General features: G+C 61.0%; 112 protein-coding genes and 1 tRNA gene (2 of these 113 running past the window's edge). 54 read left to right on the top strand and 59 right to left on the bottom strand.

Features of this window, described 5'->3' with window-relative positions; translation table 11 throughout:
* The 6 genes from Q0936_RS03980 to Q0936_RS03955 all read left to right on the top strand — a co-directional run.
* Window positions 1-32 carry the end of a BMP family ABC transporter substrate-binding protein gene (locus Q0936_RS03980; RefSeq protein ID WP_299138032.1) on the top strand. 964 nt of this gene lie to the left of the window's left edge, so 32 of the gene's 996 nt are visible here — the last part of the coding sequence; its start codon lies beyond the left edge, outside the window; its stop codon occupies window positions 30-32.
* 88 nt (window positions 33-120) lie between these two features.
* Window positions 121-1,641: an ABC transporter ATP-binding protein gene (locus tag Q0936_RS03975; protein ID WP_299294630.1), complete on the top strand. Its 1,521-nt coding sequence runs from the start codon at window positions 121-123 to the stop codon at window positions 1,639-1,641.
* 109 nt (window positions 1,642-1,750) lie between these two features.
* The gene (locus tag Q0936_RS03970) at window positions 1,751-2,848 is read left to right on the top strand and encodes an ABC transporter permease (RefSeq protein ID WP_299294628.1); all 1,098 of its coding nucleotides are present in this window, start codon (window positions 1,751-1,753) and stop codon (window positions 2,846-2,848) included.
* On the top strand, window positions 2,845-3,819 hold the full coding sequence (locus Q0936_RS03965; RefSeq protein WP_299294626.1) for an ABC transporter permease: 975 nt from the start codon (window positions 2,845-2,847) through the stop codon (window positions 3,817-3,819). The genes Q0936_RS03970 and Q0936_RS03965 overlap by 4 nt, the downstream gene beginning before the upstream one ends.
* 112 nt (window positions 3,820-3,931) lie before the next feature.
* The gene (locus Q0936_RS03960) at window positions 3,932-4,849 is read left to right on the top strand and encodes a sulfite exporter TauE/SafE family protein (RefSeq protein ID WP_299138040.1); all 918 of its coding nucleotides are present in this window, start codon (window positions 3,932-3,934) and stop codon (window positions 4,847-4,849) included.
* Window positions 4,849-5,604, top strand: a complete 756-nt coding sequence (locus Q0936_RS03955; protein WP_299294624.1) for a TIGR02186 family protein — start codon at window positions 4,849-4,851, stop codon at window positions 5,602-5,604. Before Q0936_RS03960 ends, Q0936_RS03955 begins: the two co-directional genes overlap by 1 nt.
* Window positions 5,605-5,639: 35 nt before the next feature.
* Here Q0936_RS03955 and Q0936_RS03950 read toward each other — a convergent pair whose 3' ends face one another.
* The 6 genes from Q0936_RS03950 to Q0936_RS03925 all read right to left on the bottom strand — a co-directional run bounded on the left by Q0936_RS03950 (window position 5,640) and on the right by Q0936_RS03925 (window position 11,851).
* Entirely contained in the window at window positions 5,640-7,169 is a 1,530-nt protein-coding gene (locus tag Q0936_RS03950) for an AAA family ATPase (protein WP_299294622.1), read from the bottom strand.
* A 41-nt stretch (window positions 7,170-7,210) separates the two neighbouring features.
* A complete protein-coding gene (locus tag Q0936_RS03945; protein WP_299294620.1) occupies window positions 7,211-7,846 on the bottom strand; it encodes an acyl-homoserine-lactone synthase in 636 nt (211 codons plus the stop codon).
* A gap of 113 nt (window positions 7,847-7,959) precedes the next feature.
* On the bottom strand, window positions 7,960-8,691 hold the full coding sequence (locus Q0936_RS03940) for a LuxR family transcriptional regulator (protein WP_299138048.1): 732 nt from the start codon (window positions 8,689-8,691) through the stop codon (window positions 7,960-7,962).
* Entirely contained in the window at window positions 8,627-8,833 is a 207-nt protein-coding gene (locus Q0936_RS03935) for a hypothetical protein (RefSeq protein WP_299138050.1), read from the bottom strand. Before Q0936_RS03935 ends, Q0936_RS03940 begins: the two co-directional genes overlap by 65 nt.
* 215 nt (window positions 8,834-9,048) lie before the next feature.
* On the bottom strand, window positions 9,049-10,341 hold the full coding sequence (gene ccrA / locus Q0936_RS03930; protein WP_299294618.1) for a crotonyl-CoA carboxylase/reductase: 1,293 nt from the start codon (window positions 10,339-10,341) through the stop codon (window positions 9,049-9,051).
* Between the two features lie 121 nt (window positions 10,342-10,462).
* A complete protein-coding gene (locus tag Q0936_RS03925) occupies window positions 10,463-11,851 on the bottom strand; it encodes a 1-acyl-sn-glycerol-3-phosphate acyltransferase (RefSeq protein ID WP_299294616.1) in 1,389 nt (462 codons plus the stop codon).
* Window positions 11,852-12,041: 190 nt separating this feature from the next.
* Between Q0936_RS03925 and Q0936_RS03920 the strand changes: the two genes are divergently transcribed.
* The 4 genes from Q0936_RS03920 (at window position 12,042) to deoD (ending at window position 15,737) form a co-directional block, all read left to right on the top strand.
* A complete protein-coding gene (locus Q0936_RS03920; protein ID WP_299294614.1) occupies window positions 12,042-12,332 on the top strand; it encodes a hypothetical protein in 291 nt (96 codons plus the stop codon).
* Window positions 12,333-12,413: 81 nt separating this feature from the next.
* Complete coding sequence (locus Q0936_RS03915; protein WP_299294612.1) at window positions 12,414-14,384, top strand: protein meaA; 1,971 nt, start codon at window positions 12,414-12,416, stop codon at window positions 14,382-14,384.
* Window positions 14,385-14,569: 185 nt separating this feature from the next.
* On the top strand, window positions 14,570-14,938 hold the full coding sequence (locus Q0936_RS03910; protein ID WP_299138060.1) for an H-NS histone family protein: 369 nt from the start codon (window positions 14,570-14,572) through the stop codon (window positions 14,936-14,938).
* Window positions 14,939-15,029: 91 nt separating this feature from the next.
* A complete protein-coding gene (gene deoD, locus Q0936_RS03905) occupies window positions 15,030-15,737 on the top strand; it encodes a purine-nucleoside phosphorylase (protein WP_299294611.1) in 708 nt (235 codons plus the stop codon).
* On the opposite strand, the gene Q0936_RS03900 is transcribed toward deoD, so the two are convergent.
* The 15 genes from Q0936_RS03900 to Q0936_RS03830 form a co-directional block, all read right to left on the bottom strand.
* On the bottom strand, window positions 15,734-16,576 hold the full coding sequence (locus Q0936_RS03900; protein ID WP_299294610.1) for a DUF1989 domain-containing protein: 843 nt from the start codon (window positions 16,574-16,576) through the stop codon (window positions 15,734-15,736). The two genes, deoD and Q0936_RS03900, sit on opposite strands and share 4 nt — an antisense overlap.
* Window positions 16,577-16,604: 28 nt before the next feature.
* Window positions 16,605-17,318: a hypothetical protein gene (locus tag Q0936_RS03895; RefSeq protein WP_299377882.1), complete on the bottom strand. Its 714-nt coding sequence runs from the start codon at window positions 17,316-17,318 to the stop codon at window positions 16,605-16,607.
* A gap of 58 nt (window positions 17,319-17,376) precedes the next feature.
* The gene (locus Q0936_RS03890; protein WP_299138068.1) at window positions 17,377-18,156 is read right to left on the bottom strand and encodes a succinate dehydrogenase iron-sulfur subunit; all 780 of its coding nucleotides are present in this window, start codon (window positions 18,154-18,156) and stop codon (window positions 17,377-17,379) included.
* 13 nt (window positions 18,157-18,169) lie between these two features.
* The gene (locus Q0936_RS03885; RefSeq protein WP_299294608.1) at window positions 18,170-18,499 is read right to left on the bottom strand and encodes a hypothetical protein; all 330 of its coding nucleotides are present in this window, start codon (window positions 18,497-18,499) and stop codon (window positions 18,170-18,172) included.
* A complete protein-coding gene (locus tag Q0936_RS03880) occupies window positions 18,496-19,326 on the bottom strand; it encodes a hypothetical protein (RefSeq protein ID WP_299294606.1) in 831 nt (276 codons plus the stop codon). Before Q0936_RS03880 ends, Q0936_RS03885 begins: the two co-directional genes overlap by 4 nt.
* Before the next feature lie 6 nt (window positions 19,327-19,332).
* The gene (gene sdhA / locus Q0936_RS03875; protein WP_299294604.1) at window positions 19,333-21,138 is read right to left on the bottom strand and encodes a succinate dehydrogenase flavoprotein subunit; all 1,806 of its coding nucleotides are present in this window, start codon (window positions 21,136-21,138) and stop codon (window positions 19,333-19,335) included.
* A gap of 41 nt (window positions 21,139-21,179) precedes the next feature.
* A complete protein-coding gene (gene sdhD / locus Q0936_RS03870) occupies window positions 21,180-21,551 on the bottom strand; it encodes a succinate dehydrogenase, hydrophobic membrane anchor protein (RefSeq protein ID WP_299138075.1) in 372 nt (123 codons plus the stop codon).
* A 12-nt stretch (window positions 21,552-21,563) separates the two neighbouring features.
* On the bottom strand, window positions 21,564-21,947 hold the full coding sequence (gene sdhC / locus Q0936_RS03865; protein ID WP_299294602.1) for a succinate dehydrogenase, cytochrome b556 subunit: 384 nt from the start codon (window positions 21,945-21,947) through the stop codon (window positions 21,564-21,566).
* Window positions 21,948-22,100: 153 nt separating this feature from the next.
* Complete coding sequence (locus Q0936_RS03860; RefSeq protein WP_299294600.1) at window positions 22,101-22,760, bottom strand: DUF1194 domain-containing protein; 660 nt, start codon at window positions 22,758-22,760, stop codon at window positions 22,101-22,103.
* Between the two features lie 42 nt (window positions 22,761-22,802).
* Complete coding sequence (locus Q0936_RS03855) at window positions 22,803-23,231, bottom strand: hypothetical protein (protein ID WP_299294598.1); 429 nt, start codon at window positions 23,229-23,231, stop codon at window positions 22,803-22,805.
* A gap of 39 nt (window positions 23,232-23,270) precedes the next feature.
* A complete protein-coding gene (locus tag Q0936_RS03850) occupies window positions 23,271-23,978 on the bottom strand; it encodes a DUF4344 domain-containing metallopeptidase (protein WP_299294596.1) in 708 nt (235 codons plus the stop codon).
* A 71-nt stretch (window positions 23,979-24,049) separates the two neighbouring features.
* Complete coding sequence (locus tag Q0936_RS03845) at window positions 24,050-25,081, bottom strand: MaoC family dehydratase (protein ID WP_299294657.1); 1,032 nt, start codon at window positions 25,079-25,081, stop codon at window positions 24,050-24,052.
* Entirely contained in the window at window positions 25,081-25,284 is a 204-nt protein-coding gene (locus Q0936_RS03840; RefSeq protein ID WP_299294594.1) for a DUF1737 domain-containing protein, read from the bottom strand. Before Q0936_RS03840 ends, Q0936_RS03845 begins: the two co-directional genes overlap by 1 nt.
* A 4-nt stretch (window positions 25,285-25,288) precedes the next feature.
* The gene (locus tag Q0936_RS03835) at window positions 25,289-25,843 is read right to left on the bottom strand and encodes an NnrU family protein (protein WP_299294592.1); all 555 of its coding nucleotides are present in this window, start codon (window positions 25,841-25,843) and stop codon (window positions 25,289-25,291) included.
* A gap of 3 nt (window positions 25,844-25,846) precedes the next feature.
* Complete coding sequence (locus tag Q0936_RS03830) at window positions 25,847-26,701, bottom strand: CoA ester lyase (RefSeq protein ID WP_299294590.1); 855 nt, start codon at window positions 26,699-26,701, stop codon at window positions 25,847-25,849.
* A 351-nt stretch (window positions 26,702-27,052) separates the two neighbouring features.
* Here Q0936_RS03830 and Q0936_RS03825 point away from each other — a divergent pair, with 351 nt between their 5' ends.
* Window positions 27,053-27,376, top strand: coding sequence for a hypothetical protein (locus Q0936_RS03825; protein ID WP_299138096.1), 324 nt, complete (start codon window positions 27,053-27,055; stop codon window positions 27,374-27,376).
* 72 nt (window positions 27,377-27,448) lie between these two features.
* Here the strand turns inward: Q0936_RS03825 and Q0936_RS03820 are convergent, their stop codons facing one another.
* Window positions 27,449-28,204 carry a sulfite exporter TauE/SafE family protein gene (locus tag Q0936_RS03820; RefSeq protein ID WP_299294588.1) on the bottom strand — a complete coding sequence of 252 codons (756 nt, stop codon included), beginning with the start codon at window positions 28,202-28,204 and terminating at the stop codon, window positions 27,449-27,451.
* A gap of 166 nt (window positions 28,205-28,370) precedes the next feature.
* Here Q0936_RS03820 and mdh point away from each other — a divergent pair, with 166 nt between their 5' ends.
* Both mdh and Q0936_RS03810 read left to right on the top strand, forming a co-directional pair.
* Window positions 28,371-29,333, top strand: coding sequence for a malate dehydrogenase (mdh, locus tag Q0936_RS03815; RefSeq protein ID WP_299138101.1), 963 nt, complete (start codon window positions 28,371-28,373; stop codon window positions 29,331-29,333).
* A 71-nt stretch (window positions 29,334-29,404) separates the two neighbouring features.
* A complete protein-coding gene (locus Q0936_RS03810) occupies window positions 29,405-30,196 on the top strand; it encodes a hypothetical protein (protein ID WP_299138103.1) in 792 nt (263 codons plus the stop codon).
* On the opposite strand, the gene Q0936_RS03805 is transcribed toward Q0936_RS03810, so the two are convergent.
* The gene (locus tag Q0936_RS03805) at window positions 30,193-31,224 is read right to left on the bottom strand and encodes a glycosyltransferase family 2 protein (RefSeq protein ID WP_299294586.1); all 1,032 of its coding nucleotides are present in this window, start codon (window positions 31,222-31,224) and stop codon (window positions 30,193-30,195) included. The genes Q0936_RS03810 and Q0936_RS03805 overlap by 4 nt on opposite strands.
* A gap of 186 nt (window positions 31,225-31,410) precedes the next feature.
* Between Q0936_RS03805 and sucC the strand changes: the two genes are divergently transcribed.
* The 11 genes from sucC to lpdA all read left to right on the top strand — a co-directional run bounded on the left by sucC (window position 31,411) and on the right by lpdA (window position 43,812).
* Window positions 31,411-32,604 (top strand): ADP-forming succinate--CoA ligase subunit beta, encoded by a 1,194-nt coding sequence (sucC, locus tag Q0936_RS03800; protein WP_299138109.1) that lies wholly within the window; start codon window positions 31,411-31,413, stop codon window positions 32,602-32,604.
* Window positions 32,605-32,608: 4 nt separating this feature from the next.
* Complete coding sequence (locus Q0936_RS03795; protein ID WP_299377879.1) at window positions 32,609-33,067, top strand: hypothetical protein; 459 nt, start codon at window positions 32,609-32,611, stop codon at window positions 33,065-33,067.
* Window positions 33,068-33,070: 3 nt separating this feature from the next.
* Window positions 33,071-33,766: a hypothetical protein gene (locus tag Q0936_RS03790; RefSeq protein ID WP_299294582.1), complete on the top strand. Its 696-nt coding sequence runs from the start codon at window positions 33,071-33,073 to the stop codon at window positions 33,764-33,766.
* Window positions 33,757-34,254, top strand: a complete 498-nt coding sequence (locus Q0936_RS03785; protein ID WP_299294580.1) for a hypothetical protein — start codon at window positions 33,757-33,759, stop codon at window positions 34,252-34,254. The genes Q0936_RS03790 and Q0936_RS03785 overlap by 10 nt, the downstream gene beginning before the upstream one ends.
* Window positions 34,251-35,042 carry a class I SAM-dependent methyltransferase gene (locus Q0936_RS03780; protein ID WP_299294578.1) on the top strand — a complete coding sequence of 264 codons (792 nt, stop codon included), beginning with the start codon at window positions 34,251-34,253 and terminating at the stop codon, window positions 35,040-35,042. Before Q0936_RS03785 ends, Q0936_RS03780 begins: the two co-directional genes overlap by 4 nt.
* 39 nt (window positions 35,043-35,081) lie before the next feature.
* Window positions 35,082-35,966: a succinate--CoA ligase subunit alpha gene (sucD, locus tag Q0936_RS03775; RefSeq protein WP_299138120.1), complete on the top strand. Its 885-nt coding sequence runs from the start codon at window positions 35,082-35,084 to the stop codon at window positions 35,964-35,966.
* 715 nt (window positions 35,967-36,681) lie between these two features.
* On the top strand, window positions 36,682-39,639 hold the full coding sequence (locus tag Q0936_RS03770) for a 2-oxoglutarate dehydrogenase E1 component (protein WP_299294577.1): 2,958 nt from the start codon (window positions 36,682-36,684) through the stop codon (window positions 39,637-39,639).
* Between the two features lie 4 nt (window positions 39,640-39,643).
* Complete coding sequence (gene odhB, locus Q0936_RS03765; protein WP_299294576.1) at window positions 39,644-41,146, top strand: 2-oxoglutarate dehydrogenase complex dihydrolipoyllysine-residue succinyltransferase; 1,503 nt, start codon at window positions 39,644-39,646, stop codon at window positions 41,144-41,146.
* 38 nt (window positions 41,147-41,184) lie between these two features.
* Entirely contained in the window at window positions 41,185-41,922 is a 738-nt protein-coding gene (locus tag Q0936_RS03760; protein WP_299294574.1) for a hypothetical protein, read from the top strand.
* 3 nt (window positions 41,923-41,925) lie between these two features.
* Window positions 41,926-42,336 (top strand): MAPEG family protein, encoded by a 411-nt coding sequence (locus Q0936_RS03755; protein WP_299294572.1) that lies wholly within the window; start codon window positions 41,926-41,928, stop codon window positions 42,334-42,336.
* An 87-nt stretch (window positions 42,337-42,423) separates the two neighbouring features.
* Window positions 42,424-43,812, top strand: a complete 1,389-nt coding sequence (lpdA, locus tag Q0936_RS03750; RefSeq protein ID WP_299294568.1) for a dihydrolipoyl dehydrogenase — start codon at window positions 42,424-42,426, stop codon at window positions 43,810-43,812.
* Window positions 43,813-43,864: 52 nt separating this feature from the next.
* Here lpdA and Q0936_RS03745 read toward each other — a convergent pair whose 3' ends face one another.
* The 4 genes from Q0936_RS03745 to Q0936_RS03730 are packed head-to-tail and all read right to left on the bottom strand — an operon-like array spanning window position 43,865 to window position 46,761.
* The gene (locus Q0936_RS03745; RefSeq protein ID WP_299294566.1) at window positions 43,865-44,467 is read right to left on the bottom strand and encodes a pyridoxamine 5'-phosphate oxidase family protein; all 603 of its coding nucleotides are present in this window, start codon (window positions 44,465-44,467) and stop codon (window positions 43,865-43,867) included.
* Entirely contained in the window at window positions 44,454-45,185 is a 732-nt protein-coding gene (locus tag Q0936_RS03740; RefSeq protein WP_299294564.1) for a lysophospholipid acyltransferase family protein, read from the bottom strand. The genes Q0936_RS03745 and Q0936_RS03740 overlap by 14 nt, the downstream gene beginning before the upstream one ends.
* The gene (locus tag Q0936_RS03735; protein WP_299294561.1) at window positions 45,182-46,087 is read right to left on the bottom strand and encodes an FtsX-like permease family protein; all 906 of its coding nucleotides are present in this window, start codon (window positions 46,085-46,087) and stop codon (window positions 45,182-45,184) included. The genes Q0936_RS03740 and Q0936_RS03735 overlap by 4 nt, the downstream gene beginning before the upstream one ends.
* Window positions 46,084-46,761, bottom strand: a complete 678-nt coding sequence (locus Q0936_RS03730) for an ATP-binding cassette domain-containing protein (protein ID WP_299294559.1) — start codon at window positions 46,759-46,761, stop codon at window positions 46,084-46,086. The genes Q0936_RS03735 and Q0936_RS03730 overlap by 4 nt, the downstream gene beginning before the upstream one ends.
* A gap of 144 nt (window positions 46,762-46,905) precedes the next feature.
* Between Q0936_RS03730 and Q0936_RS03725 the strand changes: the two genes are divergently transcribed.
* Entirely contained in the window at window positions 46,906-47,718 is an 813-nt protein-coding gene (locus tag Q0936_RS03725; RefSeq protein ID WP_299294557.1) for a zinc-ribbon domain-containing protein, read from the top strand.
* Window positions 47,719-47,724: 6 nt separating this feature from the next.
* Here the strand turns inward: Q0936_RS03725 and Q0936_RS03720 are convergent, their stop codons facing one another.
* The 6 genes from Q0936_RS03720 to argH form a co-directional block, all read right to left on the bottom strand.
* Window positions 47,725-50,328 (bottom strand): TIGR02302 family protein, encoded by a 2,604-nt coding sequence (locus tag Q0936_RS03720; protein ID WP_299294555.1) that lies wholly within the window; start codon window positions 50,326-50,328, stop codon window positions 47,725-47,727.
* A gap of 66 nt (window positions 50,329-50,394) precedes the next feature.
* Window positions 50,395-51,660 carry a diaminopimelate decarboxylase gene (gene lysA, locus Q0936_RS03715; RefSeq protein WP_299138155.1) on the bottom strand — a complete coding sequence of 422 codons (1,266 nt, stop codon included), beginning with the start codon at window positions 51,658-51,660 and terminating at the stop codon, window positions 50,395-50,397.
* Window positions 51,661-51,716: 56 nt separating this feature from the next.
* The gene (locus Q0936_RS03710; protein WP_299377876.1) at window positions 51,717-52,898 is read right to left on the bottom strand and encodes a sugar-transfer associated ATP-grasp domain-containing protein; all 1,182 of its coding nucleotides are present in this window, start codon (window positions 52,896-52,898) and stop codon (window positions 51,717-51,719) included.
* Between the two features lie 101 nt (window positions 52,899-52,999).
* Window positions 53,000-53,317, bottom strand: coding sequence for a DUF2834 domain-containing protein (locus tag Q0936_RS03705; RefSeq protein ID WP_299138162.1), 318 nt, complete (start codon window positions 53,315-53,317; stop codon window positions 53,000-53,002).
* Between the two features lie 3 nt (window positions 53,318-53,320).
* Window positions 53,321-53,497 (bottom strand): hypothetical protein, encoded by a 177-nt coding sequence (locus Q0936_RS03700; RefSeq protein WP_299294551.1) that lies wholly within the window; start codon window positions 53,495-53,497, stop codon window positions 53,321-53,323.
* Window positions 53,494-54,885: an argininosuccinate lyase gene (argH, locus tag Q0936_RS03695; RefSeq protein ID WP_299294549.1), complete on the bottom strand. Its 1,392-nt coding sequence runs from the start codon at window positions 54,883-54,885 to the stop codon at window positions 53,494-53,496. The genes Q0936_RS03700 and argH overlap by 4 nt, the downstream gene beginning before the upstream one ends.
* 25 nt (window positions 54,886-54,910) lie before the next feature.
* Here argH and Q0936_RS03690 point away from each other — a divergent pair, with 25 nt between their 5' ends.
* A complete protein-coding gene (locus Q0936_RS03690) occupies window positions 54,911-55,474 on the top strand; it encodes a TlpA disulfide reductase family protein (protein WP_299138170.1) in 564 nt (187 codons plus the stop codon).
* Between the two features lie 105 nt (window positions 55,475-55,579).
* Here the strand turns inward: Q0936_RS03690 and Q0936_RS03685 are convergent, their stop codons facing one another.
* Together Q0936_RS03685 and Q0936_RS03680 are read right to left on the bottom strand one after the other, a co-directional pair.
* Window positions 55,580-56,644 carry a Hint domain-containing protein gene (locus Q0936_RS03685; RefSeq protein WP_299138173.1) on the bottom strand — a complete coding sequence of 355 codons (1,065 nt, stop codon included), beginning with the start codon at window positions 56,642-56,644 and terminating at the stop codon, window positions 55,580-55,582.
* Between the two features lie 198 nt (window positions 56,645-56,842).
* Complete coding sequence (locus Q0936_RS03680; protein ID WP_299294547.1) at window positions 56,843-57,760, bottom strand: lipid A-modifier LpxR family protein; 918 nt, start codon at window positions 57,758-57,760, stop codon at window positions 56,843-56,845.
* A 163-nt stretch (window positions 57,761-57,923) separates the two neighbouring features.
* Here Q0936_RS03680 and Q0936_RS03675 point away from each other — a divergent pair, with 163 nt between their 5' ends.
* Window positions 57,924-58,547, top strand: coding sequence for a Crp/Fnr family transcriptional regulator (locus Q0936_RS03675; protein WP_299294545.1), 624 nt, complete (start codon window positions 57,924-57,926; stop codon window positions 58,545-58,547).
* Between the two features lie 70 nt (window positions 58,548-58,617).
* The gene (locus tag Q0936_RS03670) at window positions 58,618-58,812 is read left to right on the top strand and encodes a DUF2892 domain-containing protein (protein ID WP_299138181.1); all 195 of its coding nucleotides are present in this window, start codon (window positions 58,618-58,620) and stop codon (window positions 58,810-58,812) included.
* Window positions 58,813-58,902: 90 nt separating this feature from the next.
* On the opposite strand, the gene Q0936_RS03665 is transcribed toward Q0936_RS03670, so the two are convergent.
* From Q0936_RS03665 to Q0936_RS03655, 3 genes are all read right to left on the bottom strand, one after another.
* Window positions 58,903-60,552, bottom strand: a complete 1,650-nt coding sequence (locus Q0936_RS03665) for a pyridoxamine 5'-phosphate oxidase family protein (protein WP_299294543.1) — start codon at window positions 60,550-60,552, stop codon at window positions 58,903-58,905.
* A gap of 62 nt (window positions 60,553-60,614) precedes the next feature.
* A complete protein-coding gene (locus Q0936_RS03660; protein ID WP_299294540.1) occupies window positions 60,615-61,238 on the bottom strand; it encodes a glutathione S-transferase family protein in 624 nt (207 codons plus the stop codon).
* Window positions 61,239-61,267: 29 nt separating this feature from the next.
* Window positions 61,268-61,744, bottom strand: a complete 477-nt coding sequence (locus tag Q0936_RS03655) for a nuclear transport factor 2 family protein (protein ID WP_299294538.1) — start codon at window positions 61,742-61,744, stop codon at window positions 61,268-61,270.
* Between the two features lie 135 nt (window positions 61,745-61,879).
* Here Q0936_RS03655 and Q0936_RS03650 point away from each other — a divergent pair, with 135 nt between their 5' ends.
* From Q0936_RS03650 to Q0936_RS03635, 4 genes are all read left to right on the top strand, one after another.
* Window positions 61,880-62,776: a LysR family transcriptional regulator gene (locus Q0936_RS03650; RefSeq protein WP_299138193.1), complete on the top strand. Its 897-nt coding sequence runs from the start codon at window positions 61,880-61,882 to the stop codon at window positions 62,774-62,776.
* Window positions 62,777-62,915: 139 nt separating this feature from the next.
* A complete protein-coding gene (locus Q0936_RS03645) occupies window positions 62,916-63,872 on the top strand; it encodes an AraC family transcriptional regulator (protein ID WP_299294536.1) in 957 nt (318 codons plus the stop codon).
* Window positions 63,873-63,984: 112 nt separating this feature from the next.
* Complete coding sequence (locus tag Q0936_RS03640; RefSeq protein WP_299138198.1) at window positions 63,985-64,353, top strand: hypothetical protein; 369 nt, start codon at window positions 63,985-63,987, stop codon at window positions 64,351-64,353.
* 67 nt (window positions 64,354-64,420) lie between these two features.
* Window positions 64,421-65,005: a uracil-DNA glycosylase family protein gene (locus Q0936_RS03635; RefSeq protein WP_299294534.1), complete on the top strand. Its 585-nt coding sequence runs from the start codon at window positions 64,421-64,423 to the stop codon at window positions 65,003-65,005.
* A gap of 118 nt (window positions 65,006-65,123) precedes the next feature.
* Here the strand turns inward: Q0936_RS03635 and Q0936_RS03630 are convergent, their stop codons facing one another.
* Entirely contained in the window at window positions 65,124-67,412 is a 2,289-nt protein-coding gene (locus Q0936_RS03630) for an adenosylcobalamin-dependent ribonucleoside-diphosphate reductase (RefSeq protein WP_299294532.1), read from the bottom strand.
* A gap of 188 nt (window positions 67,413-67,600) precedes the next feature.
* Here Q0936_RS03630 and Q0936_RS03625 point away from each other — a divergent pair, with 188 nt between their 5' ends.
* Window positions 67,601-68,032 carry a DUF1489 domain-containing protein gene (locus tag Q0936_RS03625; protein ID WP_299138208.1) on the top strand — a complete coding sequence of 144 codons (432 nt, stop codon included), beginning with the start codon at window positions 67,601-67,603 and terminating at the stop codon, window positions 68,030-68,032.
* Window positions 68,033-68,041: 9 nt separating this feature from the next.
* Here the strand turns inward: Q0936_RS03625 and hisG are convergent, their stop codons facing one another.
* Genes hisG through hisS form a run of 3 tightly spaced genes read right to left on the bottom strand, consistent with a single transcriptional unit; the run spans window position 68,042 to window position 71,273 of the window.
* Window positions 68,042-68,734: an ATP phosphoribosyltransferase gene (hisG, locus tag Q0936_RS03620; RefSeq protein WP_299294530.1), complete on the bottom strand. Its 693-nt coding sequence runs from the start codon at window positions 68,732-68,734 to the stop codon at window positions 68,042-68,044.
* Window positions 68,731-69,801 (bottom strand): ATP phosphoribosyltransferase regulatory subunit, encoded by a 1,071-nt coding sequence (locus tag Q0936_RS03615; RefSeq protein WP_299294528.1) that lies wholly within the window; start codon window positions 69,799-69,801, stop codon window positions 68,731-68,733. Before Q0936_RS03615 ends, hisG begins: the two co-directional genes overlap by 4 nt.
* Window positions 69,798-71,273, bottom strand: a complete 1,476-nt coding sequence (gene hisS / locus Q0936_RS03610) for a histidine--tRNA ligase (RefSeq protein ID WP_299294526.1) — start codon at window positions 71,271-71,273, stop codon at window positions 69,798-69,800. The genes Q0936_RS03615 and hisS overlap by 4 nt, the downstream gene beginning before the upstream one ends.
* A 118-nt stretch (window positions 71,274-71,391) precedes the next feature.
* On the opposite strand from hisS, the gene Q0936_RS03605 reads away from it, so the two are divergent.
* Window positions 71,392-71,586, top strand: coding sequence for a SlyX family protein (locus tag Q0936_RS03605; protein ID WP_299294570.1), 195 nt, complete (start codon window positions 71,392-71,394; stop codon window positions 71,584-71,586).
* Window positions 71,587-71,602: 16 nt separating this feature from the next.
* Here Q0936_RS03605 and Q0936_RS03600 read toward each other — a convergent pair whose 3' ends face one another.
* Both Q0936_RS03600 and dnaE read right to left on the bottom strand, forming a co-directional pair.
* Window positions 71,603-72,661 (bottom strand): hypothetical protein, encoded by a 1,059-nt coding sequence (locus Q0936_RS03600; RefSeq protein WP_299294524.1) that lies wholly within the window; start codon window positions 72,659-72,661, stop codon window positions 71,603-71,605.
* Window positions 72,662-72,733: 72 nt separating this feature from the next.
* Window positions 72,734-76,234 (bottom strand): DNA polymerase III subunit alpha, encoded by a 3,501-nt coding sequence (gene dnaE / locus Q0936_RS03595; RefSeq protein WP_299294522.1) that lies wholly within the window; start codon window positions 76,232-76,234, stop codon window positions 72,734-72,736.
* A gap of 122 nt (window positions 76,235-76,356) precedes the next feature.
* Between dnaE and Q0936_RS03590 the strand changes: the two genes are divergently transcribed.
* The 11 genes from Q0936_RS03590 (at window position 76,357) to Q0936_RS03540 (ending at window position 87,846) form a co-directional block, all read left to right on the top strand.
* A complete protein-coding gene (locus Q0936_RS03590; protein WP_299294520.1) occupies window positions 76,357-76,686 on the top strand; it encodes a metalloregulator ArsR/SmtB family transcription factor in 330 nt (109 codons plus the stop codon).
* The gene (locus Q0936_RS03585; protein ID WP_299294518.1) at window positions 76,683-77,141 is read left to right on the top strand and encodes an SRPBCC domain-containing protein; all 459 of its coding nucleotides are present in this window, start codon (window positions 76,683-76,685) and stop codon (window positions 77,139-77,141) included. The genes Q0936_RS03590 and Q0936_RS03585 overlap by 4 nt, the downstream gene beginning before the upstream one ends.
* A 132-nt stretch (window positions 77,142-77,273) precedes the next feature.
* Window positions 77,274-78,653: a xanthine dehydrogenase small subunit gene (gene xdhA, locus Q0936_RS03580; RefSeq protein ID WP_299377872.1), complete on the top strand. Its 1,380-nt coding sequence runs from the start codon at window positions 77,274-77,276 to the stop codon at window positions 78,651-78,653.
* Complete coding sequence (xdhB, locus tag Q0936_RS03575; RefSeq protein WP_299292494.1) at window positions 78,650-80,941, top strand: xanthine dehydrogenase molybdopterin binding subunit; 2,292 nt, start codon at window positions 78,650-78,652, stop codon at window positions 80,939-80,941. The genes xdhA and xdhB overlap by 4 nt, the downstream gene beginning before the upstream one ends.
* Window positions 80,934-81,857: a xanthine dehydrogenase accessory protein XdhC gene (xdhC, locus tag Q0936_RS03570; RefSeq protein ID WP_299292492.1), complete on the top strand. Its 924-nt coding sequence runs from the start codon at window positions 80,934-80,936 to the stop codon at window positions 81,855-81,857. The genes xdhB and xdhC overlap by 8 nt, the downstream gene beginning before the upstream one ends.
* Window positions 81,854-83,368, top strand: coding sequence for an ABC transporter ATP-binding protein (locus Q0936_RS03565; protein ID WP_299292490.1), 1,515 nt, complete (start codon window positions 81,854-81,856; stop codon window positions 83,366-83,368). Before xdhC ends, Q0936_RS03565 begins: the two co-directional genes overlap by 4 nt.
* A 45-nt stretch (window positions 83,369-83,413) precedes the next feature.
* Window positions 83,414-84,496, top strand: coding sequence for an ABC transporter permease (locus Q0936_RS03560; protein WP_299292488.1), 1,083 nt, complete (start codon window positions 83,414-83,416; stop codon window positions 84,494-84,496).
* The gene (locus Q0936_RS03555; RefSeq protein WP_299377869.1) at window positions 84,496-84,906 is read left to right on the top strand and encodes a hypothetical protein; all 411 of its coding nucleotides are present in this window, start codon (window positions 84,496-84,498) and stop codon (window positions 84,904-84,906) included. The genes Q0936_RS03560 and Q0936_RS03555 overlap by 1 nt, the downstream gene beginning before the upstream one ends.
* The gene (locus tag Q0936_RS03550) at window positions 84,907-85,827 is read left to right on the top strand and encodes an ABC transporter permease (protein ID WP_299292484.1); all 921 of its coding nucleotides are present in this window, start codon (window positions 84,907-84,909) and stop codon (window positions 85,825-85,827) included. It abuts the gene before it with no gap.
* A 31-nt stretch (window positions 85,828-85,858) separates the two neighbouring features.
* Window positions 85,859-86,941, top strand: a complete 1,083-nt coding sequence (locus tag Q0936_RS03545; RefSeq protein ID WP_299138254.1) for a BMP family ABC transporter substrate-binding protein — start codon at window positions 85,859-85,861, stop codon at window positions 86,939-86,941.
* Window positions 86,942-87,111: 170 nt separating this feature from the next.
* Window positions 87,112-87,846 carry a transporter substrate-binding domain-containing protein gene (locus Q0936_RS03540; RefSeq protein ID WP_299292482.1) on the top strand — a complete coding sequence of 245 codons (735 nt, stop codon included), beginning with the start codon at window positions 87,112-87,114 and terminating at the stop codon, window positions 87,844-87,846.
* Between the two features lie 43 nt (window positions 87,847-87,889).
* Here the strand turns inward: Q0936_RS03540 and Q0936_RS03535 are convergent, their stop codons facing one another.
* The 5 genes from Q0936_RS03535 to Q0936_RS03515 form a co-directional block, all read right to left on the bottom strand.
* Complete coding sequence (locus tag Q0936_RS03535) at window positions 87,890-88,360, bottom strand: hypothetical protein (protein WP_299292480.1); 471 nt, start codon at window positions 88,358-88,360, stop codon at window positions 87,890-87,892.
* 346 nt (window positions 88,361-88,706) lie between these two features.
* Complete coding sequence (locus tag Q0936_RS03530) at window positions 88,707-89,903, bottom strand: DUF6596 domain-containing protein (RefSeq protein WP_299292478.1); 1,197 nt, start codon at window positions 89,901-89,903, stop codon at window positions 88,707-88,709.
* On the bottom strand, window positions 89,900-90,253 hold the full coding sequence (locus Q0936_RS03525) for a YciI family protein (protein WP_299292476.1): 354 nt from the start codon (window positions 90,251-90,253) through the stop codon (window positions 89,900-89,902). Before Q0936_RS03525 ends, Q0936_RS03530 begins: the two co-directional genes overlap by 4 nt.
* A 12-nt stretch (window positions 90,254-90,265) precedes the next feature.
* Complete coding sequence (locus Q0936_RS03520) at window positions 90,266-90,775, bottom strand: SRPBCC family protein (RefSeq protein ID WP_299292474.1); 510 nt, start codon at window positions 90,773-90,775, stop codon at window positions 90,266-90,268.
* Between the two features lie 91 nt (window positions 90,776-90,866).
* Window positions 90,867-91,532: a TIGR02453 family protein gene (locus tag Q0936_RS03515; RefSeq protein WP_299292471.1), complete on the bottom strand. Its 666-nt coding sequence runs from the start codon at window positions 91,530-91,532 to the stop codon at window positions 90,867-90,869.
* A 130-nt stretch (window positions 91,533-91,662) separates the two neighbouring features.
* Between Q0936_RS03515 and Q0936_RS03510 the strand changes: the two genes are divergently transcribed.
* From Q0936_RS03510 to Q0936_RS03500, 3 genes are read left to right on the top strand one after another with little or no spacing between them, the layout of a single operon-like run.
* A complete protein-coding gene (locus Q0936_RS03510) occupies window positions 91,663-92,589 on the top strand; it encodes an aldo/keto reductase (RefSeq protein ID WP_299292469.1) in 927 nt (308 codons plus the stop codon).
* Window positions 92,586-93,641, top strand: a complete 1,056-nt coding sequence (locus tag Q0936_RS03505) for an FAD-dependent oxidoreductase (RefSeq protein WP_299377865.1) — start codon at window positions 92,586-92,588, stop codon at window positions 93,639-93,641. The genes Q0936_RS03510 and Q0936_RS03505 overlap by 4 nt, the downstream gene beginning before the upstream one ends.
* A gap of 17 nt (window positions 93,642-93,658) precedes the next feature.
* Window positions 93,659-94,417, top strand: coding sequence for a GH25 family lysozyme (locus tag Q0936_RS03500; RefSeq protein WP_299296125.1), 759 nt, complete (start codon window positions 93,659-93,661; stop codon window positions 94,415-94,417).
* A gap of 54 nt (window positions 94,418-94,471) precedes the next feature.
* Here the strand turns inward: Q0936_RS03500 and Q0936_RS03495 are convergent, their stop codons facing one another.
* The 5 genes from Q0936_RS03495 to Q0936_RS03475 form a co-directional block, all read right to left on the bottom strand.
* Window positions 94,472-96,973: an FAD-dependent oxidoreductase gene (locus Q0936_RS03495; protein WP_299296123.1), complete on the bottom strand. Its 2,502-nt coding sequence runs from the start codon at window positions 96,971-96,973 to the stop codon at window positions 94,472-94,474.
* A 180-nt stretch (window positions 96,974-97,153) separates the two neighbouring features.
* On the bottom strand, window positions 97,154-97,753 hold the full coding sequence (locus Q0936_RS03490) for a spondin domain-containing protein (RefSeq protein WP_299377862.1): 600 nt from the start codon (window positions 97,751-97,753) through the stop codon (window positions 97,154-97,156).
* 19 nt (window positions 97,754-97,772) lie between these two features.
* On the bottom strand, window positions 97,773-99,179 hold the full coding sequence (locus Q0936_RS03485; protein WP_299296119.1) for an FAD-linked oxidase C-terminal domain-containing protein: 1,407 nt from the start codon (window positions 99,177-99,179) through the stop codon (window positions 97,773-97,775).
* Between the two features lie 27 nt (window positions 99,180-99,206).
* On the bottom strand, window positions 99,207-100,988 hold the full coding sequence (gene ggt / locus Q0936_RS03480) for a gamma-glutamyltransferase (protein ID WP_299296116.1): 1,782 nt from the start codon (window positions 100,986-100,988) through the stop codon (window positions 99,207-99,209).
* A 45-nt stretch (window positions 100,989-101,033) separates the two neighbouring features.
* Window positions 101,034-102,020, bottom strand: a complete 987-nt coding sequence (locus Q0936_RS03475; RefSeq protein WP_299296114.1) for a D-glycerate dehydrogenase — start codon at window positions 102,018-102,020, stop codon at window positions 101,034-101,036.
* A 122-nt stretch (window positions 102,021-102,142) separates the two neighbouring features.
* Here Q0936_RS03475 and Q0936_RS03470 point away from each other — a divergent pair, with 122 nt between their 5' ends.
* Entirely contained in the window at window positions 102,143-102,637 is a 495-nt protein-coding gene (locus Q0936_RS03470) for an SH3 domain-containing protein (RefSeq protein WP_299296129.1), read from the top strand.
* On the opposite strand, the gene Q0936_RS03465 is transcribed toward Q0936_RS03470, so the two are convergent.
* The gene (locus Q0936_RS03465) at window positions 102,634-103,023 is read right to left on the bottom strand and encodes a RidA family protein (protein WP_299296111.1); all 390 of its coding nucleotides are present in this window, start codon (window positions 103,021-103,023) and stop codon (window positions 102,634-102,636) included. The genes Q0936_RS03470 and Q0936_RS03465 overlap by 4 nt on opposite strands.
* Before the next feature lie 96 nt (window positions 103,024-103,119).
* On the opposite strand from Q0936_RS03465, the gene Q0936_RS03460 reads away from it, so the two are divergent.
* The 5 genes from Q0936_RS03460 (at window position 103,120) to Q0936_RS03440 (ending at window position 111,376) form a co-directional block, all read left to right on the top strand.
* Complete coding sequence (locus tag Q0936_RS03460; protein ID WP_299296109.1) at window positions 103,120-104,112, top strand: NADPH:quinone reductase; 993 nt, start codon at window positions 103,120-103,122, stop codon at window positions 104,110-104,112.
* Window positions 104,109-105,431 carry a mechanosensitive ion channel family protein gene (locus tag Q0936_RS03455; RefSeq protein ID WP_299296107.1) on the top strand — a complete coding sequence of 441 codons (1,323 nt, stop codon included), beginning with the start codon at window positions 104,109-104,111 and terminating at the stop codon, window positions 105,429-105,431. Before Q0936_RS03460 ends, Q0936_RS03455 begins: the two co-directional genes overlap by 4 nt.
* Window positions 105,432-105,494: 63 nt before the next feature.
* Window positions 105,495-105,569, top strand: a tRNA-Gln gene (locus tag Q0936_RS03450).
* A 459-nt stretch (window positions 105,570-106,028) separates the two neighbouring features.
* Complete coding sequence (locus Q0936_RS03445) at window positions 106,029-110,939, top strand: CheR family methyltransferase (RefSeq protein ID WP_299296106.1); 4,911 nt, start codon at window positions 106,029-106,031, stop codon at window positions 110,937-110,939.
* Window positions 110,939-111,376, top strand: a complete 438-nt coding sequence (locus Q0936_RS03440) for a response regulator (RefSeq protein ID WP_299296104.1) — start codon at window positions 110,939-110,941, stop codon at window positions 111,374-111,376. Before Q0936_RS03445 ends, Q0936_RS03440 begins: the two co-directional genes overlap by 1 nt.
* Here Q0936_RS03440 and Q0936_RS03435 read toward each other — a convergent pair.
* The 4 genes from Q0936_RS03435 to Q0936_RS03420 form a co-directional block, all read right to left on the bottom strand.
* Entirely contained in the window at window positions 111,373-111,753 is a 381-nt protein-coding gene (locus Q0936_RS03435; protein ID WP_299296102.1) for a hypothetical protein, read from the bottom strand. The genes Q0936_RS03440 and Q0936_RS03435 overlap by 4 nt on opposite strands.
* A 17-nt stretch (window positions 111,754-111,770) precedes the next feature.
* On the bottom strand, window positions 111,771-112,388 hold the full coding sequence (locus Q0936_RS03430; protein WP_299296100.1) for a hypothetical protein: 618 nt from the start codon (window positions 112,386-112,388) through the stop codon (window positions 111,771-111,773).
* 3 nt (window positions 112,389-112,391) lie between these two features.
* Window positions 112,392-112,805 carry a response regulator gene (locus Q0936_RS03425; protein ID WP_299296097.1) on the bottom strand — a complete coding sequence of 138 codons (414 nt, stop codon included), beginning with the start codon at window positions 112,803-112,805 and terminating at the stop codon, window positions 112,392-112,394.
* 104 nt (window positions 112,806-112,909) lie between these two features.
* Window positions 112,910-113,704, bottom strand: partial view of an HWE histidine kinase domain-containing protein gene (locus Q0936_RS03420; protein WP_299296095.1) — the 3' end only. 1,737 nt of this gene lie beyond the right edge of the window; only the last 795 of its 2,532 coding nucleotides appear in the window; its start codon lies beyond the right edge, outside the window; the stop codon is at window positions 112,910-112,912.

Genomic DNA, 113,704 nt, shown 5'->3' with positions numbered 1-113,704 from the left:
CCGACGACAGCTGCCCGGTTCTGAACTTCTAAGACCGGCACCACAACAATCTGGGCCGCGCGGGTAACACCGTTGCGGCCCAGTTTCTGCACGACACCTCCGCGCCCAAGGATCGCCAACATGACCGCACCCGCGATTGAGCTCAAAGGCATTTCCAAGGCCTTTGGCCCTGTCCAGGCCAACAAGGACATCTCGATCCGCGTGATGCCCGGCACGATCCACGGCATCATCGGCGAAAACGGCGCAGGCAAATCGACGCTGATGTCGATCCTCTATGGTTTCTACAAGGCCGACGCGGGCGAGATCTTTATCTCCGGCACCCGCACCGACATCCCCGACAGCCAGGCCGCGATTGCCGCAGGCATCGGCATGGTGTTCCAGCACTTCAAACTGGTCGAAAATTTTACGGTGCTGGAGAACATCATCCTCGGCGCCGAAGACGGCGGGTTCCTGAAACCGTCGCTCGCCAAGGCCCGCAAGTCGCTGGTTGATCTGGCCGCCGAATACGAATTGAACGTCGACCCCGACGCGCTGATCGAAGACATCGGCGTCGGCATGCAGCAACGGGTCGAAATCCTCAAGGCGCTCTACCGCCAGGCCGATATCCTGATCCTGGACGAGCCCACCGGCGTGCTGACCCCGGCCGAGGCGGACCAGCTGTTCCGCATCCTCGGCCGCCTGCGCGAAGAGGGCAAAACCATCATCCTGATCACCCACAAGCTGCGCGAGATCATGGACACAACCGACACTGTCAGCGTGATGCGCCGCGGCGAGATGACGGCCACGGTCAAAACCGCCGACACCAGCCCCGAAGAACTGGCAGAACTCATGGTGGGCCGCAAGGTCCTGCTGCGCGTCGACAAAACACCCGCAACCCCCGGCGATGTGGTGCTGGACGTCAAAAACCTCCGCGTGGTCGACGAACAGGGTGTGGAACGGCTGCGCGGCATCGACTTGCAAGTGCGCGCAGGTGAAATCCTGGGCATCGCGGGTGTGGCGGGCAACGGCCAATCCGAACTGCTCGAAGTCCTCGGCGGCTACGGTGACGCCACGGGCACCGTGACACTGAACGGCGACCCCATCGACCTCACGGGCCGCCATTCCGACGGACGATCCCGCCGCGACAAGGGCATCGCCCACGTTCCCGAAGACCGCCAGCGCGAAGGCCTGATCATGGACTTCTCCGCCTGGGAAAACACCGCCTTCGGCTATCACCGCGACGCCAGCTACCAATCCGGGTTGCTCAGCAACAATGCCGCGATCAAGGCCGACACCCAGGCCAAGATGGACCGCTTCGACGTCCGCCCCCCGCACCCGCACCTCGCGGCCAAGAACTTCTCCGGTGGCAACCAACAGAAAATCGTCCTCGCCCGCGAGATCGAACGCAACCCAGACCTCCTGCTGATCGGCCAACCCACACGCGGCGTTGATATCGGCGCCATCGAATTCATCCACCAGCAAATCGTCGCCCTGCGGGATCAGGGCAAAGCCATCCTATTGGTCTCGGTCGAGCTCGAGGAAATCCTGTCCCTCGCCGACCGCGTCGCCGTCATGTTCGACGGACAAGTCATGGGCGAACGCCAATCCACCCAGACCGACGAAAAGGAACTGGGCCTGCTGATGGCCGGGGTGGCGTCATGATCTCTTCCTTTCGCCCAAAATACCTTGGGGGAGTCGCGCAAGCGACGGGGGTGAAACCCCCTGAAACATCGCGCGTGCGCAGCACACATTCAGAGAACGAAAGCAAACCATGGACGTGATGCCAAAATGGGCCGAGGTCATCCTCGTGCCGCTGATCTCACTGATCCTCGCCGCCATCCTGTCGGCGCTTGTCATCCTCGCCATCGGCGAAGACCCGGTGGCCGCCGTCAACCTGATGGTCACCGGCGCGTTGGGGTCGACCTATGGTTGGGGTTACACGCTCTACTACGCCACCAACTTCATGTTCACCGGCCTCGCCGTCTCCGTGGCGTTCCACGCGGGTCTTTTCAACATCGGTGGCGAGGGTCAGGCGATGCTGGGCGGGCTTGGCGTGGCGCTTGTGCTGCTCTTTATCCCATGGCCCCACTGGACGGTCGCCCTGCTGGCCGCCACCGCAGGTGCTGCGGTCTTTGGCGCGCTTTGGGCCGCCATTCCCGCCTATCTACAGGCAAAACGCGGCAGCCACATCGTGATCACCACGATCATGTTCAACTTCATCGCCGCCGCCGTCCTCAACTACATGCTGGTCAACCAGTTGCGCCCTGCGGGCAGCATGGATCCGGCAACGGCACGGTTTGCCGAAACAGTCCACCTGCCCAACCTGCATGAACTGTTGGCCCCCTTCGGCATCGCCTTTTCCAAAGCAGCACCGGCAAATGTCTCGCTGCTGATTGCGTTGATCGCCTGCGTTCTGGTCTGGCTGCTGATCTGGCGTACACCGCTTGGGCTTGAAATCCGGTCCTATGGCAAATCGCAACGCGCGGCGCGCTATGCCGGGATCGGCGCGGTGCGCATCACCATGATCGCCATGCTGATCTCCGGCGCACTGGCGGGCATGATGGCGATCAACAACGTGATGGGCGAGGCAGAGCGTCTGGTCCTGAACGCCGTTGAAGGCGCCGGTTTCATCGGCATCGCCGTGGCCCTGATGGGCCGCAGTCATCCGTTTGGCGTTTTCCTTGCCGCGATCCTCTTTGGCTTTCTCTATCAGGGGGGCGCAGAACTCGCACTCTGGACGACGATCCCACGCGAGCTGATCGTGGTCATTCAGGCGCTGGTTATCCTGTTCACCGGCGCGCTCGACAACATGGTCCGTATGCCGCTCGAACGCATCTTCCTCGCCGTACGCCGTGGAGGTGCCGCATGAACTTCCTCGCACTTTTTGACCTGTCGGTCCTCGATTCCACCGTCCGTCTAGCCACGCCGCTGCTGCTGGCTTGCCTTGCCGGGCTGTTTTCCGAAAGGGGCGGTATTTTTGACATCGGCCTTGAAGGCAAGATGCTGGCTGCGGCCTTTTTCTCAGCCGCGCTTGCGGCGATGACAGGCAATGTCTGGATCGGGCTTCTGGCCGGGATCGGGGCATCGCTGATGTTGTCGGCAGTGCACGGCCTCGCCTCTATCACCTTCCGTGGCAACCAGCTGATTTCGGGCGTAGCTATCAATTTCCTCGCTGCGGGTATGACGGTTCTGATTGCGCAGGACTGGTTCCGGCAAGGTGGACGCACCCCGTCGCTGATTGGCGGCGGGCGGTTCGAGCCGATCACCCTGCCCTTTGCCGAGACCCTCAGCACAGTTCCATTTTTCGGGCCGATCTATGCCGAGCTGATTTCAGGCCATTCGATCCTGGTCTATGTGGCACTGCTCTGCGTTCCGGGGACCTGGTATATCCTGTTCCGCACGCGCTTTGGCCTGCGGTTGCGCGCAGTGGGTGAAAACCCCGCCGCCGTCGACACGGCAGGCGTCAGCGTCATTGGCCTGCGCTTTGCCGCTGTGGGCATTTGCGGGATCCTGTGCGGGATTGCCGGGGCCTATCTGGCCACCGGCCTGCAAGCCGGGTTCGTCAAGGACATGACCGCCGGGCGCGGGTTCATCGCGCTGGCCGCACTAATCTTTGCCAAGTGGCGACCCTGGCATGCGCTGTGGGCCACGCTACTCTTTGGGTATCTCCAGGCCATCGCCTTGCGGCCGGACATCATCGAGGGCGCGCTTGGCTTCAAGGTGCAGGTGCAACTGTTGGATGCGCTGCCCTATATTCTGACGGTGGTGATTCTCGCAGGCTTTGTCGGCAAGGCCATTCCGCCCCGTGCGGGGGGCGAGCCATACGTCAAGGAACGCTGACCCGAGCAAAGGCAAACCATATCCGTCCAGATTGCCGAGAAACTTAGAGCCAGTTCGCTGCGCGGCGGCATGACACCTTGATTTCGGTTCCAACGCTGTCCTAACAGGGACCATGCAAATTTACCTGCCCATTGCCGAAGTATCGGTCAACGCGTTCCTGCTTTTGGGATTGGGCGGCATGGTGGGCGTTCTGTCGGGCATGTTTGGCGTTGGTGGCGGGTTTTTGATGACGCCGCTGCTGTTCTTTATCGGCATCCCACCCGCTGTTGCGGTGGCGACTGAGGCCAACCAGATCGTCGCCTCGTCCTTTTCCGGTGTGCTGGCGCATTTCAGGCGCAAGACGGTGGACCTCAGGATGGGGGTTGTGCTGCTGATTGGCGGCCTTGTCGGCGCGGCGTTGGGTGTCTTTGTCTTCAACTACCTCAAGTCACTGGGCCAGGTCGATCTGCTGGTCAAGCTTTGCTATGTCGTCTTTCTTGGTGTGATCGGTGGGCTAATGTTCATCGAAAGCCTGAACGCGATCCGCAAGACCGCCAAGGGCGGCGCGGTGCCCAAGCGCAAGAAACACAACTGGATCCACAAGCTGCCGTTCAAGATGCGGTTCCGGGTGTCGGGCCTCTATATCTCTGTGATTCCACCGCTTTTGGTCGGCCTCGTGGTCGGTATTCTGGCGGCGATCATGGGTGTGGGTGGCGGGTTTATCATGGTGCCCGCGATGATCTATTTGCTGGGCATGCCGACCAAAGTGGTCGTGGGCACGTCGCTGTTCCAGATCATCTTTGTCACCGCATTCACCACGATGTTGCACGCCACGACGAACTTTACCGTGGACGTGGTGCTGGCCGTGCTGCTGCTGGTCGGTGGCGTGATCGGCGCGCAGATCGGCACGCGGATCGGCGTGAAGATGAAGGCCGAACAGTTGCGCATCCTGCTGGCGATCATGGTGCTGGCGGTTTGTGGCAAGCTGGCCTTTGACCTACTGGTCATGCCGTCAGAGCTTTATTCCATCGGCGCGGCGGAGGGGCATTGATGATCCGCTGGCTCTTTGCCCTGTTGCTTGTCGCACTGCCTGCCGCAGCCGCCGAAGAGGTTGTGCTTGGCCTGAGCCAGAGCGAAGTGGCGATCACCACCAATTTCAACGGCTCCGAAATTTTTGTCTTTGGGGCGATCAAGCGCGATGCGCCGATGCCCGAGGGTGACATGGGCGTCATCGTCACAATCAGTGGCCCGCCCGTGCCTGTGTCCGTGCGCAAGAAAGAGCGCCGGTTCGGCATCTGGGTCAACACCGACGTGGTCGAGATCGAAGCCGCGCCCAGCTATTACGCCGTTGCCACCAGCGGCCCGCTGGAGGACGTGTTGAGCACGCGGGAGAACATCCTGCGCAAGGTTTCCGTGCCCAGCATGATCCAGTCCATCAGCGCGCCAACCACGGTTTTGGATGCCACAGGCTATGTCAACGCGCTGATCCGCATCCGCGAAAACGCGGAGGCGTTCCAACTGTTGGAAGGTCAGGTTGTTGTGGACGATGACACGCTGTTTCGCACCCGGATCAAGCTGCCTGCGGCGCTGACAGAGGGGGCGTATCAGACGCGTATCCTGTTGACCCGCGACGGCGCTGTTGTGGATCAATACCAGACGGCGATCGACGTACGCAAAGTTGGCCTGGAACGCTGGCTGTATAGCCTGAGCCGCAATCAGCCGTTTTTGTACGGGCTGATGTCTCTGGCGATTGCGATCTTTGCCGGATGGAGCGCGTCGGCGGCATTTTCCCTATTGCGGAACTGACATCGCCGTCATGCGGTGCGCTGTAAAGGCACACCTTACGGGTCGGTCTCAACCTCAAGCGTCAGCGTTGCGGCAGGCGTGCTGCGCAGGTCATCCACGCTGAGCGGGCCAGTGGGTTTGGACAGCCGGTTGCGCACCACCCAGATCAGCCGTTCCTGGGCGCGGGTGATGGCCACATAGGCCAGACGTTTCCACAGCGGCTGCCCCGCCTCACTGCGGCCCATGCGGGCGGCGGTGTAGAGGTCGGGGGCAAAGACCTGCACCGTGTCCCATTGGCTGCCTTGCGCCTTGTGAATGGTCACGGCAGCACCATGCAGGAACGTGGCCCCCATGCGCGCGGCAAAGGGGATGAACGGCTCTTCTTCGTCCGGCTTTTCGATTTTGACGATAGAGGCTGCGGAGACTTGCGGATCTTCGGCGCCCATCACGTGCAGGCGCGAAAAGCCCGGTTTACGGCCCTCACCCAGAAAGATCACCTGCGCGCCCTTGATCAGGCCACGGGCCTCTAGGTCGAGGCGTTTCTTGCGGTGTTTGAGCGGCAGTTCCAGCCCGTCGCAGATCAGTGGCTCGCCCTCAAGCAGGCGATCCTCTGGCGCGCCGTGGACGGCGCGGAAGGCGTTGATCAGACGGATGCGGGTGGCGTTGCGCCAGACAAGGACCGGGCTGCGGGCCATCAGATCAACCTCGACCCGTTGGCCCCAGACGACACGTTCATCGCGTTTGGCCGCCTCTTCGACCATCCGCTCGAAGGCATAGAAATCGACCTGTGGGTCGGCCAGCGCGTGCGCCAGATCAAGGATCGGGTTGTCGGCCTCTTGCCTGTGGATGCGGTTGAGGTTCAGCACCCGCCGTTCGGGCAGTTTTTCGAACACCATGGTGCCGGATTGGTTGACGGGTGCGAGCTGTGCGGGGTCACCAAACAACAGAAGCGTCGGGAAAATCTCTTTGAGGTCTTCGAACTGTTTGTCGTCCAGCATCGACGCTTCGTCGATGAACCCCACATCCAGTGGTTCCTCGCGACGTTTCCAGCCGGTGATAAAGTCACTGCCCCGCAATCCGGCAGCGGCCAGCGCGCCGGGGATGGATTTGTTGTTCTGGTAAAAGGCAAAGGCCCGGTCCAGGGCCAGATCGGTCAGCCCTTCGATCTCGGGGCGGTCGCCGTTGCCTGCCAGCCATTCAGCGATGCGTTCGTATTCGGGGTCATAGACCGGCGTGTAGAGGATGCGGTGGATGGTTGTCGCGGGCACACCGCGAAAACGCAGAACCGATGCGGCCTTGTTCGTGGGGGCCAGGATGGCGAGGGTGCGTTTGTCGCGGCGCTTGCGCGATTCGTAGTCGCCGGACACCACTTCGACGCCTGCGCCCTCGAGTGCCTTGTAGAGTTCAGACAGCAGCAGCGTTTTGCCCGATCCCGCCTTGCCCGTGATCGCCATGACCGATGCGGTTGACGATTTGGGCGGCGTCAGCAGCGCATCGTCCAGGTCGATGCCCGCCCCGCGCAGCAGGTCGGTCACCGCGTCGAACGCGTTGGCCTGATCGTCGGAGAGGGCAAGGGCTGTGGTCATGGCGCGACCCTATATGCGGGCTACGCCATGGACCAGCGGGTTTAGGCGCTGCGGGCAAAGGCGGTAGCGGTTTGTGTGCCAAAGGCGCGGTCGAACCACTGGCGCGAGCGGTCGAGCGGCACGCCTGCGCGTTCTGCCACTTTGGCGGCGGCGCTGTCATCGAAGTGCCACAAGCCGACACTGATCTGGTCACGGCCGGTGCCGGCGCTGCCCAGAACCTCGGGCGAAGATCCGATCAGGCGATAGATCCGGACCATGCGGGCATCAAACACGCCGACGAAATGCTCAACGCCGAAATTCTGCATAATCTCGCCACCGCCAAGCATCAGCGCCGCAGCGACGTGGCTGCCTGCGCCGCGGGTCAGGCAGAACCGGGTGCATTCCCAAATGACGGGGCTGGTGATGGGGCCGGAAATCAGGTCGCCAAAGTGTTCGTTCACCATCGTGCGACCCGTGGTGGGCAAAAAGCGCATGGAGCCACCATGGCTGCCATCGGGTTCTTCCCAGATTACATAGAGCGGGTTCAGGTCGTCATATTCGTCGCGTTCGTACCCATCGGCGTCGATCGCAACATCCCAACCCAGGCGGGTTTTGAATTGATCGGCGCGGTCACGGAACATCGTGCGGGCAAGTTTCGGGTAGTCGGCCAGATCAGAGGCATAGACGTAACGCAGCATGGGGAACTCCTTGGGCAAACCGGGGCAGGTATGACCAAAATACTACCGATACGTGCGTTAACGTCTACTCATACACCCGTGCGGTGCAACGAGCACCAGGGCAACGGCGGTTTTTACACCACAATCAGGCCGCGACTCATCGCGCGTGCAACCGCGTGGGTCGTGTTCATCGCACCCAGTTTGAACCGTGCGCTTTCGATATAGACGCGCAGGGTGTGTTCCGAGATGGCAAGCGTGTCCGCCACCTGCGCCCGGCTGTATCCCATGGCCAGAAAGGTCATCGCGTCCACCTCGCGGGGGCTGAGCGATTGAGACTGTTCCGGCGTGCGGTCCGGCTCGAACTCAAGAGCCTTTTCGTTGAATGTATGGGCGATCAGAATCAGGTCACGGCGATGCGCATCTGTCCATCCCGCCCACGTGTCGTCGTCGCATGAGTGGCTGACTGTAAAGAGTGCAAACTGCCCGTTCGGGCCGCGGATCGGCACCGAGAACCCCTGGTTCCCGACCCCGTGTTCGATGGCTTCGGCCTGAAAGGCGCGGGCCGCTTTGCTGGACCAATCAAGACGTTTCCAGTCAACCGGATGAAACCGTTGAAAACATCCCAATATGACTGGATCCACGCGCAGATAATTCTGTTCGAGATACCGATCCCGCCATGTATCCGAATAGGTGCCGCAACCGTATTGATCCCCGGCGGAATCGACCCAGTGATAAACAACGTGGTCGACCCTGTAATGGTCACGTATCTGTTCGGAGGCCGCCTGAAGAGCAGCCAGCCCTTCAGCTTTTTCCAAGTCCTCCAAAATGGGTTCCAACGGCTGCCTCGCCGTGGTGACGCTGAGCATCGTGCTTGTCCTTCATCGCGGCGATCTCGGCCATCGCGACAATTGCAGTGTCGTCCAATTGCTCGGCAAGCGAGGGCATGCCGTTGGCGCGTGCAAAAGTCTTGAGGTCCGTGAGAACGTCCAGTATCCAGTCACTTCGCATGATAAGACTCGCTTCCAAGTGGTTAATGAAAAGTTAACACAACTATAGCATGCGTTAACTCAGCCTGAAAATTCACGCTTTTCTACTCCCCAGAAATGGTGAGGGTACGATTTTTAACCCTTTGTTCCTGTTGAAGGTGCCTCAAAACGCAAAAGCGCCCGCGACAACCAAGGGTGATTCGCGGGCGCTTGGGATACATCCAGAGCGTGTAGTTCTTAACGGCGCGCCTCCAGCGCGTCCTCAAGAGTGCGCAGCCCGGTCTTGGGCGCTTGCACCAGAACGGACATGTTGCCGGGCTTGTGCTCGTTGCGCATCATCTTCATGTGCGCCTCGCGCAGGTCGTCCCAGGCGAACACTTCGGACATGCAGGGATCGAGGCGACGCTCCACCATCAGGTGGTTGGCGGCGGAGGCCTGCTTGAGGTGGGCAAAGTGGCTGCCTTGCAGACGCTTTTGGTGCATCCACATGTAGCGCACGTCAAAGGTCAGGTTGTAGCCGGTGGTGCCCGCACAGATCACGACCATGCCGCCCTTTTTGCAAACGAAGGTCGACACCGGGAACGTGCTTTCGCCGGGGTGTTCGAACACCATGTCGACGTTGTTGCCTTTGCCGGTGATGTCCCAGATCGCCTTGCCGAACTTGCGCGCCTCTTTGAACCACTCCGCGTATTCAGGGGTGTTCACCGTGGGCAGTTGGCCCCAGCAATTGAAGTCCTTGCGGTTGATCACGCCCTTGGCGCCCAGATCCATGACGAAATCACGTTTGCTTTCGTCGCTGATCACGCCAATGGCGTTGGCACCGGCGGTGTTGATCAACTGGATCGCATAGGAGCCCAGACCGCCCGAGGCACCCCACACCAGCACGTTCTGGCCGGGTTTCAGGTCGTGGGGTTCGTGGCCGAACAGCATCCGGTAGGCCGTGGCGAGGGTCAGCGTGTAGCATGCGCTTTCTTCCCAAGTCAGGTGCTTGGGGCGCGGCATCAGCTGCTGGGCCTGCACGTTGGTGAACTGTGCGAACGACCCATCGGGTGTCTCGTAGCCCCAGATGCGCTGGCTGGACGAATACATCGGGTCGCCCCCGTTGCAGTGTTCGTCGTCACCGTCATCCTGGTTGCAGTGGATCACCACCTCGTCGCCAACTTTCCAGCGTTTGACCTTGTCACCCACGGCCCACACGATGCCGGACGCATCAGAGCCCGCGATGTGGAACGGCTTGCCATGCCCGTCAAAGGGGCTGATCGGCTGACCAAGGCTGGCCCAGACACCGTTGTAGTTCACGCCAGCGGCCATGACCAAAACCAGCACTTCGTGGCTGTCGAGGGTCGGCACATCGACCACCTCGAGCTGCATCGCCGTGTCGGGCGTGCCGTGACGCTCGCGCCGGATCGCCCACGCATACATTTGTTTCGGGACATAGCCCATGGGGGGCATTTCACCCATTTCATAGAGGTCTTTTTCAGGTGCGTCGTAGGACGCGATGCCTGTGTCTGATGCAGTGTCGAGTGCCATGTCAGCCTCCGTGCCGTGAATCGTAGTACAATTTGCGCCGCAGCGCAGAATCGCGGTGTGTCAGGGCTGAATATGGGGTGTCACGCAACATTGCAACATCTGTTGCGCTGTTTTTGTAATTTTATGACTTTGCGGTCGCAGCATTCTGAGGGGCCGTTGGACCGTCATACAGACCGTTGATGGAATTGGCATAGAACCGGAACAACGCCTTTTCCGCGTCGACCCGGCGCCAGCCTGTGTCGGACTGTGTGATCATGCCCCGGCGTTGCATATCGCCCAGTGCGCGGGTCACTCCGGCGGCAAAGCTCTCATCGACCACGGCGGGCCGTGTGCCACGCGAGGCAGGCAATGCGGACCGTGCGGCAGCTTCGACCTCGGCGGGCGTCATTGGGCCCTCTGCGTTCAGGAACACGCGCGACAGCAGTGGCACAAACAGCACCGGCATCACCTCTTGGATGCTGTCGCGCAAGGTACGGGCCAGCGCGCGCAGGTCGTGATCCTGCCCCAAGGCGGACAATGACACAGGCGGGCCAAACACCACCGACGCGATGCCGAACTTGCGATACCGGCGCGTGATCCATTGCCAGAAGAGGCGCAGGATTTCAGCCATGACAACGGTGATGCGCGCACCAAACCGTCGGTCACCGCGTTGGTCGGCGGCGATCAGCACCCGGTCTTCGAGCACGCGGTCGTAATTGATCGCGACAGGTACAAACACAACGTCGCGTTTGCCCGCGTCGAACCCGTCCACCACATAGGACAGCAACCCCATCTTGAGCGGCATCAACCGCCCGTTCACACTCAGCCCACCTTCGGGAAAGATGGCCTGGGTCACGCCCGCCTCGGTTGCCATCTGCACATAGCGCGACAGAACCTTGCGATAGAGCTGCCCCCGCGAGCGCCGCCGGATAAAGTACGCGCCCATGGATTTGATGAGGTGCGAAAGCGGCCAGACCCGTGCCCATTCGCCCACCGCATAGCTGAGCGCAGAGGACCGCGCCGCCAGGTAGGTCACAAGCACATAGTCCATGTTGCTGCGGTGGTTCATCACAAAGATGACGGTGGCGTCGGGCGTCACGCTTTGGACCTGTTGGTCGTTGTTGAGACCCGTCCGCACATCATAGAGCGCCGTGGCCAACCACCGCGACACCCGCGCGCCAAAGCTGAAATAGGCAAAAGCGGAAAAGCTGGGCACGATTTCCCGCGCGTATCGCCGGGCCTTTTCAAAGGCCACGTTTTCGGGAACGTCATTTGCCTCGGCGTGGTCGACAATCGCTTGCGTCACCTCCGGGTCATAGATCAGCCGCTGGATCATGTCGTGACGGCGGGCCAGTTTGAACGGCTCAATCGGGCGGGTCAGCCGTGTGTTTAGCCGCGCCACCGCCCGCTCCAACCGCCGCCGAAAGAACCAGCGCACAGACGGGAACAGAAAGTGTGAGGCAAAGGTGACCGCCGCAAACAGCACGATCAGCACGAACAGCCAAAGTGGAAGTTGAACGGTTGTCATCATCGCGCGAACCCTTACAGCCGGATGTGGCTGGGTAAAGGGTCAACAGGGCTGGTATCGCGCATCCCCTTCCCGCAAACTGTGTCCCATGTACGAAGCGGATTCATTTTTCACTCTTACCGTCTGGGGCCAGATTGGCCTGTTCGGGGTCTCGATACTATTTGCTGCACTGGCGCTGGGAATGACTTGGGTGATGACACGACACCGCCCCATAGTCATCCGTGTGCCGATATGGGCGGTCCTGTTCATTTGCTTTATCTGGGCGTCACCCCAAGGGTACTACACCTACTATCGCATGATTTTTGACGACCTGCCCGCCCAAAGCGTGATTGGCGACCTGCCACCGCCCGATGTCGTCCTCAGCTTTTTGACCTTTACCGGGCAGGTGTCGCTGTCGGCGCATTCCGTCGGCATTCTGGGATGGGCCATGTTTCTTGTCGCCGTTTGGCCGCAGCGCAGAAAATGCCGCGATGCGGCGAATTGACAGCGGCACATAATTACCTATACCTCAGGCAAAACGTAATTTTGTTACTCACGTGATTCACATCACTTGATGGAGGCCGCCATGTCAGACCCCGCACAAAAAGACCGCCCCTGGCTGATCCGCACCTATGCGGGCCACTCGACCGCTGCGGCGTCCAATGCGCTATACCGGTCGAACCTGGCCAAGGGGCAAACCGGGTTGTCCGTGGCTTTCGATCTGCCGACACAGACCGGATACGACAGCGACCATGTGCTGGCACGGGGCGAAGTGGGCAAGGTTGGTGTGCCTGTGTCGCATCTGGGTGATATGCGCACCCTGTTTGGCGACATTCCCCTGGAACAGATGAACACATCCATGACGATCAACGCCACGGCGCCTTGGTTGTTGTCGCTCTATATCGCTGTGGCCGAAGAACAGGGCGCGGACGTGTCCAAGCTGCAGGGCACGGTGCAGAACGACCTGATCAAGGAATACCTGAGCCGCGGCACCTATATCTGTCCGCCCGAGCCGTCGCTGCGGATGATCGCGGATGTGGCCGAGTACTGCTATACCAATGTCCCGAAATGGAACCCGATGAACGTGTGTTCCTATCACCTGCAAGAGGCCGGAGCGACGCCGGAACAGGAACTGGCCTTTGCACTGGCAACGGCAACGGCGGTGTTGGACGCGCTGAAGCCGCGCATTGATCCAGCGGATTTCCCGGCCGTGGTTGGGCGTATTTCGTTCTTTGTGAATGCGGGCATCCGTTTCGTGACCGAGATGTGCAAGATGCGCGCCTTTGTCGATCTGTGGGACGAGATTTGCGAAACGCGCTATGGCGTGACGGACCCCAAATACCGGCGTTTCCGCTATGGGGTTCAGGTCAATTCACTTGGTCTGACCGAGCAACAGCCAGAAAACAATGTCTACCGTATTCTGATTGAAATGCTGGCGGTGACCCTTTCGAAAAAGGCCCGCGCCCGTGCGGTGCAATTGCCCGCGTGGAACGAAGCATTGGGTTTGCCGCGCCCTTGGGATCAGCAATGGTCCATGCGGATGCAGCAGATCATGGCCTATGAAACCGATCTGTTGGAATTTGACGATCTGTTTGATGGCAATCCGGCGGTGGACGCCAAAGTCGATGCGCTCAAGGACGGCGCGCGCCACGAATTGGGGAATCTGGATGCCATGGGCGGCGCGATTGCTGCCATTGATTATATGAAAGCGCAATTGGTGCAATCCAATGCAGACCGGCTGGGCCGCATTGAACGCGGCGAAACAGTTGTGGTCGGCGTAAACAAATACCAGGCCGGAGAGCCGTCTCCGCTTATGACCGGGGATGGCGGGATCATGGTCGTGGACCCTGCGGTCGAACAGGAACAGATCAACCGTCTGTCCGCCTGGCGTGTCGAACGGGACGCAGAGGCCGTTGCCGCGGCCCTTGCTGATCTGCGTGCAGCGGCCAGTGCGGGGCGCAATGTCATGCCCGCCTCTATCGCCTGTGCCAAAGCGGGCGTCACCACGGGCGAGTGGGCCGCACAGATGCGTGCCGTGCATGGCGAATACCGGGGCCCGACCGGCGTTGCGGCAGGACAGTCGAACATGACCGAAGGGTTGGACACATTGCGCGACGCCGTCGATGCGGTCAGCGACCGGTTGGGGCGTCGATTGAAATTTCTGGTTGGGAAACCGGGTCTTGATGGACATTCGAACGGTGCAGAACAGATTGCCGTGCGCGCACGGGATTGCGGGATGGACATCGCCTATGAAGGCATTCGCCTGACGCCTGAGGAAATCGTGCGCGCGGCAAGCGAAGATGGCGCGCATGTTGTCGGCTTGTCGATCCTGTCCGGCAGCCACATCCCGCTGGTCGAGGACCTGATGCACCGGATGCAGTCCGCAGGCCTGGGGCATGTGCCGGTGATCGTGGGTGGTATCATACCGGATGACGATGCCGACCGTTTGCGTGCCATGGGTGTGTCGCGGGTGTACACCCCTAAGGACTTTGAATTGAACACGATCATGGCCGATATCGTGACCCTCGCCGACCCTACCCCGGTCGCTGCCGAATAAGGGTATGCGGCGATTCGGATTTCACTGATTCTCTGAATTTGCCGCTGTTTTGTCGAATTCAGCGTAGCACCGACATTTACCTTGGGTCACGTTTTCCACCGTCAGTCGAAGAAATCCCGGCACGCGGGCAAAGTGTCGCCGTTGACACAAATGAGTTCATCCGTGTGATTGATTTTTGAGACGAATTGCAAAATACCCTGCACGACAAGGACAGTATTTGGAGACCAGAAATGGCTATCAAACTCGATCAAATGACGCGGGCGGAATTGGAAGACCTGCGCATAGACATCGACAAGGCAATCGTTGAGCTGCGTAAGAAAGAAAAGAAAGACGCGCTGGAAGCGGCACAAAAAGCGGCGGCAGAGTTCGGCTTTTCTCTGGATGAATTGACGGGCAAAAAAGCACCGCGCGCGGGCGGAAAAACGGGTTCGGCAGAACCGAAATTCATGAACCCCGACAATCCCACACAAACGTGGACCGGCAAAGGGCGCCAGCCCAACTGGTTCAAGTCGGCCATCGACGCCGGCAAAAACAGCGACGATATGCTGATCTGATTTTTGGTCATACGGGGGGCGCAACGCCCCTCGTATCCCATGATACTTTTGCGTACCGTGGCCCGACTCGTATCAGATCGGAGCCTTACGCATGACCGTACATATCGGTGCCAAACCCGGACAAATTGCTGAAACCGTGCTCATGCCCGGCGACCCCTACCGCGCACGGTGGGCGGCTGAGACATTTTTGGACGACGCCGAACTGGTCAACGAAGTGCGTGGCATGCTGGGCTTTACCGGCACGTGGAAAGGTCACCGCGTCACCATCCAGGGATCAGGTATGGGCATGCCGTCACTGTCGATCTACGCCAATGAGCTGATCCGCGACTACAACGCTCAGACGCTGATCCGCATCGGATCATGTGGCGGGATGCAGGCCCATGTAGGCATCCGCGATGTCATCATTGCCATGACCGCCAGCACTATCACCTCGCCCTCCTCCGGGTTTTTCAAAGAGATCAACTTTGCCCCCTGCGCTGACTACGGTCTGTTGGCCGCTGCGGTGACGGCAGCCAATGGCAAGGGGACCAAGACCCATGTGGGCGGCATCTATTCGTCCGACGTCTTTTATGCAGAACGGCCCGATCTGGACGAGCAGATGGTGCGCCACGGCATTCTGGGTGTCGAGATGGAAGCCGCCGAACTCTACACGCTTGCCGCACGCTTTGGACGCCGGGCGCTGGCGGTTCTGACTGTCAGTGACCACCTGCAAACCGGTGAGGCGCTGCCCTCGGAAGACCGGGAACGCACCTTTGGCGACATGGTGGAAATCGCATTGGAAGCCGCGTTCGCAGCCTAACGTCCGTGGGACCGGTCGTAACCGTTGGGCGGCGGGCTTTGCCAGCCGTCCAGTGCACCATCCGCCGGGGCGAATATCTCGACCTTGAGCGGATGGCACGGTGCCACGTCTGATGTGTGTTCCGCCCCGCAATCACCGCCCGGACAGGCGCTGAGGCCGCCAATGACGTCGATCTCGGCAAAGAACTCGATGTAGTCGCCGGGACGCACGGGGCTGGCCTTCATAAAGTACTGACCGGTGTCGCGGGTGAACCCCGTACACATGAACACGTTCATCACGTCATGCACATGAGGCTCGGCCTCGTGCAGCGTCATGCCGGTATGATCCGCAAGTGCGCGGGTCAGGTTGGAATGGCAGCAATAGTGGTAGTGCCCCCCCTGAAGCAGGTTGCCCGTATAGGGGTCACAGCGGGTGCCGATCACATCGTGGACACCACCACCAAAGGCATCAAAGCCGTACCAATCCAGCGTATCGGCCACGATGGTCGCCATGGGGCGCAGGGTCGGAAACGTGCTCCACAACCGGTCGCCGGTGTTCACGTGGCTACCGTGCAAGGCGCGGGTCTTGCCCGAATAGAAACGCTCTGACAGGTCGGCCGCATTCCACAGGTTGAAGTCACCAACCTGCGGCCCCTCGACCGACGTGATGCGGAAAAAGTGCCCCGCAGGCACATCGAAACAGGCCGCGTCGCGCGGGGCTACAATCACCTCGCCGGTTTTCTTGGCCCCCTTTCGCGCGGCCGCATAGAGGTCAAGGTCAGGTTGCGGGCCGGTTTCGGGCGGGTAGCAGATGACCGGGGCAACAGCGCGGCGCGCATCGGCGTCAGGGGGCTGGGGCATGGGATTTCCTATCGCGTATGGTGCGCAGTCAGCCGCGTTCGTGCCGTCGACGCCATTCGCGGGCATAAACGGACTCTTCGGTGTGCTTGCGGTTCAGATTGGTGGCGCGGTCCTCGGCCTCTTGCGCGGTTTCCGCGCGGGCTGTTCCCGCGCGGGCCTGCGCAGCGCGTTCAAAGGGGATGACCTGAACCATGGGGCTGCCTGCGGACAAACGTATGCCGGGGGTCTGTCCGGTCCAGAAGAACGGCACATTCACCGGCACGTCCAGCGCATCGCAATCCACAGTGCCGCCAAAGGCCATGAACGGCAGTTCAAAATGGTTGACCGGGTGCAGAAAGGTGGCCGACCAGCCCGGCGGCACCTTGACCCGCCACGGGTTCATCAGCTTGAGCGGCATCGCGTTTTCAAAGGGTGGGTTGGGCGCGCCCAACTGACCCGGATGGTGCATGTCGATCGGTTGAAACGCGGCATCGCTGGCCCATTGAAACTGGATCGCACCAGTCGCAGGATCGGGTTGCGTCCAGATGTCGTAAGGCGTGGGAATGATCCAACCCTGCGCCATCACATCCGCAACGGGCAAGCAGGCCCGCACCGTCAGGCCCGGCAGACCATGGGCGTCTTTCATGCCCATTTCGCGTTCGAGGTTGCGAAACCAGTCGGGCAAGAATTTTGCCGCAGGGGCAGGTTCGGGTATCTTGCCCGCCAATGCTGGCGGGCAAAGAAATTCAATGTCGGCCATCATCTGTCCTCTACGCGGTTGGCGTCACTCTGCCGCCCAGCCGCGCGGGGTGCAAGACGGTTCAGACCGTGCGTTCGACCATCATCTTTTTGATGTTGGCAATCGCCTCTGCCGGATTCAGGCCCTTGGGGCAAGTCTTGGCGCAGTTCATGATCGTGTGGCAACGATAAAGCTTGAACGGATCCTCAAGGTCATCCAGACGCTCGCCCGTCGCCTCATCGCGGCTGTCGATGATCCAGCGGTAGGCATGCAGCAGGGCGGCTGGTCCAAGGTAGCGGTCGCCGTTCCACCAGTAGCTGGGGCACGAGGTTGAGCAGGACGCGCACATCACACATTCATAGAGGCCGTCGAGCTTCTTGCGATCTTCGATGGACTGGCGCCATTCCTTGGCGGGGCGGTTCGTTTTCGTCTCGAGCCACGGCATGATGCTGGCGTGCTGGGCGTAGAAATGCGTCAGATCGGGGATCAGGTCCTTGACCACCGGCATGTGCGGCAGGGGATAGATTTTGACGTCGCCCTTCACCTCGTCCATGCCATAGATACAGGCCAGTGTGTTGATCCCGTCGATGTTCATCGCGCAGGATCCGCAAATCCCCTCGCGGCACGACCGACGGAAGGTCAGCGTCGGGTCGATCTCGTTCTTGATCTTGATAAGCGCGTCCAGGATCATCGGCCCGCACGTGTCCATATCCACGAAATAGGTATCAACCTGCGGGTTTTTGCCGTCATCCGGGTTCCAGCGATAGATCTGGAACTTGCGCACGTTTGTGGCGCCTTCGGGCTTGGGCCATGTCTTGCCCGTCTGCATGCGGGAGTTCTTGGGAAGCGTCAGTTGGACCATATCGGTTCTCCTTTCACGCGGTCAGGGCGTCAAGCCCAGCCCGGAAAATGCACTGTTGAGTTTCGGCACGCCCCAGAACGGTGCGCACTTGGGTGGCGGTGGCGTCGGTGACGCCGATCACGGCGGCCTTCGCAAATTCGGTGATTTCGCGGGCCGAGGAATTGTCGATCACGCAGTCGGTGAAGGGCGTAATCGCCTGTTTCGGCACGGCGGGAAAGCGGGTGGCAAGCGTTTCGGTCACGGCTGATTTGGCGGACTGCCGCGCCAGTTGGTCGGCGGCCTGACTGGCCTGATCACAGGCGCTGACGGCGAGAAGTGACACAAGGGCAAACGCGCGGATCATGGCAGGCGCACCTGTGCCTGCGCGGTGTCGAGCAAGCCCGACAGGCGTTCGGCATCGGCCGGGAACACGTCCGCCAACCGCTGCATGAACCCCAGATCACGGGCGGTGGTCCATAGGAAGAGTTGATATTCGAGATCGTCAGCCATTTGGTCACTGCGCGACGTTGTCGCCAGATCGGCCACTGTCGCGGCCTTGCCCTGAAAGGACGACCCGCCGCCATAGCGTTGCACCGCCCCCAGCCCCAGATCACGGCCCGGCAGGTCCAGACTGTCCAGTGCGGTGGCGCGGTAGGCGTCGTCCTGCATCCACGCGTCGTAATAAAGCGGGACGACGTCGTCCTCCTGCACCCGGTCCAGCATCTCGCCATAGGTGCGCATTGCCATCATCATGATCCGCATCCGCTCCAGCGGACCATAGCCCGTGTTGCCCTGTATCTTGCGCAGCAGGGACGCCGACCAGTGCAGGAAACTGCGGTAGATGATGACGCAGGTCTCGGGCGCATCATACAGCGGCGCACGCTCGCGCGGCGGCATCGCATCTTCGTAGGACACCAGCGTAAACGGTGTCTCCCCCGCCGCGCGCAGCTTGGGTTTGCGCCCTTGCAGGTCGACCACCTGACCGCCCTCGTAAACAGACGCCCCGCGCGTCGTGGACACCGGATCGCGCCCCGGTTTGCAATTGTTCAGGAACAGGCCCGACCCGCCCGGCGCATTGCGCATCAGCCAGTCGATCAGCGCGTGATTGCCAGACCGGCGCATGCCATAGACCCGCAGCACCCGCGCAGGCGCGAATGCCGGAACCTCTGTGACCTGCGCCGCCTGAGCCATGGACGCTTAGTATACCCGTGCCTTGGGCGCGATCTTTTTCAGATCGATGCCGCCGTCATTGTGGCTGGTGAGCGGTTGCAGGTGCACACCGCGGAAGCCAAGCGAGGCTTCGTTGCCCTGGAACCAGACAAGGCTGTGCTTGCGCCAGTTCTCGTCGTCGCGGTCGGGATAGTCCTCGTGCGCATGCGCGCCCCGGCTTTCCTTGCGCGCCGCTGCGGCCGTGATCGTGGCGACCGCGTTGGGCATCAGGTTGGTCAGCTCCAGCGTCTCCATCAGGTCAGAGTTCCAGACCAGCGACGTATCGGTCACCTGCAGATCGCTCTGCTTGGCGGCGACGTCCTTCATCTTTTCCTCGCCCTCGGCCAGCGTCTTGTCGGTGCGGAACACGGCAGCGTCGGCCTGCATCGTTTTCTGCATCTCGAGGCGCAGTTCCGCCGTCGGCACGTGGCCTTTGGCGTAGCGCAGCCCGTCAAAGCGGCTGAACGCCGCCTCGACCGAGCGCTGGTTTGGCGTCGGCGCAGGCGCGTCCGCATCCACAACTTCTTTGGCACGGATCGCAGCCGCACGGCCAAACACCACGAGGTCGATCAGCGAGTTCGAGCCCAGTCGGTTGGCCCCGTGCACCGAGGCACAGCCCGCCTCGCCCACGGCCATTAGACCGGGCGATACGTTGTCGGGGTTGTCCTTGGTCGGTGCCAGCACTTCGCCCCAGTAGTTCGTGGGGATGCCGCCCATGTTATAGTGCACGGTGGGCAGCACCGGGATCGGCTCTTTGGTCAGGTCAACGCCCGCAAAGATGCGCGCGCTTTCCGAGATACCGGGCAGGCGCAGGTCCAGAGTTTCCTTGGGCAGGTGGTTGAGGTGCAAGTGGATGTGATCCCCCTGCTCGCCAACGCCACGTCCTTCGCGGATTTCCATCGTCATGCAGCGCGAAACAACGTCGCGCGACGCCAGGTCCTTGTAGGTCGGCGCATAGCGTTCCATGAACCGCTCGCCTTCGGAATTGGTGAGGTAACCGCCCTCGCCCCGCGCCCCTTCGGTGATGAGGCAGCCGGCACCGTAGATGCCGGTGGGGTGGAACTGCACGAACTCCATGTCTTGCAGGGGCAGGCCAGCCCGTGCCGTCATGCCGCCACCGTCGCCGGTGCAGGTGTGCGCAGACGTGGCCGAGAAATACGCACGGCCATAGCCGCCCGTCGCCAGCACAACCATCTTGGCGCTGAACAGGTGCATGGTGCCGTCATCCAGCTTCCAGCACAGCACACCCTGACACACCCCGTCTTCGGACATGATCAGGTCGATGGCAAAGTATTCGATGTAGAACTCGGCGTTGTTCTTGAGCGATTGCCCATAAAGCGTGTGCAGGATCGCGTGACCGGTCCGGTCGGCGGCGGCGCAAGTCCGCTGCACTGGCGGGCCTTCGCCAAATTCGGTGGTGTGGCCGCCAAAGGGGCGCTGGTAAATCTTGCCCTCTTCGGTGCGCGAGAACGGCACGCCGTAATGCTCCAGCTCGTAAACCGCCTTGGGCGCTTCGCGGGCGAGGTATTCCATCGCATCAGTGTCGCCCAGCCAGTCCGAGCCCTTGACCGTGTCATACATGTGCCACTGCCAGTTGTCGGGGCCCATGTTGGACAACGACGCCGCGATGCCACCCTGTGCGGCCACAGTGTGCGAGCGGGTCGGGAACACCTTGGTCACGCAAGCGGTGCGCAGGCCCTGTTCGGCCATGCCCAGTGTCGCCCGCAGTCCAGCGCCACCCGCGCCAACGACCACGACGTCATACTCATGCGTCTCGTAATCATATGCAGCCATGTCGGCCTCCTATCGGTTCGGGCGTCGCCACCCGGAAAGTTTCAGAGCGCGATGCGCGCAATTGCAAACAGCCCTGCGGCAATCATCGTGTAGGCGAAAGCCGTTGTGGCAATCAGCGTCAGCTTGCCCGCTGCACCGTGGACATAATCTTCGATCGCGGCGTGCGCCTCGCGCATCAGGTGTTGGATCACGACCACCAGCGACAGCGCCATCAGAATGGCCGGAATGGGACGACCAAAGAACGCCAGAACTTCGGCATGATCACCGCCCAGCGCGGCAGCGAACAGGATCACCAGGATCGGCACCAGCGGCACCAAGAGGATCGAGCTGACCATCATCTGCCAGTGGTGGTGTGTCCCCTGCCGACCGGACCCAAGGCCAGCGGCACGTTTACGATCTGTCAAAAAACGCATGTCAGCCCCTCCTTACGCCACGACCAGAACAAAAATGGTCAACAGCGTCGCGCCGATGAACATGCCTTTGGCCATGTCTTCGGACACCGGCACCTTGACCAGATAACCAAAATCCCAGAGCACGTGCCGCAACCGGCCAAGCATGTGGTAAAAGATGCCCCACATCGCCGCGACCAGGATCAGCGTGCCCAGAATGCTGCGCAAGAACCCGTCAATTGCACTGAACGCCGCCTCGGACGTCGCCGCTGCAAGCAGCCACCACACGACCAGCACCGATGCGATCAAACAGCCGATGCCGGTGATCCGCACCATGATCGACGAGATAGACGTCCACTGCGGACGGTAGATTTGCAAGTGCGGCGAGAGCGGGCGATTGCCCCGATTGACGTCGGCCATAATGCGTCCTTTTTGTTCCCTGACCTCTTGATAGCGGTTTTTGCGCATGAGTCACGTGCTCTGCGATCACAAGTGGCGCGGTTTTTTGGCGCATTGGCGGTATTCTGCAGTTGCGTGATCACATGCGAAATCTGTGTGATCACAAGTGACCCTCTAGGGCCGCAACTCGGTGACCTGACGGGTCGTTTCCCGCTGCAACTTGCGTTTGATCTGCTCCGGGTAGTCCTCGAATCCACGCGCCGTCGCGACAAAGGCGCCCGGCCCCGTGATCAGGTTTTCGTAGAAATAGCCGGTCAGGTCCGTGGCGTCCGTCTCGATTGCAAGCGCATTGACGGTGATGCCCGCCTGCACCATCGCCTCGCGCTGCGTGGCGGGCTCGATCCCTTCGTTTGAGACGCCGTCGCCTGACACATCGATCACGCGTCGGGTGCAATGCGCCATCTGGTCCAGTGCTGCGCGCGACACCACCAGTGCCTCGCCAATTGCGGTGGAGTAATTGCGCCAAACGCGCGGATCCTCTGCGACCCGGTCAGCGAACGCCAGAACATCCGCGTAGGTCGCAATCTGCGTCCACGGCACGGTCTGGCGCTGACGGGACGCGCCAGTCCACTGCACCAGAGCGACCTGCGCCTGCTGTTCGATCAACGCATCCGCAACGATCCCGTCCCGCAACGCAAGCGCCAGGCCATCCATCTGAATACGGTATTCATCCCGGTCCACCGACCCCGACACGTCCACGGCCAGCAATAGCGCCAGATCACACGCCCGCGCAGGCGTGGACAGACACAGCAAAAGGGCAACCCATCTCAACATGGTCGCAGCCTAGCGCATGCACGACACTGACCGCACATCACATTATCGCAGTTCGTTCAGAACCTTGCTCATCGTGGTGTCAAACGTGACATAAGAGATCTCGAGCGATCCGCGGGTCGGCAGCGCCAACAAGTACACCGACATCGGCCCCTTCAAACCCTTGATGTTGAAGGTCGAGATCTCCTGAACCATGCCACCCACGTCGATCCGTTGCACCACCGTCTGACAGGATTCAAACCCGTTGGGGAATAACCCCTCGAGCGATCCGACAGCTTCCCCGAACGCAGCAGGCCCACCCTTGACCAACGTCGTTGTCACTTGAGCAAAGCTCTTGAAATCCCCTTTGAGAAACGCGGCCTTGGCGGTCTCGAACACCTCCAGAGGCTCGGCACCTCGCATGTCGCACACAGGAGCGGCAAGTGCGGGCAAGGGCAAAAAGGCGAGGGCGGCGGCACGGAAGAAAGTTCTCATAGGCTCAACAAGAGCCGATTTGCGGAACCGACGCAACGCCTACTGCAAGTTGTCGTACAGGTGGCGCAAATGGCCCTCGAACTCCGTGCACATGATGATCGCCACATCCTGCGGGTCATAAAACGCATTCGCTTCGCCACAGGGTTCAACGCGCACGGTCACGGCCTCGGGCAACAGGAAATCCGCATTCAGCGCAGCAACCTCCGCCGCAATCACGTCCGACGTCAGGCTGGGTGCATCCCCATCGACAAACGCAAGGCTTTCTCCAGCCCCGGAAATCTCGTCAAAGGCTGCGCCCCAACTGTCCAACGCCTGCTCATACTCTTCCGCACATGTCTCGGCCCGGTCCTCCGGCAGCCCCATATCGCTGGCAAAATCATCACGCGCATCCGGGTTGCCGCCGTAAAACAGGCACACGGTGTTGTAAAACCGCTGCTCGTCCGGGCCATGCACGTCCCAATAGGCAACATCGCCCGCCGCATCCGCTTCTGCCAGGAACCCGAACGACGCGTCATAGGCCAGGTCCTGCGCCGCCTCTTCGTCATAGAACGCGTCGATCATCAGGATCGAGGCGACATCGGCTGCGTCTTCTTCCTGACCGAACACAGGCAGTCCCAGAACGTCGATCAACGCGTGACCAAGCTCGTGATAGAAAATGCCAAGCAGATTGGCCTCCACAAACGCATCCTGCGCCTCGTCCGCAGCCGCGGCAAAGGGGAACAGAACAAAAGCCAGACCAAATCGCATTGCGTGCCTCCTCGTGACTTGCGGGATGGCGGGTGGGGCGTCGTCGCCAGACGCGCGTCACCCCGGCATCCCTACATCGGCATCAAGGCCCAGTAGTCGAGATCAAGCAAGACCTCAGGCAGGTATTTCCCATCCTCACCGCGCAACCCAAACGGCGCACCACCCTTGGTCGCAACCAGCCGCAGACGGATCGCGCCCACACCCGGTGCCGATGTCTCGGCCTTGTCCAGAACCTCGGACCACGCCCGCACCGTGTCGCCCGCAAGGCACGGGTTGGCATGGGCACCGGCATTCAACCCCACAACCATCTGAGCATTGGCCAACCCATTGAACGACAGCGCCCGCGCCATCGAAATCACGTGCCCACCATAGATCAACCGCGTCCCATCCGGACGTGCCGACGTGTCAAAATGCACCTTGGCCGTGTTCTGCCACAGGCGCGTGGCCAGCATGTGCTCGGCCTCTTCCACGGTAACACCGTCCACGTGGTCAATCTGTTCTCCAATGGCGTAGTCATCCCACCGGTGCGGCTCGCCCGCCAGATCAAAATCATATCCCGAAAAATCCAGGCCCTCCGGCACAACCAGACTGTCCGCCGACACCGAGGCCGCCAGTTCCGGCACAACCGTTTCAGGCGCGGGCGCATCCGCATCACGTTTGCGCACCATCACCCAACGCACATAGTCCAGCACCGTTTCACCGCGCTGGTTGCGCCCGGTTGTGCGCACCCAGATCACCCCGGTCTTGCCGTTGGAATTCTGTTTGACCCCGATCACTTCCGAGGATGACGTCAGCGTGTCACCCGGCCAGACCGGCGCGTGCCAGCGGCCTTCGGCATATCCCAGGTTCGCCACCGCGTTCAGCGACACATCCGGCACCGTTTTCCCAAAGACCATGTGAAACGCAATCATGTCGTCCATCGGTGACGCAGCCAGCCCACAGGCCTGCGCAAAGCCATCGGATGAATACAGCGCATGCCGCGCAGGATAGAGCGCATGATAAAGCGCCCGTTCCCCATCCGACACCGTGCGCGGCACAGCATGGGTCAAGACATCGCCCACGGCGTAATCTTCGAAAAAGCGGCCCGCGTTGGTCTTGGCCATCATTGCTGCCCCAACTTGATGTCTGGATGATAGTCACCGGGCGCGTCCTTGGTCACCGCTTGCCCACAGCGCATGACGCCTGCCGCATGGTCCCAGGTCTGCGTGGGGCTGCCATGCAGCACCCACCCCTTGTTCAACGCCTCAGTCACCTTGTGACAAAAGGCGGACGTGTCCTCTTCGGACAGAAAACGATATAGTTTCATGTGTTTACCCCGGAAACGGCCAGACACCCAGCCAATTGTGAACCATGCCGATCACGCCAAGCAGCACAACCGATCCAACCAGGAACATCCCGTCCTTGGCCAAGGATCCGCCGCTGCGCGCCTGCCACGCGGGCTCGGCCGCGTTGATGATCCGCCCCGTCAGCACGGCCCAGACCAACAGCCCGCCGAACATCAGAACCGATGCCAGATCCCCGTTCACCGCCAGGTGCGCCACCGCCCAAATGCCAAAGCCTGTGAGCATCGGATGCCGCATCCCGGCCAGCAACTTGCCCCGCTTGGGTGCTGGCGACAGCATGTAGATGGCGATGAGCATCGCCAGATTGTTGATGTGCACCATAAAAGTCGGTGGCTGCCACACGGGGATGAAATCCGTCCCGCGATAACCAATCACCATCAGGACAATGGACACGACCAGAACCCCGGCCATCGCACCCTTGCCCGGATCACCCAGAGCCGCGCGACGCGCCGGGGCAACCCGCTTGAACAGATGCGCCGCCCACCACAACGCCACGCCGAGCAGCAAAATGATCCAATACATATGTTATCCCTCCATCATGGACGCAATCGCCCCGGCTTTGGCCAAGGTCTCCCGTGCGGTCACGATGTGCAGGTTTTCGACAATTCGTCCATCGACGACTGCAACGCCCTGCCCGGACGCCTCAACCTCTTCAAAGGCGGCGATCTGGCGGCGGGCCAGATCAATCTCGTCCTCAGATGGGGAAAAGGCCGTGTTCGCGATGTCGATCTGCGCCGGATGGATCAGTGTCTTGCCATCAAACCCCATATCCCGGCCCTGCGTGCATTCGATCTCAAGCCCCGCCGTGTCCTTGAACGCATTGTAAACGCCGTCAATAATAGCACAGCCATGCGCCTTGGCCGCCAACAGGCAAAGTCCAAGACCCGTCAGCAATGGCTCGCGGTCGGGCCGGAACCGGGTTTGCAGCTCTTTGGCTAGGTCATTTGTGCCCATCACCATGCCCTGCAAAAGCCTGTGCGTCGCAATCTGGGGCGCATTGAGCATGCCCAGCGGCGTCTCCATCATCGCCCACAGAGGCACGTCGCCCGTCAGCGCCGCAAGCGCGTCAAGGTCCGCAGGTGCCGACACTTTGGGCAACAGCACCGCATCCACCCCCATGTCCCGCACCGCCTGCGCATCCTCTGCGCCCCACGGCGTATCGAGGCCATTGATGCGAACGATCTTCATCCGTGCGCCATAGCCCCCCTCGGCCAAGGCGGCAGCAAGTGTGGCCCGTGCCGCGACTTTTTCATCGGCGGCAACCGCGTCTTCGAGGTCAAAGATGATGGCATCAACCGGCAGGCCACGCGCCTTCTCCAGTGCCCGAGGTCGTGATCCGGGAATATAAAGGACGGAACGAAGCGGGCGCGCATCAGGCATGGATTTTTCCTGTCGAGTTAGAAAGTTGCGCGGAAAGGGGCATTTTTTACCAGATAGTTCAAGACCCATTGTGCCGCAGCGCAGCAAAAATGTGCACGACTGTCCACAACACTGCGTCGAATCAAATTGAAAACATCACCGTACGGGGCGTTAACCATTAATTCAGCCACGAGGCGCAGGCTGTGGTCACTCCGCTCTTTCTGGGAGGGCCGTTTCAGCCGGGCCGCTGAACAGTTTACGGAAAGAAGGATCGGATCTGACATGAACCGGGGCTGCCCGGTCATCGCCGGACACCCGGCAGGGCCAGATGACCAGAGGTGACGCCTTCATCCTTGTGAAGGGCTGAACGTGATGAAACGGATTTCGAAACTGAAGATGATGGGCGCTCTGGCCGCGACCTGCGCGGTGATGACCAGTGCAGCACAGGCACAGCAAAACCGCAATTGCGGGCCGCGTGAACTGGTCGTGAACCGGTTGGCCGAAGGGTATGGCGAGACGCGCCAATCCATGGGCCTCGGTGCCAACAACGCGGTGATCGAGGTGTTTGCCTCTGACGACAGCGGCACGTGGACCATTACGGTGACCACCCCCAACGGCATGACCTGTCTGGTCGCCAGCGGCCAGGCCTTCGAGGAATTGGCCGAAGTGCTGCCTGCTCAAGGCAACGACGCCTGAGGCATCGCACCACTCACGCAAAATGCAAAAGGCGGGCCAATCGGTCCGCCTTTGTTGCGTCTGTCTGCTGGATCAGGTCAGACCGTCCCAAATCAGTTTGGTCCCGGTCAGCAGCAACAACACGTAGGTCAGCGCAAAAAACGCGCGTTCCGGCACCAGATGGTGCGCCCGCACCCCCATCCACGCGCCCAGCAATGCAAATGGCGCCAGCGCCAGATTGGCCGTGAACGTATGTAGGGTGAACATGCCCAAAAAGGCGTAAGGCACAAATTTGAACACATTGATCGCGGTAAAGATCAGAACCGTGTTGGCCTGATACCCGGTCTTTGTCGGGTTCAACGACAACAGGTACACGGCGGCAGGCGGGCCACCCGCATGGCTGACGAAACTGGTGAAACCGGCAACCGCGCCCGTCAGCACCCCGACCCACGCTGGCAAAGCCGCTTGTGCCAGACGGATCCATCCCCGTGCCCGCCCGACCTGCCAAATGACAAAGGCAATCGAAATGGCACCGATCAAAACGCGAAACACATCCGCATCCGTGCGCACAAACAACAACGCCCCCAGCGCCACACCGGGCAACGCGCCGAGGATCATGCGCCCCGACACAACCCAATCCCATTTGCCCCAATAGGGTTTCAGCGCCGACACATCCATCAACATCAAAAGCGGCAGGATCACCCCAAGCGCCAGCCCCGGATCCAGCACAAGCGCCAGAATCGACGCCGACGCAAAGGACGCCCCTGACCCGAATCCAGCCTTGGAAATCCCTGCGAAAACAACCGCCGGGGCCGCGATGGCGAAAAACCAGAAATCCAGCTCCAGCATGGGCGTGCCCTCGAAAAAATGCCGCGTTCCGTGACTATTAGCCCATGGCCCCACGACCCACCAGCGATCACATTGGGCCGCGCCGCAGCGCAGCACACTTGCACGACGGGCCGTGGCACGCTACCCACCGCGCCAAGTTAAACCCCTAGTGCGGAGAACCTCACCCATGGCCAGACCCAAGATTGCCCTGATCGGCGCCGGTCAGATCGGCGGCACCCTTGCCCACCTCGCAGCCCTCAAGGAGCTGGGCGACGTGGTCCTGTTCGACATTTCCGAAGGCACGCCCGAAGGCAAGGCGCTCGACATCGCCGAATCCGGCCCCTCCGAAGGGTTCGACGCCAAGATGAGCGGCACACAGTCCTATGAGGACATCGCAGGTGCCGACGTCTGCATCGTCACAGCCGGTGTGCCGCGCAAGCCGGGCATGAGCCGCGACGACCTCTTGGGCATCAACCTCAAGGTCATGAAATCCGTGGGCGAAGGCATCCGCGATCACGCGCCAAACGCCTTTGTCATCTGCATCACCAACCCGCTCGACGCGATGGTCTGGGCGCTGCGCGAGTTCTCAGGCCTGCCCCACGAGAAAGTCTGCGGCATGGCCGGTGTTCTGGACAGCGCGCGTTTCCGCCACTTCCTCGCCGAAGAGTTCGGCGTGTCGATGCGCGACGTGACAGCCTTTGTGCTGGGTGGCCACGGCGACACGATGGTGCCGCTGACACGCTACTCCACCGTGGCCGGTATCCCGCTGCCCGATCTGGTGAAAATGGGCTGGACCAGCCAGGAAAAACTGGACGCCATCGTCCAGCGTACCCGTGACGGCGGTGCTGAAATCGTTGGCCTGCTGAAAACCGGGTCGGCTTTCTACGCACCTGCGACATCAGCTATCGAAATGGCCGAAGCATTCCTCAAGGACCAGAAACGCGTCCTGCCCTGTGCGGCTTATGTGGACGGCGCGCTGGGGCTCAAAGGCATGTACGTGGGTGTGCCCACCGTGATCGGTGCCGGTGGCGTGGAAAAGGTGATCGACATCCAGATGACCAAAGACGAGCAAACCATGTTCGACAATTCGGTCAACGCGGTCAAAGGTCTGGTCGACGCCTGCAAGGGCATCGACGACAGCCTGGCATAAATCGCCACAGCCGCGCATTTTCTGGGCCGGATGCCGTCGCATCCGGCCCTTTTTATGTTTAGACTATTCACATGCCCCAATCGCGCCCCATCGAACGCAAGCTGACAACCATCCTCGCCGCGGATGCCGCCAACTACTCTGGCCGCATGAACCGCGACGAAGAAGGCACTGTGCGCGCCCTGCGCGCCGCACGTGATGTCATCGACACGTCGATTGCCAGCGCGCAGGGGCGCATTGCCAACACATCCGGGGATGGGTTGATTGCCGAATTCCCGTCTGTGGTGGGTGCCGTCCGCTGCGCGATCAACATTCAGGCTACGCTGAATGCCCGCGACGATCTGCTGCCCTTTCGCCTTGGCGTGCATCTGGACGATGTCATCGTCGAGGGTCAGGACCTGCTGGGCGACGGCGTCAATCTGGCCGCGCGCCTTCAGGAAATGGCCGAGATCGGCGGCGTGCTGGTCAGCCAGCAGGTGCGCGACCACGTGCGCGACAAGATACCGGGCGTCGAATTGCGCCCGCTCGGCCCGGCGACGCCAAAACATCTGGATCAAGTCGGCCTCTATGCCATTGTGGCGGACGGTTTGGTCGCCCCCCGCATTCTGGACAACCTTGGCCCCAAGGTTGATCAACCCGCTCCGGACGTCATTGCAGAGCCCGTCCTGCCCACCGAGGCGGTCGAGATGCGCAGCAAATACGTGAAAACGCGCAAACGCATCTGGATTGGCATCGGCAGCCTGGCCGCGATTGACGTTATAACGGGCGCGCCATTTCTGGTCACGACAATCCCGACAGTGGCCCTGGCATGGATCCTCTGGTCCAAGTGGTCCAAGCTGCGCAGCGTGGAAAAGGCGGCACCCTAGCCCGCGTCCAACAGCTCCGACAGCCACGGATTGCGCACCAACAGGTCGGCATCAAAGGCAGCGGGCGACAGGTCAACGCCAATGATCTGCCGTAGATCAAACGGAACCTCCGCCAACAACTCAAACGCCGACAATTGCGCCACACGCGCAGGATCAAGCGCAAAGAGCGTGCGGTGAGCCGCCTCGATCTGCGCCATGGTGTTGCAGCGGTCCATCATCCATTCGATCTGTGCGGCCCGGTGAGGTTGCAGGATCGCACTCTGCACCTGCGACGACGTCATCCGGTAGCGCAGGAATTTCATCGCCCAATGCAGCGGCGTCAGCCCGTCAAAATGCAACAGCCGCGCGGAACGCGACACCTGTTTCGGCGCGCGCCGCCATGTATCGCCCCGGCGCACCGTCGCGTTGTGTACGCCAAGGCGCAGGCCCGCACCAACACGCACACCGCTTTTGCCTGCGCCGTGCGAATACTGACCCCGTTTCATGAACCCCTCAAAAGGCGCATAGGCACGCGCTGCATCCGCCTCGGGCAGATCGCCGGTGACCCGAAACGCCCCGGCAAAGATATGCGGCGCCGGCTCTTGCGGGAACAACCGCTCCAGCACGGGCAGGTTCAACTCAGTCCCCGGATCGGTCATCAGCGCCAGCTCCGCGCCAAGATCATCGTCCTGCCAGATGAACTCATCCGCATCGATGTGGAACAGCCACGCCGCATCCGTGCGCCGCTGGGCCACGTTGGCATTGATCGTCTGTCGCCGCATCTGCGAGGGCGGGCACCCCTTTTGTGGCCTGCGTTGCGTCCAATAGGCGGCGTCACATAGCTGAACATGACAGCCTGTGATCTCGGACAGTCGCGCGGCACCGCTGTCCTCCGGGTCGTCGAGAAAGACAAAGACCTCGTGCGCACCAGTCGCGAGGTGCCACCGGACATTCGCCTCGACCAAGGCCACAGGTTCCCGCACAGTCATCACCACAGCCCAGCGGGCGTGGGTTTCCTGTGCGTGGCTATCCCCTTGACCTGTCACCATTTGATTCCCTTTTTAACCACTTTCCCTGTTGCGATGGCGTTTGTGATCACACTTTTTTGGGCAGTGATCACAAATGTCGCTTTTCTGGCCCGAAAACCCGTACTGCGACATATTACCCGTTTACCCCGCGTTTAGTCATGGTCGTATAGGGCCAATCCAGATGCATCTATACGGGACCGATCTGTCATGAACATCCATGAATACCAAGCCAAAGCCCTTTTGCGCAGTTATGGGGCTCCGGTCTCGGACGGGCGCGTCGTGCTCCGGGCCGAGGACGCCAAGACGGCAGCGGGCGCGCTGGACGGCCCGATGTGGGTGGTCAAGGCGCAGATCCACGCCGGTGGCCGCGGCAAGGGCAAGTTCAAAGAGCCGGACGCAGGCGACAAGGGCGGCGTGCGCCTGACCAAGTCGGTCGAGGAAGCCTCGGAAGAAGCCAAGAAGATGCTGGGCCGCACCTTGGTCACGCACCAGACTGGCCCTGCAGGCAAACAGGTCAACCGCATCTACATCGAAGACGGCTCCGGCATCGAAACCGAACTGTACCTCGCCCTGCTGGTTGATCGCCAGACCAGCCGCGTCAGCTTTGTCTGCTCGACCGAGGGCGGCATGGACATCGAGGAAGTCGCGGCCAGCACGCCCGAAAAGATCCTCAGCTTCAGCGTCGATCCCGCCACGGGCTACCAAGCCTACCATGGCCGTCGCATCGCGTTCTCGCTGGGTCTGGAAGGCAAGCAGGTCAAGCAGTGCGTCGGCCTGATGGGCCTGCTCTACAAGGCGTTCATCGAAAAAGACATGGAGATGCTCGAGATCAACCCGCTGATCGTGACCGACAGCGGTGACCTCAAGGTGCTGGACGCCAAAGTGTCGTTTGACGGCAACGCGATCTACCGCCACGCCGACATCAACGAGCTGCGCGACGAGACCGAGGAAGACCCCAAGGAACTCGCCGCCTCGAAGTACGATCTGAACTACATCGCGCTGGATGGTGAAATCGGCTGTATGGTGAACGGCGCGGGCCTCGCCATGGCGACCATGGACATCATCAAACTCTACGGCGCAGAGCCTGCCAACTTCCTCGACGTGGGCGGTGGTGCGACCAAGGAAAAGGTGACCGAGGCGTTCAAGATCATCACCTCTGACCAGAACGTCAAAGGCATCCTCGTCAACATCTTTGGCGGCATTATGCGCTGTGATGTGATCGCCGAAGGCGTTGTCGCCGCAGTCAAAGAGGTCGGCCTGCAAGTGCCGCTGGTTGTCCGGCTTGAAGGCACAAACGTGCAACAGGGCAAGGACATCATCAACAACTCCGGCCTCGACGTGATTGCTGCCGACGACCTCAAGGACGGCGCGCAAAAGATCGTCAAAGCGGTCAAAGGCTGAGCCAGTGCGCGCGGCTCTGGCATGGATGGCAATTGCGGGCCTCGCGGCCTGCCAAACCGGTGGAACTGCGTCTGATACCGCGGCTGTGGAAACACGCGCCGCGGTGCCTGTGTCTGCAGCCGCCGGGCCCGGCGCGCGCAGTGTTACACCCGCCTTTGGTGCCGAAGTGATACGCACCGCCTGCCTTGAAACCCGGCCCGATTTCCGCCGAACCGAACAGGCACTGGCGCAGCTGGGCGGTTTCGTCCAGAACGCCAGAACCGGCACCTATTTCAGCCAAACCCATGACCTGTCGGTCAAACTGATCGAAAACCGTTGCTCGGTCGTGATGGGTGGCCAGTTTAACGGTGACGCCGCCCGCAGACTGGTCAACGCCACTGGCGCGCCCGAAGCGCTGCGGCCCGGTTTGCCACGGCCCGTGAACGGCAAAGTCTATCTCTCCTTCTCCGTGGTGAAAGGATAGGACATGCGGACCCGCTTTTTCCTCCTTCTCCCCTTTGCGCTGGCGGCCTGTGCCGATCCGGCGATCCAGGATGATCATGCGATGACGCTGCCCCCCATCGGGCTCGCAGCAACCGCCGTTTGGCTTGACGAACGCGAAGCGAATACGCCTCGCCCGACGCGCGCCTCCGACATCCCCACGTCCCAGATCCGCGCCACCGTGAATGGGGGCGTCGCCGCGACACCCGTTGCACAACCCGTTCCAAACCGCGCGGCTCCGTCCGGAAACATCGCCCTCGCCGCGCAGGCATTCGCGGATGTGTGCGTGGCCTCCCTGCCCACAATGGCTGGGATCAAGGACCGTTTTGATCAGGTCAGCCTGCGTGATTTTGGCGTCCGCCCCAGCCGCGCGGCCTCCAACTACTACATCACCGGCCAACGGCGCGGCGACATCTACATGAACCTGTCGCTGGGCGCAGGCCGCTCAAACATCCATCAATGCGCTGTTTCGGTGCGCCGTCAGGATGCGGCCACTGTTGCCCAAACGCTCGTCGACACGGTGACCAACGCGGGATATGCCCTGTCACCCGTCGCGGCCTCGGGCACTGCACAACAGGCCTGGGCCATCTCGGGTGCCCCTGCGGGGACACAGCTCAAGACCTCGACACGGATCAACGCGTTGGGTCAGGAACTCACCGGGGTCTGGATCACATGGCGCTAGGCGTCCGGCATATGGCATGGGCCGCTTTGGCCTGCGCGCTGGCGGGCAACGCCGCTGCCGGTGGGGCGCACCCCGCCGTGACAGCGTTTACGACCTATTGTTTCAAGGCCGGGCAGACCGCCGAACAGGCGCGCGCGAACATGCAATCGGTCGCAGGCGTGCCGCTGCCCTTTGCCCTGACCTTTTGGGACACCTCGCTGGAACCCGCCCCAACCGCGCCCGCCCATGCCGAACGCCGGTGCGAGGTCCAGTTCGACGGTGATATGCCCGCCGCCTTGCGCGCCGTACAGGCCAAGATGGCGACACCGCCCGTCTTTGGCACTCCGATCCCCTTGCCCGCGCCATATGCGCCCGAGGCAGGCACCGCCTATATCGAAGGGCGCGAACTGCTGCGCGGTCGCGTGGCGGTTGTGCATATCGGCACCCGTGGCACCCAGACATTCATCGGGGTGGATCGCCTGCCCGCTGGCATGGGGCTGCCCGAATGAACGACCTGCGCCCCTGCCCCAGCTGCACCGGCACCGACGCGACACCCTGGCCCGCCTATTCGCGCGACCCGTGGATCGTGGCACGCTGTGGCACCTGCGACCTGACCTATTTGCGCAATCCCGTCGACTACGTCGCGCTCGAGGAAGACTTCGCCTGGGAAAAAACCTACGAGGAGAAAAAGGACGCCACCAAAGGCTCCACATCCCTCAGCCCGGCCATCCGATCCCTGCGTAAGTCGCTCAAGCTGACGCACAAATCCAAACAACACCGAATGAACACCTGGTTCAACGGCGGCCATGTGCTCGACATCGGTTGCGGCAACCTGATGAACGTGCCTGCCCCCATTACGCCCTACGGGATCGAGCTCAGCAAGGCGCTGCACGCCTATGCGGACGATTGGATGCGCGCGCGTGGCGGCTACTGCGTGCATGGCGCGGGTGCCGAGGCAATCTGGGATTTCGACGCCGAGATGTTCGACGGCGTGGTCATGCACAGCTATCTCGAACACGAGGTTGACCTGATGGGCGTGCTGCGCGGCGTGTTCCGCGCGCTGAAACCCGGCGGGGCCGCCTATGTGCGCGTGCCCAATTTCGGATCGGTAAACCGCCGCGTCGTGGGCGCAAACTGGTGCGGCTTCCGCTATCCCGACCACGTCACCTACTTTACGCTGCCCACCCTGCGCGACGCTGCTGCACGCGCGGGTTTCACGGTTGAACTGGTCAACCGCGTGGGCCTACCCATCGACGACAACATCAAGGCGCTGCTGCGCAAGCCGGTGGCCCAATGACACATCCCCATTCAAATACCCTCCAAGGAGACGCCCCAAATGGCCGTACTTATTGACGAAAACACCCGCGTGATCTGCCAGGGCCTGACCGGTTCGCAGGGCACGTTCCACACCGAACAGGCCATCGACTACGGCACCAAAATGGTGGGCGGCGTCACCCCCGGCAAAGGCGGGATGACCCATCTCGACCTGCCCGTCTTCAACTCGGTCCACGAGGCGATGGATGTGACGGACGCAAACGCGAGCGTCATCTACGTCCCGCCCCCCTTCGCAGCCGACTCGATCCTCGAGGCAATCGACGCCGAAATGCCCCTGATCGTCTGCATCACCGAAGGCATCCCGGTGCTCGACATGATGAAGGTGCAGCGCGCGCTGGAAGGGTCGAAATCCCGCCTGATCGGCCCCAACTGCCCCGGCGTTATCACCCCGGACGCCTGCAAGATCGGCATCATGCCCGGCCACATTCACAAGCGCGGCTCCTGCGGGGTTGTGTCCCGCTCAGGCACGCTGACCTATGAGGCCGTCAAGCAGACAACTGATCTGGGCATCGGCCAGTCCTCTGCAGTTGGCATCGGTGGCGACCCGATCAAAGGAACCGAACATATCGATGTGCTCGAGATGTTCCTGGCCGATCCAGAGACCACAAGCATCATCATGATCGGCGAAATCGGCGGCAGCGCCGAAGAGGACGCCGCCCAGTTCCTCGCGGATGAGAAAAAAGCAGGCCGCTGGAAACCCACCGCCGGTTTCATCGCAGGCCGCACAGCCCCTCCGGGCCGCCGTATGGGCCACGCGGGCGCGATTGTCGCCGGTGGCAAAGGTGGTGCCGAGGACAAGATCGAAGCCATGCGGTCCGCGGGCATCGTGGTGGCCGACAGCCCCGCGACGCTGGGTGAGGCGGTAATGGAGGCGATCAAAGGCTGATTATGCTGCGACGCTGGGCTTCAAAACTGAGGGCATCCCCCGACCGCGGGTGGGGGAATATCCCCCGCCCGGGGGGGCGGTCGGGGGATGCCCGGCTGTGCCGCCGGGCCGTCATCCTCCTCTGCTGTGTCGCATCTATTGGTTCTCCGCTTTTCGCGAATGGAACTTTCAATGAAGCCATGAAAGCCTGTTCTTCCGTCGGAGACCATGTTCATCGTCTGGACATTCTCCATGGCAAAGGTTGGCACCTCATACTGCCAAGCACTGCACTGGCGGCAACGTACGGAGACTCTCTGGCCGTAGCCAATCCACCAAAGGAAAATTCTATCGCTGCGTGGGAAAATACGCGAGCGTGGTCACGAGATCTCATGCCGTCATTTTTTGCATCAGCCGTTTCTGTGGCGCGCAAAAGTGACACTCTTCTAGCTCTCGGCCCACAGCGGCTAACAGATGCCCCGACCTGTTTTCTGATGACCGTCCCATCCGAACAAAGTGAAGTTTTTTTGACCTCCTTGAAACAGGCTGATCGTGTTAACGGCTGGGGTTACGGGCTTCGCGGTCAGTCCTCCGTCCAAAGCACAAGTGCTGATGGACGAAACTACCGTACAGATGTTTCAATTATGCTTGTGAAGCGCGACGCGCTCCCAGACCTCCCCAGTCCTTTGCATCCAACTTTGACAGTCAGCTTTGTCACTAAACCGGTAAGGTAACTCCAATGACCGACCAATCCCCCAACGACCAGTTCCATGCCTCGTCCTTCATGCAGGGGCACAATGCGGAGTATCTCGAACAGATGTACGCCCGCTATGCCAACGACCCCACGGCGGTCGACGAAAGCTGGCAGGCGTTCTTCAAGGCGATGGGCGACGATGAGGTCAGCGTCAAACGCGAGGCCGAGGGGCCAAGCTGGGCGCGTGCCGATTGGCCGCCGCAGCCCGGTGACGATCTGACCGCCGCCCTCACCGGCGAATGGGCGCCAGAGCCTGAGGTCAAAGGGGCCGGTGACAAGATCAAGGCCAAGGCCGCCGAAAAGGGCGTCGCGGTCAGCGATGACCAGATCAAACGCGCCGTGCTCGACAGTATCCGCGCGCTGATGATCATCCGGGCCTACCGGATCCGGGGGCACCTTGTGGCCGACCTCGACCCGCTGGGCATGCGCGACCAGACCCCGCACCCGGAACTGGATCCGAAATCCTACGGCTTCACCGAGGCCGACATGGATCGCCCGATCTTTATCGACAAGGTTCTGGGCCTCGACGTTGCGTCCATGCGCGAGATTCTGGCCATCGTAAAACGCACCTATTGCGGTACATTCGCCCTGCAATACATGCACATTTCCGACCCCGAACAGGCCGGGTGGCTCAAGGAGCGGATCGAAGGGCTGGGCAAAGAGGTCCAGTTCTCCCGCGAGGGACGCCGCGCCATTCTGAACAAGATGGTCGAGGCCGAAGGGTTCGAAAAATTCCTGCACGTCAAATACATGGGCACCAAACGGTTTGGCCTCGATGGCGGCGAAAGCCTGATCCCAGCGATGGAACAGATCATCAAACGCGGCGGCGCGCTGGGGGTGCGGGACATCGTCATCGGCATGCCCCACCGGGGCCGTCTGTCGGTGCTCGCCAACGTGATGCAGAAACCCTACAAGGCGATCTTCAACGAATTTCAGGGTGGGTCGTTCAAGCCCGAAGATGTGGACGGTTCGGGGGATGTGAAATACCACCTCGGCGCGTCGTCCGACCGCGAATTTGACGGCAACGAGGTGCACCTGTCGCTGACCGCGAACCCGTCGCACCTCGAGGCGGTAAACCCCGTTGTTCTGGGCAAGGCCCGCGCCAAACAGGATCAATACAAGGACGACAGCCGCACGTCGGTGATGCCGATCCTGTTGCACGGCGATGCGGCCTTTGCCGGGCAAGGCGTCGTGGCCGAGTGTTTCGCACTGTCGGGCCTGCGCGGTCACAAGGCGGGTGGCACCATGCACATCGTTGTCAACAACCAGATCGGGTTTACGACTGCGCCGCATTTCTCGCGCTCCTCGCCCTATCCCACCGACAACGCGCTGGTGGTCGAGGCGCCGATCTTCCACGTGAACGGCGATGACCCGGAGGCCGTGGTGCACGCCGCCAAGGTCGCAACCGAGTTCCGTCAAAAGTTCGGCAAGGACGTCGTGATCGACATCTTCTGCTACCGCCGGTTCGGGCACAACGAGGGCGACGAACCCATGTTCACCAACCCGGTGATGTACAAAAAGATCAAAAAGCAAAAGACGACGCTCACACTCTATACCGAGCGTCTGGTCCGTGACGGGCTGATCCCGGAGGGCGAGATCGAGGACATGAAGGCCGCGTTCCAGGCCCGCATGAATGACGAATTCGAGGCCGGCAAGGACTACAAACCGAACAAGGCCGACTGGCTGGACGGCAAGTGGTCGCATCTGGACAAGAACAAGGACGACTACCAGCGCGGCAAGACGGCCATCGCGCCCGAAACGCTGGCCGATGTGGGCCGCGCGCTGTCCACCGCCCCCGACGGGTTCCCGATGCACAAGACGGTGGGCCGGTTGCTCGATGCCAAAAAGGCGATGTTCGAGAGCGGCGAGGGCTTTGATTGGGCCACCGGCGAGGCCATCGCCTTTGGCTCGCTGCTGACCGAAGGGTTCCCCGTCCGGCTTGCCGGGCAGGACAGCACGCGCGGCACATTCAGCCAGCGGCATTCCGGCCTGATCAATCAGGACACCGAAGAACGGTACTATCCCCTGAACGCGATCCGCGCGGGCCAGGCGCAATACGAAGTCATCGACTCGATGCTGTCTGAATATGCGGTGCTGGGATTCGAGTACGGCTATTCGCTGGCCGAGCCCAACGCCCTGACCCTCTGGGAAGCACAGTTCGGCGACTTTGCCAACGGCGCGCAGATCATGTTCGACCAGTTCATCTCCTCGGGCGAAAGCAAATGGCTGCGGATGTCCGGCCTCGTGGTGCTGCTGCCCCACGGGTTCGAGGGCCAAGGCCCTGAACACTCGTCGGCCCGGCTGGAACGGTTCCTGCAGATGTGCGGCCAGGACAACTGGATCGTGGCCAACTGCACGACGCCTGCGAACTATTTCCACATCCTGCGCCGCCAGATCCACCGCGATTTCCGCAAGCCGCTGATCCTGATGACGCCCAAATCGCTGTTGCGTCATAAACTGGCCGTGTCCAAGGCCGAGGAGTTCACGACCGGATCCAGCTTCCACCGCGTGCTCTGGGATGACGCACAACTGGGCAATTCGGACACCACATTGGCCGCCGATGACAAGATCAAGCGTGTCGTGATGTGTTCGGGCAAGGTCTATTATGACCTGCTCGAGGAACGCGATGCCCGCGGGATCGACGATGTCTATCTGATGCGGATCGAACAGTTCTATCCGTTCCCGGCGATCAGCCTGGTCAAGGAACTGGAGCGGTTCAAGGGCGCCGAAATGGTCTGGTGTCAGGAAGAGCCCAAGAACCAGGGCGGCTGGACCTTCATCGAGCCCAACATCGAATGGGTGCTGACCCGGATCAAGGCCAAGCACCAGCGCCCGGTTTACGTGGGCCGCGCCACTTCGGCCTCGCCCGCCACGGGCCTCGCCAGCCAGCACAAAGCACAACAAGCCGCTCTCGTCGACGAAGCGCTGACCATCAAAGGATAAGACCATGACCACCGAAGTCCGCGTGCCCACCCTGGGCGAAAGCGTCACCGAAGCCACCGTCGCCACCTGGTTCAAGAAACCCGGCGACAGCGTGGCGGTTGATGAAATGCTCTGCGAGCTGGAGACCGACAAGGTCACCGTCGAAGTGCCCAGCCCCGTAGCTGGCACACTTGGCGACATCGTCGCCGCCGAAGGTGACACGGTTGGCGTCGATGCGCTGCTGGCCACGATCTCCGAGGGGGCAAGTGCGGATGCGCCTGCGGCTGATCCCGCCCCCGCGCCTGCGGCCGCCGAAGCACCCGCCGCAGGCGGCGAAAGCGTCGATGTCATGGTGCCGACCTTGGGCGAAAGCGTGACCGAAGCCACGGTCAGCACATGGTTCAAGGCCGTGGGCGACAGCGTGGCGCAAGACGAAATGCTCTGCGAGTTGGAAACCGACAAAGTCAGCGTCGAAGTGCCCGCCCCCGCCGCCGGTGTGCTGGCCGAGATCACGGCCCCCGAGGGGACGACCGTGGATGCAACAGCCAAACTGGCGGTGATCTCGTCCTCCGGCGCGGCTCCTGCTGCTTCTTCCGAACCCTCCGCCGCCCCGGCAGCCAGTGCGTCCAAGGCAGATGTCGAAGACGCCCCCGCCGCGAAAAAGGCCATGGCCGAGGCGGGCATCAGCCGCGACGCCCTGACCGGATCGGGCCGCGATGGTCGCGTGATGAAAGACGACGTGGCCAAGGCCGTCGCAGCAGCACGCTCGGCCCCGCCGCCTGCGGCGAGCGCGCCCGCCCCGCGTGCCCCAGTTGCCGCCAATGATGAGGCACGCGAAGAGCGGGTGAAGATGACCCGCCTGCGCCAGACCATCGCCAAGCGTCTGAAGGACAGCCAGAACACCGCCGCCATGCTCACCACCTACAACGAGGTCGACATGACCGAGGTGATGGCCCTGCGCAACGAGTACAAGGACCTTTTCCTGAAGAAGCACGGGGTCAAGCTGGGCTTCATGTCCTTCTTTACCAAGGCCTGTGTGCACGCGCTGAAAGAAGTGCCGGAGGTGAATGCCGAGATTGACGGCACCGACATCGTCTACAAGAACTTTGTCCACATGGGCATTGCCGCGGGTACACCCACGGGTCTCGTGGTGCCGGTGATCCGCGATGCGGACGCCATGAGCTTTGCCGCCATCGAGAAGGCTATCGCCGAGAAAGGCGCCCGTGCGCGCGACGGCAAGCTGTCCATGGCCGAGATGCAGGGTGGTACGTTCACGATCTCGAACGGCGGCGTCTACGGCTCGCTCATGTCCTCGCCCATCCTGAACCCGCCGCAATCGGGTATCCTCGGCATGCACAAGATCCAGGACCGCCCCATGGCCATCGGTGGCCAGGTGGTGATCCGTCCGATGATGTATCTGGCGCTCAGCTACGATCACCGCATCGTGGACGGCAAAGGTGCGGTGACATTCCTCGTGCGGGTGAAAGAAGCGTTGGAGGATCCGCGGCGGTTGTTGATGGATTTGTAAGGACGCGATGATCAAAAAACGCAAGAAAACATGCTGACATGGACTTTGGGTCGATCATTGAAGACTTGGGCGATCTGCCGGACAACCCTTTGGAGGTCTGGCTGATCGTCGCGAAACGTGCAGTCTTGGTCGCCAAAAACGCAAATGCGGGACACACGGCTGGTCAGAAAGATGTCAACAACGACCTGCTGCTGCACTTCCTTGATGAGATGTCGATGCGATTGAGCGTTGAGCGCCCTGTTTGGACCGGATCATCTAGCTACTCAAACAAGTGGGATACCGTTCAGAAACTGATCCAACGGCAAGACAACAAGTTGGCTGTGGAAAAGCTTGGCGCAAAAGTGGGTGCGACAGGGAACGGTACAGCCGCTCTTCCGGCGCCAGAGCAAGTCGAGATCTCCAACTCCGGTCTGGTCAAGATACACTCACTGCTTGGCGACTTGCGCCGCGCCGTCGACGCCACCGATCTGCCGGACAAGCAAAAAGCAAAGCTTCACAAACACCTGACAGCCTTTGAACGCGAATTGGTGACACGGTCGATGTCCTTGGGGCAGGCATTTGGCGTTTTGGCTTTGGTTGGGGCGGGGCTGGCCGGGGCCACCAGTACGCTAGCAGACGGCCCACAAGCTTGGGAAACACTTGGCAGGATCACGGCGGCTCTGGGTATCGAAAAAGAACAACAAGACAAAGCCCAGGAGATCGCAGATCAATCAAAGCAGACCGCTCTTCTTTCCTACGGCAACCATCCCGTCGATGAACCTGATCACACCGAGTAGACCATGACCCCGGAACTCACCGCCTTGACCCTTGCCGCTCTCCTTCAAACGGCACAATTCTATCTTATGGCGATCCCCACCAATATCGAATTGCCCCAAGGCAAAACCTTGTCGCCCAGAGACAGCGCACGCCTGGGCGGTGACATCAAAGAACAGGTCTCGCCTAAAACCGCCCGCCTGATCCGCGCCTGGGAAAACCATTTCGAAAGCCTGGCGCTCTTTGCCATCGCCAGCACCGTCATCGCGATCTCGGACCAGTCAACCCCGCTCACTGCCGCCTGCGCCTATATCTACGTCGCCGCACGCGTCGCCTATGTCCCCGCCTACTATTTCGGCCTCGTCCCCTGGCGGTCGCTGATCTGGTACACAGGCTTTACCGCCACAACCGTAATGCTCATCACCGCACTTCTTTAACCTTCCTTTCGCACCAAATATCTCGGGGGACGGCCAAAGGCCGGGGGGCAGCGCCCCCGCCCCACACCAACAAAAAGGACCACACCCATGGCCTCATACGACGTGATCATCATCGGCTCCGGCCCCGGCGGCTATGTCTGCGCCATCCGCTGCGCACAGCTGGGCCTGAAAACCGCCTGTGTCGAAGGGCGCGAGACGCTGGGCGGCACCTGCCTGAACGTGGGCTGCATCCCGTCCAAGGCACTGCTGCACGCCTCCCACATGCTGCACGAGGCCGAGCACAACTTTGCCGCCATGGGTCTCAAGGGCAAATCGCCTTCGGTCGACTGGAAACAGATGCTGACCTACAAGACCGACACCATCGGTCAGAACACCAAGGGCGTTGAATTCCTGTTCAAAAAGAACACGGTCGACTGGCTCAAGGGCTGGGGTTCAATCCCTGAGGCGGGCAAGGTCAAGGTGGGCGACGAGGTCCACGAGGCCAAGAACATCATCGTGGCCTCCGGCTCCGAGGTGGCGACATTGCCCGGTGTCGAGATCGACGAAAAGGTCGTGGTCAGCTCGACCGGCGCGCTGGAGCTGGGCAAGATCCCCAAGAAGATGGTGGTGATCGGCGCAGGCGTGATCGGGCTGGAGCTTGGGTCGGTTTACAGCCGTCTGGGATCCGAGGTGCAGGTGATCGAATTCCTTGACGCCGTGACCCCCGGCATGGACGCCGAGGTGCAGCGCCAGTTCCAAAAAATCATGACCAAGCAGGGCCTCGGCTTTACCATGGGCGCCGCCGTCCAATCGGTCGAGGCGACCAAGACCAAGGCCAAGGTCACCTACAAACTGCGCAAGGATGACAGCGAACACACCGTTGACGCAGACGTGGTGTTGGTTGCGACGGGCCGCAAGCCGTTTACCGACGGGCTGGGGCTGGACGCGCTGGGGGTCGAGATGACCAAGCGCGGGCAGATCGCGGTCGACGCCCATTGGCAGACCAATGTGCCGGGCATCTACGCTATCGGTGATGTGATCGAAGGGCCGATGCTGGCTCACAAGGCCGAGGACGAGGGCATGGCCGTCGCCGACACCATCGCGGGCAAGCACGGGCACGTGAACTATGGCGTGATCCCCGGCGTGATCTACACCCACCCCGAGGTCGCCAATGTCGGCGCCACCGAAGAGACGCTGAAGGACGCGGGCCACGCCTACAAGGTCGGCAAGTTCAGCTTTATGGGCAATGGCCGGGCCAAGGCGAACTTTGCCGCCGACGGCTTTGTCAAAATTCTGGCCGACGCGGAAACCGACCGTATTCTGGGCGCACATATCATTGGCCCCGCGGCGGGTGATCTGATCCACGAGGTCTGTGTCGCGATGGAATTTGGTGCCTCGGCCGAGGATCTGGCACTGACCTGCCACGCCCACCCGACCTATTCCGAAGCAGTGCGCGAAGCCGCTCTGGCATGCGGTCTGGGGCCGATCCACAGCTGATCCCGACCGCCCAAATCAGCAATCTGTCCCCGCGGGGACAGATTATGTTAAATTACCACATGCGCGGCTTGGCGTATTCGGGGTAGTTGCGGTCATACTCCGCCCCGCCATCCACGCCGTTCGACATGTCCGACAGGATTTGGCCCACGGTGGGCAGGTCCGCGCCGTCTTCGCGCGCCCAGAGGTCGGACCGCATCAGCGCCTTGGCGCATTGGGTATAGACCTCGCGCACCTCGAACAGGATCACGGTTGCGGGCTGCTTGTCACCCTTTGCAAAGCTGGCGCGCAGGTCGTCATCCGTCGTCAACCGCGCTTGACCGTTCACGCGCACGGTCGTGTTCGTCCCCCGCGCCATGAACAGCAGCGCTGCGCGCCCGTCCGCCACGATATCGCGCAGACAATCCAGCCGGTTGTTGCCGCGCCAGTCGGGCATGACCAGCATGTGCGGGCTGTCGATCCGCACAACCGGGCCGTCATCGCCACGGGGCGAGGCATGCACCCCGTCCGGGCCCACGGTGCTGAGCACACAGAACCGCGCGCCCTCGATCCACGTCCGGTAGAGCGGCGTCAGATGGTCAGCGACCTTACGGATCGAAGACGCGACGGGTGCGGGATAGAGCGCCTCGAGCGCGGCGATGTCGTCAACGTAGTGCATCGGGGTCAAACCCTCCTTCGCGCATCAGGGCATTGGACCGGGTCTCGACCGTGTCCTCGAGATGGGCGAGGAAGGCGTCGCGCTCCATCCCTTCGGGCATCGCGGGCAGAAATTCGACAATCGCGGTGCCGGGCCGGCGGATGATGCCCTTGCGCGGCCAAAAGATGCCGACATTCGTGGCCACAGGCACGCAGGGCTGGCCCAGTTGTTCATAGAGGACGGCGGTGCCGACCTTGTAAGGCGCTTTGACCCCCGGTGCCACGCGGGTGCCTTGGGAATAGATGATCAATTGACCGGGCGTGGCGCGACCCGCCTCGACATCGGCCACCATCTTGCCAATGGCCGCGCCGCGCTTGCCGCGTTCGACCGGCACACATTCCAGACGTTTGGCATAAAGGCCGATGATCGGGGTCCAGAGGATCTCGCGCTTCATAATGAATTTCGCGGATGGCAGCGCGGTAAAGATCATCATAATGTCGAGGAACGACTGGTGTTTGGCTGCGATCAGCACCTCGCCTTCGGGCACGGGGCCGCGGACTTCGGCCTTGATCCCCACCATCCAGCGCATCGACCAGAACACATAGCGGCTGTAGGTTTTGCAGGCCGATCGCGCGCCATGTTTGCTGAGGATGGCATAGGGTGCCCAGAGCACGCCAATGATCAGCATCATCACATAGATATGGCCGACAAAAACAAGCGACCGAAGGTATTGGATCATGTCAGGGTCCTTAGGGCGCGGCTGGCGGCGTAGGCGGTGGCAATCAGGGCAACGGCGGCGCAGATCAGCGGCAAGAGCAACGGCACCAGCCAGCCCGCGCCCTGAAACCCGATGCCAGTCAGGAAACCCGGTGTGTCGCCGCCCGTGGGCAGCAGCCAGACCGCGAGCAGGCCAATCACGACGCCGACGCCCGACCCGATCAGTGCGCGCAGGGTAAAGCGGCGCACAAAGGCCTGGGCGATGTAGCTATCAGTTGCACCAACAAGGCGCAGCACGGCGACCACCTGCGCGTTGGCGGCGAGGGCTGCGTTGGCGGCGAGTGTCACCATCGCGGCCACAGCGCCGAGGATCAGCAAGGCCGCAGCCCATCCGAGGATGCGCAACCGCTGCGCGGCGGACACCAAAGGCGCGCGCCACCTGCCGTGATCATCGAGAACTGCGCCCGGCACTTCGGCGGCGAGGCGCAGACGCAGGCCCGTGGCGTCGAACCCGTCGCGTGTTACCACGATCTCGATCAGGCGCGGCACCGGCAGTGCATCGAGCGGCAGGTCCTGCCCGAACCACGGTGCCAAAAGCGCCTGTTGTTCTTCGTCTGTCAAAGCACGGGCCGAAGCGATGCCCGGTGTGGTCGACAGCACCTCGAGCGCGGCTGTGGTCTGAATGGCGCGCTGGTCTTCGGGGGCGACGATGCGGATGGTCGCCGTGCGGGCCAGTTCATCGCCCCAGCGTTGCGCGAGCCGCCCGCTGGCCAGTGACAGGGCCAGTGCGAACACGGCCAGAAACGCCATAGCGCCCGAGGCAAATAGGGTCAGTTGCGCGGTAAAGCCGGTTGGCGGGACAACGCGGTCGGCCTGCCGGTCGCCTTGCAAGAGTGCGCGCAGGGTATGCAGGTCAAACCTCACAGGTCGGCCCCCGCGAGCTGCACCCGACGGTTTGAGATGCGCAGCACGCGGGCCTGCACCTGCGCCTTGGCCGCGCGGATCAGCGACAGATCGTGGGTGGCGATCAGCACGGTTTTGCCCATGCGGTTCAGTTCGACCAGCAGGGTCAGCAGCCGTTGTGACATGTCCCAATCGACGTTGCCTGTGGGTTCATCGGCCAGCACCACGTCCGGCGACATGATCACAGCACGCGCCAGCGCGGCGCGTTGACGTTCGCCGCCTGACAATTCGGGCGGCACGGCGCCTGCGCGGTTGGTCAGGCCGACCCAAGCCATCAACTCGCCCAGATCGGGGCCTGCGGCCTCGGCGTGGCGACCCGACACGGTGAGCGGCAGCGCGATGTTGTCGGCCACGGGCAGGTGATCGAGGAATTGCACGTCCTGATGCACAACGCCGATCTTGCGGCGGATCATCGCCACGTCATCGCGTTCCAGTGCCCGGACATCCGTTTCAAACAAGCGCACATGCCCCGCCGTCGGCAAGAGCGCGCCGTAGCACAGCTTGAGCAGCGTTGTTTTGCCCGCGCCCGATGGGCCGGTCAAAAAGTGGAACGATCCCGGCGCCAGCTTGACGGAGATATCCGACAACAGCTCGCCCCCGCCGTAACTGTAGGCCACATTTTCAAGCTCGATCACGCCTGCCCCCGCTCTTGGCACCTGTTGTGCCTCAGCATCATGCAGGTTTCAATCGGTATGCCCGCCCGCGCCATATGAAGATATGACTTTTCTGCCATATCGCTACAACATATGGTAACACACAAAAAAGAGGCAGGACGACTGATGCGGCTGATTTGTCCCAATTGCGACGCACAATATGAGGTTGTGGATGATGTGATCCCGACCGAGGGTCGTGACGTGCAGTGTTCGAACTGCGGGCAGACGTGGTTTCAGCACCATCCGGACCACGCGCCCGAAGAGTTGGACGCCGATGGCCTGCCCGAGGACTTATCTGAGCCCGACGACACCCCCACTGAAGACGAAGAGCGCGTACCGACCGCCGAGCCACAGCGCCGTGAGTTGGACCCGTCTGTTGCGGACATTCTGCGTCAAGAGGCGGAGGTCGAACAGCAGGCCCGTGCACAGGCGGCTGAAACCCTCGAAAGCCAGCCGGATCTGGGGCTCGAATCCGCCGAAAGTGATGGCGACCGCCGCGCCCGTGAAGCGCGCGAGCGCATGGCGAGGATGCGCGGCGAGGATCCCGGTCTGGCGCAGGTGTCCGAAGAGGTGGCAACCGCCGCGGCCATCGGATCGCGCCGCGATCTGTTGCCCGACATCGAAGAGATCAATTCGACCCTGCGGTCGACCAGCGACCGGCAATCCGGCGGTGGTACTGATGTGGCCGAACCGACGATGGAGGCCATGCCGCGCAAACGGTCAGGGTTTCGCCGCGGGTTCCTGTTGGTGATCTTGCTGGCGCTGGTGCTGGGTGCCGTTTACGTGTTTGCCCCGCAAATTGCGCAAGCCGTTCCGCAGGTTGACCCCTATCTGAGCGCCTATGTGGCGCAGGTCGACAGCGGTCGGGCGTGGCTGGACGGTCAGGTCACATCGCTGCTGCAATCGCTGGATCAGGCAGCGACATCCGGCGACGGCTGAACCGGTTCAGAACCGGTCCAGCAGACGTTTGAGGTAGTCCAACTCGACATCGGGGCGTTCGCCCTCGCCCGAGCGGCGGCGGATTTCGTCGAGCAGATCGCGTGCGCGGCGGTAGACGTCTTCGCCTTGCAGCAGCCCCTCTTCGGTGCCGACGGACCCGTTTGAGCCAGGATCACGCCCCAGCGGGTCACGCGCATCCGCGCGCCGGTCGCTTTCGGACATGCCTTGGCCCTGCTGGCTGTTCTGTGCCTCTTGCTGCATTGCCTCGCCCAAGGCGCGCATCCCCTCGCGGAGGGCTTCCATGGCCTGGCTCTGGTTGTCGATGGCCTCGGCAAAGTCGTCCTGACGCAGCGCCTCTTCGGCGCCGTCCATGGCGCGGCCCGCACGGTCAAGCGCGTCACGTGCCGCATCCCCTTCGGGTGTGCCGGCACCGGGCAGGCTGCCTTGTTGGCGGCGCAACTCATCGCGGAGCGCCTGTTGCCGGTCGGCCAGTGACCCTTCGCCCTGCCCGCCATCGGATTGCTGGTCGCCGTCACCGCCCTGTTGGCCGTCGCTTTGTTCGCCCTGACCCTCGCCACCCTGGCTGTGCTGGTTGCCACGGCCCTGCCCGCCATTGCGGCCCTCGTTGCCCTGGTTTTCACCAGCCTGGGCATCGGGATTGAACTGTTCCTGAAGGTCACGGAACGCCTGATCGCTCAGGCCCTGCTGTTCGCGCAGCGTATCGGCCAGCCCTTCCATGGCTTGCTCACTGGGGCTCTGGCCGCCTTGTCCTTCGCCCTGGGTGACGCGCATGTTCTCGAGCATTTCCTGAAGCTCTTGCAGGGCCTGTTCGGCCTCGGCCATGCGGCCCTGTTCCATGAGTTCCTGAATGCGGTCCATCATGCGTTGCAGATCGTCCTGGGTCATCTGCATCTGGTTTTGGTCGCCCGACTGGCGGTTTTCCTCGTTCGCGTCGGCGTCAAGTTCGGCCTGACGGGACAGTTGCCGCATGTAGTCGTCGGTGGCCCGGCGCAGCTCGCGCATCAGCTCTTCGATCTCGGCGGGGCTGGCCCCGTCGCGCATCGCCTGGTTCAACCGTTCCTTGGCGCGGCGCAGACGTTCGAGCGCGTTACTCAGGTCGCCCTCTTCGATAGCCAAGGCAAGGTCCCAGAGATCGCGGGCAATCCCTTCTTGTTGTTCGTCCGTCAGCCCGTAACTGGCGAGCGTTTCAAGGCGGTTGACCGCGCGGCGCAGGCGCAACTGGTCCACCTCGGTGCGGAACACGTCATCGGGGCGGTGCGCCACGGCGCGCAAGATCTGGGCCACGCGGGTCGCATTTTCGCGCGACCAAAGCAGATCGCGGCGTTGTTCGATGACGGCGGCGGCCAGCGGATCAAAGAAGCGACGCCCCGGCAGAGTGATGGCGCGCGGTTCGGTTTCGGACTGCTGTTCAGCGGCGTCGAGGACACTGAGCACCACGGTCACGGGCAGGTTGGCCCATGGGTGTTCCGAGAAATCTTCGATCAAGGTCTCTTCGAACTGGCTGCGGCTGCCTGCGATGGGCATGGGCAGGGCGATGGTCAGGGCGGGGCGGTCTTCGGGTGCGATGGCAAGGCCGTGGCGGCGGTCAACGGCACCGAGGTCGAGGGCGATGCGTGCCTCGCCCGCTTCGACGCCGTAGTCATCAGACGCCTGGAACGGCAATGACATTTCACCCAGCGCATCCGCATCGGGTTCGTTCAGGATGGCCACCGTCGGTGCGGTGTCGGGCAGGATTGCAATGGACCACGTGCGCCCACCGGGGCCGTTGATGGCGATGTCACCGGACTGGATCGCGGTAAAGTCCTGTTCAGAGGCGGAGGCCGGGGGCACTTCGCCTGCGCGGCCAGACACGGTTTCCGCCACGGTCAACGCGCCGATCTCGCCATAGAGACGCAGGGTGATCAGGCTGCCTGCGGGGATGTTGAGCGGCCCCTCAGGGATGTCGTTGAGGTAGATTGTGGGGCGGCCCGTGTAGCGCGGGCTTTCGACCCATCCTTCCCAGACCGGGCCGGTGGCGAGACCGTCCGCCGCGCCGGGTGCCATGGTCGCCACCGATCCCACGCGCCAGATGGAGCCGAAAATCAGGGCCACGGCAAAGATCAGAACCGCCACATACCGCAGGGCATAGGGGTCACGTCGCGAAACGCGCAGGTCGGCAGGCACTGCGCGCGCCTGTGACGCCCGTTCGGCCATGCGTGATTGGTGCGCGCGCCACACGGCGGTCGAGGCCGCATCGGTGCCGCCAATCGCCTGTGTGTCTTGTAGCGCCTGGAGCGGGCGGCCCGGCAATGTCGCATCCAAACGCGCAAGGGCCGCCGCCCGGCTCGGCACCCGGAAGCGTACAAAGGCATAGATCAGCGACGCCACGGCCGCGAGAGCCGCCACCACGGCGCCAGCCCAAACGATTTCGATCACCACGCGGTCCTGCAGGCCGAGCATGAGCACGGCAAAGACGGCGAGAACCACCGTCACCAGCGGCCATGTCGCCTGCCACAAGGATTCGGCAAACATCCCGATCCGGGTCCAAAACAGCGGCCAGCGGACCGCGTTCAGCCCACGGCGCACGTCATGTCGGGAAAAATTGGCCATCTGTCGCGTCCCTTGCCGGTGGCGCGGCGCACCATAGCGCCAAAAGCCGTCAAAGGCCCTGACGGGTCAGAGCCACTCGGGAATGGTATCTCGATTTATCATTTCGTCAAAGGTCGGACGTGGGCGGATCACCGCGTATTGATCACCGTGGACCAAAACTTCGGGGATGAGGGGGCGCGTGTTGTATTCGCTGCTCATGACCGCGCCATATGCACCGGCGGACCGGAACGCCACGAGGTCACCCGCGGCGAGGTGCGGCATCATCCGCCCCTTGGCAAAGGTGTCGCCGGATTCGCAGACCGGCCCCACGATGTCATAGGGTGCCTGTTCTGCCCCTGGCGCGGGTTCGATCACGGGGATGATGTCGTGATGCGCCTCGTACATGGCGGGGCGGATCAAATCGTTCATTGCGCCATCAAGGATCAGGAAATCGCGGCCTTCACCGGATTTCACATAGATCACCTCGGACACCATCAGTCCCGCGTTGCCCGCGATCAGGCGGCCCGGCTCGATCTCGATCTCGCAGCCGAGGTGGCCGACAGTACGCTCAACCAGCTTGCCATAGTCCGTGGGCAGCGGCGGCGCCTCGTTCGAGCGGGCGTAGGGGATGCCCAGCCCGCCGCCCAGGTCCAGCCGCTTGATCGTGTGGCCGTCAGCGCGCAATTGTTCGGTCAGCTCGGCCACCTTTTGATAGGCCAGTTCAAACGGCGCGAGGTCGGTCAACTGGCTGCCGATATGGACGTCGATGCCAATCACGTCGAGGTTGCCCAGCGACGCGGCAAGGGCATAGACCTCGCGGGCGCGGGCGATGGGGATGCCGAATTTGTTCTCGGACTTGCCAGTTGCGATCTTGGCGTGTGTTTTGGCGTCGACATCGGGGTTCACACGGATGGTGATCGGTGCGCGCACGCCAACCTCACCCGCGACACGGTTGAGGACCTCCATCTCGGGTTCGGATTCGACGTTGAACTGGCGGATACCGCCGGTCAGCGCCATACGGATTTCGTCGGCCGTCTTGCCCACGCCAGAGAACACGATCCTGTCACCCGGCACGCCTGCGGCCTTGGCACGGGCGTATTCGCCGCCCGACACCACATCCATGCCAGCGCCTGCCTGCGCCAATGTCTTGAGGATGGCCTGATTGCTCGCCGCCTTCATCGCGTAGCAGACAAGGTGATCCATGCCGGCGAGCGCCTCGTCAAAGAGGGTGAAGTGGCGCAACAGGGTCGCGGTGGAATAGACGTAAAAGGGCGTGCCAACTGTCGCCGCAATGTCGGCGATGGGCACATCTTCGGCATAGAGAGCGCCGTCGCGGTAGAGAAAATGATCCATGACCCGCCCTTAGCGTCAGGCGGGTCACAGATCAATTGGTCATGTTGTTCAGCGGGTCAGCGCTTTTTTCGGGTTCCGGCGTTCAGACGGGCAACCTGCTTGCTCTGGCGCTGCGCGACGGCGTCCCAAGTGGGGGCCAATTCCGGCTGCGTGACCCCGGTGCCGGAGGCAATCTGGTAGAGCATGTGCGACGGGTTGTCGTTGCATTCCAGCACTTTGGGCCCGTCCGCGGTAACCGCAATGTCAAAACCACAGACGCCAAATTCGGGGAACACGGCATGCGCGTCCTGCGCGATTTTCAGTGTTTCGGCCCAGAACGGCAGTGTCACACCGACCATCGGCGCGCCGGAGACGGGGTGATCGGCCATGCGTTCGGCCTTGAGCCCCGTGCCACGGACACATGTGAGGATCTCGCCGCTGTGCAGGTCAATATGGGCCAAAAGGCTGCCGTCTTGCCAGAAGTTGTCAGACATCGCCGCAGGTGCAGGCAGTTTCCAGACGGCGTAGGCGGGCGTCGGCCCGGCGCCGTCATTCACGGTCACAATGCGCACACAGCCGATGGACGGCCCCGCGATGACGGCCATGTCGGGGTGCGGATCGAGCGCGGTTTGCATCAGGAAGCCACCAGGATAGCGGTCCATGACCTCTTCGGCAAAGGCCGCGATGTCCTGTGTCAGGCCATTGCCCAGCCGCAGCGTGTCGCCGTCACGGCCATCAATGCGCACGGACCCTTCGGACAGAGACCCATGGTGGGGTTTGCCGAATAGAGGAAACTGTGCCGTTTCGCGTAGGAACGTCGCAATATCGTCAGCACTCCGCAGGATCGGCAGTTTGCCTGCGTCACGGAATTTGCTGACCAGCGCCTGTGTCGTAGATGTGCCGATGCCCAATTGAGCCAGCAGTTGCGTGTAGAGCAGTTTGTTGCCGACAAAGGCCCGTGTGGGCACGGCAACCGGCGGGTTCATGGAGGTGTTGAGCGCGTTGATCCCCGCCTGCCCAAGAAAAGCGCGTTTGGCCGTCGGCGCGATGTCCGGATCAAAGAGGCGCAGGGAATAGTATTCCGGGCCGCTGAGTTTCTGCGCCCCGCGCCGCATCGAAAAGATGTCGCGCATCTGACGCAGGGGGCTGACCCCGAATTGCTGCGCCACTTGGGCGATCAAGGGTGCTTCGGCTTTCTTCGCCGCGCCCGGTCCATCGAGAAGCGCCCCTTTGGGTGCCTGAATACCTGTATCTGTCATAGCGTTGCCCCGCGTTTTGATACCCATTTGTGCTGGATTCACATGGTACGAGGCAAAAATGGCAACAATTGGGCGTGATTGTTTCCGTTTTGGCTAAAGTCTTAGGTAACCGGGCGGGATCGAAGGAAAAGGTAGAGCGGCAAGCCGCAACTGACGCCGATGCAGAAGGTCGCGGGGATCGCCACAAGGGCCAGCCAGTTGCGCCGGGCCATGACCTCGGACACGATCCAGATGGTCAGGGCCAGTGCGGCAATCGTCAGGTCCCAGACCAGGCCGCTGGTCGCGGCATTGACGTGCCAGGCGTCGACCATGGCCATGATGTCATAGCTGTTTTCGTTGAACCAGCTGATGAAATAGAACATCGGGTGGATGGCGCCCCAGATGGCGAGGCCCAGATAGATCACGCGCACCGGGGCCATGGATCAGAACACTCCGACGCCGACAGTCAACGGCCCTTTGGTCACGCCCACCGTTGCACCGGCATTGACGCCCCCCGACCCGATGCCAACGTTCACCGCACCATGCGGTTTCAGCGGCTCACCATCCACGCCACACGCGGCGAGCGACAGCAGGGACAACAGGCAAAGGGCGCGGATCATGGCAAGAGGTCCTTCCAGCGGGCGATCTGTTGGCGCACCTGATCAGGCGCGGTTCCGCCATAAGATGTACGCGATGCGACGGAATTTTCCACGCTCAAAACGTCAAACACGCCCTCGGTGATGCCGTCATGGGCGGTTTTCATCTGATCCAGTGTCAAATCCGGCAGGTCGCAGCCCTGCTGTTCGGCCAATGCCACGAGGCTTCCGGTGATGTGGTGGGCGTCGCGGAACGGCAGGCCCAGCACCCGCACCAGCCAGTCGGCGAGGTCCGTGGCGGTGGAAAATCCGGAGCCTGCGGCGGCAGCGAGGCTGTCACGGTTGGCAGTCATGTCGCGCACCATCCCGTCCATCGCAGCGAGCGCCAGCATCCAGTTGTCGGCGGCGTCAAAGACCTGTTCCTTGTCTTCCTGCATGTCCTTGGAATATGCGAGCGGCAGCCCCTTCATCACCATCATCAGCGCGGTGTTGGCCCCAAAGATGCGGCCCACCTTGGCGCGGATCAGCTCGGCCGCGTCGGGGTTTTTTTTCTGCGGCATGATCGACGAGCCGGTTGAGAACCGGTCGGACAGGGTGACAAAGCGGAACTGGGCCGAGGACCAGATCACGAGTTCTTCGGCAAAGCGGCTGAGGTGCATGGCGCAGATGCTGGCCACGTTCAGGAATTCGAGGGCAAAGTCGCGGTCGCTGACAGCATCGAGGCTGTTTGCGGCGGGCCGGTCGAAACCCAGCGTCGTGGCCGTCATGTGCCGGTCGATGGGAAAGGACGTGCCCGCCAATGCCGCGGCCCCCAGCGGGCTTTCGTTCATCCGGGCGCGGGCGTCGCGCACGCGGCTGAGGTCACGACCAAACATTTCCACATAGGCCATCATGTGGTGGCCCCATGTCACGGGCTGCGCGGTTTGCAGATGGGTAAAGCCGGGCATGACCCAGGCGGCGCCCGCCTCTGCCTGATCCAGCAACGCACCGATCAGCGACACGAGCGCGCCGTCAGCGGCGTCCAGTTGGTCGCGCACCCAGAGTTTAAAATCGGTGGCGACCTGGTCATTGCGGCTGCGCCCCGTGTGCAGGCGGCCAGCCGGTTCACCGATGAGGTCCTTGAGGCGCGCCTCGACGTTCATGTGGATGTCTTCGAGGGCGGTCGAAAAGGCAAAATCGCCCGCTTCGATTTCTGACAAGACCGTGAGCAGCCCTTCCCGTATCGCGTCGACATCCTTAGTGTCCAGAATGCCGGTGGCGCCCAACATGGCGGCATGGGCGCGCGAGCCTGCGATGTCCTGGGACGCCATGCGCTGGTCAAATCCGATCGAGGCATTAATTGCCTCCATGATCGCATCTGGCCCGGCAGCAAAGCGCCCGCCCCACATCGCATTTGCGGATTTGTCGGTCATAAACGTGCCCACCCAAGGAAGTGACATGAAAAAGATTGTTATCGCAGCCCTCTACATGGCCCTGACCGTGGGCGCAATTCCCGGCCATGCCGACACCGACGCGGCCATCGCTGCGCGGTCGGGTGACATGAAGAAACTGATCTTTCACAGCGCACCCGAAGCGGTGTCGAATGCAGCCTATGATCTGGCGGACGGCGCAGGTCAGGGCACGCTGGCCGACTACAAGGGCAAGCATGTGCTGGTGAATTTTTGGGCCACGTGGTGTGCGCCGTGCCGCCACGAGATGCCCATGCTGTCGGAATTGCAGGCCGAGTTCGGGGGCGACGATTTTGAAGTCGTGACCATCGCCACCGGGCGCAACAATCCGGCGGCCATTTCCCAGTTTCTGGAAGATATTAACGCCACCAACCTGCCCCGCCATCAGGATCCCAAGCAAAAGCTGGCCGCTCAAATGGGTGTGTTTGGCTTGCCGATCACGGTGCTGATTGACCCCGAGGGTCGCGAGATTGCGCGGTTGCGTGGCGACGCCGATTGGTCATCGGACAGCGCCAAGGCGGTGATTTCAGCGTTGATCGGGGCAAAGGGCTGACGCGAGGCCAGTCTTTCAGCTGCGTTTTGGTCTCCGCCGACCTGTTGGCGGAGGACTATTTCATTCGCCGAACCATGCACAAACGGCGGCTGCGTTGCGCGCGGATCAGGCCGCGTGGCGCAGGATTGCCGCCTCGCTGGCGCTGAGGTTCCGACGCGCGTAGGTGCCGTAGGTGTGAGCGTCAAATTCCAGATCGGGCAGTTGATCCAACAAGCGCGTTCGATCCCCATCCGCAAGTGTCGACAGAGCCGCGTTCGCGGGGTGGAAGCTTTCTGTTTCGACGCCGTTGGCCCGAAGTACCTCGTGGCGCGGAAGCAGAAGGTGCACATAGGTCACCTCGCGTGCCTTGAGATCGACGGTCACGCTTGTCCCGTTGATCAGGTCTTTGGCCGCGACCAGCACTTCGGGTGTGTTGAACAGATCACGTGCCACGTCGCCCTGAACCAACATCCGGTGTTCCGGTGACACCAACAATTCCTGATCGGGACGGTCAATGCCCAGCGCACCTGCCGCGAACCGGATCGGTCGCAGGCGCGGCAAAGCAAACAGGCGCGCGCCGCTCATCCGGCGGCTGCCGATCCAAAGGATGTCCTGTGCGCCATTGTCCTTGGTTGAAACGCGGTCGCCTTCGCGCAGGTCTTCGATCAGGCGTGGACCGTCGGGCGTGTCGATCCGCGTGCCGGGGGTAAAGCAAATAACCCCGCCGGATGCTGGCCCGACCGCGTCACCCACCGCCGTATTGAGCGTGTGATGCACGACCCACAAGTCGGCCTTGCGGGGGGGAATATCGTCGAGGAACATCAACAAAGGCGGCGTGCCGGGTGCGACGTCGATGACAGTGACTGTGTAGCTCTTGGCGCCGTCCGTCACCACAAAGCTGCTGTCTGTCATCAGCGCGTCGGTGTCCGCAGCGCCTGTGTCAGGTTGCGAACGATCCATCGCCGCCCCAACCAATCTGTGTACCATACGCGCCGCACGCTTGCGGATCGCCTCGGCGCCGTCTGCCCTGTCCAACCGCAACACATCTTGCGGACCATCCACGCGCACAGCGTCCCCACGCCATGCCCAAGCGGCACCCACAGTCAACGACTGCAAAGGTGCGGCCTCGAGACCGTCTACTTCTGTTTGCGACCAGGAGATGACAAACGTGCCACGAAAGCCCGTTTCCATTGCCTGTATGCCTGCCTTGTCTTTTTTTATTAAGAAGACGTTAACAAAGGCAAAACCACCTGTGAAGTTCGGAATTGTGTCAGATTCCAGTGTGTTGCAGGAATGCCTTGACGTGGTTTCCGCAAGGTTGACGCAAAAACGATGCACGTAAGCCGGGAAACTGCCGCGTAACCCTTGCGTGCATGAATGCGCGTCAGGCTAGAATGCCACCTTGAACCGCACCGATCCGACGATCTGCCCTTCGCTCTGTCCTTCGAATTCTTCGCCCAGATAAGTCAGGCCGTAAAAGCCGGAAATGCCTGCCTCACTCTGCCACATGATGCCCGCGCGGACGCGTTCGCGGCTGTCTTCGGCGATGACACCACGGTCCGCGGGCAGAAATTCACTGTCGCTGACGGCGGCGATGTCGGCCCCCAGAACAAAGCTGTACCCGCTCCAGTCGCCTTCGATGGCGCGGTAACGATGGCCCGTGACGCTGTCGCGGATCAGCAATTCGCCCTGCCCCAGCGCGCCAAAGGTCAGGTCGACACCGGCGCGCACCAGGGTTTCATTGCCTGCGCGCCCTTCGAGAAAGGGGCGGACCACCGTGCTGTCGCTCAGCGCATAGGTTTGGCCCATTTCGACCACGACCGTCGGGTTGATGGCGTTGCCAATTTGCGACGACCGGACAGCATCCGAGGGGCGCACGATGTTGAACGTGTCGTGGAAGGCATCCTGAAATTCATCCAGTCGGGTTTGTGGCCCGAGGAACACCAGGTCACCGCCTACGGAAAATTCGGTGCGACCGCGTTGGAAATGCGTGTGCAGGCCAATCGACAACGCACCGGCATAGGGTCTGTCGCCCGGAGCCGGCGTGCGGATGTCGTCCGGTGCCAGGATTTCTGCGCCCAGACGCAGTTCGAGCAGTTGCCCAAAGCCTTCGGGGGCCTGACCAGCCCATGTCGGCCCCCAGACACGCGATGACTGGAAACCACCCGTGCGCCAGCGGTCTTCGCCGTCGCCAAAGAAGTCGTTGGTGATCAGTCTGCCATAGCCGAGGCGCTTGCGCTCTTGCGCGTCTACGGGGGTGGAAAGGCACGCAGCGGATACCAGTGCGGCCACAATAAATCTGGACATCAGGCATTCCTGATCAAAGGTGCCCCCCCGGGCAAGAACCCGCCTACTCCAATCCGCCCTGATTTGCCTAGTGCTGAAGCGCCGCACTGGTGTTTTCTTGTGCCGGTTGTCATCCTGCGACAACAGCACGGCACCCATGTGCCCAAGTTGCAGGCAGAACGGCATGGCACAGCACAAGACACTGACAGATTTCGCCGCTGACGGCACGATGATCACCGCGCCTGATGGCGCCTGCCTGTTCCGCCCGGACGATCCGGTCAGCGCGTTCCTGATCGTGGTGGCGGGTACAGTGCGGGTCGAGCACAGCACGCCCGCCGGGCGCACCGTCACCTTGTACCGCGTTGAGGTGGGCGACAGTTGTGTGCTGACGACCACGTGCCTGTTGTCGGCGCGGGCCTATTCCGGCTTCGGCTATGCCGAGGGGCCGGTGCGGGCCATTGCCATTCCGGCGGACCGGTTCCGGCACCTTTTGGGGACGGACCCCGCCTTTCAGGAGGTTGTGTTTCGCGGGTTTGCCCAGCGGGTTGGCGAGCTGACGGATGTGATCGACACACTGCTGGTTCACCGCACCGACCTGCGCATTGCCCATTGGCTTGGCACCCGCAGTGCGCAGGACCTGAACATGACGCATGAGGATATCGCCCAAGAGCTCGGCACCGCACGTGAAGTCGTGTCACGCACCCTGAAGGCGCTGGAGCGGAATGGATGGATCGAGACCGCACGCGGACATGTGCGCATCATTGATCAGGCGGCACTCTGTCATCATGCCCGCGCGCATACTGTGTGACACCGTCACAGACCTGACCGCTTGGAGGCCTTAACAGGTTCTCATCACACAAGCGGATCGGAGCACTGACATGACACTCACACGCAACCTTGGACGATTTGACCGGTTGGCACGCCTTGTATTGGGTGCGCTTTTGGTCGTTCTGGCGATCACCGGGACCATTGGGGTTTGGGGATGGCTGGGGGCGATTTTCGTCGCCACTGCGTTTATGAACTTTTGCCCCGTCTATAGGGTTCTGGGCCTCAAGACGTGCCAGGACTGCTGAAGCGCCTCGTTCTGTGGGCGGCGATCCTGAGTGGTGTCGCCGCCCTGACGCTGATTTGTTCCACGATGATTGTTTTTGGGTAGCAACACGTCACGCAGGTGCCGATGGCCCAAACGTTTCAAAGTGGATGTGTGCGGCTGAGATACCGGCCGCTTCAAGACCTGTGCGCATGTCCGACAAAAACCGGGCGGGTCCGCACAGCATGTAATGTGCATCGGCCCCGACACCGCCAAGTGCCGCGACATCTTTTGACGTCAGGCGGCCTGCTGCGTCGTAGTCTTGTCCAGCCACGTCCGTCGTGTCCGGTTGGCTGTAGACCACGTGGCGGTGCAGGTTGGGGTGTGTATCGACAAGCGCGCGGACATCACTGGCAAAGGCATGTGCAGCGCCATTGCGTGCGGCATGCACGAACCAAACGGGGCGGTGACTGCCTTGTGCCGCAAGTTCTTGCATCATGGCCATCATCGGCGTGATGCCAACGCCCGCACTGACCAGAACCAGCGGGCCGTCCCCATCTGGAACAATAAATTCGCCGCCCGGCGGCGCGGCTTCGATGACGTCACCGGTCTGGAGGTGGTCGTGGAAGAACCGCGACACCAGCCCCTGTTCCTCGCGCTTGATGCTGAGACGCCATGCCTCTGACGGGTTGGAGGCCATCGACAGCGAATAGCTGCGTTTGGACAGGCCCACCTGACCGGGGATCTGGACCTGAATTGGCAGGTGTTGACCCGCCTTGAAGTCAGGCAGCGGCGCGCCATCCACCGGGCTGAGGTAGAACGAGGTGATGTCCTGCGCCTCTTGCACGCGGGCCGTCACCTTGAGTTGACGGGTGAGGTGATCCTGCGGTGCCCACCGCAGCGACAACGCCGCGGGGCGGTCGACAATGGCATCAATCTCGACCTCGATCATGCGCCGCGCATCCGGGTCGCGGGTCACATCGGGGTCCCAGTCAATTGTGGCCCGCCCCGACACATGCAGCAGCCCGCCGGTTTCAAAATCCACAAAGACGAGGCCCACCCGTGCATCGTTGATCAGGTTGCCGATGGTGTTGAAAAAGTTGTTGCCGGAATAGTCGGGGATATGCAGGTGCGTGCCGTCGATCACCTGGACAAAACCGGGTGCGCCGCCTCGGTGCGAGGCATCAAAACCACGCGACGGCACGTCGTTGCCCTCTTGGTGCCCTGACCCGATGAACAGGGTGTCGGCGGCGCGGATGCGCGCGATTTGGGCGTCATCCAACACATCGGTCCGGCGCGCAGGCTGCGGCGCATGCTCTGTCACCCGCGTCCAGGCGCGTTGATGGATGTATTGCGGGCAATTGCCAAAGGTCTGGCGGATGTCGATGGCAAAGCCTGTGTCGGTTTTGCGCGTGTCACCGCTGAACCGGTTGCGGCGGCGCGAGGCCAGTTCAATGCCCACGGCACCGATGGTAGTGCCACCCGTCAGTGCCAGCGCCAGCGGATCGTCATCATCAATGTGGGTATCGAGTGTCAGTGTCCGGGTGTCCGGGGACTGGATAAACCCGTCGCCCCCCTCGACAAGCGTGACCCAAGTGTGGCCTTGCGTGTCCGCCCCGGCAAGCACCAGAAACGGGAGGGAGGTGTGAAACTCCCGATGCTGCTCGGGCAGGTGGTCGCGGACAAAGCCCCCGGCCCATTCCGCCACATTGCCGACGCCTGCGCGGATTTGTGCGGTGCGTTCGCCATCGTGAAAAGGGGTGTCCGTGGTTGCATGTGCCATGTCAGCGACCTTTGTTTGGGGTGCGAAAGGTTGGCGCATCGGCGCCAACGCAGTTCAGTGTTTCAGGCCAGTTCGGGGATCGGCGAAGGGGCCATCCCGACAAAGCCCGGCTGTGCCTCGACACGCGCAATCCACGCGCGGATGTTCGGATATGCGGACAGGTCCACACCACCCTCAGGCGCATGCGCGATATAGCTGTATCCCGCCACGTCAGCGACGGTGATCGTGTCCGCCGCCAGCCAGGTGCGGCCCTCCAGATGCGCCTCAACCAGCTGAAACAGGGCGTGCGCCTTGGCAATGGCTGCCTGGTGGTCGAGCGGCGCACCAAACAACGTGACAAGGCGCGCAGCACAGGGGCCGGAATAGATGTTGTCCGCAGCGACGGTCAGCCAACGCTGTACCTCGGCGGCGGTTTTTGCGTCCTGCGGGAGCCAGTCGCTACCCGCCGCATAAGTCTGTACCAGGTAGACAAGGATCGCATTGGAATCCGCCAGCGTATAGCCGCCATCGTCAATCGCCGGCACAAGGCCAAAGGGGCTGATCGCCAGAAACTCGGGCGCTTTGTGCGCACCGTTCATCATGTCGAGGTCAATCGTCTCATAGGGCAGGCCGAGAAGGGCAAGCATCAGTTCGACGCGGTGACAGTGGCCGGATTTCGGCGTGCGGTAGAGTTTGATCGGGGTCATTTTATCCTCGGGTCAGTGGAGTGGTGAAGTTACAGGCCAAGATCGCTGAGACCTGGGTGAGCGTCCGGGCGGCGGCCCAAAGGCCAATGGAACAGGCGTTCCGCCTCGGTGATGGGCAATTCGTTGATCGACGCGTGGCGATTGGCCATGAACCCCTGGGCATCGAATTCCCAGTTTTCGTTGCCATAGGCGCGATACCAATGACCGCTGTCGTCGCGGTATTCATAGGCATAGCGCACCGCGATGCGGTCCTCGGTATGCGCCCACAGTTCCTTGATCAGGCGATAGTCCAGTTCCTTGTGCCACTTGCGGGTCAGAAACGCCTGGATCTCTGCGCGGCCTTGCGGAAATTCCGCACGGTTTCGCCATTTACTGTCCAGCGTATAGGCCAGCGTCACCTTGGCGGGATCGCGGCTGTTCCAGCCGTCTTCGGCCAGTCGAACCTTTTCGATTGCGGTGGCTTTGGTGAACGGGGGCAAGGGGTGTCTGGGCGGTTCTGCGTGCATCGTTTCGTCTTTCGCATATCAGCGGGACTGGGGCGTCCGTTTCGATACAGGACAGATAGATTGCGCCATTAGACAAATTAATATAGTAATTTTGAAAGTCATTATTTTGAAAAATAGCTATAATTGAGTACCCGGATGGATCGGTTACAAAGCCTGGAAATCTTTATCGCGGTGGCCGAAGCACAGAGTTTTGCCGAAGGCGCACGGCGCATGGGCCTGAGCGCGCCCTCTGCAACGCGGGGTGTGAACGGGTTGGAAGCACGGTTGGGGACGCGGCTGTTCACCCGCACCACCCGCCGCGTGCGGCTGACCGAGGTCGGGCAGGCCTATCTCGAAGATGCGCGGCATATCCTCGCCCAGGTGCAGGCCGCCGACGAAGCCGCCGTTGGCGCGGCGACCAATCCGGTGGGCCAGTTGCGCATCACCTGCCCCACGGAATTTGGTCGGATTTATGTGGCGCCTGTGTTGACCGAGTTTCTGGATCTTCACCCCTCGGTGCAGGCCGATGTGCTGATGGTCGACCGCGTGGTGAACATGGTCGAGGAGGGTTTTGACCTCGCGGTGCGGATTGGCCCGCTGCCATCATCGGGGCTGACGGCGGTACGGGTCGGCCAAGTGCGGCGCGTGGTGTGCGGCACGCCCGCCTACTTTGCCAAAAACGGTGTGCCGGAAACCCCATCAGATCTGCGCGATCACCAAATCGTATCCGCCGGAGCGGCCAGCCCCACAACCGAATGGCGGTTCGGTCGTGATCAGCAAGAGGCCGTGCGCATTCACCCGCGACTGTCGGTCAGCAGCGTGGCCGCCTCGATTTCCGTTGCCAAACGCGATTGGGGTCTCTGCCGCGCTCTGTCCTATCAGATTGGTCCTGACCTCGAGGACGGGACATTGCAGACGGTGTTGGACGCGCATGAACCCGCAGCATTGCCCATTCACCTCGTCCACGTGGAGGGCCGCCGCGCACCCGCAAAGATACGCGCGTTTATTGAACTGGCAAAAGAACGGCTGCGGGCGAAGCGGGTGTTGAACTGACAAAACGATACCATCGGTATCGCGTCCGAGCCGTCTTCAACGATGGCATAGCCAAGACAAAACATCTGCGAACGTACCGAATACCATGCAGATCGTTCAGAGACCTGTACACCTGCGCTTGAGCGCTTAAATTACAGGCATGCTTGATCTTCTCAGTGATATCCTCACCAACCTGTCGATGCGCGGCACGCTGTATTTCCGCACGTCGTTCACCAAACCCTGGGGCGTTGCCGTTCCCAACTATGAGAACGTGGCGCGGTTCCACTTTGCGCATCGCGGCAGTTGTCTGGTGCGCGTGGCTGGGGTGGCAGAGCCTGTGGCGATGGAACAGGGTGATCTGGTCATCATCCCACACGGATCTTCGCACGATCTGTATTGCGGCCATGACCCGGATCGCACGATCATGCCGTTGGACGCTGTGCTGGAGAAATCCGGCTTCAAGGGGTCGGGCGTGTTGGTGTACGGCGGCGAAGAACCGCAAAGCGAAACGCAGTTGATTTGCGGCCACTTTGCGTTCGAGCCGGGTGCTCGGCACGTTTTGATGGAGCGTTTGCCGCCCCTGATCCACCTCAAGAACTACGGCGAAGCCGCAGGTCGCTGGATGGAGGCGACCCTGCGCGTGATCGGCGAAGAGACGGGTGGGCACAAGATGGGCGGTGACCTGATCGCCCTGAAGATGTCCGAGGCGATTTTGGCGCAGGCGATCCGCAGCTTTATCGAAGGCGATAACGCACCCGAATGGGGGCTGGGCGCATTCTCTGACCCGCATCTGTGCCGGGCGCTGGACGCGTTTCACAAGGCACCATCCCAAAGCTGGACAGTCGAAACACTCGCCAAGACCGCCGGGATGTCGCGCACCAGTTTTGCCGTGCAGTTCCAAAAGCTGATGCAATTGACGCCGATGGAATATGTGACTGGCTGGCGCATGGAGATCGCCAAGAAACGCCTGTCGCAGCCGTCCACGTCACTGAGCGATGCAGCCGAATGCGCGGGCTATGCGTCCGATTCCGCGTTCACCCGCGCCTTCAAAAAGGAAACGGGTCAAACACCTGCGGAGTTCAGGCGACAACAATCCGCTGTACGTTCCGAAGTCTGAACGATCTGCATATTTTCCAGAACGTGCAGGCATGTTTTGGCACGGCTAGGCTGCCTACTTTCTGACTATCAGTGCTGAACACAGCACGCGTAGCAACAAGAGAGAATAGCCGATGTTTCCCCGTTTCATCACTAAATCCATCCACGCCTACCTCGACTACCCCGTCGCATTGGGACTGCTGGTCATGCCCTTTCTGTTTGGGCTGGGCGCAGAAAATGTACTGGCGTTCTGGCTGTCTGTCGCAACAGGCGTTGCGGCCTTTGGGCTGACTGTTCTGACGGATCACCATCTGGGCGTGATACGGGTGCTGCCTTATGGCTTGCACCTTGCCGTTGACGGCATGGTCGGCGTGGCCTTTGTCGCAGCCCCCATCCTTCTGGGCTTTGTCGGGTTGGATTTCTGGTACTACATGGTCCTTGGCCTGACCGTTCTGGCGGTTGTCGGCCTGCACCAGCCCGAAGGCGAAGCCGCACGCGCCTGACCTGGCCGCACAATCCAAAACGGACCGCATATCCCATGCGGTCCGCACCCGTTTCGGAGGCATCATCATGCACAAGGGCGAAACCATCAGTCACCTGACAGACCAAGTGCGTGCATGTACGATCTGCAGTGACTTACCCTTGGGTCCACGCCCGATCTTTCAACTCGGTGCATCCGCCAAGTTGCTGATCGTGGGTCAGGCACCCGGGCGGATCACCCATGAAAAAGGTGTTCCGTTCGATGACCCGTCCGGCGACCGCTTGCGGACGTGGCTGGGTGTTGATCGCACGACGTTTTACGACGCCAAAAAGACTGCGATCCTGCCCATGGGGTTTTGCTTTCCCGGCACGGGCAGTGGCGGCGACCTGCCGCCCCGTTCCGAATGCGCGCCTGCGTGGCGGACGCAGGTGCTGGACGCTTTGACCGAAGTTGAGCTCACCCTTGTCATCGGGCGCTATGCCATCGACTGGCATCTGCCCGACTATGGACGCCACACGGTCACCGAAGCAGTCAAAGCCTGGTCCGACGTCTGGCCCGCGCAGTTGATCCTGCCCCACCCCAGTCCACGAAATAACCGCTGGCTCAAGACAAACCCGTGGTTCGAAACAACTGTTATCCCTGCCTTGCAAAGCCGCGTGCGCGATCTGTTGTGATAGACCTTGCCGGTTTTTACACGGCTGCCAGTCAGGCTGCTGGAGTTGGCTGTTTTACTTGAATGCGTGTCCAAGTTTTACAGGTGTTAACCAAGCCGACAGCGTGTAGTTCACAAGGTCATCCGCACTTGGAAAACCCGCAAGACGCACATGTCATGCACCCCTCGACCATACGCAATTCATAGCTGCCACAGGACGAGCACGCTTTGCCGCGTGGTGCGTCGATCCCGACGACGTCCGCCTTGGGATCAGACTTCAACCCCATGCCCTCACCCTCGATAAAGCCGGTCGCCACCAGATGCTGTTCGATCACGCCACCAATCGCAGCAAGGATCGACGGGATGTATTTGCCCTGCATCCAGGCACCACCGCGCGGATCGAACACCGCTTTGAGTTCTTCAACCACAAAGCTCACGTCACCACCGCGCCGGAAGACCGCCGAAATCATGCGCGTCAGGGCCACGGTCCAGGCGAAATGCTCCATATTCTTGGAGTTGATGAACACCTCGAACGGGCGGCGATGCCCACCGATCACAAGGTCGTTGATGGTGATGTAGAGCGCGTGCTCGCTGTCCGGCCACTTGACCTTGTAGGTGTTGCCCTCGAGCGCGTTGGGGCGATCCAACGGCTCGGCCATATAGATGACGTCGCCATGGGGTTGCATCGGTTCTGCATCGTCGTTGGCCCGCACGGCGACCTCGGCGGGCTTCTCTTCCGCCACAGTCAAAACGCTGCCCGTCACCGCATTGGGCCGGTAGGTGGTACACCCTTTGCAGCCGGTGTCCCAGGCTTCCATATAGACGTCTTTGAAGTCATCAAAACTGATGTCCTCGGGGCAGTTGATCGTCTTGGAAATCGACGAATCCACCCATTTCTGCGCGGCCGCCTGCATCTTGACGTGGTCCAGTGGGGCCAAAGTCTGTGCGTTCACAAAGTAATCAGGCAACTCTGCGTCGCCGAACTTGTCGCGCCACATCTGGACGGCATAGTCCACCACCTCTTCTTCGGTCCGGGAACCGTCCTTTTGCAGCACCTTGCGCGTGTACGCATAGGCAAAGACAGGTTCGATCCCCGACGACACGTTCCCGGCATAGAGGCTGATGGTCCCGGTGGGCGCGATAGAGGTCAAAAGCGCGTTGCGGATCCCGTGTTCGGCCACGGCAGCACGGACGTCTTCGTCCATGGCTTGCATCGTGCCTGACTGCAGATACCCCTCCGCATCAAAGAGCGGAAAGGCACCTTTTTCCTTGGCCAATTGCACCGACGCCAGGTACGCGGCGCGGGCGATGGATTTCAACCAGCGCTCGGTTTGACGCGCCGCCTCGTCGGATCCATAGCGCAGACCCATCATCAATAGCGCATCGGCGAGGCCAGTCACACCCAACCCGATCCGGCGCTTGGCCGCTGCCTCGCGTGCCTGCGCCTCGAGCGGAAACCGGGACGCATCCACAACATTGTCCATCATCCGAACTGCCGTCGTTACCAACGCGGTCAATCCGTCCTCGTCCAGTGATGCCTGTGCAGCAAAGGGCGCATCAACCAAGCGCGCCAAGTTGATAGACCCCAATAGGCAGGCACCATAGGGTGGCAGCGGTTGCTCGCCACAGGGGTTTGTCGCGGCAATTGTCTCGCAATAGTTCAGGTTGTTGGCTGCATTGATCCGGTCAATAAAGATCACGCCGGGCTCTGCGTAGTCATAGGTCGACCGCATGATGCCGTCCCACAGCTCCCGCGCCCGCACCGTCCTGTAGACAGTGCCATCAAACACCAGATCCCACGATCCGTCCGCTTTGACCGCATCCATAAACGCATCGGTCACCAGAACGGAGACGTTGAACATGCGCAGACGGGCGGCGTCGGATTTGGCGGTGATGAAGTCTTCGATATCGGGGTGATCACACCGCATGGTCGCCATCATCGCGCCCCGGCGGCTGCCCGCGGACATGATCGTGCGGCACATGGCATCCCAGACGTCCATAAAGGACAACGGGCCGGACGCATCAGCGGCAACCCCTTTGACCCCTGCCCCTTTGGGCCGGATCGTGGAAAAGTCATACCCAATTCCACCGCCCTGCTGCATCGTCAGGGCCGCTTCCTTCAGCATCTCGAAAATGCCACCCATGCTGTCGGGGATGGTGCCCATGACAAAGCAGTTGAACAGGGTCACCGACCGCGCAGTGCCTGCGCCAGCCGTGATCCGGCCTGCGGGCAGAAACTTAAAATCTTCGAGCGCCGCGTAAAACGAGTCTTCCCACGCGTCCGGGTCTGTTTCGACCTTGGCCAGATCACGTGCAATACGCCGCCAGCTGTCTTCGACGGTTTCGTCGATGGCAGTGCCGTCCGCCTCTTTGAAGCGATACTTCATGTCCCAGATTTGTTCGGCAATCGGTGCAGCAAAACGCGACATTGGTTCATCCCCTCGACGGGCGCCGATTCTGTCGGCCCCCTTGGCAGGCAACCAACTTAGCCCAAATTGCCCACAACCACTAGACGCAATCGCCGCGCGAACACTAAATGTAGCGCCACAGCAACCACAACACCTTGCAGCTTTGGCGGCAAATGCTACTATATTTGGTATGGCTGGAGGTGGATTCTGTGGACAACTACGTCAATCTTATCAAACTGTCCGTTGGCAGTGAGACCTATGATGATCTTGCCGCCTGGCAACAGACAAAGCGGGCACAGACCGCTGACGGGTTCCCCCGGCACGTCACGCGGATGTGGCCCAAACGCGCCGATGACATCTTGAATGGTGGTTCGATTTTTTGGGTCGTCAAAGGTGTGGTGACATGCCGTCAGCGCATTATCCGTCTGGACGAAGTGATTGGCAGCGACGGGATCCGTCGCTGTGCCATCGTGTCAGACCCTGAACTGATCCGCGTACAGGGCGCATTGAAACGCCCGTTTCAGGGGTGGCGCTACCTCAAACCCGAAGACGCACCACCAGACCTGCCAAAGGGGCGCGAACGCGAGGAACCTTTACCGACGGAGCTCAATCGCGCATTGGCGGAAATCGGCGTTCTCTAGCCCTTTGGTTCAGGACAGCGACAGCTTTGCCATCAAGGCAGACAGGACCGCGCGGTCCGTATCCGTAAGGTCCGCACCGCGCGCGCGCCACAACGTTGCCTGGCTGGCCAGGATCAACCCATCCTCAAGGATCTTTAGGTGGTTGGCGCGCAAGGTCTCGCCCGACGACGTGATGTCTGCGATGGCTTCTGCGGTCTCATTGGCGACGGTCCCTTCGGTCGCGCCCTGACTGTCGACGATGGCGTAATCCGCCACGCCAGCATCCCGCAAAAAGTCGCGGACCAGCCGGTGATACTTGGTTGCGATCCGCAGACGGAACCCATGCGTGGCCCGAAATGCCGCCGCAACCGCGTCGAGGTCATCGGTCAAATCCACGTCGACCCAACCCTGCGGCACGGCAAGCACGAGATCAGCATGGCCAAAGCCCATTTCAGCCATCGGCTCGACCTGCTGTTCCCACAGGGGCAGTTTTTCATGGATGAGGTCAGTGCCTGTCACACCAAGATGAATGCGCCCCGCAGCAAGTTCGCGCGGCACTTCGCCCGCTGACAACAGCACCAGAGCGACACCGTCAATGCCGTCAACAGCACCCGCATATTCGCGATCCGACCCCGTGCGCATCAGCATGACACCGCGCTTTTCAAACCACTGGAACGTCTTTTCCATCAGCCGCCCTTTGGACGGAACACCCAATTTGATCATTGTCCGCCCTCCAGTTCGACCAGAAGGCCCGGACGGATGACCGCACCCACAGCGGGGATTTCCTGCCCCTGCCCCAGGCGTCTGGTCAGCGCGTCATAGCGGCCACCGGACGCCACAGGGGGCAGATCGGGACGGCCCTCAGCGTAGAACCCGAACACAAAACCATCGTAGTATTCCATCGACGTCCGGCCGTAATTCGCCTCGAATTCCAGCGTATCCACATCGATCCCACGGTCCTTCAACGCGTTGGCGCGTGCATCCAACCGTTTCACGGCAGTGCGGATTGCAGGCAGGTCCACAGAAAGGTCATGCAACTGCGCCAAGGCAAAGGGCAGCGTCTCGCGCACCTGCAACAACGCATCCAGGCTGTCGATCTGCGCACCGGAAATCGGCGGTTCGGCGGCGTCTGCATGCAGTGCGGCAATCCGGGCATCAATCTCGGCCTGACTACGCAGACCGGTCAGCGGCACGTCGGTTTCGACACGCCCATCCAACAGCGCAGCGCGTGTGTCGGGTTGCGGCGTGCGTCCCGAGAACCGGTCAAGCAAGGCGCGAAAGCGGCGCGGGCGCCAGATATGGCGGCGCAGAGCGGTCTTGCGTCTGTCGGAGGTCTGCAACCCATCAACGGCGGCCATCAAGATACCGATGTCGCCCGTCGCCGCGCGCAGGTTCAGCCCCGACGTGGTATCAGCGATCAGTGCAAAAACATCTGCATCGGCTGCGGCGGGGTCCACGCGGTCAAACACTTCGTATCCGACTTGCAGGTATTCATTCGCGCGCTCGGGATCGTCCTCTTGCCTGCGAAACACCTCGCCCGCGTAGGTATAGCGCGCGGGCTCCGCCCCGTGTTCCATGTGCATCTGCACCACTGGGACTGTAAAATCCGGACGCAGCATTTGTTCGCCGCGCAAGGCGTCGGACGTCACATAGGCACGGGCGCGGATGTCTTCGCCGTAGAGATCAAGCAGCAGGTCCGCAGGTTGCAGGATGGGCGGCTCAACCGCCTGCGCACCGGCAGCCACAAACCGGTCCCGCAGGGCGTAGGCCCGCTGGCGTGCGTTTGTCATTGGTTCAGGATCTCTTTGACCTTGGCGAGCATCTGATCGCGCGGCACTTCGAACTGGCTTGGGCGGTCTTTCCATTCTTCATGGGTCGCTGTTTCCGCAATTTTTGCACCCAGGATCAAGTCCTTGATCTGCACCACGCCGCGTTCGTTTTCGTCGCCGCCTTCGATGATGGCGATGGGGCTGCCCCTCTTGTCCGCGTATTTGAGCTGATTGCCAAAGTTCTTGGGATTGCCAAGGTACACTTCGGCCCGGATGCCCGCGCTGCGCAGTTCGGCGACCATGGCCTGATAGTCGGCCATGCGGTCCCGGTCCATCACAGTGACGACGACAGGCCCCTGTTCGGTCGTGCCGATACGGTTGGTTGCGCGCAGGGCAGCGAGCAGACGGTCAACACCGATAGAGACGCCCGTCGCCGGGACCTCCTGACCGGTGAAGCGCTTGACCAGATCGTCATAGCGCCCCCCACCCGCGACCGAGCCGAATTGGACCGTCTGGCCCTTTTCGTTCTGGACGTCGAAGGTGAGTTCGGCCTCGTAGACCGGGCCGGTGTAGTAGCCGAGGCCGCGCACGACCGAGGGGTCGATGATGATGCGGTCGGGGCCATAGCCGAGCGCATCCAAAAGGGCGGCGATCTCTTCGAGTTCGGCAACACCTTTGGTGCCAATGTCAGACCCATCCACCAACTCACGCAGCCGAGCCACAGTCTCAGGTCCAGTTGCGCGTTGCGCATCCATGAAACCCATAACGACATCGGCGTCGGCTTCCGACAGTCCCGCACCTTTGGTGAAGTCGCCGCTTTCGTCCTTGCGTCCCTCGCTCAGTAGGGCGCGCACACCGTCTTGCCCCAGGCGGTCCAACTTGTCGATGGCGCGCAGGACGATGCCGCGTTCGGCCTCTTTGTCGTCACCGGCAAGACCCGCAACTTCCATCACCCCGTTCAACACCTTGCGGTTGTTGATGCGGATCACGTAGTCGCCGCGCTGGATGCCCACGGCCTCCAATGTGTCGGACAGCATCGCGCATATCTCGGCATCTGCGGCCATTGAGGCTGTGCCAACCGTATCCGCATCGCATTGATAAAACTGGCGGAACCGACCCGGCCCCGGCTTTTCATTGCGCCAGACTGGCCCCATCGTATAGCGCCGGTAAGGGTTTGGCAGGTCATTGCGGTGCTGTGCGTAGACGCGGGCCAAGGGCGCCGTCATGTCGTATCGCAGAGCCAGCCAATCGCCGTCCTCTTCTTGCCAGGCGAACACACCCTCGTTCGGGCGGTCGACGTCAGGCAGGAACTTGCCCAGCGCCTCGACCGTTTCGACGGCACTGCTTTCCAATGCGTCAAAGCCGTAGCGATGGTAAACCCCGGCGATCTTGCTGAGCATATCGGCGCGGTCGGTGACATCCGTGCCGAAATAGTCGCGGAACCCCTTGGGCGTTTGTGCCTTGGGGCGGGGGGTCTTCTTGGGCTTGGCCATGGTGCCACTCCGATTGGGTTCGGGCGCGCAATATCGCAGGCGCGGTGACGGGGCAAGGCAAGGGTTGCTTGCGCGCAGGCGCGGATTGGCCCACATGGAGGACATGACCGACACACGTATCAACGCGCTCGAAGAGCAGATCGCCCATTTGACCCGCGCCGTCGAGGACCTGTCAGACGTCGTAGCCCGTCAGGAACGCGAGATTTCGCTGCTGACGCGGCGGGCGCAATTGCTGATGGAACGCGAGGCCGAGCGTGAGGCACAGGGCGGCGGCGGTGTTGTGGTTGGTGACGAACGCCCCCCACATTACTAACCGGGTCAGACGTGTATCAGGGCGTTTTGAGTGCAGCCGCCAAGACTGTGCCATCATGCAGCAGCATGTCCGACCAGCGCGCGTTTTCGCCAAAGTTCTCGTAGACGCTCACAAATACGGTAGTTTTTTCCAACCGTGAGATGCGACCGCCGCACGGTGTATTCCGTCCCACATGGCAGATCCGCGACTTCAGCTTTTCATAGGCTTTGTCGGTGGTCGAATAGGGGTATTCCTCTGCCGGCAGTCCGTAGCGCAGTTGTTCGTGGAACTCTGGCGCGCCAAAAATGGCGAGCGATGCCGTGAACTGGCGGGGGCAATTGTCAGCGAAGCCCGTGATGTAGAACGTGCGCGGGCCTGCGCTGTCGGGTGCGCTGTCATATAGGTAATATCCCGGTCCCTTGCGGGCGGCACGATCCACAAGTGTGCCAAGCTCGCGGGTGCGTGCGTCACATACCCGCGCAATTTCACCAAACGGCAGCACGGTTCCTTTGGGCACGTCGCGCGCATCCGGTCCGGTCCGGCGCGCTGGTGTCGCGCGCAGACCGCCAAAGAGGCGCGCGCGTTTTTCCGGCTCAACAAGGTCCGGCGTGTCCTCAATGGGTGCGGCCACTGCAACTTCAATAACCTCTTCCTCTTCAGACGGGCTTTCAGTGACCGTTTCGGCGGTCTCGGTTTCCGTCTCTGGCGTGTCTTCCGCGGCTGCGGCACGGCGCAACCATCCCAACACGCCCCGACCCGTCGGGTGTTCGGGCGTCTCAACACCCTCGGGCACATCCGCGCTCAGCTGCGCGTCGGCGGGGGCGTCAGCAGCCTGGTTTTCGATGGATGCGTCAGGCGCAACATCCGTGGACGCCACTGCGGTATGTTCATCGGGGCTTGGTGTACGGGGGCCAAAAAGTCCGGACAGAACGCTGCCTTCGCGGGCCAGCTCTTCGTCGGAGGGTAATGCGGCGCTGCCGCTGTCATCTGGCAATTCCGTCAAACCATCAGAGACACGTTCCACGTCGCGCAGCGGATCACCGCAAGCACCCAGTGCCAGACACAATGGCACGACGATCCAAGTCATGGATTTCATGGCAACGCTCCTCCCGGCCACTGACCTAGCCTGTCCGGGGCCCTGCGTCCAGAGACGGGACCGTCCGGGGCGTCACATGTCCTGAACGTCCAGCACACCGGTCAAGGACTTGATCGCCCCCTTGATCTGTGGCGTGACTGGAAATTCCGCGCCCAGATCCATCTCAACCTCGCCGGGCAGGCTGTCGTCCATCAGACAGACGGTGATGGGGCCACGCCCCGCGCCTTTGGCCGCTTGTGCCGCACCGTCCAACACCGTCGCGACAGATGCCAGAGCCGTTGGCGCATCGACAAAGATGCGCAGGCCCATGCCGCCCACGTCCGCGACCACCGTGTCAATCGGGGCCACAGAGCGGCCCAAGAGTTTCAGTTGATCGCTTTCCATCGTGGCCTCGACCGTGACGATGACCTTGGCCCCGGTCACCAGGCTGTCTTGGGCCTTTTCGAGGCTTTCGGAGAACAGCGTGACCTCATATGCGCCCGTGGTGTCCGACATCTGGCAGAAGGCAAACCGGTTGCCGCGCGCAGATTTGCGGATTTGCAGACCCGACACGACGCCTGCCAATTTTGCGACCAGCGGCTGGCCTTCGGCCTTGGCCGTGACTTCGTCGAGTGTGATGACACCCTTGCGCTTGAGCGGGCCCATATAGTCATCGAGCGGATGACCAGAGAGGTAAAACCCAACGGCCTTGTGTTCCTCGCCCAGCCGTTCCGCCGGAAGCCAATCATCCACAGGCATCATGCGGGGTTCCGGAAGATCATCTCCCGCCTCACCAAAGAGCGAGACCTGATTACTGGCCTTTTGATCAAAGATCGCGGCGGAATAGGCACTGAGATTGTCGAGTGCGTCGAAGACGCGGCGGCGGTTGGGATCAAGTTGATCAAACGCGCCCGCGCGGGCCAGCATTTCAAGCGGGCGTTTGCCCACTCGTTTCAGGTCGACGCGGCGGGCAAAGTCAAAGAGCGTCGCAAAGGGTTTGTCGCCACGCCCCTCGACCACCAGTTTCATCGCCTCGACGCCTACATTCTTGAGCGCGCCCAGCGCGTAGACAAGCGCCTGATCCACCACTTTGAACGTCGCATCGCTGCGGTTCACACATGGCGGCACCCAAGGCAGGTCAAGCGCCTTGCGCACTTCTTCGAAGTAAACGCCCAGCTTGTCGGTGAGATGGATATCGCAGTTCATCACCCCGGCCATGAATTCGACCGGATGGTTCGCCTTGAGCCAGGCCGTCTGATAGCTGACCACCGCATAGGCGGCAGCGTGCGATTTGTTGAAACCGTAGTTGGCGAACTTGTCGAGCAGGTTCCAGACCTCGGTCGCCTTTTCCTTGTCGACGCCATTCTCTGCGGACCCTTTGAGGAATTTCGGGCGTTCGGCGTCCATCGCCTCTTGGATCTTTTTACCCATCGCGCGGCGCAACAGGTCAGCACCGCCAAGGCTGTAGCCTGCCATTTCCTGCGCGATCTGCATCACCTGTTCCTGATAAACGATGATGCCCTGCGTCTCGTCGAGGATGTGATCGACGGTCGGGTGCAGCATGTCACGCTCGCTCAGCCCGTTTTTGACCTCACAGTATTTCGGGATGTTTTCCATCGGACCAGGACGATAGAGCGCAACAAGGGCCACAATGTCTTCGATGCAGGTGGGCTTCATACGCTTGAGCGCGTCCATCATGCCAGAGCTTTCCACCTGGAACACGGCGACAGTCTTGGCGGCAGAGTAGAGCTTGTAGCTCGCCTCGTCATCGAGCGGGATGCCACCAATGTCGTTTTCCATGCCATCGGCGGGCACGTAAAGTTCGGTTCCATCTGCAGCCACATGCAACGGGCGGCCAGAGGCAAGGATCTGATCTACCGCATTTTGAATGACGGTCAGGGTTTTCAGGCCCAGAAAGTCAAACTTGACCAGCCCCGCCTGTTCCACCCATTTCATGTTGAACTGGGTTGCGGGCATGTCCGACCGCGGGTCCTGATAAAGCGGGACAAGCGCGTCAAGAGGTCGATCCCCGATCACCACACCCGCCGCGTGTGTGGATGCGTTCCGCAGCAAACCTTCGACCTGCTGGCCGTAGGTCAACAACCGGTCCACGACCTCTTCGCTGCGCGCTTCTTCCCGCAGGCGCGGCTCGTCCGCCAACGCCTTTTCAATACTGACGGGCTTTACGCCTTCGACCGGGATCAGTTTCGACAGCCGGTCCACCTGTCCATAGGGCATCTGCAACACGCGCCCGATGTCTCGCACCGCAGCCTTGGACAGCAACGCACCAAATGTGATGATCTGCCCGACTTTGTCGCGCCCGTACTTTTCCTGCACGTAGCGGATCACTTCCTCGCGCCGGTCCATGCAAAAGTCGATGTCAAAGTCAGGCATGCTGACCCGCTCCGGGTTTAGAAACCGTTCAAACAGCAACGCATAGCGCAGCGGATCGAGGTCGGTGACGGTCAGCGCATAGGCGACCAGAGAACCCGCACCCGATCCACGACCCGGCCCAACAGGTATCCCCTTTTCCTTGGCCCATTTGATAAAGTCGGCAACGATCAGGAAATAGCCGGGGAACCCCATCCCCTCGATGATGTCCAACTCGAAATCCAGCCGCTTTTGGTATTCCTCGACCGAAGTCGCATGCGGGATCACTTTGAGGCGGTCTTGCAATCCTGCGTTCGCCTGGCGGCGCAGCTCCTCAACCTCGTCATCGGCAAATTTGGGCAGGATCGGATCGCGGCGATAAGCCATGAACGCACAGCGTTGCGCGATCTCTACGGTATTCTGGATCGCTTCGGGCAGGTCCGCGAACAGGGTGACCATCTCGGCCTGGCTTTTGAAATAGTGCTGTGCCGTCAGCCGTCGGCGCGGTTCCTGCTGGTCGACATATGCGCCTTCGGCGATGCAGATCAGCGCGTCATGGGATTCGTACATATCCGGCTTGGGGAAATAGACGTCATTTGTCGCAACAAGCGGGATGTCCATTGCATAGGCCATCTCGACGAACGGGCGCTCGGTCTGACGCTCTGCTTCGGGGGCACCGCCATCACCTGGATGTCGCTGTAGCTCGATATACAAACGATCAGCGTAGATTTCGGCCAACCGGGTCATCAAAGTCTCTGCCGCCGGGCGTTGGCCTGCCTGCAACAACATGCCAACCGGTCCGTCCGGACCGCCCGTCAAACAGATCAGGTCATGCGCATAGGTCGCCAAATCGTCCACCGTGACATGCGGCAGTTCCGATCCATCGCGCAGATACAGGCACGAGTTCAACTTCATCAGGTTTTCGTAACCCGCCTCACTTTGGGCGAGCAGAACCAGTGGCGCGGGATCGCGTGGCCGCTCCCCCGGACGGGGCGTGACATATTGCAGATCCACCTGACACCCGATGATGGGCTGTACACCCGCCCCGGCCATGCCGACGGAGAATTCAAGCGCCGCAAACATGTTGTTGGTGTCCGTCAGCGCAATCGCGGGCATATCCGCACCGCGCACCAGGTCCGGCAGCTTTTTCAGCCGCATGGCCCCTTCGAGAAGGGAGTATTCGGAATGGGTGCGCAGGTGAATGAATCGGGGAGCATCAGTCATAGGGCCACGATATGTCGTGGCGGCCCGCGCGAAAAGCCCCACAAGCTGTTATCCCCAGAACAATAGAAAGCTATTCGGCTAACTATCTTGACGCGAATCATGAAATCACATTAGTTAGCAATATGGCTAACCAACTGGACCAGTTCTTTGCGGCACTTGCCGATCCGACCCGCCGCGCCGTTGTCGAACGGCTTCTGGACGGGCCGGCCGCGGTCGGCGTCTTGCACGCCGAACACGACATGGCACTGCCGACATTTCTGCGCCACCTCAAGGTGCTGCAACGCAGCGGCCTGGTCACCAGCACCAAGGTCGGGCGCGTCCGCACGGTGGAAATGCAGCCCGATGCCTTGGCGCAGGCTGCCGGTTGGTTCGACGCACACAGGTCGATGTGGGAACGGCGCATGGACCGCCTCGCATATCTTGCCGAACACATGGAAAGGACCAGAACATGACCACAGACACCGGCCATTTTGAAATGACACGCACGTTGCCTCTGACACCTGAGCGCCTGTGGCACCTGTTGACCGACGCCAGCATGCGTGAACGCTGGGGCGCACCGAGCGAAGGCACGGTTCTCACGGTCGAGGCTTCGGATCTTAGGGTGGGCGGTTCTGACCGCCACCGCTGTGGTCCTGCCGACGCCCCTGAATTCACGGTGGATACCCGCTGGTACCGGATCGACGCGCCGCATGACGCCGCCTTTACCGAAACGGTGCACGTTGGTGATGACACCATCGCCACCACACTTGTGACATACCGCGTCACAGGCGTGGACAACGGATCAAGATTGGATGTCGCCGTCGCCGTGTCCTCCTTTGTGGGCCCCGACGCTGACGGTGAATTCGAGGCCGGATGGACTGCCGGTTTGAGCAATCTCGCGGCACTGGCCAACGAAATGGCTTCCTGAACCAGCCGCTCGCCTTGCCATTGCCTGCCCGCCTCGCCTAACCTGTCGCCTGACAGCCTGCCCTCTGGTCTACGCCGCATCGACTTCAGGGCCAACGAAGGGGCATTGGTACCGCGGCGGGCACAACACACCATGCGTACGACCTTTCTTCTGAACGGAAGCGAGATCACGGCAGAAACGTCACCCACAACGACATTGCTGGATTGGCTCCGAGAGCACCCCAACCTCACGGGCACCAAAGAGGGATGTAACGAAGGCGACTGCGGGGCCTGTTCCGTCATCATCACCGACGCAAATGGTGTGCGCGCGCTGAATGCGTGCATCCTTTTTGTCCCCCAAATACACGGAAAGGCCGTGCGCACAGTCGAAGGCGTTGCCGCGCCCGACGACACCCTGCACCCTGTCCAACAGGCCATGATCGAACACCACGGTTCGCAGTGCGGCTTTTGCACACCCGGTTTTGTCACCACCATGGCCGCAGCACATCTGAACGGCGCCACCGACCACGACACCCAACTTGCGGGCAACCTGTGCCGTTGCACAGGCTACGCACCGATCATCCGGGCGGCCCAAGCTGCGCAAGCAGCCCCAGTGCCTGACCACATGCGCGATACCTCACTTCCTTTCGCGCAAAATACCTCGGGGGAGCCGCAGGCGGGGGCGGAGCCCCCAACAACCCCCGACGCACTCGCACATTGGCTGGATCAAAACCCCGATGGCACGTTGATCGCGGGTGCCACGGATGTGGGTCTCTGGGTCACCAAGGACTTTCGAGACCTGGGCAAAACGGCGTTCCTGAACCGTATCCCAGAGCTCGCAGGCGTCACGGTGACCGACAACACGATCCGAATTGGCGCAACCACCACGCTCACCGATCTGCAAACAGCCATCGCGCCGCATTACCCCGCTTTTGCCGAATTGATCAGGCGATATGGCTCTGTCCAGGTCCGCAATGCGGCCACGATCGGCGGCAATGTGGCCAACGGCTCGCCAATTGGCGACGGCATACCCGCGCTCATAGCTTTGGGGGCCACGCTCCACCTGCGTTCCATAGACGGCCCACGTGCAATGCTGCTCAAAGATTTCTTTGTCTCCTACGGACAACAAGACCGGGCCAAAAACGAATTTGTCGAAGCCATTACACTGCCCAAGCTCCCCGATGCGTTGAAATGCTACAAACTGTCAAAACGGTTCGATCAGGACATATCGGCCGTCTGTGGTTGTTTTTGGATCGTCGTTGAGAATGGACAAGTGGCAGACGTGCGTCTGGCCTTTGGCGGTATGGCCGGCACCCCCAAACGCGCCAAACAAGCCGAAGCCGCACTGCGGGGCCAGCCTTGGAATGCCAGCCGCGTGAAATCGGCAATGACGGCGCTGGAACAGGACTTCGAACCGCTGTCCGACATGCGCGCCTCGGCTGCCTACCGGATGGAAGCGGCGCGCAACATGCTGTGGCGTGCTTGGGCCGAAGGCGATGGGCAGGCCACAAACCTGCATGCGGTGACGGCATGAGCGTCTCACGACCCCTGCCCCACGACGCCGCACATCTGCATGTCACAGGCGCCGCGCGCTATGTCGACGACACGCCCACGCCGGCTGGGACTTTACACTTGGCCTTTGGTCTCAGCGACGCCGCCCGTGGCCGCATCACCGCGATGGATCTGACGCAGGTACGCGCGGCACCCGGCGTGGTCTCTGTCCTGATCGCGGACGACCTGCCCTCTGCCAATGACGTCTCGCCATCCGCACATGATGAGCCTCTGTTGGCCACTGGTGAGGTTCACTATGTGGGACAACCCCTATTCCTTGTGATTGCCCACAGTCACCTGCAAGCACGCCACGCGGCGAGGTTGGCACAGGTTGATATTGCACCCGTCGCGCCAATCCTGAGCATCGAGGATGCATTGGCCGCGGACGCCCGCTTTGAGGACGGACCACGCATTTACGCACGCGGCGATGTTGCCCAGGCACTTGGCGGTGCGGCCCATCGTCTGACCGGCCAGATCGAAATCGGCGGGCAGGAGCATTTCTATCTCGAGGGTCAGGCCGCACTGGCCATGCCCGGCGAAGATGGCGATATGCACATCATCTCGTCCACACAGCATCCAACCGAGATACAGCACAAAGTCGCGGATGCCATCGGTCGCCCCATGCATGCCGTACGGGTCGAAACGCGCCGCATGGGCGGTGGGTTCGGCGGCAAGGAAAGCCAGGGCAACGCATTGGCCGTCGCCTGTGCCGTGGCAGCACGGGCCACCGGTCGCACCTGCAAGATGCGATACGACCGCGACGACGATATGACCGTGACCGGCAAACGGCACGATTTTCGCATCGACTACGATGTAGGCTTTGACGACGCGGGTAGGATCACTGGCCTCGACGTGCGGCACTACACACGCTGTGGCTGGGCCATGGACCTGTCATTGCCCGTGGCCGACCGCGCGATGCTGCATGCCGACAACGCATACTGGCTGCCGCATGTGCGGATCGAAAGCCACCGTTTGCGCACCAACACGCAGTCCGCAACTGCATTTCGCGGCTTTGGCGGACCTCAGGGCATGCTGGGCATGGAGCGTATCGTGGACCATGTCGCGGGACATCTGGGCCTTGATCCACTGGCTGTGCGCATGGCGAATTTCTATGGCGCAGAGGCACCGGCGAAATCGCAGACGACGCCCTATGGCCAGGTTGTCGATGACTTTGTCGGCGATGCTCTGGTGGCAAAGTTGCGAGACAGCGCCAGCTACGACGCCCGTCGTGCTGCGGTCGCTGACTGGAACGCGGCAAACACGATCCTCAAAAAGGGTATTGCGCTCACGCCCGTGAAATTCGGCATCAGCTTTACCCTCACACACCTCAATCAGGCCGGGGCTCTGGTGCATGTCTATGCGGATGGCTCTATCCACCTGAACCACGGCGGCACCGAAATGGGTCAGGGCCTTTTTCAGAAGGTGGCCCAGGTTGCGGCATCAAGGTTTGGTGTACCGCTTGAGGCGGTCAAGATCACGGCGACCGACACCGCCAAGGTGCCAAACACATCCGCCACGGCAGCCTCGTCGGGCAGTGATTTAAACGGCATGGCGGTCAAGGCCGCTTGCGACACAATCCGCGACCGTATGGCTGAACACATCGCACAACTGCATCAATGCGCGGCGGAAGATGTCTTGTTTGCAGAGGGCCGCGTGCGCGCCGGAGCAGCCGACCTGAGCTTTACCGAGGCCGCCACCCTGACATATGAGGCGCGCATCAGCCTATCGGCCACCGGTTTCTACAAGACACCGGACATCAAATGGGACCGGATCAAAGGGCATGGCCGCCCATTTTTCTATTTTGCCTACGGTGCGGCAGTGACTGAGGTGGTGATAGATACGCTGACCGGGGAAAACCGTATTTTACGCGCCGATATCCTGCACGACGCGGGCGCGTCACTGAACCCGGCGCTGGACATCGGCCAGATCGAAGGCGGCTATGTGCAGGGTGCCGGATGGCTCACCACCGAAGAGTTGGTATGGGACGATCAGGGCCGATTGCGCACCCATGCACCATCGACCTACAAAATCCCGGCCTGCGGTGACCGCCCCGCTATTTTCAATGTGGCCCTATGGGATGGTGAGAACGCCGCAGACACCATCTACAAATCCAAAGCAGTTGGCGAACCGCCTCTGATGCTTGGGATTTCTGCCTTTCTCGCGCTCAACGATGCCGCTGCTGCATGTGGGCCGCATTACCCCGATCTCGACGCGCCTGCGACACCTGAGGCAGTGCTAAGGGCCGTGCACACGGCGCGTGGCGATGTTTGACCGCGCGGGCCTGATCGCCGCGTGCGAGGCGCATGGGCGTGTGATCCGCGTCGTTGTGGCCGCAGTACACGGGTCTACCCCGCGTGAGGTCGGTGCGGCAATGTTGGTCTGGGCGGATGGGCAATCCGGCACAATTGGTGGCGGCGCATTGGAATACCAATTGGCGAAATCAGCACGGCATTTGCACAAGGACAGTCTCAGCCGTCACGCGCTTGGACCGGATATGGGGCAATGTTGCGGCGGCGCCGTTGAGGTGCTGAGCGAGATATATGATCTGAAACGCGCGCAGGCTCTGCCCGAAGATGTGATCGCGCGCGGATCAGGTGACATGCCGCTGGGCGTCACCCGCCTGTTGCGCGCGGCACGGGGCCAAGGCACGCTGCCGTTGGCGCAACTGGTCGACGGATGGATGGTGGAACCCGTCGCTGCAACCCCGCATCATCTGTGGGTTTGGGGCGCGGGGCATGTCGGACGCGCATTGGTCGATGTTGTGCACAAAATGCCGGGCGTTGCGATCACTTGGGTGGATACGGCGCCTGATCGTTTCCCTGCCGATGTACCACAAGCCGTGACCTGCGTGCCCGCAGCAGACCCTGCCGTATTGGCACCTCACGCACCGCGCGATGCGCACCACTTGATCCTGACATATTCGCATGATCTGGATTTGGCGCTTTGCTATGCGTTGCTGTCCCACGGCTTCGATACATGCGGGCTGATTGGATCGGCAACGAAATGGGCCCGTTTTCGCAAACGGCTGGCCGCGTTGGGGCACACCCCTGCGCAAATTGCGCGCATCATCTGCCCGATCGGCGACCCGGCATTGGGGAAACACCCGCATATGATTGCGGTTGGGGTGGCGCATCGGCTAGCACTGTCACTGCAATCAGAGAAACGACCAATGGAGAGACGCGCGTGACTGACCTGCTTGCCCTGCGCGGGCTCACCAAAGCCTATCCCGGTGTTGTGGCCAATGACGATGTGTCTTTGGCTATTGCGCCAGGAGAAATTCACGCGTTGCTCGGTGAAAACGGGGCTGGGAAATCCACTCTGGTCAAGATGATATATGGGCTGGTCAAGCCGGACGCCGGCCAAATGGAGATGCAAGGCAGCACGTTTGCACCCAGCGACCCGCGTGCCGCGCGCGGTGCTGGCGTCGGCATGGTGTTTCAACACTTTTCGCTTTTCGACGCTCTGTCCGTTGCCGAAAACATCGCCCTCGGTATGGAAACACCGCCGCCCATGCGGACATTGGCCGCACGTATCCTCGAAGTATCGGACACCTACGGTTTACCCCTGTCACCGGACAGAACGGTCGGGGATCTGTCTGCCGGGGAGCGGCAACGGGTCGAGATCATTCGCTGCCTGCTGCAGGATCCCAAGCTGTTGATCATGGATGAACCGACCTCGGTGCTGACGCCGCAAGAGGTCGAAATTCTATTCGAAACTCTGCGCAAACTGAGCGCCGAAGGCACCGCGATCCTCTACATTTCTCACAAGTTGGAAGAGATCCGGGCGCTGTGCGACGCGGCGACGATCCTGCGCGGAGGCAAAGTCGTCGGCACATGTGTGCCCCGCGATACCTCGGCACGTGACATGGCCGAACTGATGGTTGGCAGCACGCTGACAACGCCCAAAGCATCATCGCATAGCACCGGCGATGTAGCGCTTGCTGTGACGGGCCTGTCTGCCGCATCCCCGTCCGCATTTGGTATGGCACTGCGCGACGTGACATTTGACGTTCATGTAGGCGAGGTGCTGGGCATCGGTGGGGTCGCAGGAAACGGCCAGGACGAACTCTTGGCCGTTTTGTCCGGCGAATTGGCTGCGGGGCCCGGAATGGTCGCCTTTCAGGGTCGCGATATGCACGGCATTGGACCAGAAGCGCGGCGTGGCCTGGGGGTGTTGTCGGCGCCGGAGGAACGGCTGGGTCACGCCGCGGCCCCAAACATGTCGCTGACCGAAAACGCCATGTTGACCGGTGCGGCGCGCGAAGGTTTGGCCCGCCGCGGATTGCTGGATTGGGCCAAAACGCGCGCCTTTGCGCAGCGGATCATTTCAGATTTTGACGTGCGCACACCGGGGCCAGAAAACGCGGCCCGGTCGCTGTCTGGCGGCAATTTGCAGAAGTTTGTTATCGGACGCGAGGTGCTGCAGAAGCCAGACGTTTTGGTGGTGAACCAGCCCACGTGGGGCGTGGATGCCGCTGCTGCGGCTGCGATCCGACAGGCGCTACTAGACTTGGCAGCAGGCGGTGCGGCAGTGGTGGTGATTTCTCAAGATCTCGACGAGTTGATGGAGATTTCGGATCGGTTTGCCGCATTGAACGAAGGACAGTTGTCGGCCCCGCGTCCAACTGCGGGGCTGGACGTTGAACAGATTGGCCTGATGCTCGGTGGCGCGCATGGGATGGAGGTTGCACATGTCTGAGCCGTCATTGCGTGCATATTTTTGGAACAATGAAAGGCTGGCGCGATGATCCGCATTGAGGCGCGTCCGCAACCCTCGGCCCTGATGGCCTATGCCACGCCCGTACTCGCGGTTGTGTTGACGATGATTTTTGGCGGCGTGTTGTTTGCTGTTCTGGGCAAGGACCCACTGGAAGCGATTGCGACGATTTTCTGGGAGCCGATATTTGGTGAGTTTGCGTTCTTTTACAGGCCGCAACTGTTGATCAAGGGCGCGCCGCTGGTGCTGATTGCCATTGGCCTGGCCTTGGGGTTTCGGGCAGGCATCTGGAACATCGGGGCCGAAGGCCAGTACATCGTCGGAGCCATTTGCGGGGCGGGTGCTGGTCTGGCGTTTTATCCGACCGAGAGCGTTCTGATCTTTCCGCTGATGGTGTTGGCAGGGGCGTTGGGTGGTTGGGCCTGGGCGATGATACCGGCGGTTTTGAAGGTCAAGTTTGGCACCAATGAAATTTTGGTGTCGCTGATGCTGGTATATGTGGCCGAGCAGTTACTGGCCTCCATGTCGTTGGGACTGTTGAAAAATCCCGAAGGCTTCGGGTTTCCGGGATCGCGCAACCTTCAACAATACGGATCAGCGCATAATGCCGAGATCATTGCCGGAACGGGCATGCATTGGGGTGTCGTCGCGGCGCTGATTGCTGTGATCTTTGCCTATGTCCTGCTGACGCGGCACCGGTTGGGATTTGCCATTCGCGTGACGGGCGAAGCGCCCCGCGCGGCGAAATTTGGTGGTGTGAACCCCGCGCGTTTGGTGCTGTTCTGCCTCGGGATGTCGGGTCTTTTGGCGGGTCTCGCGGGCATGTTCGAAGTGTCCGGTCCGTCCGGCCAGATCAGTATTGATTTTAATGTGGGCTATGGGTTCACGGCAATCATCGTGGCGTTTCTGGGCCGTCTGAACCCGCTTGGCATTGTGGCCGCAGGGTTGCTGATGGCGCTGACCTACATTGGCGGCGACATTGCGCAGTCGCAATTGGGTTTGCCTGCAGCGGCCATTCAGGTGTTCCAGGGGATGCTGTTGTTTTTCCTGTTGGCGCTGGATGTGCTGACAAACTACCGCGTGCGGTTTGGAACGGCGGAGGTGGCGTGATGCGGTGGTGCCTTGCCCTTGCCTTCATGTTGATTTCGAGTGCAGCACAGGCGACCATTTGGGTCTGTGATGCCGCATTGTCGACGCAGGATACGGTATTGGGCATCTCGGACATGCAGTTTCGGCTGGCACTTGTCGAGGGTGGCCGATTCTCTGCTAGGGCAATGCGTGAGCAAAAGTCGTATCAGGCTTGGTCCTGGTCCGGGCATTGGATTGAAACCGAAGAACAAATCGCGATGATTGGCCATGCGAGGTCTTCCTACGACGACCCAATTCTGGTCAGACCCGCCAGCACAACACAAGAGGTGCGCGCATTCTCATTGCTGTTTCAAGACGATGTCATTGTCCTCAACTTACAAAGACACACCTATCCGGACACCATGGTCCGTTGCTTGCGAAGGGAGCACTAGATGGACCTATCCGCCATCAACCCCATCCTCCTGATCGCGGCGATGATCGCGGCGGCGACGCCCATCCTGCTGGCGGCCATCGGTGAGCTTGTCGTCGAACGCGCCGGGGTGCTGAACCTTGGCGTCGAAGGGATGATGATCACGGGCGCGGTGTGCGGTTTCATCATCACGGTGAATACCGGGTCGCCCACAATCGGGTTCATAGCGGCGGCGGTAGGTGGCGCGGTCCTTTCGCTGCTATTTGCGTTTTTGACGCAAGTTGCTCTGGCCAATCAGGTCGCGTCTGGCCTTGCCTTGACACTCTTTGGACTGGGGCTGTCGGCGCTTATGGGCCAAAGCTATGTCGGGATCAAACCGCCCCGAACCGAGACCACACCGCTCGGCCCGTTGGCCGACATTCCGGTCATTGGTCCCATTGTTTTTGGGCATGACCTTATCGTGTATCTGGGCCTCGCGATTGTCGCCGCCACATGGGCCGTTCTGACGTTCACACGCGTCGGGTTGGTGTTGCGCGCCGTGGGCGAGAACCACGACGCAGCCCACGCACTGGGCTACAAGGTCAAACGTATCCGCACGCTCGCCATACTCTTTGGCGGGGCCTGTGCGGGGCTGGGTGGTGCCTACATTTCGCTGATACGTGTGCCGCAATGGACCGAAGGGATGACGGCAGGTGTCGGCTGGATTGCCCTCGCCCTGGTTGTATTTGCCAGCTGGAAGCCCTGGCGCGTGCTTTTGGGTGCCTATCTTTTTGGCGGGATCACCCAACTGCAGTTGAACCTGCAAGGCGCAGGCGTTGCTATTCCGGTCGAGTATTTGGCAATGTCCCCCTACGTCGTGACGATCATCGTGCTGGTGATTCTGAGCGCAGACAAATCTCGCGCCCCCGGCTCGCTGGGGCGCACATTCCACGCCTCGGGATAAGAGGCGCACCTAAACGGGGAGAAGACCTGAGATGAAATTTACAACACTGTTGGCAAGTGCTGCCATGGTGCTGGGCCTCGGCGGCGCGGCGCTGGCGGACGGGCATGAAAAGACCAAGGTTGGTTTCGTATATGTTGGCCCGGTCGGCGACGGCGGCTGGACCTACGAGCATGACCAAGGCCGCCTCGCGGTTGAGGCGGAGTTTGGCGACAAGGTCGAAACCGTGTTTGTTGAAAACGTGGCCGAAGGCCCGGACAGCGAACGTGTGATGACGCAGATGGCGCTGGACGGGGCTGACCTCATCTTTACCACGTCCTTTGGTTACATGGACCCGACAAACAACGTCGCGGCCAAGTTCCCGGACGTGAAATTTGAGCACGCCACCGGCTACAAACGCCTGCACCCGAATGTGTCGACATACTCGGCACGGTTCTACGAAGGGCGCGCGATCCAAGGCCACATCGCTGGCAAGATGACCAAGTCGAATGTCATTGGATACATCGGGTCCTTCCCGATCCCCGAAGTGATCCGGGGCATCAACTCTGCCTATATCCATGCCGCCAAAGTGAACCCCGACGTCGAATTCAAGATCATCTGGGTCTACACATGGTTTGACCCCGCAAAAGAAGCAGACGCCGCCAAGGTTCTGATCGAACAGGGCGCTGACGTGGTCTTGCAACACACGGATTCGACCGCACCGCAAGCCGCAGCCCAAGAAGCAGGGGGCGTGATTACCTTTGGTCAGGCCTCGGACATGGGTCAGTACGCCCCCTTCCCCCGCGTGTCCTCGATCATTGACGATTGGGCACCGTACTACATCGCGCGCACACAGGCGGTCATGGACGGCACCTGGGAAAGCAAGGACACCTGGGATGGCATCGGCGCTGGCATGGTCGGCATCGGCGAGATTTCGGACGCCGTTCCTGAGGACGTCAAAGCCGAAGCACTGGCGATGAAAGCCGCACTGGCCGACGGGTCCTATCACGCGTTCACCGGCCCGTTGAACAAGCAAGACGGCTCGCCGTTCCTTGCCGAGGGCGAGACCGCAGATGACGGTACGCTGGCTGGCATGAACTTCTACGTCGAAGGGATCGAGGGCGACATTCCTCAATAAGCCTCAACGACAACCAGACTTCGAAAGGGCCCCCTTTGCCGGGGCCCTTTTGCTTTCGCAGATGTACGGGCCGCGTTAACCGATGGTTGACTGAATGAGCCTAGTCTCCGATGCTCAACGATCTTGGTTGATCGGTGCGCGCAGTTTTGGCCAAAAAGGGAGGGTTTCGAATGCGTCTGTGGTTCCGAACGGTGTCTTTCTGGACCTTTTTGGTCACTATGTTCGCGTTTCCCGTTCATGCGCAGACGGTGGACCGCATCGTCGCCGCCAACTATGCGCCGTTGATGAACGAGGGGAACAGTGAGCGACCGGGCTATGCCATAGAAGTCCTGCAAGAGGCCGCACGACGCAATGGACGCCAACTCGATATAACCTTCATGCCGTTCGAACGGGCGATGCTGGCCCTGCGCAGTCAAGACGAGGTTTTGATGCCTGCCCTGTTCTTTGGGAAACGGCACAACAACGAATTCAGATGGCTCATCGAAATTCACAGCGCCAAGCTGCGTTTTGCAACCATTTCCGACTCAGTGGATTCGCTGGACGCTGCGCGCGCTCTAGGCTCCATCGCGATAGAAAGCGGAACCACAGCCGATGCGATGCTGAGCAACCTTGGCTTCAGCAATCTGGTCAGAACAGTGTCGCCAGAATCCAGCAGTAGGATGTTGGCCGCTGGTCGCGTGGATGCGTGGTTTCAGAACGGGCACACGATGCAGCAGTTTTGGGCGCAACTCGAAGTGTCGCAGCCAATGACGCTTGGGCAAACTGTGCGCGAGGTGCCCATCTTTCTCGTGGCGAGCGCCGGTCTAAATGACGACGTTGCCAACGCATACAAAAACAGTGTTGAGGAAATGAGGGACGACGGGACGTTGGATGCACTGTTTGAGAATTACGCCCCCAACCGCTGACCCAAGCAGATTTCTTACCATGTCGCATGGTAAAATCCACTGATTACCCCGGAAAAATCTGGGCCATTCGCGCATCGAAATAAGCCCACGTCATCGTCGCCTTGTTGCCCGCATATCCATGGTAATGCGACTTGCCCGTATCATTCGGCAACCCGGCCCAGATTTTGGCGAGGTTATTCATGAATTGGTGCCGCGGCATGTCTCCCGCGAGGAAAGCGTTCAGCCCAGCCTCAACCAGCAACAGATCGGCCAGCTGATCTTGCAATCGTGGTGAAAACCGAACCTGCGTACTCACACCGAGGCGGGTGACCAGACGGCGCAGCGTCGGCGGAATAAACTGATATCGCCCAATCGCATGGGGCTGTCCGGGCGTGTCATCAATCCAGTCATAAATCTCTTGCACCGTCATCGCAGTGGGCGGCGCAGACGGACGAATATCTGCGCCGTATTGGACGGCGTCATATCCTTTGGATCCTGCTTCCGCCTTGGCGATCAAACTGCGCAGGTCACTCAATGGACCACGTCGTGGTCCGGGCAAAACACTGGGGGACGGCGCCGGACGTGCGCGTTCTGGGGGTGGCGCCAGCAGGCTTTTGCCTTGGGTTCCGGAAAAAAGGCTGGGCGACGCACGCGAGACAACGGGAGTTATCGCAACGATCGGCGCACGCTGTGTCAACAAACTGCCACGGCTGCCCATCGGCAACGCCTCTGCCCAAACAGGGGGGGTCGCCATCAGTCCCAGACCACATACCCGCAGGCTCTGCATCCAACGCATTCCAACTCCATTCTGAAATCATCGCGTGGCCTGTTGATGCCCGCCAATGATTGACAGCCGGTTGCGCCGGTTGGGGTCATTTCCTTCAAATGCGATCTAAATGGCGGCGGCGCTGTTGTTCCAGAAACCGCACAAGGCTGACATCCGTGGCACGAGCAATCGCCTGATCATAGGCTGGCCCAGCACGCGGATCGTTCAATTGCGACAGAAAATTGGCGCGGGCTGCCCATACCGGCTGCAGATCTGCACCAACCTGAGGCGCAAGCGCATCCAAAGCCTCCAGTCCCGCCGCAGGGCCGTGCAATCGACCTGTCACCACCGCCTGCGCGACCAGCGCCCCGGCGGACGGCGCAACGCGCAACAACGCATGATAAAGCTGATTGAGTGCGGCCCAGTCAGTCTCACCCGTGTCGGCCCGCGCCATGTGAACCTGTTGTATCGCCGCTTCGAGTTGAAACCGACCGGGTGCGTGATGCGCAAATGCGCGCGCCAGCATACGGTCACCATAAGCGCGCAAACTGCCGTCCCAGAGCGCTACGTCCTGCGCGCCCGTTGGCACCAAAACCCCATCAACCACCCGCGCATCACGACGCGCGTGCCCAAAGCCGATCAAGGCGGCCAAGCCCATAACTTCGGGAAAGTCGGGCAGCAGACGCACAAGCAGATCCGCCAGATAAATCGCCTCTTCACCACCGCTGTCGGTTGGTTCCACCCAATCCAAGGTGTGGGCGGCATAAATCGCCTCTAGTATGGCACCGGCCCGGTCCGGCAACGCCTCGGGCCCAGGTATGGCAAAGGGTATGCCCGCATCGCGCACCTTGGCCTTGGCCCGGCCCAACCGTTTGGTCAACGCAGCGGGTGACACCATGAACAAACGTGCAATCTGGCCCGCGTCAATGCCCAGCACCGTTTGCAACATAAGGGGCGTGTGCAAATCCCGCGCAATGGCGGGGTGCGCACACACCATCAACAGCTCCAACCGCTCATCCGGCAAAGACTGAACCGTTTCGGGGAGAGGCATGTCAGGCACCTCATCATTCGTGTGAAATCGCGCCACATGCCGCTGGCGATCCGTCATGCGGTTGCGCGCAACCGTCATCAACCACGCATCTGGGTTGTTTGGCACGCCTTCCCGTGCCCAGACCTCCAATGCTTTGGCAAATGCGTCGGACAATGCGTCCTCTGCCAGCCCGATGTCGCGCGTCCGCGCAGCAAGGTAGGCGAGCAACCGGCCATAGCTGTCCCGCGCGGCATGTTCCGCCGCGCGGGCTGTGTCGGTCACCCGTCGCCCATGGCCGTTGGTCGTATCTCGACCTTGCCGGTCTTGGCCGCCGGGCATTTCTCGGCCCACGTCATCGCCGCATCAAGGTCAGGCACGTCCACCACAAAGTATCCGCCCAGCGTTTCCTTGGTATCGGCGAACGGACCGTCCTGGACCTGCCTTGTGCCGCCCTTGAGCGTCAGAGTGGTCGCCGTCGCAACGGGTTGCAGCCAATCGGTGTCCACGAACACACCCGCGGCGTGCAGCGCACCGATATAGCTGCCGTAGACTTCTTTTTCCGCAGCCCAGTCCGCTTCGGTCATGTGAGCCAGATCAGCCGGGTCGGTATAAAGCAAAAAAGTATAGCGCATTGTAATAGTCCCTCAGATTGCAGCGGCCAGATTGCCCAGGCCTTGTTCAAAAGTTTTGCCGATCATGCCGTCCATGAACAACCCCATCACGCGGCCCACGGGATTGAACCCCATGTCCGCATCCATGCTCCAGGTGACTTGCACACCTTCGGCTGCCGGTTTGACGACGATGGCTTGGGTCGGTTTGCCCATCGGACCCATATCAATGTCATAGCGCACGGAACTGTCCGTGATCGCGGCGACAACCTGCGTGCCTTTGCCGTCTTTTCCGTCAAAGGCAAAACCCGAACCGACACCGGCATCTGGACCGAAGTGCGAGATCTGCAAGGCCGGGTCTACAGCCAGATAGGGGTTGAAACGCTGATAGCCGGTGTTGGACGCCGCCAGCGACAGAACGGCCTCGGGTGTCCCCTGAAAGGTCGCAGTCCGTTCAACATGCACATGGCGCGGCAACAGCAGGCTGCCTGCGGTCGCCAGTGCTGCAACGCCGCCGATCCCGGCCAGAATGGTCCAAATGGTCATTGTGATTTCTCCTTGTCACAGTCGAAAGCAACAGTGCTTTCATAGCTATGACGAACGGGAACACACCGGATGGACATCACACCGAAAAAAATCACAGATGTTTTTCAAACATCTCCCAGACAGGCAACAGAGCACGGACGTGATCAACGGTGGACTTGACCACACCGCGCACACGCCAGTCCTCTGGCATCGGTGCAGAAAGGGCCAAGGCCTTACGCCTCATCAGGTCACCATGCGCGTGGTCCGGCGGATAGGGTTTTGGCACACGTTTGAGCGGCTCGGGACCCCAATCACTGATCGTCGCACCAATGCCGTCGTTTGCGCCCTGCAACGCGTCCTGCAAACCGTCACCCCAACTGTCCACAAACGCCCGATACCGCGTGAGGTCTTCGCCTTGCAGACCCATCACACCCATCCCAACAACGAAATAGTCAGGTGACAGCCCCCAGAACCAACTGGGCGCCAGCACGTCCCGATCCGCCGGTTGCCACATCACATGCAAATGCGTGTTGAGCGGGGTCTTGTCCTTGGAAAACCGAACATCCCGGTAGATGCGAAAAACCTTGGGGCTGTGTGCTTGGCCAGTCAGACGCGCAATATCTTCGGCCAGCAAGTCCGCGAAAAACCCGGCAGGTCCGGCAATGGCCTCTTTGTAATGTGCCTTTTGCGGCTCAAACCACGCCTTGGAATTGTTAACTTGCAACTGCACGAAAAAGGCCAATGCAGCGTCCACCATCTCTTCGAACCCATCTGCCATCACATGCTCCCTTCACCTGCTCTACATCGCACAATCTAGCACGGGCGCTGCGGTGTGCATCCCTATCGTATAAATTGGGTCGAACAGGATAACCGTTGCACGGGCGCGGCCCGCATGGCACCACATCTCCATGATCACATCCCCTAACGGCACCCCGCTTTCGCCGCTGACGTTCGGCACAATGCAATTCGGCGGCAACGCTGACGAACAGGCCAGCCGCGCTATGTTCGATGCTGCGCGGGACGCCGGGATCACCCATTTCGACACCGCCTACGTTTACACAGATGGCGCGTCCGAATCCCTGCTGGGCCAATTCATCCAATCCGAGCGCGACAACCTCATTGTTGCGACCAAAGCTGCGTATTCAGGCGGATCTAGTCGCGGCAATATCTTCACCGGTTTTGCCACATCGCAACAACGCCTTCGTGTTGACGTCGTCGACATCCTCTATCTGCACCGCTTTGATGACGACACGCCGTTGCAAGAGACGTTCGACGCACTGGCAACCCTGAAACACGAAGGTCGGATCAGGCACATCGGCGTCTCCAACTTTGCGGCTTGGCAGGTGATGAAGGCGCAAACCGTCGCCGCGCAGTTCGACATTCGCATCGACATTGTCCAACCCATGCACAGCTTGGTCAAACGTCAGTCCGAAGTCGAAATTTTCCCCATGTGTGTGGATCAAGGTATTGAGCTTGCGCCCTATTCCCCATTGGGCGGCGGATTGTTGACCGGGAAGTATGCAGGCGGCGGCACCGGCCGGTTGACCGAAGACAGCCGCTATGCCGCGCGCTACAACGTCGCCTGGATGCGCGAGGCCGCGGACAAGCTGACCGCCCTGGCGCGCGACATGGGTATCGATCCTGCGTCTCTGGCCGTGGCCTGGGCCATGGCACATCCGGCACGGCCACGCCCCATCGTATCCGCTAGATCGGCAAGCCAATTGACCCCATCCTTGGCCGCACTCGAGGTCGAGATGACATCGGACCTCTACGATCAAATTACAGGCTTCAGCGTCACACCGCCGCCCGCCACGGACAGGATCGAAGAGGCGTGACAGATGTCATCGTGATCGGTGGTGGGATCGCGGGCATCTCTGTTGCCGCGCGTCTGTCCGAACACGCGTCAGTGACTCTGATCGAGGCGGAAACGGCCCTTGGCTACCACGCATCCGGCCGATCCGCTGCGCTGTTCGAGGAAAACTACGGTGCGCCTTCTGTCGTTGCACTCAGCCGCGCAAGTGCCGCCGATCACCAGCCCTATCTCAGCCCACGCGGTTTGCTGCTGTTGGCCCGCGCGGGCGAAGATGAACTGTTTCTGAAAGACGCCAAGGCCCTGCAATGCCCGGAAATCCCATTGGCCGAAGCATCCGCGCGCGTGCCCATTTTGAACGCTCGCATTGCACGCGCAGCCTATCATGAGGGTGCGCAGGACATCGACACAGACCGCATGATGCAGGACATGGCCAAGACCCTGCGCGCAAATGGCGGACGCATCAGAACCGGCACGCCCGTCACAGCAATTGCGCGCACAAGGACGTGGCAAGTCCAACTGAAAGACGAGCAGTTGACTTGCGACGTGCTAGTCAATGCTGCAGGCGCCTGGGCCGACCAGATTGCGAACATGGCAGGTGTGAGACCCATTGGCCTGACACCTTGTCGCCGTTCCATGGCACGCATCCCCGCACCCGGCGGTCACGATGTCAGCAATTGGCCGATTTTTTTCGGCGTCGGAGAGACATGGTACGCGAAACCCGATGCGGGCAAACTGCTCGTATCCCCCGCCGACGAAGACCCCGTAGATCCCCATGACGCATGGGCCGACGACATGGTGCTCGCCGAAGGGCTGGACCGCTATGCACAGCACGTGACGGAACCGGTGACACGGGTCGAAACAACTTGGGCCGGGCTGCGTAGTTTTGCACCAGATCGCACGTTGGTTCTGGGTGCCGACCCAATGCAGCCCAGCTTTTTCTGGTGCGCGGGTCAGGGCGGATACGGTTTTCAAACGGCACCCGCAGCCAGCCGGCTGGTGGCTGATCTAGCACTGGGACGCACCCCCGAAATTGATGCCACAACCGTCAAATCCTTGTCGCCAGCCCGGTTCTAAGCCGCTAGGCTACTCACATGTTCAAACCTCTTTTGATTGCCGCCATTGCGCTGCTCGTTGCATGCGCGCCTGCACCCTTCACCGGCCCGATGGTCATTGGTGACACGGATCCCGTCCGGTTTTCAGGCCGCCAACCGACCACATTCCCCGTACGCGGCATGGATGCGGCCCGGTTCCAAACCTCGGTCGATTGGGAACGCGCCAAGGCTGTTGGCATCGAATTTGTGTTTCTCAAAGCAACCGAAGGCGGCGACCTGTCCGACCCAGCCTTCCGCGACCACTGGCGCGGCGCAGGTCGCGCAGGCATCAAACGCGGGGCCTATCACTTCTACTATTTCTGCACGTCACCCGAAGTGCAGGCCCAGTTCTTTATCCAAACCGCGCCAAAAACCAAGGGCAGCCTGCCTCCCGTCCTTGATATGGAATGGAACCCGTTTTCGCCGACATGCCAACGCCGCCCTGACGGCGCAACCGTGCGAGATGAAATGCGCCGTTGGATGGGCCTGGTCGAAGCACACTATGGACAGCGCCCCATCATCTACACCACACCTCGCTTTTTTAAAGAAAACGGCCTTGGTGCCTTCCGCAATGTTGATTTCTGGCTGCGCACCACTGCCAAAACCCCGGCCGAAGCATTTCCCGGGCAACCCTGGCGCTTTTGGCAATACACATCCACAGGGACGTTGCCCAACTCTGCGGGGGCAATCGACATCAACGCGTTCAACGGATCACGGCAGGATTGGGAGGCATGGCTCGCCACCCGCACCCTCCGTTAGGGTCGGTGGGCGGACGTCTTTGGCCGACAGGCCAAACAGAGCCGCCCAACGGCCTCACCCATCTTTGCGGATCGTCTCGTTCTTGGGATCGTAAGGGCTGTCCACGACGACCTCTGCATCCCACAACTGGTCAAACATCTTTACCTTTAGCCGCGTTCCCGGCACCGCAAGCTCTGGCGTGACATACCCCATGCCAATAGACCGACCAAACGCCACGGAATAGCCCCCGGATGTCAACCGGCCCACGCGCGTCTCACCATGGTACAGCACTTCGCGCCCCCATGGGTCCGCATCATCCGGCCCATCAATCAACACCGTCACACATTTTGACCGCACACCCAGCGCTTCCATCGCCGCTTTGCCGTGAAAGTCCTTAGATAGATCAACGAACCGGGGCAAATCCGCCTCAATCGGCGTCGCATCCCGTCCCAGCTCCGTTCCAAACGCGCGATACGACTTTTCTTGCCGCAACCAGTTCTGCGCCCGCGCACCAACGAGCTTCATGTCATGCGCCGCACCTGCAGCAACCAACTGATCCCAAAGGTAATTCTGCATTTCAATCGGGTGATGCAACTCCCAACCCAGCTCTCCGGTATAGGCAACACGGATCGCGCGCACCGGACACATGCCCAATTCAATGTCACGACAGCTCAACCACGGGAACCGCTTGTTGCTGAGTGCTGTGTCAGGATCAGCATCCCGGATCAAAGCGCCCAGCACATCTCGTGATTTCGGCCCGGCAATTGCAAACACACCCCACTGGGTCGTCACATCTTGCGCGTTGATGCGGCCAAACTCCGCCTCCTTGTCCTCAATCGCCTTGAACAGATAGTCCTGATCATAGGTCGTCCATGCCCCAGCCGACACGAGATAGTAATCATCCTCACCCGTCCGCACGATGGTGTATTCAGTCCGCGTCGTTCCCGCAGCCGTCAGCGCATAGGTCAGATTGATCCGCCCAACCTTGGGCAGCTTGTTCGTTGTGAACCAATCCAGGAACGCTGTCGCGCCCGGTCCACTGATCCGGTGCTTGGTAAACGCGGTTGCATCAATGAGGCCAACACCTTCGCGAATGGCCTTGGCTTCTTCAAGCGCATGGTCCCACCAGGCACCACGGCGAAAAGACCGGCTGTCATGGTCAAATGTCTCGGGGGCATCCAGCGGACCATAGTAATTTGGCCGCTCCCAGCCGTTTACAAACCCAAATTGCGCGCCCGCCGCCCGCTGGCGATCATAGGCAGGCGACGTTCGCAAGGGGCGACAGGCAGGGCGTTCTTCGTCCGGGTGGTGCAGGATATAGACGTGATCGTAGCACTCTTCGTTCTTGCGGACCGCGAACTCCGTTGTCATCCAGTCGCCGTAACGCTTCGGATCAAGCGACGCCATGTCGATCTCGGCCTCACCCTCCACCATCAACTGCGCCAAATAGTAGCCCGTGCCACCTGCTGCGGTAATGCCAAAAGAAAAGCCTTCGGCCAGCCACATGTTCCGCAATCCCGGCGCGGGACCAACCAGTGGGTTACCGTCCGGCGTATAGCAGATCGGGCCGTTGAAGTCGTCCTTCAGACCACTCTCTTCGCAAGATGGCACACGGTGGATCATCGCCATGTACTGTTCTTCGATCCGCTCAAGATCCAACTGAAACAGATCCGCGCGGAAACTGTCCGGCACACCGTATTCAAACCGGGCAGGCGCGTTTTTCTCGTACACACCCAAAATCCAGCCGCCGCGTTCTTCGCGGACATAGGATTGCGCGTCCGCATCCCGGATCACCGGATGTTCGGCATTGCCCTCGGCGCGGAATTTCACCAGCTCGGGGTCCTGCTCCATCACAATGAACTGATGCTCAACCGGAATGGCCGGCATCTTGATACCCAACATCTGAGCGGTGCGTTGCGCATGGTTCCCGGACGCTGTGACCACGTGTTCCGCAGTGATCACAATCTGCTCGTCCGAAGGGACCAGATTGCCGCCCTTTTCCACCATTTTTGTAACGGTGACCTCCCACGCATCACCGTTCCAGTGAAACGCGTCGGCCTGCCATTTTCGTTCAATCATGACGCCGCGCTGCCGCGCACCCTTGGCCATTGCCATCGTCACATCCGCCGGATTGATGTAACCGTCTGTCTGGTGATACAGCGCGCCTTTTAGGTCTTCCGTCCGGATCAGTGGCCATTTCGCCTTGATCTGGTCCGGCGTCATGAATTCATACGGCACACCACATGTCTCGGCCGTCGACGCATAGAGCATGTATTCGTCCATACGCTCCTGCGTCTGCGCCATGCGCAGATTGCCCACCACGGCAAAACCCGCGTTCAACCCGGTTTCTTCCTCAAGCGTCTTGTAGAACTTGATCGAATAGTCGTGGATGTGGGTCGTGGCATAGGACATGTTGAAATACGGCAACAAACCGGCAGCGTGCCATGTCGATCCGGATGTTAGCTCGTCACGTTCCAGCAACATGACATCGTCCCAACCGGCGCGTGCCAGATGGTAGGCGATCGACGTGCCAACAGCACCTCCGCCAACAACCAGAGCTTTGACTTGCGTTTTCATGTCCCGAATCCCCGTCCGACCTTGCTGCTCCGTTCTAAAAAACATCCTGCTGTACCGCGCCAGCCAGCCGACCGCTCAGTGGCTAAAAACGACGCACCAACACGTCTCATTGCTGGATCGCGGACGACGCGCGGGCGAAGCCCACAAAAAATGTCGTCGCCCGTTAGGGCGGCCTTTGGATCACTTCAACCTTGTAAACACAGCCATGCCGATGGGGCGTAGCCCGCTTTGCGTCAAAAACCCAGGGTGCGTCAGCAGGCGCACGGACTGTTGCGGCTGCGTCGGCACATTTGGCCCTTCAAATTCCGGCCCACTGTCGACACCGGCATCCCAGACCCACAATGGAACCTGCACCCTGTCTTTCCACGCATCACCATCGCGGAGGCTCACACCACTCGCCCCGGAAAACCAGTCCGGGCTCGGTGCAAGCATCGTCACGAACGACACCTGCGTGTGCTTGTCACTGACCTTCAGCTCAAAGGAAAACTGCCCCACACCGTCCGGCAATCCAGGCAACACAATTGCTTCGCCCACACGCCCACGGCGTCGCCCTTCTGCCAGTTCCGCTTCCAGAACTGTCACCCGGCCGTTGGTCGCCACCAGCCCAAGACCGGACGTTGCCGTATCGCCGTCGGAAAACAGCTTATACCGACTGGAATGCGCAAATCCGATCAGGCGCGACCAATGCGGTGCGATAGATGCCTCCGTGCGCCACTCAAAGGTCACATCAACCTGATAGCGTTCTTGCGCCACCCCGACACCGGCCCATAGGGCCAGCATCAATGCCAGCCAAAAGGCTCTAACGCGGCCCAAAAATCTTGCCCGGATTCATGATGTTCAATGGATCAAACGCCCCCTTGATCGCCGTCATGAACTCGGTTGCCGCACCCAGTTCCTTGACCAGATAGGGGATCTTTCCCTGCCCGATGCCATGCTCGCCCGTACAGGTCCCATCCATTCGGATCGCTTCTTCGGCGAGATAGGCGGTGAACTCTTCGGTCCGGGCGACCTCATCCGCATCCTCCATATCCAGCAGGACCAGCGAGTGAAAATTCCCGTCCCCCACATGGCCTACAATCGGGGACAGCAGGTTCAGTTCCGCGGCCTTGGCCTGCGCGCCGGTCACCGCTTCGGCGAGGCGTGAAATGGGCACGCAGACATCCGTGGCCACGCCCTGCGCACCGGGGCGCAGCGACATCGTTGCCCAGTAGAGGTCATGGCGGGCCTGCCAAAGCTTGTTGCGTTCTTCGGTGGACCCGGTGGCTTGAAAGTCGAACCCGCCGACATCCTCAGCGATGGACCCAAACATTTCCGCATGTTCCACAACCGCGCTGTCGGAGCCATGGAATTCAAGCAAGAGCAATGGCGTCTCAGGCAGGTCGAGACCCGCATAGGCATTGGCCGCCCGAATGTTCAATTCGTCCATCAACTCAATCCGGGCCACCGGGATGCCATATTGAATCGTGGTCATCACCGCCTGACAGGCCGCATCAATCGACGGAAAGGACATGCGCGCCGCATGGATCGCTTCGGGAATACCATGCAGCTTGAGGGTCACTTCGGTGATCAGGCCCAGCGTCCCTTCGGAACCGACCAGAAGGCGGGTCAGATCATATCCTGCTGACGATTTCTTTGCGCGTTGGGCTGTGCGGATCACACGACCGTCGGCCATCACCGCCTCAAGGGCAATCACGTTATCCTTCATCGTGCCGTAGCGCACGGCGTTGGTGCCCGAAGCCCTCGTCGACGCCATACCACCCAGCGACGCATTGGCCCCGGGATCAATGGGAAAGAACAACCCCCTGTCGCGCAAATAGGTGTTCAACTGTTCACGCATCACACCAGGTTGTACCACGCAATCCAGGTCCTCGGCGTTGACGGCGATGATCTTGTCCATGCTTGTCATGTCGACACAAACGCCCCCGGCAGGGGCGTTCACATGCCCCTCAAGTGACGTGCCTGTGCCGTAAGGGATGACCGGCACCCGGTGCGTTGCACAGACTTTGACAATGTCGGACACCTCTTGCGTCGACATCGGAAAGACCACTGCATCCGGGGGCTGCGGGGTAAGCCATGTGGTCGTATGTGCGTGCTGGTCCCTTATGGCCTGCCCGGTATGAAAACGGTCACCGAATTTCTGCTTCAGTATGCCCAGCGCACTGGCAATCCCGTTTTCATTGCGTGGTAAGTCAATGGCTTGACCCATCTATCGTCCTCCCATTGGCGCTAGGCATCAATCGCCCAGCGCAATTCCTTCGCGGCGCGGATCCGCTCCGCCTTGCAGGCCATCACCAATGGCAATGGCATGCAGACCAGAATTCAATCCACGTGTGTTGACCTCGTACCCCATCGCCTCGAGCGCGGGTGCCAGATCAGCAGCGGATGTGCCCTCTTCCACGTCAAAGGTGCCGAACCGGTTTACCGCATGGGGCAAGCTGACGGCCTGTTGAACATCCATGCCCCAGTCCAGATGGGCAATGATGGCCTTGGCAGTGTAGCCGATGATCCGGCTGCCGCCCGGCGACCCGATAGCCAAAACTGGCGCGCCGTCTTTCATGACAATCGTTGGCGACATCGACGACCGGGGTCGTTTGCCCGGTGCCAGTGCATTTGCAATGGGCAGACCGTCATTGTGGGTGCGAAAGCTGAAATCCGTCAGTTCGTTGTTCAACAGGAACCCATGCACCATCAACCGTGAGCCAAAGGCATTCTCGATCGTGGTGGTCATCGACGCCACGTTGCCAAAGCTGTCCACAATCGAGATGTGCGATGTTGAGGGCAGTTCGATGCTTTCGTCATCGGCCCAGTTCATGCTGTGGTCAAAGGCAGGCACACCGGGTGCCACATCTGCCAGCGCCGCATCACCGGACAGCGCATTGCCACGGTCGGCAAGATACGCGGGGTCCACCAATCCGGCGGTCGGCATCGGCACATAGTCGCTGTCGGCCATGTATCGGCCACGGTCTGCAAAGGCGAGGCGCGAGGCATCCCCGATCAACCGCCAGCTTTCGGGGTTGTCAGCACCAAGGGTCGCCAGATCATAGCCGTCCAGCATGCCCAGAATTTGACCAACAGTCAGCGCACCAGATGACGGAGGCCCCATGCCACACACGTCATGCGCTCGGTACGTCGCGCAGACCGGCGCGCGTTCCTTGACCTGATAGACCGCCAGATCCAGCGTCGACAACACGCCGGGATTGTCTGACAGGTGCTGCACGGTGGCGGCGATGTCCTGTGCAATCTGTCCCGTATAGAACGCATCCGCCCCGCTCACCGCCATTGCGCGCAATGTGTCCGCATAAGGCCCGTTGACCAGCACATCGCCTGCGGTGACCGGCTTGCCACCCGGCAGGAAATAGTTGGCTGTCAGTTCAAAGCTGCTCAAACGCTCAGCATCCCGCTCGACGAGCCCCGCCAAACGCGGCGACACCTCGAACCCGCCATCGGCAAGATCAATCGCGGCATCAAACAATCCGGGCCATGCCAGCGTCCCCCAGCGCTTGTGAACCTCTTCCAGAAGCGCGGGCGTGCCGGGCGTTCCAACTGAACGCCCCCCAACGACGGCGTCAAAAAAGCCCATCGTCGTGCCATCGTCTTTCTGGAACAGGCGCGGCGTTGCCGCCAACGGCGCCGTTTCGCGCCCATCCAGTGTCGTCAGCGTTTCCGTCTCGGCATCGTACCAGACCAGAAACGCACCCCCGCCCAGGCCCGAAGACTGAGGCTCAACCAGACCCAAAACGGTTTGCACAGCGACCAGAGCGTCCGCCGCTGTGCCACCTTCGGCCAGAACGTCGACACCCGCCTGAACAGCGAGTGGGTTCGCCGCTGCGACCATGTAAGAGGCGGCAGTCACAGGCTGGCCCGCGTCTTTGGCCGCCTGCGCGGCGGCAACCCGTTCGGATATGGCAGCGGCGGCACCGTCGGTGGCCCCTTCGGGCTGTACGGCATCTGCGGTTTGCTGGGCCAACGTGGCTCCGGCGATCAGAGAAAAGGCAACAGTCAGGCAGAAACGCATAGAACTCTCCTTTTGGGTTTTGCGGGCATCAGCACCCGTAACGCATCACAACATCGACGGTACAACTTGGTCCGGTGGTCGGTGGCCATCGTCGAAGGTCTTGATATTGATAATAACTTTCTCGCCCATCTCGACACGGCTTTCGCGCGTGGCCGACCCCATATGCGGCAACAGGACAACATTCTTCAGCTCGCGCAGCCTGGGATTGACCTCTGTGCCATGCTCATAAACATCAAGGCCCGCGCCCGCGATATCGCCCGCCCGCAGCATCCGTGTCAGCGCGTTTTCGTCGATCACTTCACCGCGTGAGGTGTTCACAATCACCGCGTCCGGCTTCATCAACTTGAGACGGCGCGCATTCATCAAATGGAAGGTGGATGGGGTGTGAGGACAGTTGATGCTGATCACGTCCATCCGCGCCACCATCTGATCCAGGCTCTCCCACCACGTCGCTTCCAGCTCTTGTTCTGCCTCGGGACGCAGGCGTCGGCGGTTGTGGTAATGCACCTGCATGCCAAAGGCAGACGCGCGCCGCGCAACCGCCTGACCGATGCGTCCCATGCCCAGGATACCCAGACGACGCCCCGCCACCCGTCCACCCAAAAAGGCGGTGGGCGCCCAGCCATCCCAGTTGCCAGCCTGCATCGCCGCCAGCCCCTCGGGCAAACGGCGCGTTACGGCCAGGATCAATCCCATGGTCATGTCGGCCGTGTCATCGGTCAACACGCCCGGCGTGTTCGACACCAGAATGCCGCGCTGGCGCGCCGTCGACACATCGATGTTGTCGACCCCGGCACCATAGTTGGCAATCAGCTTTAGGCGATCACCCGCCTGCCCGATCATAGAGGCATCGACAGTGTCCGTGATCGTAGGCACCAGCACATCTGCGGATTTCATGGCCTCGACGATCTCATTGCGGGTCATTGGCGCGTCTTCGTCCCGCAAACGCACGTCAAACAGCTCACTCAGGCGGGTTTCCACCTCGGCGGGCAACCGTCGCGTTACGACAACACTCAAACGATCCTTTGGCATTTTTGCCCTCCCGCTGCTTGGCGTGCCCGCCATTTAGAGGCATGGTGGCGGATGTGAGCACGAGGCACAAGAACCTCGGCCATATCAAGAGGCGTGAGATGAGCGGAACTTCCACATTGCGGATGGCCTTGCGGCTGTTCTTGTCTGTTTTTCTGGCACTGGGCATTGCGGCCCCGCTGGCTGCGCGCGACACCGGCCCGGTGACCAATCTGCCACTGCCGCGCTTCGTGTCGATGAAAGCCGCCGAAGGCAATGTGCGGCGCGGTCCATCGTTGACCCACCGGATCGATTGGGTGTTCCAGCGGCGCGACATGCCATTGCGCATCACCGCAGAGCATGGCCATTGGCGCCGGGTCGAAGACCGCGATGGCATGGGCGGCTGGGTTCACTATTCCCTTTTGTCCGGCACGCGCACAGTTCTTATCGAACAGGACATGCTGACGCTGCGCACGCGCCCGGAAACGGACGCCCCGGTCACCGCCGCGTTGGAAGTTGGTGTGATTGCACGCCTCGGTCAGTGTGGCCCGGAATGGTGTCGGGTCAGCTCAGCCGGGTACAAAGGCTGGGCACCCAAGGCACGCCTTTGGGGCGTTGGCATGAACGAATTGCGCGACTAAGCACTGGCCGCGACAACGCGAATTTCGACAACGGCACCAGGGCGGCGCAGCCCGGCAACCTCGACTGCAGTCCATGCGGGGAACGGTGCCGACAAATGCTGACGCCGGACACTGTCGAACAGATCGAAATGCGCTCTCAGGCCCACATGATAACTGGTCATTTCGACCACATAACCAAGTGTCAGGTCCGCCTCGGCCAAAACGCTGGCAATCTTGTCAAAACAGGAATGAAATTGCGCCTCAGCCTCTGCTGGCATCACCCCGTCGGAAAGCACCCCTGTCACACCCGTCAAAAAGACGTGGTTCCCGGACTGAATGCCCGGTGACATGTCAGCGGCGGCGCACGCCGCGCGCAGGTTTTCGGGGATCAGCGCGCGACGGGTCATGTCAGTGTCTCTTTCCATAGGGTGCGGTCAGGTCTGGCCTTTCCGGGGTGGGTGGCTAGTCTGTGGACAGGAAACCACAATCATCGGACCAGTGCCATGCGCGCCATTACCTATTCCACTTTCGGTGCTGCCAGCGACGTTCTGGCCTTGGTCGATCTGCCCACACCTGCGCCGGGACCGGGCGAGGTTCTTGTGGAGCTGGCCATCTCAGGCGTGAACCCGTCCGACGTCAAAGCGCGCGGTGGGACACGACCGGGTGTCACCAAACCGCCCTTTGACCAGATCATACCGCACAGTGACGGCGCAGGGACAATCGTGGCTGTCGGCGATCAGACAGACAGCGACCGGGTGGGCCAACGGGTCTGGATCTGGAATGGGCAATGGCAAAGGCCCCAAGGCACCGCAGCGACCCACATCGTTGTCCCGTCAGAACAGGCTGTGCCTTTGCCGGATGGGGTCACATTCGAAACCGGTGCGATTCTGGGCATTCCCGGACTGACAGCGGCAGAGGCCGTTTTCGGTCAGGGGGATGTAAAAGGCAAAACAGTATTGGTTCAGGGGGGCGCAGGCACAGTTGGCCTGTTGGCCGTGCAATTGGCCAAGTGGGGCGGCGCCCACGTGATCGCCACGGCGCGCGGCGCCGGTGTGGATGCCGCGCGGGCCGCTGGCGCAGATGCAGTCATCGACTACGGCGACGCCGAACTGGCGCAGGCGATTTTGCAACAGAACAACAGCCAACCCGTAGATCACATCGTCGAAGTTGAACTGGGCATCAACATTGACACAGATGCCGCCGTGATTGCGCCAAATGGCACCATTTCGGTCTACGGCTCTGCCAAGGATATGCAGCCCTCGATGCCGTTCGGTCCCCTGCTCTTCAAGGCGGTGACGATCGACATTCTCCTGATCTATCTTTTGCCACCCAAAGCGAGGCAAAAAGCCATCGCGCGCCTGCACGCTGCCTTGGCTGATGGGGCCCTGACATGTCCCGTCGCACGTGTTTACGGACTGGCGGATACGGCAGAGGCCCACGTGGCCGTGGAACAGGGCGGGCGAGCAGGTGCGATCTTGGTGGATGTGCGAAGATGATACGCCGCCTACTACTCGTTCTGTGCCTCTTGGCGATGCCAATTGCAGCACAAACTCAGGAACAACCGCAGGGGACCATCGCTGTTGCTGACAGCGCCCCGCAGGATGCAGCAATTGCCAACCGCATCCGCGATATCCTGTCCGAGCTGGAGGGGTTCGATGGCGTGACCGTATCGGTGTCCTCCGGCATCGTGACATTGCGCGGAACGACCGTCGACACCACCACAGCAACGCGGCTGAACGATCTGGTTGGCCGCGTCGAAGGTGTGGTGGCCATTGAAAACAACGTCACCGAAACAACCGATGTTGTCGCCCGCCTGAACCCGGCGGTCGAGCGGTTCCAGACCCGCATCGCGCAGGGCATCGCCTTACTGCCATTGGCGGCCGTGGCTCTGGCGGTGTTTGCGCTGGTGCTGGTGGCAGGTCTTCTGATTGCGCGGATGTCCTACCCCTGGGACCGGATCGCGCCTAACGCCTTTATCGCCAACATCTATCGCCAGATTGTGCGCATGGTCTTTTTCGTCAGCGGCTTGGTCATCGCGCTGGACATTTTGGGGGCCACTGCCTTGCTGGGTACGATCCTCGGGGCGGCGGGGATTGTGGGCTTGGCCATCGGTTTTGCGGTGCGCGACACCGTTGAGAACTTTATCGCGTCCATCATGCTGTCGATTCGCCAGCCCTTCCGTCCCAACGACACCGTCGAAATCGAAGGGGACATCGGCAACGTCATCCGCCTCACCAGCAGGGCCACAATCTTGCTGAGTTTTGACGGCAACCACATCCGCATCCCGAACGCGACTGTCTTCAAAAGCCGCATCGTCAACTATTCGACCCACCATGAACGCCGGTTCGATTTTCAGATCGGCGTCGCATCAGATGCTGACCTGGCCGCAGTCACGCATATCGCCGAAAACGTGGTGGCAGGTCTGGACTTTGTCTTGTCCGAGCCTGCGCCGATGACATGGATCGACCGCATCGGTGACGGCGCGGTGATTCTGACGGTAACCGGCTGGATTGACCAACGCGCGACATCCCTGGTGCGCGCCAAGGGCGAGGCACTGCGACTGGTCAAGAACGCCATCGAGGCCGAAGGCATCGAAGTTCCGGACACAACCTACCGCATCCAGATGATCGGCGGCACACCTGCAGCCGCAATGACGCAAGACGTGCCGCGTGCGGCCAATATAGCCCCCGTGACACCCCTGCCCGCATCAGAGGTCGAAGACACATCCAAGGTCGCACTCGACCGGTTGGTCCAAGCCGAGCGCAGTGACGACGAAAACCCCGATCTGTTGACCGAAGACGCGCCAAAGGAATGATAATGATTTTGATCCAAAAGGGCTTGCGCGTATCTGCCGAGCAGACTAATTAGCGCGTCACGTTGGGGTGTAGCCAAGTGGTAAGGCAACTGTTTTTGGTACAGTGTACCGTAGGTTCGAATCCTACCACCCCAGCCACTCTTTTCTCTTACACCTGACGCCGTAAAATCATCTGGATCGTTTTCCAGTGAACAGGCAAAAGATGCCTTTTGAAACGACGGTGTGCCCGGCTTCGAATGCAAAGACAGAGCTTTATGTTTCGTCGCCTAATGCTCCGCCATTTGCTCTACATCACCCTCTGACGCTGCCGAAGTGTGCAAACTGTACTTGCAAGGCGCGCGGGCATCTCAAGGTGAGGGCTATACGCCCTATGGAATCCGATACTCGCAATGGCGAAACAAGCGCTTTCCGGCGAAACATCGCAACCTTGGAACCACATATCATCGACGCCCCCGATACGGGCATTTTGCAGCGCCAACATATGTTTAAAGTTGTGTATTTCCGCCTCCCGAACATGCTACGTTAAGTAGAAACGCGTCTTCGGCGCACTAACTCCATTGCACCAGCAACATCGCACCAGAAATAGAACTCATCCCCATGTCCGAACCAAAAACCATCGTTGCAATCGGCGCCAGTGCCGGGGGGTTGGGCCCGTGCGAGCTGTTTTTTGATCACGCCCCGGTCGACAAGGGATTCGCCTATGTCGTGATCCAACACCTGTCGCCGGATTTTCGGTCGCTCATGGACGAATTGCTGGCACGTCATTCCTCGATGCCCATTCACCGTGTCGAAGACGGCATGGTCATCGAACCGAACACGATCTACCTGAACCGCCCACGCCAGGTTCTGACTGTATCCGACGGCAAATTTGTCGTGGCACCCGAAGAAACCGAAGACGTGATCCGCCTGCCGATCGATGATTTCTTTACCTCCATTGCCGAGGAATATGGCGACGAAGCGGTCGCGGTCATTCTCTCCGGCTCCGGCAGCGACGGCGTGCGCGGCGCCCGCGAGATCAAATCCCGAGGCGGGCGCGTGTTTGCCCAAACCCCCGAGACCGCGAAATTCGACAGCATGCCGCGCGCGGTTCAGTCGGCCAAGCTCGAAGACGGGTCCGCGGCGCCCGAAGACCTGCCAGACCTCATCCAGCGCTACATCGCCGGCGAATTCGGTGAAGGGGGCCACGTCTACCGTGAAATGACCGGCGACCCGGTCTTCGACATTCTGGGTTTGATGCAGGACCGCTTTGGCACCAACTTCAACTTTTACAAGATCGAGACGGTGGCTCGGCGTCTGAACCGCCGCAAGGACCTGTCAGGGCACGCGGATGTGCGCGAATACTACCGGTCGCTGCTGCAAGACCCTGACGAATTGGAAACCCTCTACAACGACTTGCTGATCGAAGTGACGTCGTTCTTTCGGGACAAGGCTGCATTCGATCTGCTGGCCCGCGACGCCATCCCCGAACTCTGCAAGGAAATGTCGCCACAGCGCCAGATCCGCATGTGGGTGCCGGGATGCGCCAGCGGCGAAGAAGCCTATTCGCTGGCCATTCTCGTCGCCGAATACGCCCGCTCGAATGACAAGGTGTTCAACCTCAAGATCCTTGCCACGGACATTCACAAACGGTCCCTCTCTGCGGCCTCCGCCGGTATCTTTTCAAGCGAGACGCTGGCCGCCCTCGATGAGAGCCTGATCGAGCGGTATTTTGAGAGAACGGGCGAATACCACCAGGTGCGCCAGACCCTGCGCCGGGCCGTTGTCTTCAGCCCCCATGACTTGTTGCGCGACCCGCCCTTTACGCGGATGGATTTGGTCAGTTGCCGCAACGTGATGATCTATCTGACCGAGGAAGCGCAGCAAAAACTGCTCGCCTTGTTCCACTTTTCGCTGAACAAGGACGGGTATCTGTTCTTGGGCCCCAGCGAAACCACCGGCAAATTGCAGCGGGAATTTACCCAAATTTCCCAGCGCTGGCGGATCTTCCGCAAGACCCGTGACGTGCGCCTGATGGAATCCACCCGGTTGTTGAATTCACACCGCCTCCCCTCCGAAACCGGGCTGGCGTTGGCCGCAACACGGAAAATCCCGCAAAAACCCAGCCAAGCGCGCGTGGCCAACGACCTCAAGGCCGGTGCAATCAACAACGCGTTGCACCACCTTCTTGGCATCTATGGACCGGCCGGGTTCTTGATCGACCAAAGCGGCCAACTGATCCACATCTTTGGCGATGCACGCAAACACCTGCGGTTCAATACAGGCGGGTTCAGCAATGTGCTGACCGAACTGCTGCGCGATGAACTCAAACCCTTTGTCGCGCCGATGATCGACCGCTTTCGGCACGGCATTATGGTTGAACACGCCCGCAACGCGACCCTCGCCGAAGACGACGGCGTTTCGGTCGATGTACGGCTGCTGCTCCGCCCGCTGGACACCGGCGAACAAGACGGTGGCCCTTTTGCCATTGTCTCGCTGGAACAGTCGGGGCGCGTGGAAACGGATATCACGCTGCTGGAGGCGGCAGACACGGATGGCGACCTGCTGACGTCCTATGCCTCCCGCGTGTCCGAACTGGAACAAATGCTCGGATCGACCGAGGAAAGCCTGCAGGCCACCATCGAAGAGATGGAGACATCCAACGAAGAGTTGCAGGCCACAAACGAAGAACTGATGTCTGCGAACGAGGAATTGCAGTCCACAAACGAGGAACTGCACTCGGTCAACGAAGAACTGTATACCGTCAGCTCTGAACACGAGCGCAAGATCGAAGAGTTGAGCGAACTCACCTCGGATATGGATCACCTGCTCAAGAGCACGGACATCGGCACGATTTTCCTCGATCCCGATTTGCAGGTCCGCCGGTTCACCCCTGCGGCGGCACACACGTTCAACCTGATTGCGCAGGACGTCGGGCGTCCCTTTGCGCATGTTACGGCGCGGTTCTCGACGGTGGATGTGCAGGAAATCGTTCGCGAGGTGCAGGACACGGCCAAGACCATCGACCGCGAAATCGTGTCCAACAATCGTGCGTACCTCATGCGCGCCCTGCCCTATGTTTCGGACGTCGAACAGCGCACGGGTGTTGTCATCACCATGATCGACATCGACGCACTCAGCCGTGCGCGCACCCGCATTGCCGAGATGGAACAGTTGCACGACGACGTGCTCAAGGACATCGGGCAGATGATTGTGCGTTGGGACAAATCCGACGGCACCGTCACCTTCTGTAACAAGACCTTTGCCGATGTATGCGACAGCAGTGTGCCGGAAATTCTGGGCAGCGATTTCAACACGCTGCTGTCTCATGACGTCCACAAAAAGATCAGCGAAGCGGTTGAGGAAATTGCGCCCGGCGCGTTCCGCCGCGTGGTGTTCAAGTACCGCGATACCAATGGCGCCGAGCGTTTCTTTGACACGATGCTGCGCGCGCTGTCGGATGAGCAGGACAGCATTTTCGGGTTCCAGATGACCGGCCGGGACATGACCTCGGACAACGAATACATCATGGCCCTCGAAGAAGTCCTCGAGGTCGACCGCTCAGACCAGCCAACCGGCCAGACAGAATCCGACGTGGCGCAGAACGAACTGGCGCGCGTCGAACAACTCTTTGAAATCGTGCAATCCTACCTTGGTGCGACGCAACTGTTGGTGACCATCGGCGCGCCAGGCGAGACGCCCAAACCGCTTGATCTGCCTTCGGTCAGCCTTCCGGGTGTTGTTCCCAAAAGCGCGTATGACTGCCTCGACGCCATTGTGTCCGGCGATGCGGTGAATTCGGAAACTGTCGGCATCCGCCGCACCAATTCACGCGCCAGAAACCAGCAAAACGCACTGCTCAAGGATCTGGGTGCCTCCCGCGCCATCGTGGGCCCGATCATCGCCAAGAATTCGGTCATCGGGCGGGTGGCTTTGGCCGTGCCCTCCCATCGCAACGACCGCGACTTTACCGAACTGGAACTGGCGCTGGCCCGCATCACGATCCGCTGGGCGGGATATATCTGGGACAGAAGCCGCGCCATTCAGGCGATGGAAAGCACCAGCGAACAACTGAAGCTGACGATCGACAACCTGCCTGCGCGCGTCTGGTTCAAGGACGACGAAAACAGGATCATTTGGCTGAATGCGACAGCGGCTGCGTCCATGGGCGTCAGCATCGAAAAGGCCACCGGGGCCAGCACGTACGACCTGTTTCCGGATATGGCTGCCAAGTATCACAAGGACGACCTTGAGGTGATCAACGGTGGCAAACCGCTGATCGGTATTGTCGAGGAATACACCCCCAAGGACGGCCCCCACGGCTGGAGCCGCACGGACAAGATCCCGTTTTCAGACAGACACACCGGTGGGCGACATCTGTTGGTGATTTCCACCGACATCACAACGATCAAACGTCAGGGTGCAGAGATCGAGCGGCTGAACGACTCGCTTGTGCAACAACGCGGCCTCTACCGCGAGATCTACCAGCATACACCCGCCATGATGCTGACCACGGATGCGCAGGGCTGCATCGAGGACGCGAACGATCTGCTCGCCAATACCGGCGGATACACTCGCGCCGAGCTGATCGAACGCGCAATGAGCGAGGTGTTCCTGCCGCGCACGTCCGAACCTGCCGACATGCCCACCAGCGCAGAGGTGAAAGCCCGCGGCCCAATCGAACCAATGCGCCTGCTGTGCAAGAACGGGGCCATGATCGACGTCGAACTTGCAGGGATTGACGATACGCTGGCGGATGGTGGGTTCCGCCGCCTTTGGGTGGTCTATGACGTGTCCGCACGCAACACCGCGCTTGCCGCGCTCAAGGACAAGAACTCGGAGCTTGAACAGCTTAACGATGGTCTGGCCCAATTCGCCTATGCCGCGTCGCATGACCTGCAAGAACCGCTGCGCAAAATCCGGCAGTATGGCGATCTGCTGACCGAAGACTACAGCACGTCGCTTGATGAAGACGGGCGGTTCTATGTGGACGTGATGACGTCGTCAGCCGAGCGGATGAGCAGCCTGGTCAAAAACCTGCTGCAGTTTTCCAGCGCCGCCCAAGGCGACTTTGCCCCGCAGGACGTCCGCCTGGGCCGCCTCATAGACAAGGTGCTGGACGACTACCGCCACATGATCGAAGAAACCGGCGCAGAGGTCAGCGTGGACACGTTGCCAACAGTCCGGTGTGACGAAAACCTCGTGCACATCGTGTTCTCGAACATCATCTCGAACGCGCTCAAATACCGCTCACCCCAACGCAAACCGGTCATCAACGTGTCCGTGACCCAGAACGAAGACCGCGTTGTCCTCGGCTTTACCGACAATGGCATCGGTTTCGACAAAAGCGAGGCGGAACGCATCTTTGACCCGTTTGTCCGGCTGGTGTCCAAATCCGAGGCACAAGGCACCGGCATCGGGTTGGCGATCTGTCGCACGATTTGCGAGCGGCACAACTGGACGTTGACCGCCGAGAGCACCAAAGGTAGTCAAACCCGCATCGAAATCCGAATTCCGACCGAAGGCCAATAGTGGATACAATCGCGACCGGAGGAAATGTCATCATTGTCGACGATGATGACGAAGACGTCTTTGCCATTCGGCGCGCGTTTTCCAAATATGATGGCAGCATCCAACTCAGGCACTTGGCCGACGGCGCCAAAGCCGTAGATCATCTGCTCGCAGTTCAGGAATTTTCCGACCTGCCAGATCTTGTGCTGCTCGACATCAATATGCCGCGTGTGAACGGTTTCGAAACGCTTCAGGCGCTGCGCAGTTCGACCCTCACGCGCCACCTGCCGATCATTATGTTTTCCACTTCAGACTCGGTGCGTGAAATTCGGCAGGCCTACGCCGCCGGTGCCAACGCTCATATGGTCAAACCCAATTCCATGTCCGAGCTACAGGAATTTGTACGGGCCATTGCGTTGTTCTGGCTGAACTCTGCCGCCCTGCCCAATCGCAGCTAGGAAGCCCCAGACAGCGACTCCACCAAGAATGCCCGCGTGATCTGGTCCTTTTCCATATACACAACGTCCGCTTCGTCACCCGCCCGCGCCGGATCGAGCACCGACGACATCACGATGATGCGCGTCAGGATGCCGTGAGACCGTAGCAATGCAACCGAGGCCACCGGATCGTTGTCAGGCGGAATACGCGCGTCCAAGAGGATCAAATCCACAGGGGATCGCGCCAGCGCCTGTGCTGCCTCTGCGACATCGAAATAGGGTCGCAGCGCAATATGCGTTTCCCGACGCACAAGTCGCGCAAGCAGATCATGCTCCAACGCATCATCATCGATACAGGCCACATGGAACTGACTTGGGGAAATCGGTGCGGAGGTCATCCGACCGATGTGGCCACTTACGCCTTGAATTGCAACGAAATTGCAAATGTCGTGGCGTCGATATCAAGTGGCACGGCCTGCCCACCCTGACGCTGCATCACCTCGCGCGCCAGCCACAGCCCCAAACCACCAAACCCCTTGCGGTCACGCCCGGAAAAGGCCGCAAAATCTTCTTCCGTCGCCGGACGGTCCGCTGGGGCCAACAAGTCAATCGCACCATCCCGGATTCGCACACAAAGCGTCCCACCCCCCGGACCATGATCGCCGACATTCTCCAGTGCAGCATCCAACGCCAGGTCCAACATCGGCATATCCACGGTCGCGGTGCCCGTGCCCTCAACCCGGTTGCCAAGCCCCCCCAGACGTCCCGCATTGCGCAGGATCGCCTGTGTCACCGTCTTTTCCAGGTCAACCGGTTCTGGATCTCCCGCGTGCAAAGCAACCTGCGTCACACGCCGCCCCATGCGCACCAATGAAAACAGCAAGGCTGACTTGGCCCGCAATTGCGCGCCGACATCCGCAACGCGCGCCGGGTCATCCGCATCTTCGATCAGAATATCGGTCAGGATAGCGATGTTGCGGCACAGGGCCGTGGTGTCATGTGCCAGCCGGTCGGCGACGTCGCGAATGGCCACGTGCTAGGCGTTTACGGCTGTGGGTTGCAGTGGTTTTTCCAACAACTGATCGGCCACAGACTTCACGTCGAACCGTTTTTCGATGAACCAATCAGCCCCATTCTTGAGACAGGTGTGAATATGGACAACCGCATCCATACCGCTCAAGACGCCAATCACTGGCGCGTCTTCGTGGTAGATTTCCCTGATCTGTTTGATCGTCGACAACCCGCTTAGCTGCCAATCCACGCCCTGAACATCCGGCATGAACAAATCGACACAGATGATGTCAACCTCCTCGCCCTTCTGTTTCAGAAACTCCAGACAATCCACAACGCGACCAAAGGTATGGACACTGGCATCGCCACGCAGCTCGCCAGCAAGCGCCGCAAGATAAGCCTCGTCATCGTCAACCAGTACGATTTTCCTACCTGACATGGGATCAACCTCTACAACCTATACGATAGCAAATTGACATGGATTCGGGAAAAGTCAAACCGTATCCATGTGTCAGCCCGTGGCAAAACATGCCACAAACGCGGTCAGTTCATAGGTTTGACACCGGTATCCAGAATGGCGCGCAGCACCTCTGTCTCAATGGGTTTCACAACCCATGGGGCGGAAATACCCTGGACCAGATGGAACGCATCGCTGCCATAGCCGGTTGCGAAAACAAACGGAATTCCGTCTTTTTTCAAACGCATAGCTATGGGTGTACACAACGCGCCCTGCAAATTCATGTCCAGCAAACAAAAGTCATACTCTTGCGCATCCAATGCCTGCAAGGCGTCGGAAACACTGGCCGCCGCGTCCACTTGGACAAAGCCCAGATCGTGCATCATGGCCGTGGATTGCATCGACACAACAAAATTGTCCTCAACAACCAGAGCACGACCACGCGGCACCGCTTGACCCACTTTGCCATCGGTCACGGCACCGCCTTTGGACGGGCGCGGAACGATATCTACATCCACAACAATGTCCGTCGGCACAGTAAATCGGGCCTCAACCCCGGCGGGCAGGAATTGCAACGACGACGTGCCACCGAACTCATAGCGCAGGCTTTCTTCGACGATGGTCCTGCCCACCCCCGACCGCGTGGGGTCTGCAACCGGCGGTCCACCGCTTTCCACCCACAGCAGGTCCAGCGTGTCCTCGGTAACGCGCCATGTGACCATCAACCGCCCTGTCGCGGTCGACAGCGCCCCATATTTGACGGCGTTCGAAGTCAGTTCATGGATCACCAAGGCAAAAACAGACGCGGCATCCGGCCTCAGCACCGTATCCGGCCCCTCGACTGTGATCCGGCCCAATTCGCCCGCAAATGGCCGCAACTC

Source organism: uncultured Tateyamaria sp. (assembly GCF_947488715.1).
Lineage (GTDB): Bacteria > Pseudomonadota > Alphaproteobacteria > Rhodobacterales > Rhodobacteraceae > Tateyamaria.
The sequence above is the reverse complement of the archived record's forward strand: the minus strand, read 5'-3'. Positions and strand labels throughout refer to the sequence as shown.

Excerpts from the sequence above, each read along its gene's own strand:
- Q0936_RS03975 (WP_299294630.1), top strand. The coding sequence starts at position 121 with ATGACCGCACCCGCGATTGAGCTCAAAGGCATTTCCAAGGCCTTTGGC.
- Q0936_RS03970 (WP_299294628.1), top strand. The coding sequence starts at position 1,751 with ATGGACGTGATGCCAAAATGGGCCGAGGTCATCCTCGTGCCGCTGATC.
- Q0936_RS03965 (WP_299294626.1), top strand. The coding sequence starts at position 2,845 with ATGAACTTCCTCGCACTTTTTGACCTGTCGGTCCTCGATTCCACCGTC.
- Q0936_RS03960 (WP_299138040.1), top strand. The coding sequence starts at position 3,932 with ATGCAAATTTACCTGCCCATTGCCGAAGTATCGGTCAACGCGTTCCTG.
- Q0936_RS03955 (WP_299294624.1), top strand. The coding sequence starts at position 4,849 with ATGATCCGCTGGCTCTTTGCCCTGTTGCTTGTCGCACTGCCTGCCGCA.
- Q0936_RS03950 (WP_299294622.1), bottom strand. The coding sequence starts at position 7,169 with ATGACCACAGCCCTTGCCCTCTCCGACGATCAGGCCAACGCGTTCGAC.
- Q0936_RS03945 (WP_299294620.1), bottom strand. The coding sequence starts at position 7,846 with ATGCTGCGTTACGTCTATGCCTCTGATCTGGCCGACTACCCGAAACTT.
- Q0936_RS03940 (WP_299138048.1), bottom strand. The coding sequence starts at position 8,691 with ATGCTCAGCGTCACCACGGCGAGGCAGCCGTTGGAACCCATTTTGGAG.
- Q0936_RS03935 (WP_299138050.1), bottom strand. The coding sequence starts at position 8,833 with ATGCGAAGTGACTGGATACTGGACGTTCTCACGGACCTCAAGACTTTT.
- ccrA (WP_299294618.1), bottom strand. The coding sequence starts at position 10,341 with ATGGCACTCGACACTGCATCAGACACAGGCATCGCGTCCTACGACGCA.
- Q0936_RS03925 (WP_299294616.1), bottom strand. The coding sequence starts at position 11,851 with ATGATGACAACCGTTCAACTTCCACTTTGGCTGTTCGTGCTGATCGTG.
- Q0936_RS03920 (WP_299294614.1), top strand. The coding sequence starts at position 12,042 with ATGACACGACACCGCCCCATAGTCATCCGTGTGCCGATATGGGCGGTC.
- Q0936_RS03915 (WP_299294612.1), top strand. The coding sequence starts at position 12,414 with ATGTCAGACCCCGCACAAAAAGACCGCCCCTGGCTGATCCGCACCTAT.
- deoD (WP_299294611.1), top strand. The coding sequence starts at position 15,030 with ATGACCGTACATATCGGTGCCAAACCCGGACAAATTGCTGAAACCGTG.
- Q0936_RS03900 (WP_299294610.1), bottom strand. The coding sequence starts at position 16,576 with ATGCCCCAGCCCCCTGACGCCGATGCGCGCCGCGCTGTTGCCCCGGTC.
- Q0936_RS03895 (WP_299377882.1), bottom strand. The coding sequence starts at position 17,318 with ATGATGGCCGACATTGAATTTCTTTGCCCGCCAGCATTGGCGGGCAAG.
- Q0936_RS03890 (WP_299138068.1), bottom strand. The coding sequence starts at position 18,156 with ATGGTCCAACTGACGCTTCCCAAGAACTCCCGCATGCAGACGGGCAAG.
- Q0936_RS03885 (WP_299294608.1), bottom strand. The coding sequence starts at position 18,499 with ATGATCCGCGCGTTTGCCCTTGTGTCACTTCTCGCCGTCAGCGCCTGT.
- Q0936_RS03880 (WP_299294606.1), bottom strand. The coding sequence starts at position 19,326 with ATGGCTCAGGCGGCGCAGGTCACAGAGGTTCCGGCATTCGCGCCTGCG.
- sdhA (WP_299294604.1), bottom strand. The coding sequence starts at position 21,138 with ATGGCTGCATATGATTACGAGACGCATGAGTATGACGTCGTGGTCGTT.
- sdhD (WP_299138075.1), bottom strand. The coding sequence starts at position 21,551 with ATGCGTTTTTTGACAGATCGTAAACGTGCCGCTGGCCTTGGGTCCGGT.
- sdhC (WP_299294602.1), bottom strand. The coding sequence starts at position 21,947 with ATGGCCGACGTCAATCGGGGCAATCGCCCGCTCTCGCCGCACTTGCAA.
- Q0936_RS03860 (WP_299294600.1), bottom strand. The coding sequence starts at position 22,760 with ATGTTGAGATGGGTTGCCCTTTTGCTGTGTCTGTCCACGCCTGCGCGG.
- Q0936_RS03855 (WP_299294598.1), bottom strand. The coding sequence starts at position 23,231 with ATGAGAACTTTCTTCCGTGCCGCCGCCCTCGCCTTTTTGCCCTTGCCC.
- Q0936_RS03850 (WP_299294596.1), bottom strand. The coding sequence starts at position 23,978 with ATGCGATTTGGTCTGGCTTTTGTTCTGTTCCCCTTTGCCGCGGCTGCG.
- Q0936_RS03845 (WP_299294657.1), bottom strand. The coding sequence starts at position 25,081 with ATGGCCAAGACCAACGCGGGCCGCTTTTTCGAAGATTACGCCGTGGGC.
- Q0936_RS03840 (WP_299294594.1), bottom strand. The coding sequence starts at position 25,284 with ATGAAACTATATCGTTTTCTGTCCGAAGAGGACACGTCCGCCTTTTGT.
- Q0936_RS03835 (WP_299294592.1), bottom strand. The coding sequence starts at position 25,843 with ATGTATTGGATCATTTTGCTGCTCGGCGTGGCGTTGTGGTGGGCGGCG.
- Q0936_RS03830 (WP_299294590.1), bottom strand. The coding sequence starts at position 26,701 with ATGCCTGATGCGCGCCCGCTTCGTTCCGTCCTTTATATTCCCGGATCA.
- Q0936_RS03825 (WP_299138096.1), top strand. The coding sequence starts at position 27,053 with ATGAAACGGATTTCGAAACTGAAGATGATGGGCGCTCTGGCCGCGACC.
- Q0936_RS03820 (WP_299294588.1), bottom strand. The coding sequence starts at position 28,204 with ATGCTGGAGCTGGATTTCTGGTTTTTCGCCATCGCGGCCCCGGCGGTT.
- mdh (WP_299138101.1), top strand. The coding sequence starts at position 28,371 with ATGGCCAGACCCAAGATTGCCCTGATCGGCGCCGGTCAGATCGGCGGC.
- Q0936_RS03810 (WP_299138103.1), top strand. The coding sequence starts at position 29,405 with ATGCCCCAATCGCGCCCCATCGAACGCAAGCTGACAACCATCCTCGCC.
- Q0936_RS03805 (WP_299294586.1), bottom strand. The coding sequence starts at position 31,224 with ATGGTGACAGGTCAAGGGGATAGCCACGCACAGGAAACCCACGCCCGC.
- sucC (WP_299138109.1), top strand. The coding sequence starts at position 31,411 with ATGAACATCCATGAATACCAAGCCAAAGCCCTTTTGCGCAGTTATGGG.
- Q0936_RS03790 (WP_299294582.1), top strand. The coding sequence starts at position 33,071 with ATGCGGACCCGCTTTTTCCTCCTTCTCCCCTTTGCGCTGGCGGCCTGT.
- Q0936_RS03785 (WP_299294580.1), top strand. The coding sequence starts at position 33,757 with ATGGCGCTAGGCGTCCGGCATATGGCATGGGCCGCTTTGGCCTGCGCG.
- Q0936_RS03780 (WP_299294578.1), top strand. The coding sequence starts at position 34,251 with ATGAACGACCTGCGCCCCTGCCCCAGCTGCACCGGCACCGACGCGACA.
- sucD (WP_299138120.1), top strand. The coding sequence starts at position 35,082 with ATGGCCGTACTTATTGACGAAAACACCCGCGTGATCTGCCAGGGCCTG.
- Q0936_RS03770 (WP_299294577.1), top strand. The coding sequence starts at position 36,682 with ATGACCGACCAATCCCCCAACGACCAGTTCCATGCCTCGTCCTTCATG.
- odhB (WP_299294576.1), top strand. The coding sequence starts at position 39,644 with ATGACCACCGAAGTCCGCGTGCCCACCCTGGGCGAAAGCGTCACCGAA.
- Q0936_RS03760 (WP_299294574.1), top strand. The coding sequence starts at position 41,185 with ATGGACTTTGGGTCGATCATTGAAGACTTGGGCGATCTGCCGGACAAC.
- Q0936_RS03755 (WP_299294572.1), top strand. The coding sequence starts at position 41,926 with ATGACCCCGGAACTCACCGCCTTGACCCTTGCCGCTCTCCTTCAAACG.
- lpdA (WP_299294568.1), top strand. The coding sequence starts at position 42,424 with ATGGCCTCATACGACGTGATCATCATCGGCTCCGGCCCCGGCGGCTAT.
- Q0936_RS03745 (WP_299294566.1), bottom strand. The coding sequence starts at position 44,467 with ATGCACTACGTTGACGACATCGCCGCGCTCGAGGCGCTCTATCCCGCA.
- Q0936_RS03740 (WP_299294564.1), bottom strand. The coding sequence starts at position 45,185 with ATGATCCAATACCTTCGGTCGCTTGTTTTTGTCGGCCATATCTATGTG.
- Q0936_RS03725 (WP_299294557.1), top strand. The coding sequence starts at position 46,906 with ATGCGGCTGATTTGTCCCAATTGCGACGCACAATATGAGGTTGTGGAT.
- Q0936_RS03720 (WP_299294555.1), bottom strand. The coding sequence starts at position 50,328 with ATGGCCAATTTTTCCCGACATGACGTGCGCCGTGGGCTGAACGCGGTC.
- lysA (WP_299138155.1), bottom strand. The coding sequence starts at position 51,660 with ATGGATCATTTTCTCTACCGCGACGGCGCTCTCTATGCCGAAGATGTG.
- Q0936_RS03710 (WP_299377876.1), bottom strand. The coding sequence starts at position 52,898 with ATGACAGATACAGGTATTCAGGCACCCAAAGGGGCGCTTCTCGATGGA.
- Q0936_RS03705 (WP_299138162.1), bottom strand. The coding sequence starts at position 53,317 with ATGGCCCCGGTGCGCGTGATCTATCTGGGCCTCGCCATCTGGGGCGCC.
- Q0936_RS03700 (WP_299294551.1), bottom strand. The coding sequence starts at position 53,497 with ATGATCCGCGCCCTTTGCCTGTTGTCCCTGCTGTCGCTCGCCGCGTGT.
- argH (WP_299294549.1), bottom strand. The coding sequence starts at position 54,885 with ATGACCGACAAATCCGCAAATGCGATGTGGGGCGGGCGCTTTGCTGCC.
- Q0936_RS03690 (WP_299138170.1), top strand. The coding sequence starts at position 54,911 with ATGAAAAAGATTGTTATCGCAGCCCTCTACATGGCCCTGACCGTGGGC.
- Q0936_RS03685 (WP_299138173.1), bottom strand. The coding sequence starts at position 56,644 with ATGGAAACGGGCTTTCGTGGCACGTTTGTCATCTCCTGGTCGCAAACA.
- Q0936_RS03680 (WP_299294547.1), bottom strand. The coding sequence starts at position 57,760 with ATGTCCAGATTTATTGTGGCCGCACTGGTATCCGCTGCGTGCCTTTCC.
- Q0936_RS03675 (WP_299294545.1), top strand. The coding sequence starts at position 57,924 with ATGGCACAGCACAAGACACTGACAGATTTCGCCGCTGACGGCACGATG.
- Q0936_RS03670 (WP_299138181.1), top strand. The coding sequence starts at position 58,618 with ATGACACTCACACGCAACCTTGGACGATTTGACCGGTTGGCACGCCTT.
- Q0936_RS03665 (WP_299294543.1), bottom strand. The coding sequence starts at position 60,552 with ATGGCACATGCAACCACGGACACCCCTTTTCACGATGGCGAACGCACC.
- Q0936_RS03660 (WP_299294540.1), bottom strand. The coding sequence starts at position 61,238 with ATGACCCCGATCAAACTCTACCGCACGCCGAAATCCGGCCACTGTCAC.
- Q0936_RS03655 (WP_299294538.1), bottom strand. The coding sequence starts at position 61,744 with ATGCACGCAGAACCGCCCAGACACCCCTTGCCCCCGTTCACCAAAGCC.
- Q0936_RS03650 (WP_299138193.1), top strand. The coding sequence starts at position 61,880 with ATGGATCGGTTACAAAGCCTGGAAATCTTTATCGCGGTGGCCGAAGCA.
- Q0936_RS03645 (WP_299294536.1), top strand. The coding sequence starts at position 62,916 with ATGCTTGATCTTCTCAGTGATATCCTCACCAACCTGTCGATGCGCGGC.
- Q0936_RS03640 (WP_299138198.1), top strand. The coding sequence starts at position 63,985 with ATGTTTCCCCGTTTCATCACTAAATCCATCCACGCCTACCTCGACTAC.
- Q0936_RS03635 (WP_299294534.1), top strand. The coding sequence starts at position 64,421 with ATGCACAAGGGCGAAACCATCAGTCACCTGACAGACCAAGTGCGTGCA.
- Q0936_RS03630 (WP_299294532.1), bottom strand. The coding sequence starts at position 67,412 with ATGTCGCGTTTTGCTGCACCGATTGCCGAACAAATCTGGGACATGAAG.
- hisG (WP_299294530.1), bottom strand. The coding sequence starts at position 68,734 with ATGATCAAATTGGGTGTTCCGTCCAAAGGGCGGCTGATGGAAAAGACG.
- Q0936_RS03615 (WP_299294528.1), bottom strand. The coding sequence starts at position 69,801 with ATGACAAACGCACGCCAGCGGGCCTACGCCCTGCGGGACCGGTTTGTG.
- hisS (WP_299294526.1), bottom strand. The coding sequence starts at position 71,273 with ATGGCCAAGCCCAAGAAGACCCCCCGCCCCAAGGCACAAACGCCCAAG.
- Q0936_RS03600 (WP_299294524.1), bottom strand. The coding sequence starts at position 72,661 with ATGAAATCCATGACTTGGATCGTCGTGCCATTGTGTCTGGCACTGGGT.
- dnaE (WP_299294522.1), bottom strand. The coding sequence starts at position 76,234 with ATGACTGATGCTCCCCGATTCATTCACCTGCGCACCCATTCCGAATAC.
- Q0936_RS03590 (WP_299294520.1), top strand. The coding sequence starts at position 76,357 with ATGGCTAACCAACTGGACCAGTTCTTTGCGGCACTTGCCGATCCGACC.
- Q0936_RS03585 (WP_299294518.1), top strand. The coding sequence starts at position 76,683 with ATGACCACAGACACCGGCCATTTTGAAATGACACGCACGTTGCCTCTG.
- xdhA (WP_299377872.1), top strand. The coding sequence starts at position 77,274 with ATGCGTACGACCTTTCTTCTGAACGGAAGCGAGATCACGGCAGAAACG.
- xdhB (WP_299292494.1), top strand. The coding sequence starts at position 78,650 with ATGAGCGTCTCACGACCCCTGCCCCACGACGCCGCACATCTGCATGTC.
- xdhC (WP_299292492.1), top strand. The coding sequence starts at position 80,934 with ATGTTTGACCGCGCGGGCCTGATCGCCGCGTGCGAGGCGCATGGGCGT.
- Q0936_RS03560 (WP_299292488.1), top strand. The coding sequence starts at position 83,414 with ATGATCCGCATTGAGGCGCGTCCGCAACCCTCGGCCCTGATGGCCTAT.
- Q0936_RS03555 (WP_299377869.1), top strand. The coding sequence starts at position 84,496 with ATGCGGTGGTGCCTTGCCCTTGCCTTCATGTTGATTTCGAGTGCAGCA.
- Q0936_RS03550 (WP_299292484.1), top strand. The coding sequence starts at position 84,907 with ATGGACCTATCCGCCATCAACCCCATCCTCCTGATCGCGGCGATGATC.
- Q0936_RS03545 (WP_299138254.1), top strand. The coding sequence starts at position 85,859 with ATGAAATTTACAACACTGTTGGCAAGTGCTGCCATGGTGCTGGGCCTC.
- Q0936_RS03540 (WP_299292482.1), top strand. The coding sequence starts at position 87,112 with ATGCGTCTGTGGTTCCGAACGGTGTCTTTCTGGACCTTTTTGGTCACT.
- Q0936_RS03525 (WP_299292476.1), bottom strand. The coding sequence starts at position 90,253 with ATGCGCTATACTTTTTTGCTTTATACCGACCCGGCTGATCTGGCTCAC.
- Q0936_RS03520 (WP_299292474.1), bottom strand. The coding sequence starts at position 90,775 with ATGACCATTTGGACCATTCTGGCCGGGATCGGCGGCGTTGCAGCACTG.
- Q0936_RS03515 (WP_299292471.1), bottom strand. The coding sequence starts at position 91,532 with ATGGCAGATGGGTTCGAAGAGATGGTGGACGCTGCATTGGCCTTTTTC.
- Q0936_RS03510 (WP_299292469.1), top strand. The coding sequence starts at position 91,663 with ATGATCACATCCCCTAACGGCACCCCGCTTTCGCCGCTGACGTTCGGC.
- Q0936_RS03500 (WP_299296125.1), top strand. The coding sequence starts at position 93,659 with ATGTTCAAACCTCTTTTGATTGCCGCCATTGCGCTGCTCGTTGCATGC.
- Q0936_RS03495 (WP_299296123.1), bottom strand. The coding sequence starts at position 96,973 with ATGAAAACGCAAGTCAAAGCTCTGGTTGTTGGCGGAGGTGCTGTTGGC.
- Q0936_RS03490 (WP_299377862.1), bottom strand. The coding sequence starts at position 97,753 with ATGCTGGCCCTATGGGCCGGTGTCGGGGTGGCGCAAGAACGCTATCAG.
- Q0936_RS03485 (WP_299296119.1), bottom strand. The coding sequence starts at position 99,179 with ATGGGTCAAGCCATTGACTTACCACGCAATGAAAACGGGATTGCCAGT.
- ggt (WP_299296116.1), bottom strand. The coding sequence starts at position 100,988 with ATGCGTTTCTGCCTGACTGTTGCCTTTTCTCTGATCGCCGGAGCCACG.
- Q0936_RS03475 (WP_299296114.1), bottom strand. The coding sequence starts at position 102,020 with ATGCCAAAGGATCGTTTGAGTGTTGTCGTAACGCGACGGTTGCCCGCC.
- Q0936_RS03470 (WP_299296129.1), top strand. The coding sequence starts at position 102,143 with ATGGCCTTGCGGCTGTTCTTGTCTGTTTTTCTGGCACTGGGCATTGCG.
- Q0936_RS03465 (WP_299296111.1), bottom strand. The coding sequence starts at position 103,023 with ATGACCCGTCGCGCGCTGATCCCCGAAAACCTGCGCGCGGCGTGCGCC.
- Q0936_RS03460 (WP_299296109.1), top strand. The coding sequence starts at position 103,120 with ATGCGCGCCATTACCTATTCCACTTTCGGTGCTGCCAGCGACGTTCTG.
- Q0936_RS03455 (WP_299296107.1), top strand. The coding sequence starts at position 104,109 with ATGATACGCCGCCTACTACTCGTTCTGTGCCTCTTGGCGATGCCAATT.
- Q0936_RS03445 (WP_299296106.1), top strand. The coding sequence starts at position 106,029 with ATGTCCGAACCAAAAACCATCGTTGCAATCGGCGCCAGTGCCGGGGGG.
- Q0936_RS03435 (WP_299296102.1), bottom strand. The coding sequence starts at position 111,753 with ATGACCTCCGCACCGATTTCCCCAAGTCAGTTCCATGTGGCCTGTATC.
- Q0936_RS03425 (WP_299296097.1), bottom strand. The coding sequence starts at position 112,805 with ATGTCAGGTAGGAAAATCGTACTGGTTGACGATGACGAGGCTTATCTT.